104 protein-coding genes, 2 tRNA genes and 1 riboswitch (2 of these 107 cut by a window edge) are annotated in these 115,343 nt (G+C 67.7%); of the genes, 41 read left to right on the forward strand and 65 right to left on the reverse strand.

Annotation, left to right across the window (positions count from 1 at the left end; all coding sequences use genetic code 11):
• The 4 genes from EDL96_RS00255 to EDL96_RS00270 all read right to left on the reverse strand — a co-directional run.
• A protein-coding gene (locus tag EDL96_RS00255; protein WP_123823466.1) for a FadR/GntR family transcriptional regulator crosses the window boundary here: on the reverse strand, nt 1–30 show its 5' end (the start). It extends 930 nt beyond the left edge of the window; only the first 30 of its 960 coding nucleotides appear in the window; the start codon lies at nt 28–30; its stop codon lies beyond the left edge, outside the window.
• Between the two features lie 28 nt (nt 31–58).
• Nucleotides 59–1,405 carry an NADP-specific glutamate dehydrogenase gene (gene gdhA / locus EDL96_RS00260; protein WP_123823467.1) on the reverse strand — a complete coding sequence of 449 codons (1,347 nt, stop codon included), beginning with the start codon at nt 1,403–1,405 and terminating at the stop codon, nt 59–61.
• Nucleotides 1,406–1,523: 118 nt separating this feature from the next.
• Complete coding sequence (locus EDL96_RS00265) at nt 1,524–1,985, reverse strand: ArsR/SmtB family transcription factor (RefSeq protein ID WP_123823468.1); 462 nt, start codon at nt 1,983–1,985, stop codon at nt 1,524–1,526.
• A 49-nt stretch (nt 1,986–2,034) separates the two neighbouring features.
• Nucleotides 2,035–3,246: an acetoin utilization protein AcuC gene (locus EDL96_RS00270; RefSeq protein WP_233568594.1), complete on the reverse strand. Its 1,212-nt coding sequence runs from the start codon at nt 3,244–3,246 to the stop codon at nt 2,035–2,037.
• Nucleotides 3,247–3,497: 251 nt separating this feature from the next.
• On the opposite strand from EDL96_RS00270, the gene EDL96_RS00275 reads away from it, so the two are divergent.
• The 3 genes from EDL96_RS00275 to EDL96_RS00285 all read left to right on the forward strand — a co-directional run bounded on the left by EDL96_RS00275 (nt 3,498) and on the right by EDL96_RS00285 (nt 6,778).
• A complete protein-coding gene (locus EDL96_RS00275; protein ID WP_123823683.1) occupies nt 3,498–4,877 on the forward strand; it encodes a TrkH family potassium uptake protein in 1,380 nt (459 codons plus the stop codon).
• Nucleotides 4,870–5,544: a potassium channel family protein gene (locus EDL96_RS00280; protein ID WP_267900131.1), complete on the forward strand. Its 675-nt coding sequence runs from the start codon at nt 4,870–4,872 to the stop codon at nt 5,542–5,544. The genes EDL96_RS00275 and EDL96_RS00280 overlap by 8 nt, the downstream gene beginning before the upstream one ends.
• Nucleotides 5,545–5,803: 259 nt before the next feature.
• On the forward strand, nt 5,804–6,778 hold the full coding sequence (locus EDL96_RS00285; RefSeq protein WP_158609442.1) for an alpha/beta hydrolase: 975 nt from the start codon (nt 5,804–5,806) through the stop codon (nt 6,776–6,778).
• 90 nt (nt 6,779–6,868) lie between these two features.
• Here the strand turns inward: EDL96_RS00285 and proC are convergent, their stop codons facing one another.
• The 8 genes from proC to EDL96_RS00325 all read right to left on the reverse strand — a co-directional run bounded on the left by proC (nt 6,869) and on the right by EDL96_RS00325 (nt 16,219).
• Entirely contained in the window at nt 6,869–7,714 is an 846-nt protein-coding gene (gene proC, locus EDL96_RS00290) for a pyrroline-5-carboxylate reductase (protein ID WP_123823471.1), read from the reverse strand.
• Nucleotides 7,715–7,781: 67 nt separating this feature from the next.
• Nucleotides 7,782–8,597: a sugar phosphate isomerase/epimerase family protein gene (locus tag EDL96_RS00295; RefSeq protein WP_123823472.1), complete on the reverse strand. Its 816-nt coding sequence runs from the start codon at nt 8,595–8,597 to the stop codon at nt 7,782–7,784.
• A 1-nt stretch (nt 8,598) separates the two neighbouring features.
• On the reverse strand, nt 8,599–9,579 hold the full coding sequence (locus EDL96_RS00300; RefSeq protein WP_123823473.1) for a Ppx/GppA phosphatase family protein: 981 nt from the start codon (nt 9,577–9,579) through the stop codon (nt 8,599–8,601).
• A 10-nt stretch (nt 9,580–9,589) separates the two neighbouring features.
• Nucleotides 9,590–12,397 carry a type I DNA topoisomerase gene (gene topA, locus EDL96_RS00305; protein ID WP_123823474.1) on the reverse strand — a complete coding sequence of 936 codons (2,808 nt, stop codon included), beginning with the start codon at nt 12,395–12,397 and terminating at the stop codon, nt 9,590–9,592.
• 231 nt (nt 12,398–12,628) lie between these two features.
• Nucleotides 12,629–13,096 carry a pyridoxamine 5'-phosphate oxidase family protein gene (locus EDL96_RS00310; RefSeq protein ID WP_123823475.1) on the reverse strand — a complete coding sequence of 156 codons (468 nt, stop codon included), beginning with the start codon at nt 13,094–13,096 and terminating at the stop codon, nt 12,629–12,631.
• Nucleotides 13,097–13,127: 31 nt separating this feature from the next.
• Nucleotides 13,128–14,756: a DUF7059 domain-containing protein gene (locus EDL96_RS00315; protein ID WP_123823476.1), complete on the reverse strand. Its 1,629-nt coding sequence runs from the start codon at nt 14,754–14,756 to the stop codon at nt 13,128–13,130.
• Nucleotides 14,753–15,679 carry an oxygen-dependent tRNA uridine(34) hydroxylase TrhO gene (trhO, locus tag EDL96_RS00320; RefSeq protein ID WP_123823477.1) on the reverse strand — a complete coding sequence of 309 codons (927 nt, stop codon included), beginning with the start codon at nt 15,677–15,679 and terminating at the stop codon, nt 14,753–14,755. The genes EDL96_RS00315 and trhO overlap by 4 nt, the downstream gene beginning before the upstream one ends.
• 84 nt (nt 15,680–15,763) lie before the next feature.
• On the reverse strand, nt 15,764–16,219 hold the full coding sequence (locus EDL96_RS00325) for a pyridoxamine 5'-phosphate oxidase family protein (protein WP_233568570.1): 456 nt from the start codon (nt 16,217–16,219) through the stop codon (nt 15,764–15,766).
• A gap of 159 nt (nt 16,220–16,378) precedes the next feature.
• Between EDL96_RS00325 and EDL96_RS00330 the strand changes: the two genes are divergently transcribed.
• On the forward strand, nt 16,379–18,721 hold the full coding sequence (locus EDL96_RS00330; protein ID WP_123823478.1) for a DEAD/DEAH box helicase: 2,343 nt from the start codon (nt 16,379–16,381) through the stop codon (nt 18,719–18,721).
• On the opposite strand, the gene EDL96_RS00335 is transcribed toward EDL96_RS00330, so the two are convergent.
• The 7 genes from EDL96_RS00335 to ssd form a co-directional block, all read right to left on the reverse strand.
• Nucleotides 18,706–19,125 (reverse strand): Rv3654c family TadE-like protein, encoded by a 420-nt coding sequence (locus EDL96_RS00335; protein WP_123823479.1) that lies wholly within the window; start codon nt 19,123–19,125, stop codon nt 18,706–18,708. The genes EDL96_RS00330 and EDL96_RS00335 overlap by 16 nt on opposite strands.
• Nucleotides 19,115–19,582, reverse strand: a complete 468-nt coding sequence (locus EDL96_RS00340; RefSeq protein WP_233568571.1) for a TadE family type IV pilus minor pilin — start codon at nt 19,580–19,582, stop codon at nt 19,115–19,117. Before EDL96_RS00340 ends, EDL96_RS00335 begins: the two co-directional genes overlap by 11 nt.
• 198 nt (nt 19,583–19,780) lie before the next feature.
• Nucleotides 19,781–20,035: a DUF4244 domain-containing protein gene (locus tag EDL96_RS00345; protein ID WP_123823480.1), complete on the reverse strand. Its 255-nt coding sequence runs from the start codon at nt 20,033–20,035 to the stop codon at nt 19,781–19,783.
• A 118-nt stretch (nt 20,036–20,153) separates the two neighbouring features.
• The gene (locus tag EDL96_RS00350) at nt 20,154–20,774 is read right to left on the reverse strand and encodes a type II secretion system F family protein (RefSeq protein ID WP_123823481.1); all 621 of its coding nucleotides are present in this window, start codon (nt 20,772–20,774) and stop codon (nt 20,154–20,156) included.
• Nucleotides 20,771–21,685 (reverse strand): type II secretion system F family protein, encoded by a 915-nt coding sequence (locus EDL96_RS00355; protein ID WP_233568572.1) that lies wholly within the window; start codon nt 21,683–21,685, stop codon nt 20,771–20,773. The genes EDL96_RS00350 and EDL96_RS00355 overlap by 4 nt, the downstream gene beginning before the upstream one ends.
• A 5-nt stretch (nt 21,686–21,690) precedes the next feature.
• Nucleotides 21,691–22,884, reverse strand: coding sequence for a TadA family conjugal transfer-associated ATPase (locus EDL96_RS00360; protein WP_123823482.1), 1,194 nt, complete (start codon nt 22,882–22,884; stop codon nt 21,691–21,693).
• Nucleotides 22,884–24,182, reverse strand: a complete 1,299-nt coding sequence (gene ssd / locus EDL96_RS00365) for a septum site-determining protein Ssd (RefSeq protein WP_123823483.1) — start codon at nt 24,180–24,182, stop codon at nt 22,884–22,886. Before ssd ends, EDL96_RS00360 begins: the two co-directional genes overlap by 1 nt.
• A 143-nt stretch (nt 24,183–24,325) precedes the next feature.
• Here ssd and EDL96_RS00370 point away from each other — a divergent pair, with 143 nt between their 5' ends.
• Nucleotides 24,326–26,260: a bifunctional 3'-5' exonuclease/DNA polymerase gene (locus EDL96_RS00370; protein WP_233568573.1), complete on the forward strand. Its 1,935-nt coding sequence runs from the start codon at nt 24,326–24,328 to the stop codon at nt 26,258–26,260.
• Between the two features lie 40 nt (nt 26,261–26,300).
• On the opposite strand, the gene EDL96_RS00375 is transcribed toward EDL96_RS00370, so the two are convergent.
• Nucleotides 26,301–27,137 carry an NUDIX hydrolase gene (locus tag EDL96_RS00375; protein ID WP_123823484.1) on the reverse strand — a complete coding sequence of 279 codons (837 nt, stop codon included), beginning with the start codon at nt 27,135–27,137 and terminating at the stop codon, nt 26,301–26,303.
• A 5-nt stretch (nt 27,138–27,142) separates the two neighbouring features.
• A complete protein-coding gene (gene nth, locus EDL96_RS00380; RefSeq protein WP_123823485.1) occupies nt 27,143–28,069 on the reverse strand; it encodes an endonuclease III in 927 nt (308 codons plus the stop codon).
• A gap of 227 nt (nt 28,070–28,296) precedes the next feature.
• Here nth and acs point away from each other — a divergent pair, with 227 nt between their 5' ends.
• Complete coding sequence (gene acs / locus EDL96_RS00385) at nt 28,297–30,240, forward strand: acetate--CoA ligase (RefSeq protein ID WP_199732494.1); 1,944 nt, start codon at nt 28,297–28,299, stop codon at nt 30,238–30,240.
• 103 nt (nt 30,241–30,343) lie between these two features.
• Here the strand turns inward: acs and EDL96_RS00390 are convergent, their stop codons facing one another.
• A complete protein-coding gene (locus EDL96_RS00390) occupies nt 30,344–31,558 on the reverse strand; it encodes a MarP family serine protease (RefSeq protein WP_123823487.1) in 1,215 nt (404 codons plus the stop codon).
• A 277-nt stretch (nt 31,559–31,835) separates the two neighbouring features.
• On the opposite strand from EDL96_RS00390, the gene EDL96_RS00395 reads away from it, so the two are divergent.
• Nucleotides 31,836–32,513 carry a Crp/Fnr family transcriptional regulator gene (locus tag EDL96_RS00395; RefSeq protein ID WP_047689648.1) on the forward strand — a complete coding sequence of 226 codons (678 nt, stop codon included), beginning with the start codon at nt 31,836–31,838 and terminating at the stop codon, nt 32,511–32,513.
• Between the two features lie 51 nt (nt 32,514–32,564).
• Here EDL96_RS00395 and EDL96_RS00400 read toward each other — a convergent pair whose 3' ends face one another.
• The 3 genes from EDL96_RS00400 to EDL96_RS00410 are packed head-to-tail and all read right to left on the reverse strand — an operon-like array spanning nt 32,565 to nt 34,238.
• Nucleotides 32,565–33,581, reverse strand: a complete 1,017-nt coding sequence (locus EDL96_RS00400) for an NUDIX hydrolase (RefSeq protein ID WP_123823488.1) — start codon at nt 33,579–33,581, stop codon at nt 32,565–32,567.
• On the reverse strand, nt 33,565–34,038 hold the full coding sequence (locus EDL96_RS00405) for a RidA family protein (RefSeq protein ID WP_123823489.1): 474 nt from the start codon (nt 34,036–34,038) through the stop codon (nt 33,565–33,567). The genes EDL96_RS00400 and EDL96_RS00405 overlap by 17 nt, the downstream gene beginning before the upstream one ends.
• Nucleotides 34,039–34,040: 2 nt before the next feature.
• The gene (locus EDL96_RS00410) at nt 34,041–34,238 is read right to left on the reverse strand and encodes a hypothetical protein (protein WP_123823490.1); all 198 of its coding nucleotides are present in this window, start codon (nt 34,236–34,238) and stop codon (nt 34,041–34,043) included.
• A gap of 79 nt (nt 34,239–34,317) precedes the next feature.
• Here EDL96_RS00410 and EDL96_RS00415 point away from each other — a divergent pair, with 79 nt between their 5' ends.
• From EDL96_RS00415 to EDL96_RS00425, 3 genes are all read left to right on the forward strand, one after another.
• Nucleotides 34,318–36,549, forward strand: a complete 2,232-nt coding sequence (locus EDL96_RS00415; protein WP_123823491.1) for a transglycosylase domain-containing protein — start codon at nt 34,318–34,320, stop codon at nt 36,547–36,549.
• 20 nt (nt 36,550–36,569) lie between these two features.
• Nucleotides 36,570–37,529: a metallophosphoesterase gene (locus tag EDL96_RS00420; protein WP_123823492.1), complete on the forward strand. Its 960-nt coding sequence runs from the start codon at nt 36,570–36,572 to the stop codon at nt 37,527–37,529.
• Between the two features lie 87 nt (nt 37,530–37,616).
• A tRNA-Pro gene (locus tag EDL96_RS00425) sits at nt 37,617–37,690 on the forward strand.
• Between the two features lie 561 nt (nt 37,691–38,251).
• On the opposite strand, the gene EDL96_RS00430 is transcribed toward EDL96_RS00425, so the two are convergent.
• Complete coding sequence (locus EDL96_RS00430) at nt 38,252–39,274, reverse strand: phosphoribosylaminoimidazolesuccinocarboxamide synthase (RefSeq protein WP_123823493.1); 1,023 nt, start codon at nt 39,272–39,274, stop codon at nt 38,252–38,254.
• A gap of 69 nt (nt 39,275–39,343) precedes the next feature.
• Nucleotides 39,344–40,624 carry a phosphoribosylamine--glycine ligase gene (gene purD / locus EDL96_RS00435; RefSeq protein WP_123823494.1) on the reverse strand — a complete coding sequence of 427 codons (1,281 nt, stop codon included), beginning with the start codon at nt 40,622–40,624 and terminating at the stop codon, nt 39,344–39,346.
• A gap of 75 nt (nt 40,625–40,699) precedes the next feature.
• Here purD and EDL96_RS00440 point away from each other — a divergent pair, with 75 nt between their 5' ends.
• The 5 genes from EDL96_RS00440 (at nt 40,700) to purM (ending at nt 45,495) form a co-directional block, all read left to right on the forward strand.
• The gene (locus EDL96_RS00440) at nt 40,700–41,764 is read left to right on the forward strand and encodes an asparaginase (protein ID WP_123823495.1); all 1,065 of its coding nucleotides are present in this window, start codon (nt 40,700–40,702) and stop codon (nt 41,762–41,764) included.
• Nucleotides 41,764–42,132, forward strand: coding sequence for a sterol carrier family protein (locus tag EDL96_RS00445; RefSeq protein WP_123823496.1), 369 nt, complete (start codon nt 41,764–41,766; stop codon nt 42,130–42,132). The genes EDL96_RS00440 and EDL96_RS00445 overlap by 1 nt, the downstream gene beginning before the upstream one ends.
• A 73-nt stretch (nt 42,133–42,205) precedes the next feature.
• Entirely contained in the window at nt 42,206–42,655 is a 450-nt protein-coding gene (locus EDL96_RS00450) for a hypothetical protein (protein ID WP_123823497.1), read from the forward strand.
• A gap of 4 nt (nt 42,656–42,659) precedes the next feature.
• Complete coding sequence (gene purF / locus EDL96_RS00455) at nt 42,660–44,315, forward strand: amidophosphoribosyltransferase (RefSeq protein WP_123823498.1); 1,656 nt, start codon at nt 42,660–42,662, stop codon at nt 44,313–44,315.
• A gap of 10 nt (nt 44,316–44,325) precedes the next feature.
• Entirely contained in the window at nt 44,326–45,495 is a 1,170-nt protein-coding gene (gene purM / locus EDL96_RS00460) for a phosphoribosylformylglycinamidine cyclo-ligase (RefSeq protein ID WP_123823499.1), read from the forward strand.
• A 121-nt stretch (nt 45,496–45,616) separates the two neighbouring features.
• On the opposite strand, the gene EDL96_RS00465 is transcribed toward purM, so the two are convergent.
• The 4 genes from EDL96_RS00465 to EDL96_RS13320 form a co-directional block, all read right to left on the reverse strand.
• Nucleotides 45,617–45,826, reverse strand: coding sequence for a DUF3073 domain-containing protein (locus tag EDL96_RS00465; protein WP_123823500.1), 210 nt, complete (start codon nt 45,824–45,826; stop codon nt 45,617–45,619).
• 184 nt (nt 45,827–46,010) lie between these two features.
• Entirely contained in the window at nt 46,011–48,632 is a 2,622-nt protein-coding gene (gene clpB, locus EDL96_RS00470) for an ATP-dependent chaperone ClpB (RefSeq protein WP_123823501.1), read from the reverse strand.
• Between the two features lie 204 nt (nt 48,633–48,836).
• Nucleotides 48,837–49,469: a CDP-alcohol phosphatidyltransferase family protein gene (locus EDL96_RS13315; protein ID WP_158609444.1), complete on the reverse strand. Its 633-nt coding sequence runs from the start codon at nt 49,467–49,469 to the stop codon at nt 48,837–48,839.
• Complete coding sequence (locus tag EDL96_RS13320) at nt 49,466–50,119, reverse strand: hypothetical protein (protein ID WP_158609445.1); 654 nt, start codon at nt 50,117–50,119, stop codon at nt 49,466–49,468. Before EDL96_RS13320 ends, EDL96_RS13315 begins: the two co-directional genes overlap by 4 nt.
• 77 nt (nt 50,120–50,196) lie before the next feature.
• On the opposite strand from EDL96_RS13320, the gene EDL96_RS00480 reads away from it, so the two are divergent.
• Together EDL96_RS00480 and EDL96_RS13500 are read left to right on the forward strand one after the other, a co-directional pair.
• Nucleotides 50,197–51,273, forward strand: coding sequence for a cation diffusion facilitator family transporter (locus EDL96_RS00480; protein WP_123823503.1), 1,077 nt, complete (start codon nt 50,197–50,199; stop codon nt 51,271–51,273).
• Between the two features lie 76 nt (nt 51,274–51,349).
• A complete protein-coding gene (locus EDL96_RS13500; RefSeq protein WP_233568574.1) occupies nt 51,350–52,777 on the forward strand; it encodes an HAD family hydrolase in 1,428 nt (475 codons plus the stop codon).
• Here the strand turns inward: EDL96_RS13500 and EDL96_RS00490 are convergent.
• Nucleotides 52,762–53,334 carry a GNAT family N-acetyltransferase gene (locus tag EDL96_RS00490; protein WP_123823504.1) on the reverse strand — a complete coding sequence of 191 codons (573 nt, stop codon included), beginning with the start codon at nt 53,332–53,334 and terminating at the stop codon, nt 52,762–52,764. The genes EDL96_RS13500 and EDL96_RS00490 overlap by 16 nt on opposite strands.
• Before the next feature lie 155 nt (nt 53,335–53,489).
• Complete coding sequence (locus EDL96_RS00495) at nt 53,490–55,142, reverse strand: DEAD/DEAH box helicase (protein ID WP_123823505.1); 1,653 nt, start codon at nt 55,140–55,142, stop codon at nt 53,490–53,492.
• A 488-nt stretch (nt 55,143–55,630) separates the two neighbouring features.
• Here EDL96_RS00495 and EDL96_RS00500 point away from each other — a divergent pair, with 488 nt between their 5' ends.
• Entirely contained in the window at nt 55,631–56,032 is a 402-nt protein-coding gene (locus EDL96_RS00500) for a hypothetical protein (RefSeq protein ID WP_123823506.1), read from the forward strand.
• Nucleotides 56,033–56,129: 97 nt separating this feature from the next.
• Here EDL96_RS00500 and EDL96_RS00505 read toward each other — a convergent pair whose 3' ends face one another.
• The 3 genes from EDL96_RS00505 to EDL96_RS00515 all read right to left on the reverse strand — a co-directional run bounded on the left by EDL96_RS00505 (nt 56,130) and on the right by EDL96_RS00515 (nt 60,040).
• On the reverse strand, nt 56,130–56,963 hold the full coding sequence (locus EDL96_RS00505; RefSeq protein WP_123823507.1) for a D-hexose-6-phosphate mutarotase: 834 nt from the start codon (nt 56,961–56,963) through the stop codon (nt 56,130–56,132).
• Nucleotides 56,964–57,065: 102 nt separating this feature from the next.
• Nucleotides 57,066–58,499 (reverse strand): alanine/glycine:cation symporter family protein, encoded by a 1,434-nt coding sequence (locus EDL96_RS00510; RefSeq protein ID WP_123823689.1) that lies wholly within the window; start codon nt 58,497–58,499, stop codon nt 57,066–57,068.
• 320 nt (nt 58,500–58,819) lie between these two features.
• Nucleotides 58,820–60,040 (reverse strand): multidrug effflux MFS transporter, encoded by a 1,221-nt coding sequence (locus tag EDL96_RS00515; RefSeq protein ID WP_123823508.1) that lies wholly within the window; start codon nt 60,038–60,040, stop codon nt 58,820–58,822.
• Between the two features lie 113 nt (nt 60,041–60,153).
• Between EDL96_RS00515 and trmB the strand changes: the two genes are divergently transcribed.
• From trmB to EDL96_RS00525, 3 genes are all read left to right on the forward strand, one after another.
• The gene (gene trmB, locus EDL96_RS00520; protein ID WP_123823509.1) at nt 60,154–60,993 is read left to right on the forward strand and encodes a tRNA (guanosine(46)-N7)-methyltransferase TrmB; all 840 of its coding nucleotides are present in this window, start codon (nt 60,154–60,156) and stop codon (nt 60,991–60,993) included.
• An 87-nt stretch (nt 60,994–61,080) separates the two neighbouring features.
• Complete coding sequence (locus EDL96_RS13325) at nt 61,081–61,230, forward strand: hypothetical protein (protein ID WP_158609447.1); 150 nt, start codon at nt 61,081–61,083, stop codon at nt 61,228–61,230.
• Nucleotides 61,231–61,284: 54 nt separating this feature from the next.
• Nucleotides 61,285–62,877 (forward strand): BCCT family transporter, encoded by a 1,593-nt coding sequence (locus tag EDL96_RS00525; protein WP_123823510.1) that lies wholly within the window; start codon nt 61,285–61,287, stop codon nt 62,875–62,877.
• Nucleotides 62,878–62,898: 21 nt separating this feature from the next.
• Here EDL96_RS00525 and EDL96_RS00530 read toward each other — a convergent pair whose 3' ends face one another.
• From EDL96_RS00530 to dnaK, 4 genes are all read right to left on the reverse strand, one after another.
• Nucleotides 62,899–63,342 carry a heat shock protein transcriptional repressor HspR gene (locus EDL96_RS00530; RefSeq protein ID WP_123823511.1) on the reverse strand — a complete coding sequence of 148 codons (444 nt, stop codon included), beginning with the start codon at nt 63,340–63,342 and terminating at the stop codon, nt 62,899–62,901.
• 37 nt (nt 63,343–63,379) lie between these two features.
• Nucleotides 63,380–64,396, reverse strand: a complete 1,017-nt coding sequence (locus EDL96_RS00535; RefSeq protein ID WP_123823512.1) for a DnaJ C-terminal domain-containing protein — start codon at nt 64,394–64,396, stop codon at nt 63,380–63,382.
• A gap of 127 nt (nt 64,397–64,523) precedes the next feature.
• Nucleotides 64,524–65,108 (reverse strand): nucleotide exchange factor GrpE, encoded by a 585-nt coding sequence (locus EDL96_RS00540; RefSeq protein ID WP_123823513.1) that lies wholly within the window; start codon nt 65,106–65,108, stop codon nt 64,524–64,526.
• A 65-nt stretch (nt 65,109–65,173) separates the two neighbouring features.
• A complete protein-coding gene (dnaK, locus tag EDL96_RS00545) occupies nt 65,174–67,030 on the reverse strand; it encodes a molecular chaperone DnaK (RefSeq protein WP_123823514.1) in 1,857 nt (618 codons plus the stop codon).
• Between the two features lie 309 nt (nt 67,031–67,339).
• Between dnaK and EDL96_RS00550 the strand changes: the two genes are divergently transcribed.
• Nucleotides 67,340–67,903: a low molecular weight protein-tyrosine-phosphatase gene (locus tag EDL96_RS00550; protein WP_123823515.1), complete on the forward strand. Its 564-nt coding sequence runs from the start codon at nt 67,340–67,342 to the stop codon at nt 67,901–67,903.
• A 2-nt stretch (nt 67,904–67,905) separates the two neighbouring features.
• A complete protein-coding gene (locus EDL96_RS00555; RefSeq protein WP_123823691.1) occupies nt 67,906–68,499 on the forward strand; it encodes a nucleoside/nucleotide kinase family protein in 594 nt (197 codons plus the stop codon).
• Between the two features lie 90 nt (nt 68,500–68,589).
• On the opposite strand, the gene EDL96_RS13920 is transcribed toward EDL96_RS00555, so the two are convergent.
• The 9 genes from EDL96_RS13920 to EDL96_RS00600 form a co-directional block, all read right to left on the reverse strand.
• Complete coding sequence (locus EDL96_RS13920; protein ID WP_199732495.1) at nt 68,590–71,019, reverse strand: ATP-binding cassette domain-containing protein; 2,430 nt, start codon at nt 71,017–71,019, stop codon at nt 68,590–68,592.
• Between the two features lie 11 nt (nt 71,020–71,030).
• The gene (locus tag EDL96_RS00565) at nt 71,031–71,666 is read right to left on the reverse strand and encodes an ECF transporter S component (RefSeq protein ID WP_123823517.1); all 636 of its coding nucleotides are present in this window, start codon (nt 71,664–71,666) and stop codon (nt 71,031–71,033) included.
• An 81-nt stretch (nt 71,667–71,747) separates the two neighbouring features.
• A riboswitch (TPP riboswitch) is annotated at nt 71,748–71,850 on the reverse strand.
• A gap of 100 nt (nt 71,851–71,950) precedes the next feature.
• Entirely contained in the window at nt 71,951–72,202 is a 252-nt protein-coding gene (locus EDL96_RS00570; protein WP_123823518.1) for a DUF4235 domain-containing protein, read from the reverse strand.
• Nucleotides 72,203–72,297: 95 nt separating this feature from the next.
• Nucleotides 72,298–72,699, reverse strand: coding sequence for a monovalent cation/H(+) antiporter subunit G (gene mnhG, locus EDL96_RS00575; RefSeq protein WP_123823519.1), 402 nt, complete (start codon nt 72,697–72,699; stop codon nt 72,298–72,300).
• A complete protein-coding gene (locus EDL96_RS00580; RefSeq protein WP_123823520.1) occupies nt 72,696–73,052 on the reverse strand; it encodes a monovalent cation/H+ antiporter complex subunit F in 357 nt (118 codons plus the stop codon). Before EDL96_RS00580 ends, mnhG begins: the two co-directional genes overlap by 4 nt.
• On the reverse strand, nt 73,049–73,696 hold the full coding sequence (locus tag EDL96_RS00585) for a Na+/H+ antiporter subunit E (protein WP_123823521.1): 648 nt from the start codon (nt 73,694–73,696) through the stop codon (nt 73,049–73,051). Before EDL96_RS00585 ends, EDL96_RS00580 begins: the two co-directional genes overlap by 4 nt.
• A complete protein-coding gene (locus EDL96_RS00590) occupies nt 73,693–75,360 on the reverse strand; it encodes a Na+/H+ antiporter subunit D (protein WP_123823522.1) in 1,668 nt (555 codons plus the stop codon). Before EDL96_RS00590 ends, EDL96_RS00585 begins: the two co-directional genes overlap by 4 nt.
• On the reverse strand, nt 75,357–75,866 hold the full coding sequence (locus EDL96_RS00595) for a Na(+)/H(+) antiporter subunit C (RefSeq protein ID WP_123823523.1): 510 nt from the start codon (nt 75,864–75,866) through the stop codon (nt 75,357–75,359). The genes EDL96_RS00590 and EDL96_RS00595 overlap by 4 nt, the downstream gene beginning before the upstream one ends.
• Nucleotides 75,863–79,000 carry a Na+/H+ antiporter subunit A gene (locus EDL96_RS00600; protein WP_123823524.1) on the reverse strand — a complete coding sequence of 1,046 codons (3,138 nt, stop codon included), beginning with the start codon at nt 78,998–79,000 and terminating at the stop codon, nt 75,863–75,865. Before EDL96_RS00600 ends, EDL96_RS00595 begins: the two co-directional genes overlap by 4 nt.
• Nucleotides 79,001–79,210: 210 nt before the next feature.
• On the opposite strand from EDL96_RS00600, the gene EDL96_RS00605 reads away from it, so the two are divergent.
• Nucleotides 79,211–80,554: an MFS transporter gene (locus EDL96_RS00605; RefSeq protein ID WP_123823525.1), complete on the forward strand. Its 1,344-nt coding sequence runs from the start codon at nt 79,211–79,213 to the stop codon at nt 80,552–80,554.
• A gap of 31 nt (nt 80,555–80,585) precedes the next feature.
• Here EDL96_RS00605 and dcd read toward each other — a convergent pair whose 3' ends face one another.
• Entirely contained in the window at nt 80,586–81,161 is a 576-nt protein-coding gene (gene dcd / locus EDL96_RS00610) for a dCTP deaminase (protein WP_123823526.1), read from the reverse strand.
• Nucleotides 81,162–81,327: 166 nt separating this feature from the next.
• On the opposite strand from dcd, the gene EDL96_RS00615 reads away from it, so the two are divergent.
• The 8 genes from EDL96_RS00615 (at nt 81,328) to EDL96_RS00650 (ending at nt 88,453) form a co-directional block, all read left to right on the forward strand.
• Nucleotides 81,328–81,401, forward strand: a tRNA-Gly gene (locus EDL96_RS00615).
• A gap of 233 nt (nt 81,402–81,634) precedes the next feature.
• Nucleotides 81,635–82,249 carry a class I SAM-dependent methyltransferase gene (locus EDL96_RS00620; protein ID WP_233568596.1) on the forward strand — a complete coding sequence of 205 codons (615 nt, stop codon included), beginning with the start codon at nt 81,635–81,637 and terminating at the stop codon, nt 82,247–82,249.
• Between the two features lie 151 nt (nt 82,250–82,400).
• Entirely contained in the window at nt 82,401–82,820 is a 420-nt protein-coding gene (gene panD, locus EDL96_RS00625) for an aspartate 1-decarboxylase (RefSeq protein ID WP_123823527.1), read from the forward strand.
• A 3-nt stretch (nt 82,821–82,823) separates the two neighbouring features.
• Nucleotides 82,824–83,837: an AEC family transporter gene (locus tag EDL96_RS00630; protein ID WP_123823528.1), complete on the forward strand. Its 1,014-nt coding sequence runs from the start codon at nt 82,824–82,826 to the stop codon at nt 83,835–83,837.
• A 220-nt stretch (nt 83,838–84,057) separates the two neighbouring features.
• Nucleotides 84,058–85,356: an extracellular solute-binding protein gene (locus tag EDL96_RS00635; protein WP_407656881.1), complete on the forward strand. Its 1,299-nt coding sequence runs from the start codon at nt 84,058–84,060 to the stop codon at nt 85,354–85,356.
• Nucleotides 85,353–86,303, forward strand: coding sequence for a carbohydrate ABC transporter permease (locus tag EDL96_RS00640; RefSeq protein ID WP_123823529.1), 951 nt, complete (start codon nt 85,353–85,355; stop codon nt 86,301–86,303). The genes EDL96_RS00635 and EDL96_RS00640 overlap by 4 nt, the downstream gene beginning before the upstream one ends.
• A gap of 1 nt (nt 86,304) precedes the next feature.
• Nucleotides 86,305–87,141: a carbohydrate ABC transporter permease gene (locus EDL96_RS00645; RefSeq protein ID WP_123823530.1), complete on the forward strand. Its 837-nt coding sequence runs from the start codon at nt 86,305–86,307 to the stop codon at nt 87,139–87,141.
• A gap of 58 nt (nt 87,142–87,199) precedes the next feature.
• Nucleotides 87,200–88,453 (forward strand): ABC transporter ATP-binding protein, encoded by a 1,254-nt coding sequence (locus tag EDL96_RS00650; protein WP_123823531.1) that lies wholly within the window; start codon nt 87,200–87,202, stop codon nt 88,451–88,453.
• 113 nt (nt 88,454–88,566) lie between these two features.
• On the opposite strand, the gene EDL96_RS00655 is transcribed toward EDL96_RS00650, so the two are convergent.
• Nucleotides 88,567–89,232 carry a hypothetical protein gene (locus EDL96_RS00655; protein ID WP_123823532.1) on the reverse strand — a complete coding sequence of 222 codons (666 nt, stop codon included), beginning with the start codon at nt 89,230–89,232 and terminating at the stop codon, nt 88,567–88,569.
• A 156-nt stretch (nt 89,233–89,388) separates the two neighbouring features.
• Here EDL96_RS00655 and EDL96_RS00660 point away from each other — a divergent pair, with 156 nt between their 5' ends.
• Complete coding sequence (locus EDL96_RS00660) at nt 89,389–90,369, forward strand: hypothetical protein (protein WP_123823533.1); 981 nt, start codon at nt 89,389–89,391, stop codon at nt 90,367–90,369.
• Nucleotides 90,370–90,452: 83 nt separating this feature from the next.
• Here EDL96_RS00660 and EDL96_RS00665 read toward each other — a convergent pair whose 3' ends face one another.
• From EDL96_RS00665 to malQ, 11 genes are all read right to left on the reverse strand, one after another.
• The gene (locus EDL96_RS00665; RefSeq protein WP_123823534.1) at nt 90,453–92,360 is read right to left on the reverse strand and encodes an NHL domain-containing thioredoxin family protein; all 1,908 of its coding nucleotides are present in this window, start codon (nt 92,358–92,360) and stop codon (nt 90,453–90,455) included.
• Nucleotides 92,361–92,518: 158 nt separating this feature from the next.
• Nucleotides 92,519–94,723, reverse strand: a complete 2,205-nt coding sequence (locus EDL96_RS00670) for a cytochrome c oxidase assembly protein (RefSeq protein ID WP_123823535.1) — start codon at nt 94,721–94,723, stop codon at nt 92,519–92,521.
• Between the two features lie 48 nt (nt 94,724–94,771).
• Complete coding sequence (locus tag EDL96_RS00675; RefSeq protein WP_233568575.1) at nt 94,772–96,112, reverse strand: Dyp-type peroxidase; 1,341 nt, start codon at nt 96,110–96,112, stop codon at nt 94,772–94,774.
• Nucleotides 96,109–96,825: a copper chaperone PCu(A)C gene (locus tag EDL96_RS00680; RefSeq protein ID WP_158609450.1), complete on the reverse strand. Its 717-nt coding sequence runs from the start codon at nt 96,823–96,825 to the stop codon at nt 96,109–96,111. The genes EDL96_RS00675 and EDL96_RS00680 overlap by 4 nt, the downstream gene beginning before the upstream one ends.
• Before the next feature lie 42 nt (nt 96,826–96,867).
• On the reverse strand, nt 96,868–97,404 hold the full coding sequence (locus EDL96_RS00685; protein WP_158609452.1) for a copper resistance CopC family protein: 537 nt from the start codon (nt 97,402–97,404) through the stop codon (nt 96,868–96,870).
• Between the two features lie 331 nt (nt 97,405–97,735).
• Nucleotides 97,736–98,440, reverse strand: coding sequence for a hypothetical protein (locus tag EDL96_RS00690; protein WP_123823538.1), 705 nt, complete (start codon nt 98,438–98,440; stop codon nt 97,736–97,738).
• Between the two features lie 277 nt (nt 98,441–98,717).
• Nucleotides 98,718–99,002, reverse strand: coding sequence for an HU family DNA-binding protein (locus tag EDL96_RS00695; protein ID WP_123823539.1), 285 nt, complete (start codon nt 99,000–99,002; stop codon nt 98,718–98,720).
• Nucleotides 99,003–99,068: 66 nt separating this feature from the next.
• Nucleotides 99,069–99,374: a 30S ribosomal protein S14 gene (rpsN, locus tag EDL96_RS00700; RefSeq protein ID WP_123823540.1), complete on the reverse strand. Its 306-nt coding sequence runs from the start codon at nt 99,372–99,374 to the stop codon at nt 99,069–99,071.
• 3 nt (nt 99,375–99,377) lie between these two features.
• Complete coding sequence (gene rpmG / locus EDL96_RS00705; RefSeq protein WP_022872124.1) at nt 99,378–99,545, reverse strand: 50S ribosomal protein L33; 168 nt, start codon at nt 99,543–99,545, stop codon at nt 99,378–99,380.
• A 1-nt stretch (nt 99,546) separates the two neighbouring features.
• The gene (gene rpmB, locus EDL96_RS00710; RefSeq protein ID WP_123823541.1) at nt 99,547–99,783 is read right to left on the reverse strand and encodes a 50S ribosomal protein L28; all 237 of its coding nucleotides are present in this window, start codon (nt 99,781–99,783) and stop codon (nt 99,547–99,549) included.
• A gap of 378 nt (nt 99,784–100,161) precedes the next feature.
• The gene (gene malQ, locus EDL96_RS00715; RefSeq protein ID WP_123823542.1) at nt 100,162–102,456 is read right to left on the reverse strand and encodes a 4-alpha-glucanotransferase; all 2,295 of its coding nucleotides are present in this window, start codon (nt 102,454–102,456) and stop codon (nt 100,162–100,164) included.
• 82 nt (nt 102,457–102,538) lie between these two features.
• On the opposite strand from malQ, the gene EDL96_RS00720 reads away from it, so the two are divergent.
• Nucleotides 102,539–103,300 (forward strand): HAD family hydrolase, encoded by a 762-nt coding sequence (locus EDL96_RS00720; RefSeq protein ID WP_123823543.1) that lies wholly within the window; start codon nt 102,539–102,541, stop codon nt 103,298–103,300.
• Between the two features lie 24 nt (nt 103,301–103,324).
• On the opposite strand, the gene EDL96_RS00725 is transcribed toward EDL96_RS00720, so the two are convergent.
• Both EDL96_RS00725 and EDL96_RS00730 read right to left on the reverse strand, forming a co-directional pair.
• Entirely contained in the window at nt 103,325–104,173 is an 849-nt protein-coding gene (locus tag EDL96_RS00725) for an HpcH/HpaI aldolase/citrate lyase family protein (RefSeq protein ID WP_123823544.1), read from the reverse strand.
• Between the two features lie 74 nt (nt 104,174–104,247).
• A complete protein-coding gene (locus EDL96_RS00730; protein ID WP_199732496.1) occupies nt 104,248–105,336 on the reverse strand; it encodes a glutathione S-transferase family protein in 1,089 nt (362 codons plus the stop codon).
• A gap of 559 nt (nt 105,337–105,895) precedes the next feature.
• Here EDL96_RS00730 and EDL96_RS00735 point away from each other — a divergent pair.
• On the forward strand, nt 105,896–106,228 hold the full coding sequence (locus EDL96_RS00735; protein WP_123823545.1) for a hypothetical protein: 333 nt from the start codon (nt 105,896–105,898) through the stop codon (nt 106,226–106,228).
• Nucleotides 106,229–106,338: 110 nt separating this feature from the next.
• Entirely contained in the window at nt 106,339–106,845 is a 507-nt protein-coding gene (locus EDL96_RS00740; RefSeq protein WP_123823546.1) for a MarR family winged helix-turn-helix transcriptional regulator, read from the forward strand.
• A gap of 526 nt (nt 106,846–107,371) precedes the next feature.
• On the opposite strand, the gene catA is transcribed toward EDL96_RS00740, so the two are convergent.
• Entirely contained in the window at nt 107,372–108,256 is an 885-nt protein-coding gene (catA, locus tag EDL96_RS00745; RefSeq protein ID WP_123823547.1) for a catechol 1,2-dioxygenase, read from the reverse strand.
• Nucleotides 108,257–108,657: 401 nt separating this feature from the next.
• Here catA and benA point away from each other — a divergent pair, with 401 nt between their 5' ends.
• From benA to EDL96_RS00770, 5 genes are all read left to right on the forward strand, one after another.
• Complete coding sequence (benA, locus tag EDL96_RS00750; protein ID WP_123823548.1) at nt 108,658–110,043, forward strand: benzoate 1,2-dioxygenase large subunit; 1,386 nt, start codon at nt 108,658–108,660, stop codon at nt 110,041–110,043.
• 33 nt (nt 110,044–110,076) lie between these two features.
• The gene (gene benB / locus EDL96_RS00755; RefSeq protein ID WP_325049519.1) at nt 110,077–110,622 is read left to right on the forward strand and encodes a benzoate 1,2-dioxygenase small subunit; all 546 of its coding nucleotides are present in this window, start codon (nt 110,077–110,079) and stop codon (nt 110,620–110,622) included.
• Between the two features lie 79 nt (nt 110,623–110,701).
• Nucleotides 110,702–112,315, forward strand: a complete 1,614-nt coding sequence (gene benC, locus EDL96_RS00760) for a benzoate 1,2-dioxygenase electron transfer component BenC (protein ID WP_123823549.1) — start codon at nt 110,702–110,704, stop codon at nt 112,313–112,315.
• Entirely contained in the window at nt 112,312–113,259 is a 948-nt protein-coding gene (locus EDL96_RS00765; RefSeq protein ID WP_280720428.1) for a 1,6-dihydroxycyclohexa-2,4-diene-1-carboxylate dehydrogenase, read from the forward strand. The genes benC and EDL96_RS00765 overlap by 4 nt, the downstream gene beginning before the upstream one ends.
• Before the next feature lie 13 nt (nt 113,260–113,272).
• A protein-coding gene (locus tag EDL96_RS00770) for a helix-turn-helix transcriptional regulator (protein WP_233568576.1) crosses the window boundary here: on the forward strand, nt 113,273–115,343 show its 5' portion. The gene runs 785 nt beyond the window's last position; only the first 2,071 of its 2,856 coding nucleotides appear in the window; its start codon is at nt 113,273–113,275; the stop codon falls past the right edge of the window.

A 115,343-nucleotide genomic window follows, 5' to 3' on the forward strand; every position in this document is an offset into this window, starting at 1 on the left:
CCATTGGAGGACTCGTCTATGCGTGGCCATGCTCTTTACCCTACGTGTATCCGCGAACTCAGATGACGCCTTGAGCGAGCATCGCGTCCGCCACCTTGATGAATCCGGAAATATTCGCTCCCGCAACGTAGTTGCCCGGCAGTCCGTACTCCTCCGCGTTCTCCGCGCAGGTGTCGTGGATTCCACGCATGATCTCGCGCAGGCGGTCGTAGGTGTAGTCGAAGGACCACGAGTCACGCGAGGCGTTCTGCTGCATCTCGAGCGCCGAGGTGGCCACACCACCCGCGTTGGCGGCCTTGCCCGGGGCGAAGAGCACATCTGCACTCTGGAAGAGACGGGTGGCCTCCGCGGTGGTGGGCATGTTGGCGCCCTCGGCCACGGCCACCACGCCGTTGCTCAGCAACGCCTTGGCGTCCTTGCCGTGCAGTTCGTTCTGGGTGGCGCACGGGAGCGCGACGTCGGCCTTGATGTCCCACACGGAGCCCTTGCCGACGGGGATGAACTTGACGGAGTCCCCGCGACGCTGGGCGTATTCGCTGATGCGGGCGCGTTCGACGTCCTTGACCTGCTTGAGCAGATCCAAGTCGATGCCGTTGGGGTCGTGGATGTAGCCGCTGGAGTCGGAGGCCGTGACGACCTTCGCCCCGAACCGCTGGGCCAGTTCGGTGGCGTAGATCGCCACGTTGCCGGAACCGGAGACGGAGACGGTCTTGCCGTCCAGGTCGTCATTGCGCGAGGCGAGCATGTCCTGGACGAACATCACCGCGCCGTAGCCGGTGGCTTCCGTACGGACGAGCGACCCCCCCCAGGACAGGCCCTTGCCCGTGAGCACACCGGATTCGTAGCGGTTGGTGATGCGCTTGTACTGGCCGAACAAGAAGCCGATCTCCCGGCCACCCACGCCGATGTCACCCGCGGGAACGTCGGTGTACTCACCGATGTGTCGGTAGAGCTCGGTCATGAAGGACTGGCAGAAGCGCATGACCTCCTCGTCCGAACGCCCCGCCGGGTTGAAGTCCGAACCACCCTTGCCGCCGCCGATCGGCATGCCGGTCAAGGAGTTCTTGAAGATCTGTTCGAAGCCCAGGAACTTGATGATGCCCAGGTACACGGACGGGTGGAACCGCAAGCCGCCCTTGTACGGGCCCAAAGCGGAGTTGAACTCGACCCGGAAACCACGGTTGATCTGCACCTTCCCCTGGTCGTCGACCCACGGGACACGGAAGATGATCTGCCGTTCCGGCTCACAGATCCGCTCGATCACGGAGGCTTCCAGCAGCTCGGGGCGGCGGGCGATCACGGGACCGAGGGACTCCAGGACCTCGTCGACGGCCTGGATGAACTCCTTTTCACCGGGGTTGCGCATGACCACGGCATCGCGCACGGGCTGCAGTTTTTCGTCCACCTCAAGCACCTCTCATCGGGTTGTGTCCTGCACGGGGCGTCAAGCAGCCACCGCAGGTTCGGGTCCAACACACGAGTGTGTCAGACTCCGAGGCCTCACGGGCACCGTGAGCAGATGGTTACCGACGACGACGTCTGAAGACGTTCGACAGGAAACCCCCGCGGGAGGCCTCTGCTTTCGTCTGCACCGGTGCGCCGGCGGAGGCGAGTTCCACCTCGGCCGCGACCGGATCGACGACCTCTCCCGTTCGCACCCCGGCTTCGGACCCGACGACGACGCGCGGCGCGTCCGGCGTCGTCGTACCGGTCGTGGCCGTCGGAGCCTTGCCGCTCAGGGTCGAGAGCCACTGAAGGGCCGGTTCGAGGCCTTCAGGACACAGGGTGTAGAACCTCTTCTGCCCCTCGGCACGTTGTTCGACCACCGCGGCCTCCCGGAGGATGCGCAGGTGCTTGGACACCGTGGGTTGGGAGACGCCGACCTGGTCCACCAGATCACCGACCGGTCGCTCACCGTCCCGCAGGGCTTCCAGGATGGCGCGACGGGTGGGGTCGGCAAGAACCGAGAAGACGTCCTGAATCATTCGACCGACAATAGCCACTGGATCGACGCGGGACGCGTTACTCAGGGGCTCAGTCGTACCAGGGGTCCAGACCCCACTGGGGAAAGACCTCCCTGCGAGTGGCCATGATCACGCGGTCCGTGTCGTCGTCGGGGTCGAATCCGACCTCCCACGAGCGCCACCAGAGATCGACCTTGTCCCCCATGTACTCCCGCGGATTGCCCCCGTAGGTGTCCTTGACGTAGTCCCGCCAAGAGGCCGGGATCGGGGTGGTCACGGGCAGAGGCTTTCCGCTGGCGACGGCCACAAGGTGGGACCAGGACCGGGGAACGACGTCGTAGCAGTCGTAACCGCCCCCGCCCGTGGCGATCCAGCGTCCTTCACAGAACCGGTCGGCCATCTGCGCCACGTGCATCATGATTTCGCGCTGCCCGTCGATACTCACCCGAAGGTGGGTCAAGGGATCGGAGAGGTGGGAATCGCACCCGTGCTGGGACACGATCACCTCCGGGCGGAACTGCTCCACCAGGGACGGAACCACCGCGTGGTAGGCACGCAGCCACTGGGCGTCCTCGGCGGTGGGTGGCATGGCGATGTTCACGGCCGTTCCCATGGCTTCGCCGCTGCCGATCTCGTTGGCGAACCCGGTGCCGGGGAACAGGGTGATGCCCGATTCGTGGATCGAGATGGTCATGACGTCGGGGTTGTCGTAGAAGATCGACTGGGTGCCGTCCCCGTGGTGACCGTCGACGTCCAGGTACAACACCCTCTTGACCCCGTTGTCGAGCAGGTGCTGGATGGCCACCGCACAGTCGTTGTAGACGCAGAAGCCGCTGGCCTTGTCCGCGAACGCGTGGTGCATGCCCCCGCCGAAGTTCACGACACGGACAGCCGTACCGTCCAGGATCGCCTGGGCGGCTTGGAACGATCCCCCGGCCAACCTGGCGGAGGCCTCGTGAATTCCCGCATACCCCGGGGTGTCCTCCGTGCCCAGACCGCTCTCCGGATGCGAGACGGTGGGATCCGCGCTGATCGCACGCACGGCCTGGACGTAGTCATGGGTGTGAGCCAGTTCAAGGTGGGCGTCTGCGGCCACCTCCGGAACCTCGACGGTCACGGACTCCCGCTTGTCCAACCCGTACTCCTGCACCAACCGCCAGGTGGCATCCAGACGCGACGGATGCATGGGGTGGTAGGAGCCGAAGTCGTAGTTCAGCAGCTGTGGGCTCCAGAAGAGCCGGGTGGGGCGCGGGGCTACTGTTGGCTGGGTCACAGAACTTATTGAACCACCGACACCTGACAAACCGTGACGGGCCGCTGAATCGTGACGGACGCCTCGGCATCGAGAACTTTTGGTCCCGAAACGGGAAACGAATGGAGAGAATCGAGTAATGAGTTCGATGGCGTCATACTGACACCCGAACTCACACACCCATTCATGGGCGGCTGAGTACCGGCCACACATGTCACACTCCAGGAGATCACGTGCCGCAGACACTCGGGGCCCGCGTCCCAGCGGCCGAACGGACGCGAATGCGCGCCACCCTGGGTGGTACCCGTGACCTGATCGACCGCGTCGCCCAGACCTCACCCGCGCGGCTCGCGGTCCTGGTCTTCGCCGCCGTGGTCGTCGTCTTCACGCTCCTGTTGTGGTCCCCCATCTCCTCCCAGGACGGCAGGTCGACCACCCTGATCGACGCCCTGTTCACGGCAACCTCCGCCGTGACCGTCACGGGTCTCACCGTGGTGCCCACCGCCGACCACTGGTCGATGGCGGGCCAAGTGATCATTCTTTTCGCCATCCAGATCGGCGGCCTGGGCACTCTGACCATGACCTCCATCCTGGCCATGGCCATCGGCCGACAACGGGGCCTGCGGTCCAAGCTCATCACCCAGGAGGCCCTCAACGTCGGCCGCCTGGGTGAGGTCGGCTCGCTGCTGCGCACCGTGGCGATCACGTCAGTGGTCATCGAAGGCACCCTGGCCATCATCCTGACCGTGGGCTTCCTGCTGGCGGGCGAACCCCCGCACACCGCCTTGTGGCACGGGGTGTTCTACTCCATCTCCGCATTCAACAACGGCGGGTTCACACCGCACTCGGACGGGTTGGTCCCGTACTTCGACACCGCGGCCCACACCTGGTTGATCCTGTTCCCCATCACCCTGGGGGTGCTGCTGGGCTCCCTGGGCTTCCCCGTGATCCTGGTTCTGCGTCAGGTCGGATGGTTCAAGTTCTCCCGCTGGAACCTCAACACCAAGCTCACCGTGGTCACCACCTTCGCCCTCCTGCTGCTCGGATGGGTGCTGTGGTCCGCTTTCGAATGGAACAACGCGGCCTCAGTGGGTGCCGAGAACCCGCTGAGCAAGACGTTCCACGGGTTCTTCGCCTCGACCATGATGCGATCCGGCGGATTCAACCTGGTGGACATGAACGAACTCGAGCCGATCACACTGCTCATGACGGACGCGCTCATGTTCGCCGGCGGTGCCCCCGCCTCGACCGGCGGCGGCATCAAGGTGACCACACTCGCCGTCGTCGTCCTGGCCATCCTGGCCGAAGCGCGCGGCGACCGGCATGTCATTGCGTTCCACCGTTCCGTGCCGGAGGACGTGCTGCGGATCGCGATCTCCGTCATCGCCATGGGTGCGACGATCGTCCTGGTCGCCACCGGCGCCGTGGTCGCGATTTCCGGTGCTTCCCTGGACCGTGCGCTGTTCGAGGTGATCTCCGCTTACGCGACCTGCGGCCTGTCCGTGGGGCTGTCCGGGGAACTGAGCGAGGTCGGCAAGTCGGTCATCGTGGTCGTCATGCTGGTCGGACGTATCGGAACCACCACCGTGGCCACCGCCCTGGCACTAAGGTCCAGGCGGAGGCTGTATCAGTACCCGGAAGAGAGGCCCATCATTGGCTGAGCGTCACAACAAGTCCCACGACGTCCCCGTCCTGGTCATCGGGATGGGTCGCTTCGGGACGGCCACTGCCCTGCAGTTGGTCACGCAGGGGCGAGAGGTCATGGGCGTCGAACGCGATGCCACCCTGGTCCAACAACTCGCCGGGCACATGACGCACATCGTCCAGGCCGAGGCCACGGACATCGAGGCGCTGCGCCAACTCGGTGCCGCGGAGTTCCGCCACGCCGTGGTGGGCGTCGGCACCTCGGTGGAGTCCTCCGTGCTCATCACGGCCAATCTCGTGGACCTGGGGATCGAACGGATCTGGGCCAAGGCGATCAGCAAGTCCCACGGCAAGATCCTCTCGCGTATCGGCGCCCATCACGTGATCTTCCCGGAGGCCGACGCCGGCCGCCGCACCGCTCACCTGGTATCCGGGCGACTGTTGGACTACATGGAGTTCGACGACGATTTCGCCATCGTCAAGATGCACCCGCCGCGGGAGACCCAGGGCTTCACGCTCGCGGAATCGGACATCCGCGCCAAGTACGGCGTGACCGTCGTGGGTGTGAAAACCCCGGGTGAGGACTTCAGCTACGCCACACCAGAGACCACCGTGACCTCCAGGGACACGTTGATCGTGGCCGGGCACGTGCAACTCATCGAACGCTTCGCCGCCCGCCCGTAGCGTTCCGCCCTCCATCTCGCCCTCACCCTTGCGCCGAGTTCGGGGTTGTTCCGCCTATTTGAGCGAATAGGCGGAACAACCCCGAACTCGGCGCAGTAGATTGGGGGCAGGGGTTCTGGATCGGGGGGTGGTGAACATGGCGCGGAGATGGCGGCGGTGGGCGGTTGTCACGACGGCGGTGGTCGGGGTGCTTGCGGTGGTGGCTCTGAATTGGGGTCGGATTCGCGAGGCGGTGAACGACCGTGCCGCGAGCAGCGCGGTGAGCGAGGCCGCACGCAGCCCGGAAGCTGCGGAGAGCGCCATGGATCCGGCGCCGGTTCCTGAGATCGGCGAGCTCACCGTCACCGGGGAGCAATCCCTGGGCGAGCGCAGCACGCGCTATCGGGTGGAGACCGACCTGATCCCGGCAGAGGAAACCGACGGTGGACAACCTTCCGTGGTGGTGACCCTCCCCGAGGACTACGACGAATCCCGCGACTACCCCGTCTTGTACTTGCTGGCCGGCACCGCAGAAGGCGAGACCCCTGCAAAGTGGGTGGACAAGGCAGCCGTGGAGGACGCCACGGCCGACCTGGACGCCATCGTGGTGTCCGTGGACGACGGCTCGTACGGCTGGTACTCGGACTGGACCGTCCCGGGTGATTCCGCGCGCGCCTGGCGATCTTTCCACCTGGAGCAGGTGGTCCCCTGGGTCGATTCGACCTTCCCCACGATCGACGACCCGCAGTCCCGCGCGATCGCCGGGGCGTCGGCGGGCGGATTCGGCGCCATGACCTATGCCGAGCAACGTCCGGATCTCTTCGGATCTGCCGCCTCGTTCTCCGGCCTGCTGTCCTTCGACGCCCAAGCAGACCGGGAGTTGGTCATGGGTGAGGTCTACGGGTTGACCGGTTCGGCGCACGATCTTTTCGGCAACGGCGAGCGCACCACCCAGGCGGACTGGGCGGCCAACGACCCGTCCAAACACACGGAAGCCTTGAAAGGGACGCCGGTGCGGGTCTACACGGGATCGGCCGACGACTTCGAGTCCCGGTTGGCCAGCACCTCGGAGACCTTCGCCCGCGCGGCCGAGGACTCGGGGGCGGAGGTCACCGTGACGACCTACGGCGACCTCAACGACGCCGGGGCCGAGACTCCCGCGGGAACCTGCGGCGAGGGGCACGAGTGGACCTGCTGGTCCATGGCGCTCAAAGACTGGGCATCCGACCTGCAGGCGCAGTTCGACCCAGAATGAGCGTTCCGGGGCGCCGAGACCTCCGTCAAAGCCCTGAATCCTGGTGAAGATGGGCTCTCACGGAGGTCTCGGCGCGAAGACACAAGCGGGTCAGCCGCAGAACTCCTCTTCCATCTGGTCGCCGCGGTTTGCGGAGGCGGCCGCGGCGTCGGCCACCAGTTGCTCCACTCCCCCGTCCAGGAACGTGTTGATCGCCCGCTCCGTGGTTCCGTTGGGGCTGGTCACGGCCTTGCGCAAGGCCTCGGCGTCGGCGTCGTCCGGAGAGAGCAGCACACCGGCACCGCTCACGGTCTCCTTGGCCAGCACGCGCGCGACCTCCGGATCCAGTCCCAGCTTCTCCCCTGCCTTCTGCATCATTTCCGCAAGCAGGAAGACGTAGGCGGGTCCGGACCCGGAAACGCCCGTGACGGCGCGCACCTGGTTCTCCGGCACCTCGACCACCGTCCCCACCTGCGCGAGCACCTCCCGAACGATCGCCAGTTGCTCAGGGGTGGTGTGGTGACCACCGGTCACGGACACGACACCGCGCCCCACCGACGACGGCGTGTTCGGCATGCTGCGCACGGTCGGCTGCCCGTCCGCAAGGTGCTCGGCCATGGCGTCCAGGGTGATCCCCGCGGCCACGGAGACCACGACGGTCTGCGGATCCAGCGCTTCCCGGATCTCGTCGCACAGCTCGAGGATCGCGTACGGCTTGACTCCCAACAGGACCAGATCGGCACCGTCGACGGCCCGAGCGTTGGCGTCGGCGTCAGCTTCCGAGGACAGGACCTGAACGCCCGTTTCCTCGGCCAGGCAGCGGGCCGAGTCCGCCGACCGTGTGGTGGCCCGTACCCGGTCGGCAGGCACACCCGAGGCCAGGACTCCGCGCAGGATGGACCCGTTCATGGACCCGGTCCCCAGGAAGGCGATCACGGGGGCGGTGTTCTGGGGCATGGGGATTCCTCTCATGAACGACGTCGTACAGATCTCACGCTCGGTTCAGCGTGTGCCTTCCTTGGTATCAGGCACCGAGCCCGGGGCGGAAATGCCCGCGGGCGAACGCGAGAGACTCGGCAAGCATGGACGCGCGTTCATCCTCGTCCTTGGCCGAACGCGTGTTGACCTCCACCCCGATCACCCCGTCCCACCCGTGATCGGCCAGAAAGTTCAGGGACTCGGCCACGGGTTGCTGCCCGTGGCCGGGGAGCAAGTGTTCGTCGGAGGTTCCGCCGTCGTTGCCGTCGGTCAAGTGGATGTGGCCCAGCCGCGGTCGCAGTTCCCGGATGGCTTCCAAGGAGTTGACCTGGGCGATCGAGGCATGCGAGAAGTCCCACGTGACCCAGTCGTAGTCGAAGTTCCGGGGGTCCCAGTGCGGGCGGTACATCTGCAGTTCCTTGCCAGCCAGGCGCCACGGGTACATGTTCTCCACGGCGATCTTCACGCCGGTCATCTCGGAGAGCGCCCGAACCCCCTCCACGAAGGACTTCCCGTACTTGGGTTGCCAGGCAAAAGGCGGGTGCGCGACGACGACCTCGGCCCCGGTCTGCTCGACCATCTTGGCGGCCATCTGGATCTTGGTCCAGGGCCGACCCCACACCTGCTGCGTGAAGAACAACGTGGGGGCGTGGATCGCCGAGATCGGCACCTGGTACTGCTGGGAGGCGTCCAACAGTTCGTGGGTCAACTGGGTCATGCGCTGGTGGGTGACCAGCACCTCGACCGAGTCGTAGCCCAGCTCGGAGGCCACCCGGAAGGTTTCGGGTGGATCGGCCAGGAACAGGCAGCTGGTGGAGAGCGCCACGTGCTGACGTGGCGCGCCCCCGTCGGATTCGGGCATCTCAGGCATTCCTTCCCACGATGTCCGCCGGTCGGTTCCGGGCGGCTTCCGGGTCCACGTTGAGGCGGTCCAGACGGCGCAGGATCACACCTTCACGCAGGGCCCAGGGACAGATCTGCACGGTGTCCACGCCCAGCATGGTCATCGCGGTCTCGGCCACCACGCCCGCGGCCAGCATCTGTGCTGCCCGGCTCTCGGAGACGCCGGGCAATTCGGCGCGTTCGTCGGCCGTCATGGCCTCCATCCGCCGGGTCCACAGGCGCAGGTCCTCCAGGTGCATGGGGCGCGGAACGTACGGGCCCTGGTCCTTGGGCGCGGCCCCGCAGATCCGGGCCAGGGACCGGAAGGACTTGGAGGTGCCCACGGTCAGGTTGGGTTCGCCGACGGCCTTGACGGTCTCCACCGCGGGGGTGAGCAACCGGTTGACGTGCTGGCGCAGACGTTTGGTCTCGGAGGGCAGTGCGGCCTGACCGTGGATGAACCGACGGGTCAACCGGGCCGCCCCCAAGGGGACGGAGACCGCCGCGGTGGGCAGTCCGTTGTCGCCGATGGCCATTTCAAAGGAACCACCGCCGATGTCTAGGTCCAGGATCCGGCCGGCACTCCACCCGAACCAGCGGCGGACCGCCGAGAAGGTGACCGCGGCTTCCTGGTCGCCGGAGATCTCGATGAGGTTCACCCCGGAACGGGACTTGACGTGCTCGAGAACCGCATCCCCGTTGCCCGCCTCCCGGATGGCCGAGGTGGCAAAGGCAAGGAGGTCGTCGGCGTCGTTGTCCGCGGCGAAGTCGCGGGCCTCGGTCACGAAGTCCGTCAGGACGTCCCGGCCCCGTTCGCTGATGTTCCCGGCCGCGTCCACGTACTGGACCAGGCGCAGATCGGTCTTGTGCGAGGCGTAGGGCACGGGTTGGGCGCCCGGATACGCGTCGAGCAACAAGAGATGCACCGTGTTGGACCCGACGTCCAGGACTCCCAGCCGCATACCTGTGACCTTACGCCTTGGACCCGGCGGTGCTGCGCTTGCGCGCGCCCGTACCGGAGCGGGAGGAGGCCGTGGACCTCTTCCGCGTCGTGGACCGGGCCCCGCTCTTCTTGGGCGCCGGGCCCTTCGCCCGCTTCTCGGACAGGAGCTGGCTGGCCCGTTCCGGGGTCATCTGCTCCACGGTCTCCGAGCGCGGCACGGTCACGTTGGTCTCGCCGTCCGTGATGTACTCGCCGAACCGGCCTTCCTTGATGATCATGGGGCGCTCGGTGATCGGGTCCGTACCCAGGTCCTTGAGCGGAGGCTTGGTGGCGCCGCGACCACGTTGCTTGGGCAGGGCGTAGATCCGCTGAGCCTCTTCGAGCGTGATCCCGAAGATCTGGTCCTCGCTCTGCAGCGAGCGGGAGTCCGAGCCCTTCTTCAGGTAGGGGCCGTACCGCCCATTCTGGGCGGTGATGACCTCGCCGTCCTTGTCCGTGCCCACTTCGCGCGGCAAGGAGAGCAGCTTGAGCGCGTCCTGGAGCGTGAGTTCCTGCATGTCCATGGACTGGAACAACGACGCCGTACGCGGCTTGGGTTTCTCGATCTTCTTCGGCTTGGGATTGCCGTTCTTGTAGTACTCGGTGGGGATCGCGTCGAGCTCCTCCTGGGTGGGCTCCGGGATCACCTCCGAGACGTAGGGACCGTACCGGCCGTCCTTGACCACGATGCTCCGGCCGGTGTCCGGGTCGGTTCCGAGTTCACGGCCGTCGGCCCGGCCGATCTCCATGAGTTCGGTGACCTTCTCCGGCGTGAGTTCGTCCGGGGCCAGGAAATCCGGGACGTTGGCCCGCACGGGGTCCGTGACCTCGCCGGTGTCCGGGTCCACCGATCCACCGGTTTCCAGGTAGGGACCGTACTTGCCCACACGCAGCGTCACGTCCTCCGTGAGGCGGATGGAGTTCAGCGCCCGTGCGTCGATGTCGCCCAGGTCGTCCACGATGGGCTTGAGGCCGTTGTCCGCGCCGTCCTCACCGAAGTAGAACCGCTGCAACCATTCCTGCCGGTCCTCCTCGCCGCGGGCGATCCGGTCCAGGCCTTCCTCCATCTCCGCGGTGAAGTCGTAGTCGACGTAGTCGGAGAAGTGTTCTTCCAGCAGACGCACGACGGAGAACGCCGTCCAGGACGGGATCAACGCGGTGCCGCGCACCTTGACGTAACCGCGGTCCACGATCGTGGAGATCACGGCCGCGTAGGTCGAGGGACGGCCGATGCCCATTTCGTCCATGGCCGCCACCAGGGAGGCCTCCGTGTAGCGGGCGGGGGGACGCGTCGAGTGACCGTCGGCGGTGACCTCCGCGGCCTTCAGTGCGTCGCCCTCCTCCATCTGCGGGAGACGCTTGCCGCCGGACTTCGCGTCGTCCTTGTCCGTGCCGGTGTCCCGGGCAGAGTCCTTGGCCTCCTGGTAGGCGGAGAGGAAGCCGGGGAAGGTGATCACGGTTCCCGAGGCGCTGAACTCGGCGACCCGCCCGTCAGTGGCGGTGGCGCCCAGGCGCACGGTCGCGGTGAAGCCCTTGGCATCGGCCATCTGGGAGGCCACGGTGCGCTGCCAGATCAGTTCGTAGAGCTTGAACTCGTCCGCCGACAACTGCGAGCGCACCTGGTCGGGGGTCCGGAAGTGGTCCCCGGCGGGGCGGATGGCCTCGTGCGCCTCCTGGGCGTTCTTGGACTTGGAGGCGTACCGACGCGGGGAATCCGGAACGTAGTCCCCGCCCCACAGTTCCTGTGCCTGACGACGCGCGGCGTTGACGGCCTGCGTGGACAGGGCCACGGAGTCCGTACGCATGTAGGTGATGTAACCGTTCTCGTACAGGCGCTGGGCCACCTGCATGGTCGAACGGGAGCTGAAGTGCAGCTTCCGCGCGGCGTCCTGCTGCAGCGTGGAGGTCGTGAAGGGGGCCTTGGGCCGGGAGACGTACGGCTTGGTCTCCTGGGAGACCACGGTGAACTGGGCTTCGGCCAGTCCCTCGGCCAAGGAGGTGGCGTCGGCCTCGTCCAGGTGCACCACTGAGCCGGGCTTCTTCAGGGCGCCGTCGTCGTTGAAGTCCTTGCCGCCGGCCACCTTGCGGCCGTCCACGGAAACCAGGCGGGCCCCGAAGCTCGACCCGGCGTCCGGACCGGTGGTGCAGGTGAACTGGCCGTTGAGGTCCCAGTAGTCCGCGGCGACGAAGGCCATGCGTTCGCGTTCGCGCTGAACCACCATGCGGGTGGCCACGGACTGCACGCGACCGGCCGAGAGACCGGAGGAGACCTTGCGCCAGAGCACGGGTGAGATCTCGTAACCATAGAGCCGGTCCAGGACACGGCGGGTCTCCTGGGCGTCGACCAGGTCGATGTCCAGGTCACGGGCTTCCCCGAAGGAGCGCTCGATGGCTTCCCGGGTGATCTCGGGGAAGGTGATGCGGTAGACCGGCACCTTGGGCTTGAGCACCTCGTACAGGTGCCACGCGATCGCTTCGCCCTCACGGTCACCATCCGTGGCCAGGTAGAGGGCGTCGCATTCCTTGAGCTTGCGCTTGAGCTCCGTGACCTTCTTCTTCTTGTCCGTGTTGACCACGTAGTAGGGCTCGAAGCCGGAGTCCACGTCCACCGCGAACTTGCCGTACGGGCCCTTTTTCATCTCCGTGGGCAGCTCGGACGGCTGCGGAAGGTCGCGGATGTGCCCCATGGAGGAATCCACCTCGTAGGCATCACCCAGGTACCCGGCGATGGTCTTCACCTTCGACGGGGACTCCACGATGAGCAGGCTCTTGCCTGTTCCCGTGTTCTTGTTGGCCACAGTCTCTCCTCAGCGCAGCACCCCCGACGGCGGTCGTTCAGTTGCCGTCGGCGGGATCGGTCGCGGTAGCTGGACGGCAAAGTACCGCCCGGAAGCTCCGCTCCCCTACCCTAACGGCACGACTGGGGCGCAACGTCCGATCCTCCGCGCACTGTGACGGCGACGGCGCACACACTCGGGGCCCGCCGTCACGTTGACGGCGGGCCCCGAGTGAAGTGCGCGACGGGAGGGTCAGTCCTCGTCCTCGTCGTCGCCGGGCGTGACCTCACCGGTGGCTTCGTTCGCCGAGATCGGGAAGGCGCGGCCCGAGACCTGCTCGGGTTCGATGACCACGAAGTACGGCTTGAACGTCCGGATCCACGGGCGCAGATTGAGTTCCTCAGCCATCTCGAACTCCGGGCCGTCCTCGATCCGGCGGGCACGGCCGTGAACCACCACGGAGGAGACCTCCAGGTGCTCGGCATCCAGACGCACCTTGCGGTCGGCTTCGAAGGCCACGTTGTTGTTGACCACCAGGGAGGCCAGCTTGGAGCCCTGCGCGGTGCGGAACCACAGCTTGCGCTGGTGGACCACGAAGTTCACGGGGAAGATGTCGACCACCCCGGAGACCACGACGGCCAGCCGACCGAACGGCTCCGAATCCAGCAGTTCCCAAGCTTCGTCACGGGACAGTTCGCGGTATCGGTTCTCGGTGCTCATGCCCCTATTCTTCCACCCCGCGGCTCCGGGGTCAGCCCTGGAGGCCACCCGCGGAGGATGTTGCTTCGGGCACCAGGAATCCGTCGATCAGCAGGTGCCGCGTCTCCTCCAGAACGGCCTGCCCCTCCGGGGATTCCGGGGCCGGTTGTTCCCACTCCAGCAGGGCGCCCAGGGCGGTCACGATCTGGGCGACGGACAGCTCACCGTCGCAGGCACCGACCAGGCCGGCAGTGGCCGAGGTGAGAACGTCCGTTCGCTGAAGGCCCGCGCCCTGCCGCAACAGAATCACCGACGGGTCCTCGGCCCCCGGACGCAGGTGCCGTTCCTCCGTGACGTGCTCCGGTACCACCAGGTGCAGATCGGTCCACCGGTCGCCCAACCGGTCCAGGAGGTCCTGGCGCTGGTTCGTGGCGGCCAGGACTTCCGCCACGGGCTGCTGCACGGGGTGGGTCAGGCTCTCGAAGCGACGACGACGCTCCCGCTCGCCGTCCGGCCGCGCGTCGTCCGGCCGTTCCAGGCGCACGTAGCCGAAGCCGACACCTTGCACCGCACGGGAGTCGAAGTCCCGCAGGTAGTCGGAGTAGGAGGCTTCGTAGGCCTCCCTGTCCAGGTGTTCGGAGGCGTCCCGCAACCAGGTCTCGGCGTACTCCTGGGGAGATTGGATCTCCCGCTGGATCACCCAGGCGTCGAGGTCCTCGGGTACCCAGGACCGCACGTTCCGGTCCCAGTCCCGGGCGGGGTCCGACGCCGTGATTTCCCAGTTGGCCAGCAGGTGTACGGTCGCGCCCGGGGCCATGACGGTGTGCAGCGACCCGATCAGTTCCGCCACCAACCGGTCTCCCGGGCGGCCACCGTCGCGGTAGGTGTAGCGATCGGAGTCGGCCTCACCTGCCGTTCTGGGCGTGATGACGAACGGCGGGTTGGTGACCACCAGGTCGAACTGCTCCCCCTTGACCGGGTCCAGGAGGGACCCGTGACGCAGGTCCACCCTCTGCCCCAGGTCCTCGGGGTCCAGACCGAGGGTCGGTGCGTTGAGGACCAGGTTGAATCGGGTGAAGGCCAGGGCTCGTTCGGAGAGGTCCGTGGCCACCACGTGCTCGGCGTGGGACAGCAGGTGGAAGACCTGCACGCCGCACCCCGTTCCGATGTCCAGGGCGCGATCCACGGGGCGGCGCTCGGTGATCTGCGCCAGGGTGAGGGAGGCGCCCCCGATTCCCAGGACGTAGTCGTGCCGCAACGGACCCGGCCGTTGGAAGGAGGTCAGATCGGCGGTGACCCACAGTTCCAGCCCGTTGTCCGCCGAATGCAGGTCCAGGTCGACCAGGCTGCGAACCGTCCCGACCTGGTTCCGTTCGACGAGCCCGAGGTCCACCAGGTCCTGAACGGATGCACCCTCCAGCGCGGCTCCGAGGTCGGCCTCGACCACGGGACGGGCCAACACGAACAGGCTGATCAGGCGCCCCACGGGAGCTTCCGTGCCCGCCCGCCGGTGGGCCTCCAAGGCCAGCAGGGCGGGCGTGGCCTGATCGCGGCTCAACGCCTGGACGGCTGGCTCCCCCAGGTACTCCCGGAGCCCCGCCGCGGTGAAGGAGGCGGCCGTCAGCGCGGAACGCAGGCGGGCCACCGCCGCGAGGTCCTCGGAACGCGGGGCGTCGATCATCGGGCGGCCTCTCGGTCAGGGACGGGGGCGTGCTGCGCCGGGCCGCAGCCTTGCGGGCAGGTCAGGCCGTCGTCGTCGTGGACCTGAACGTGGTCCGCACAGGCCAGGAAGCGTCTGTGGCAGGTCACGTCCGAGCAGTTGACGAAGGTTCGGGCGGGGGAACCGCAGACGTCGCACGTGCCGATCACGGCGGCCTCGGGTGAGAAGTCGATGGCACCGCGGGCGTCGAACACGGCCAGTGACCCTTCCCAGAGCCCCGAGTCCTGCCTGGCCTCCCCGTAGCGAACGATGCCGCCGTCGAGTTGGTAGACCTCCTGGAAACCGCGGCTGAGCATGAGCGCGGACAGGAATTCGCACCGGATGCCGCCCGTGCAGTACGTGACCACGGGCTTGTCCTTGAGGTCGTCGTACCGGCCGGATTCGAGTTCGCGGACGAAGTCGTGGGTGGTTTCGACGTCGGGAACGACGGCGCCCTTGAACTTCCCGATGCGGGACTCCCAGGCGTTGCGCCCGTCGAAGAAGACCAGGTCCTCCCGTTCTGCGGCCAAGTGATCGAGTTCGTCCGGGCTGATGTGGACGCCACCGTCGATCACGCCGTCGGGCCCGACCTTGACCTCACCGGGGGCGCCGAAGGCCACCAACTCGTCCCGCACCTTGACGGACAGGCGCGGGAAATCGGCCGCGCTGCCGTCGGACCACTTGAGTTCCATGCCCTTGAACCCCGGGTAGGAGCGCGTGATCTTGGCGTACTGCTTGAGGGCGTTGACCTCCCCGCCCACGGTGCCGTTCAGTCCGTCGGGCGAGACCAGGATGCGGCCCCGCAGTTCAAGGCGTTCGCACAGTTCGCGCTGCCACAGTGCCACGGCCTGCGGATCGGGAAGCGGGGTCAAGCTGTAGTAGAGCAGAATGCGGTTCACTGACACGGGGTCAAGGGTATGCCTTGCGACCGCGCGCCTCGACGGCCCCGCGGCTGCTGACGTGGCCGCTCTCCGGGAGGTCTGAGGCTCTCAGCCGAGGCGGAAACTGCGGCCGGTCACGCGTGTGGGCACGATCTCGACGAACTCGATCTTCTCGGTGTCCAGCCAGGGCTTGAGGTCCAGGGAGCGGGCGTGCTCCAACTCCTCGTTGTCCGTCAGCTGTCGCGCGGAACCGCGGGCCAGGACCGACCAGGCGCTGTCACCGGCGACCCGGTCGATTTCGAGGGCCACCTTGCCCGTCAGTGTCAGGCGGAAGAGCTTGGCCCCGCGTGCCGTCCGGAAGTAGAGCTTGCGCCCGTCCGCCACGAAGTTGATGGGCGTGATCTCGATGTCCTCGTCGTCCATCGTGGCCAGCCGACCGAATCGCGCGGCTTCCAGGTACTCCCAGCACTGGTCCTCGGTCAGGGCTTCGCTGGCCCGCTCCTGCTGGTGTGCGTCCTGGTCCTCGGGTAGCGGCGCAGGGTTCATCATACTTCCGGTGCTCATGTCTTGATTCTTGCACTGCGTCCGACCGGTCTCACCAGAGTTGCCCGATTCTTTACACGCCTGCGTTTGCGTGGCTGTCTTTGCGTGCTCGCCCGGGTACCGGGACGGTGCAACGGGTCGGGCGGTCATGCGGTCGGAGCGGGATGGGAGAATACGGCGGTGCCCGTTCACGACTCCCTGCTCCCGCTGCTCGGACGAGGCGACGCCCCCGAAGAGGTCCGCCACGTGCGAGAGCTGCCGGCCAGCGACGCCGTGACGGCGCCGTGGCCCAGCAACGTGCACCCCGACGTCGTCGCCGCCTACGCAGGTCTGGGGATCCACGAACCGTACCGACATCAGGCGCAGGCCATGGGGGCCGCCGCCGAGGGGCACGTCGTGATCGCCACAGGGACCGCCTCCGGGAAGTCCATGGCGTACCAGGCACCGCTGCTCTCCGCGATTCATTCGGGTCGGCTGAAGGCGCAGGCCGCCCCCGGTGTACTCCAGCACGCGGAGGAAGCCACTGCGCTGTACCTGGCCCCCACCAAGGCCTTGGCCGCGGACCAGTTGGCCTCCGTGCGGGCGCTGTCCTCCGGGCTGATGGTCCGCGCGGATTCCTACGACGGCGACACCCCTCAGGAACAGCGACGTTGGATCCGGGACCACGCCGACCTGGTCCTGTGCAACCCGGACATGCTCCACGCAGGTGTGTTGCCGAACCATCCCCAGTGGAGCCGGTTCCTGCGGAGGCTGCGCTACGTCGTCGTGGACGAATCGCATGTGTACCGGGGCGTCTTCGGCTCCCACGTGGCCAATGTTCTGCGGCGGCTGCGGCGCGTGGCCGCACTGTACGGGGCCAATCCGGTGTTCATCGGCGCCTCGGCCACCTCTTCCGGACCCCGGCAGTCCTTTGCGCGGTTGATCGGTGTGGATGCAGGGGCGGTGGAAGAGGTGACCCGGGACGACTCCCCGCACGGCCCCGTGACGGTTGTGCTGTGGGAGCCGGAGCAGTCCGGGGCCGAGGGGGAACACGGTGCCCCGACCAGGCGCAGCGCCATGTCCGAAGCCGCCGACATGCTCACCGACCTGGTGCTCAAGCAGGTCCGGACCCTGGCGTTCGTCGGGTCCCGGCGTGGGGCGGAAACGGTCGCGCAGATGGCGCACCGTCAGCTGGACGAGGTGGAGCCGGGCCTGTCCCACCGGGTGGCCGCCTACCGCGCCGGTTACCTCCCGGAGGAACGCCGCGAGTTGGAGGCACAACTGGGCGATGGCCGGCTCCTGGGCCTGGCATCGACCTCCGCCCTGGAGCTGGGGATCGACGTCGCGGGGCTCGATGCGGTGCTGGTGGCCGGTTGGCCGGGAACTCGTGCGTCGTTCTTCCAACAGATCGGGCGTGCGGGCCGTGCCGGGCAGCAGGCGCTGGCGGCCTTCATCGCCCGGGAGGACCCGTTGGACACGTATCTGGTGAACCATCACGAGGCGATTTTCGACATCGACGTCGAAGCCACGGTGTTCGACCCCTCCAACCCCTACGTCCTGTCACCCCACCTGTGCGCGGCGGCGGCCGAGCAGCCGCTGTCTCCCGAGGACATGAAGGTCTTCGGCCCCACCGCTGCGGACATCGTGGAATCCCTGGTGCGGGCCGGTCAGCTACGACGGCGCCCGGCCGGGGTGTTCTGGACCCGCGCCGAGGACCCCGCGTCGATGATCTCGATCCGCGCCGAAGGTGGCGGACCGCTGCAGATCATCGAAACCGACACCGGCCAGGTCCTGGGTTCCATCGGTACGGGTCAGGCCCATCAGCAGACCCACCCGGGTGCGGTGTACGTGCACCAAGGCCGGTCCTACGTGGTGGACGAACTCGACCTGGAACACCACGTGGTGGAGGTGACCAGGGCGCACCCGGACTACTACACGACGGCGCGGGACGTCACCTCCGTGAAGGTCCTGGAAGAGCGGCGACGGGAGGTCTGGGGACCGGTGACCGTGCACACGGGCTCGACCCAGGTGACCTCGCAGGTGGTGTCCTACCAACGCAAGGCTGTTCCGGGCAACGAGATCATCGGCGAGGAGCCGTTGGACCTCCCGCCCACGGATCTGTTCACCACCTCCGTCTGGTTCACCGCCCCCGCACCGGTTCTGGCGGCCGCCGGGATCGAAGAACCCGACCTCCCCGGAGCTCTGCACGCCGCCGAACACGCCATGATCGGTTTGTTGCCGTTGCTGGCCACCTGCGACCGGTGGGACGTGGGGGGCCTGTCGACCGCACTGCACGCTGACACCGAGCTGCCCACGATCTTCGTGCACGACGGCCACCCGGGAGGCGCCGGATTCGCAGAGCGGGGGTACGAACTCGCCCGCACCTGGTTGAGCGCCACCAAGGACGCGATCGAGTCCTGCGAGTGCGAATCCGGATGCCCCTCCTGCGTGCAGTCACCCAAGTGCGGCAACCGGAACGACCCGTTGGACAAGGCCGGAGCCATCGCGTTGTTGAAGGCTTTTCTGGATCATGCACCCGCCTGAGCCGCGAAGGGGCTGTCCTCGGGTGGTCCGGCCCTGCTGACGTTCTTCGCCTGCCCGAGCGGGGACAGGACACCGGGCAGGTCGATGCCCACGGTCACGTCCACCGTCGTGAGGTCGGGCTCCACCAGGGAACACTCGAGCAGCTCTGCCCCGTTCTCCTCGGCCACCCGTCGAGCGGCGTCGCACGGGTCTCCGGGAACCAGCCCCCTGGCGGTGTCGGCCGCGGCCAGTGCCGCCAGGTCGGCGGCGTTACCCGCCCGGTGTTTGAGCACCCCGGCCTGACCGACCAGCAGGACGCCGCCCAACAGGAAAATGGCCACCAGAACGATGATGAGTCCGAAGACCGTTCCTGCACCATGGTCCTGGTGGTCCGGGGGCACAGGGTGGTCGACGTCATTGTTCATCGAGGACCACCCCCTCGGTGATGGTGGCCGCGGTGGCGGACAGTTCCAGACCGCCCCAGTCCGCGAGGATCCCGGGAGCGGGGACGATCACTTCGGCTTCCGCCCGGCCGTCCCGGATCTCGACCGAGACCTCGGCAGAGTCTCCCGCGATCGAGCGAGCCTCGTGGACGGCCGTGGCTTCACTTTCCCCGCGGGCGACGACGCGTGCCGCCGCGCCCGCTGCCTCCTCACACCGCACCTGGATGGTCGCCGCCGCGCCGCCTGCGAGGACGACCGCGAGCATGAGGACGATCGCCGGGAACACGATGGCCGTTTCCGCGGTCACCGCACCGCGGTCTTTCGAGTGGTCCTTCGGGTGGTCCTTCGGGTGGTCCTTCGAGTGGGAGGACTGGGATCGAGCGCGGTGGCGCGGATCACTCAGCGAGCCGCGCAGGCGATTGATGATGTGCGCGAACATGGTGGGCCTTTCTGGGTGGGTCCGCGGGTGACCGATCGGTTCCGCGAGAGTCGTGGGCGGGGTCGGCTCCGTGCTCGGTCCCGAGGGGCGTGGCCGGTCTTGATCCGCCGTCGCCGGGTTGAGAACAGAAGCGACCGTCCGGGAAGCGGGAAAGCAGGGAAGTCCTGGGGCCGCCGTCCACGACGGCGGCCCCAGGGTTCAGATGCCCAAGGCCTTGTTGATGATGGCCATGAGCAGCTCGCTGACGGTGTCCGAGGCGATCACGGCCGCCATGACCCCGCCGAACGCGGCCGCGGCGAGGAGCACGATGGCGTACTCCACGGTCGAGGCGCCGAGATCGGGGTCGGTTGCCAGCACCTCAGTGCCGCGGGTGACGATCTCGCCCTCCATGGGAGCGGTGGCTTCCAGGGCCTCGGCTGCGGACGGGGTGTCGGTGATGTGGTTGGGAGTCATCGGTCTTCCTCTTTCCTGTGATTTCCTGCGATTCCCCTCCCCGGTTGGGGCGGGGGTCCGCCGCAGCGGGTGCTGCAACGGGGTTGGGAGGGGTGGTGTGTCAGCACCACCGGACGGCCTATCCGAAGAAGTCCGGTACCAGGCCGATGAGGACGGGCACGATGCCCCAGGCGATGAAAGCCGGAAGGGAACAGAGCCCGAGGGGGACCACGAGTTGGACGGCCAGGCGTTCGGCCGCGGCCTCTGCGCGCCGGTGCTCTGCACGCCGCACCTGCGCCGAAGCTGCGCGGAGGGCGGAGGCGGACGGAGCACCTGAGACCGCCGAGAATGTGAGGGCGGATCGGAGGTCGTGGACCGGCAACGGAAGGGAGCCGGCTGCAGACCAAGCCTGCTTCCACGGCAACCCCAGGCTCAGGCCGTTGCCGACTGTCCGCAGCGCTGCCCCGGAAGGACCGTCCACGGTCTTGCCGAGGACCGTGAGACTGCGGTCCACGGGGACGCCGGCGTCGAGCATGGCGGCCACCAGCTCGACCAGCACACCTGCGGACACCGGGGTCTCGACGGTGGCCTCGTCCCCGGGCTCGGACACCTCGGACGGGTCCTCGGAACCGGAGCGCGGGGCCGTCGGCAACGCCTTGAACGATCTGGACTGCCCGTTCGGCATCCACCAGGTCAGCAGGGCAGCGGTCAGGAGGAACGCGAGCAGTGCCGTCACCAGGCCCGTGCCGATGGTGTTCATGCCGTCACCTCCCGGCGCCCGAGCCGTGGCTCGGCCGACGATCGGGGTGCCCGGCGGCGGGCGGGCTCCCCCGGGGAGGTGTGCGCGGCCCCTTCGGCCCGACGGACCATGCGGCCGGTCCACAGACGCCCGATCACGGTGAGGACCGCGCCCACGAGGCCGGCTCCGATTCCCCACGGGGTGGCCAGCAGAGTCCTGAGCGGGTCGGCCCCGATCAGGTAGCCCAGGCCCAGGGCCAACACCGGCAACCAGGTGAGAATGCGAACCGTTGCGCGGGAACCCGCGAGCGCGGTCTCTCGTGCTGCCGCTGCATCCAGATCGGCTTCCGTTGCTTCGGCCAGGCCCTCGAGCAAAGCGGCCAGGGGCGCACCGGTGCGCTCGGACACCTCCCAGCACCGTGCGAGATCTGCGAGCACCCCCCGCTCGACGCGGCGCAGGCGGCGGTTGTCCGAACTCGGATCAGCCGCAAGTTTCCGCATGGTCTGCGACGGGGCGCGGCCGACGGTCGATCCCCGGGCCACCGTTCGGCAGACGTCTTCCAGTCGCCGCCCGGTGGGAGTCGGATCAGGGGACTCGGCCAAGGACTCGGCGGCGACCTCGAAGGCCGAACTCGGTGTACGACCGACCTGCAGCAAGGCCGCCAGTTGACGCATCCAGACGACCCATTCAGCGGCTTCGGCGGCCACGTTGCGCCGATGACGGCGCACCTGGCGCAGCAACAGCCCGCCACGAGACCCGGCGACGTTCTCACCTGTGGCACTCACGTCACGGTTGCGACGGCCCGCCCCCTCCGCCCGAGTGGAAGGCTCGGCGGAGGGGTTGTGGAGGAACGAGTCCGCCAATCGCCCGCGCCGGCCCGTGGGCATGATCAGCAGGATCAGGGCCAGGAGCACAAGGACTGTGATGGTCACGGGGATCATCGCCGTTCTCCCCTTTCGGCCAGGTCCAGGAACCGCTGCCACGCAGGACCGTGCTCGTAGTCGGCCCCGGAACCCGAGGTGACGAGTCGGCAGGCGGAGCTCATGTGCAACACCCCGTCCTTCTCGTCGAGCAGCGCGACTGTTTGCAGGGCCCGCCGGCTCCCGCGGCGGTCGAGATGGATCACCAGGTCGAGGGCTGACCCCGCCTGCAGGGCCACGGCCTCACTGGTCATGCCGCCCAACGCGCCGAGTGCCGCCAGACGGGCGGGAACCGCCCGGGCGGAGTTGGCGTGAACGGTGCCCGCCCCCGTGTGCCCCGTGTTCAGCGCCGTGAGCAGCTCGCGGACCTCGGCACCGCGACATTCCCCAACGACGATGCGGTCCGGCCGCATCCGCAAGGACTGCCGCACGAGTTCGGCCAGCTCGATCGCGCCGCTGCCTTCGACGTTCGCGTGACGGGCCTGCATCCCGACGACGTGCGGGTGTTCGGGCCGCAGCTCGGCGGCATCCTCGATGAGCACGATCCGCTCATCCACCGGGCAAGCGCTCAGCAGGGCATTCAGGACCGTGGTCTTGCCCGCTCCCGTGGAGCCGGTGACCAGGAGGTTCGCTCCCCCGGCGGTGGCCGCCAGCAGCAAACCCAGGACCTCCGCGCTCACCGTGCCGCTGTTCACCAGGTCGTCCACGGTGATCACGTCGCGGTGCCGGAAGCGAACCGAAATCAGGGTTCCGCCGGTGGAGATCGGGGGCAGGACTGCGTGCACCCGCATGCCGTCCGGAGTCTGCACGTCCACGCACGGGTGGGCTTCGTCCAGTCTCCGGCCGGCCGAGGAGATCAGTCGTACGGCCAGGGCCCGGACTTCGTCGTCCCCGGCGAAGGGCGAGGGAACCCGCACGGGACCAGCGCCGGCCTCCCACCAGACGTCGTCGGCGCCGTTGATCCACACGTCCGTGAGTCCGTCCTGTGGCAGCATGTGCTCGAGCGGCCCCAGGCCGGTGAGTTCGGCGCGGATGCTGCGCACCGCGTGCAGGGTGCCCCCGGCCCCGAGGACGTGCCCGGAGGCCCGCACCGCCCGGGCGATGCGCGCGTCCGTGACCCGCCCACCGTCGGCCAGCAGGCTCTCGCGGACGATCTCGAGCAAGGCCGGGTCCACCCGGGAGGACTGCTGTGTCTGCACGTGCGTGCTCATCAGAAACCACCCCCTCGGGTGCCCCCGGAGACCGGGCTCAGCACGTTCGTCAGTTCGTCCCAGATCTGGGAGACGGACTGCGCGTGCGGCCGTTTGCCGCCACGGTCCAGGAGCCGCCCGGTTTCGGCCGCCTCGGGCACCCGTCCGTCGAACCTGATGTGTCCCACGGGTTCGCGGCCGAGGGCCTCCGTGACCAGGGCGTCGTCGACATCGGCCACGTCCACCCCGCACAGCACGCACTCCACCCGGGCCGGGGCCAGCAATTCGGTGGCCCGGTGGGCCGCCAGGACGCCCCGCACGGTACGCGGCAGGGTCAGGAGCACGACGTCGCAGTGTGTGGCCAGCGCTGTGTCCCCGGCCGCGACCCGTCCCAGATCCACGACGACGGCGTGGGCGGCCGTCCGCAATGCCGCCAGGACGGGAAGCCACGGAACCTGCACGGGTGGGTGCGGGGCGCGGTCCCAGGAGAGCCAGCGAAGGTCGTCATGGTCCACGTGGCCGGGCAACAGGGGCCACAGTTGCTCCGCCCGGAGGACGCCGTTGGACCGGCACAGATCCGGCCACCGCAAGGCATCGACCGCTTCCAGGCCCAGCAGGACGTCCAGGCCACAACCGTCGGGATCCGCGTCCACGAGCACGGTGCGGGCACCGTTGTCAGCGGCGTCCGCGGCCAGCCAACACGCCAGGGTCGAGGTCCCCACACCTCCGGCGGCACCGGCCACTCCGACGACGACGCCGGGCCCACCGGCGCTCTCCTGCGCCCGGGGAGACAGACGGTCCGCGAGCCAGGCTTCCGCCTCCGGCAGCACCGCCACCGGGCAGCCGCCGAGCAGTGCGGCGGCGTCCCACAGGCCGGAGTCCTCCGGCCGCCCCAGGAGCACGACTTCCCCACCGGCGTCGTCGCGGATGCCCGCCGTTGCCAACGAGCGCACGTCGTAGAGCTGAACGTCCACGGCTCCCACCGCCGCCCCCGCCACCGAGACCTTCAGGGTGGCGCCGGCAGACGCGCAGATCCCCGACACCAGGTGTCGCAGCGCCGAGTCCTCGGTCTGGAGTCCGACCCGCAGACCCTCGCCGTCGTTCGAGTCACCGTTCGAGTCACCGAACGACTCACCGGACGAGTCACCGGACGAGTCGTCGTACAACGTCCCCGGGTGGGTCTGCCCGCCCCGACCGGGGCGTTCCACCGTTGCCCCCGCGTGCTGTTGGGGGTGTTCGGCGGACCAGGGCACCTCCCCGGTCACCTCGTGGGGGAATTCGCCGGCTGAGCGGCGTCCCGAGGTGCGTGTTGTGTTCATGCCCACAACGGTGGACCCGCTGCACCGGGCGGCGCTGAGGCCCGGCGGTCAGATGTGTGTCCAGCCCGGTGGAACCTTCCGGCCACTCAGGTGTGGAGTCCGATGTTCGGGGGCACTGACCGGAGGACGGGCAGAATGGGCGCGTGTTCGTCGTCGTCACCCACGCAGCAGCTCAGGGCTCCGGCCCGTCACCGGGCACCGCCACGTCCGGTGACGCAACAGGTGACGCAGCGGGTGAGTTCACTGTGCAGGCTGTCTCCGCGCACGGGCGCCTCCTGGGCGAACCCCGCGTGGTGACCGCGGCCGATCTCGCCGCCCAGATCCGACGCCGTTCGGGCAGCCACGACGCCGACCTCGCAACCCCCGACCCCAGCGCAACAGACCCCACCACAACAGGTCCCTCCCTCCGAACCAGTACCGCCGACGCAGCGGGAACCGCAGCCCCTCGGTGGGTCTTCGAACGCAGCGTCACCGCCCTCCCGCCCGTGTTGGCGGCGGACCCGGACCTGCGGGCACCGCACCTGCACGACCTGCGGCTGGTGCAGTCGATCCTGCTCCGCGCACACACCGCACGCGGTTCCGGGGTCTCCTATCGCCCGGTCCTGGAGCCTCTGCCGGCATCCCAGCATCCCGGAATCGCCCCGGAACCGCCCGTGCGCTCCGTGTGGAACGGACCGGGCGAGGGACAGTTGGGGCTCTTCGACGCCGCACCCTCGTCCGGGTCCCCCGGGGACAGGTCGCAGCCGGCGGAGCGGATCGCCCCGGCCGTTGCAGAGCTCGGTGCCCAGATCCAGGCCATCGACAACTCGCGGGCCCCGGAAAAGCTCCGCCTGTTGGCTGCCCTGGAATCCACGGGAGCACTGCTGGCCGCGGATATGAACCGTGTGGGAATCCCGTGGGACTCGGCGGTCCACCGGAGACTCCTGGAGGAGGCTCTCGGCCCGGAGCCCGCGCCGAATGCGCGGCCGAGCCGGATGGGAGCGGCAGCCCGCCACCTGCGGGAGATCCTGGCGGCCCCGTCCCTGAACCCCGATTCCCCCCAGTCGCTGCTGCGCGGGCTGACGGACGCGGGCGTCCCCGTGGACTCCACCAACCAGTGGCTGCTCAAGGGCTGGGTCGAGGCTGCACCGGCCTCCACCCCGGGCGAACGTGCCCGCCGTGAGGCGCTGATCGAGCCCGTCCTCGAGTACAAGAAGATGTCGCGGTTGCTCACCGCCAACGGGTGGCACTGGCTGGAGAACTGGGTGCGCGAGGACCGGTTCCACGCCGAGTACGTGGTCGGCGGAGTGGTCACGGGCCGGTGGGCCGCGCGCGGCGGAGGGGCCCTGCAGATCCCCAAGGTGGTCCGGTCGGCCGTGCGACCCGGGCCCGGGCGGAAACTCGTGGTCGCGGACGCCGCGCAACTCGAACCGCGCGTCCTGGCCGTCCTGGCCCGCGACGACGCCCTGGCGGACGCCTCGCGCGGCCGGGACCTCTACCTGTCCGTTGCCGAACAGGGCCGTGCGCGTCATTCCGGGCTCACCGAGCGGTCGCACGCGAAGGTCGCGCTGCTGGGCGCGATGTACGGTGCCACGACGGGCGACAGCGGACGCTTGGTTCCCCAGCTGACCCGGCTGTTCCCCAAAGCCGTGGCGTACGTCGAGCACGCCGCCGCGGTGGGTGAACGCGGAGAGCAGGTGTGCACCTGGCTCGGCCGCTGGTCACCGGCCCCCGACGAACGATGGCTGACCACCGTTGCCGACACGGCCACCGCCGATGGCGAGCGCCGTGCCCGTTCGATGCGGCGCAGTCAGGGGCGGTTCACCCGCAATTTCGTGGTGCAGGGCTCGGCAGCGGAATGGGCGATGGCCTGGATGGAACGCATCCGTTCGGCGCTCAAGCGGGAGACACTGGACGCCGACCTGGTGTTCTTCCTCCACGACGAAATCATGGTCGACACCGACGCCACTCAGGCTCCGCGGGTCGAGGACATCGTCCGCGCTGCAGCCGCCGAGGCCACCCGCATGGTGTTCGGCGCCGTCCCGGTGGAATTCCCGGTCACCGTCGCCACGGTCGACAGTTACGACCAAGCCAAGTGAAGTCTTCGCACGGGTCTGGGGCACCCGCCCGGAGGCACGGTCACCGCGGGGCAGGTCGAACGTCGTCGGTGTCCCACGGGCACCCCCACCCCGTCGCGGTGAGCAGGTGGTCCAGAAGGATCCCCGTGAATCCCCAGACCACGACGTCGCCGTCTCCACCGGCCGGGTCCGTGATCTCCCGGGGGATGCGAAATGCCGGTGACCGGTGTCGCATCCGGGGAAAGTCCGGGCCGGAGATCTGGACCTCTGCGTTGTGACGCCGCTGCGGGTCCACCAGGTCCAGCAGCGGAGTGCGGAAGACCAGGGAGGATTCACGGTGGTCCACGACGTCCACCGGAACCGGGCGGCTCCACCAACCGACCACGGGCGTGACCTGGTGGGCGGAGACCGCCAGCGGAGTCCGGGGCAACACACCCAGGACCTCCACACCGTCCGGGTCCAGTCCGGTCTCCTCCTGAGCTTCACGCAGCGCCGCTCGGACGTGGGCCGCCTGAGCGGTGCCGGCGGGCAGTTGCACAAGGTCTGCGGGGTCGTTGGGGTCACCGTCCTCGGGGTCCAGACGCCCGCCGGGGAAGGCCACCTGCCCGGGGTGGGCGCGCAGAGTGGCCGCCCTCTGCACCAGCAGGAGGTCCAGGTCGGCGGTCACGTGATCCGTGGTCGAGTCCTGGGATCCGTCGGCTTTCCGGTCGGCGGACACCACCGGCAGCGCGGAGGTGACCGCGGGGACGTCGTCGAGCGCGCCGAGCAGGATCAGAACGGCCGATTCACGCATGGCGGACGGCGCGGGGAAGTCCTGGATCCGCAACGGGCCGCCGGTGTTGAGGTCCTGCACGGCGCGGATCAGGTCCGCACGGGCCTGGTGTTCGGTGGTGCCCATGGACCTCACAACTCCAGTCCGTGACCGGCCGAGCGCAGCTCCCGGCGCGTCATCCCGTCCAGGTATCCCGCCAGCAGGCCTTCGCGTCCCGCCGCGAATTCGTAGGTCAGCAGCTTGGCGGCGGCCTCCGGCTCCGTGGGGCCCGCACCGTAGGAGGGACAGAGATCTGCGACCGGGCACACCCCACAGGCGGGCTTCCGCGCGTGACAGATCCGGCGCCCGTGGTAGACCAACCGATGCGAGAGGTTCGTCCAGTCCTTGGGTTCGAACAGCGCCATGACGTCGGCCTCGACCTTGTTGGGGTCCTCCTCCACGGTCCATTCGAAGCGGCGGGCCAGCCGCCCGAAGTGGGTGTCCACGGTGATCCCCGGTTGGTCGAAAGCGTTTCCCAGGACGACGTTCGCGGTCTTCCGCCCCACGCCCGGCAACGTGACCAACTCGGTCAACGTCCCGGGAACCGCGCCGTCGAAGTCGTCCTCGATGCGCTGGGCGAGTCCTTGAACGGCCTTGGCTTTGGAGCGGTAGAAGCCCAACGGGCGCACCATCTCCTCCACGTCCGTGCGCTCGGCCTCCGCGAGCGCACGGGGTGTGGGCCAGCGTTCGAACAGCGCCGGTGTGGTGGCGTTGACCCGCACGTCCGTGGTCTGGGCCGAGAGCACGGTGGCCACCAGCAGCTCCCAGGCGGAACCGAAGTCCAGTTCGGCGACCGCGTACGGGTACGTCTCCCCCAGGACCACGTTGATCCGTCGGGCTCGCCGCTTACGTCCCAGGGCGGTTTCCTCGCGACCGGTGCGACGACGCCGGGACGCGCCCGCCCGGGCCTTGGCCGCGTCCACGATGCGCACGTGATCCGGCACCGGCCCACCTTCCGCGCGGTGCAGCGGGTGCGGCACGTCCTCCCGGCTGGGACCTTCGGCGGCGTTCGTCGTCATGACCCCGATGCTACGTTCCGCCGTCGCACCCGGATGACGGGCCGGACCTCCATGTCGTCACCCCGGAGTGACATCCCACGACGTACAACTTGGACACGTGTGGAATCGGAGGCCCACGGTGCTTTAAGGTCAGACCGAACATGTGACTCCCAGCACATATGCTGTGGCGTCCACGACGCCCGGGGCAACCTCCCGGGCCCGAGCCCCTTGGTGAGGAGCACACGCCGATGACCGAGCAGAACAACGACCTCCAGACCTACGCGCCCCCGCAGGTCTTCGTCGACCAGGCCAACGGAGGTCCCGAGCTCTACGAGCAGGCCGAGGCGGAGGGCACGGAGTTCTGGGCTCGCCAGGCCCGCGAACTGCTGACCTGGTCCAAGGACTTCACCACCACCCTCGACTGGTCCAACCCGCCGTTCGCCAAGTGGTTCGAGGACGGCACGCTCAACGCCGCCTACAACGCCGTGGACCGGCACGTCGAAGCGGGCAACGGGGACCGGGTGGCGCTGCTGTTCGAGGGTGAGCCGGGCGATTCTCGCTCCTACACCTACGCCCAGCTCAAGGACGAGGTCTCCAAGGCCGCCAACGGTTTTGCGTCCTTGGGAGTCGGCAAGGGCGACCGCGTGGCCGTCTACATGCCGATGATCGCCGAAGCCGTGATCACCATGCTCGCCTGCGCTCGCCTGGGGGCGATCCACTCCGTGGTCTTCGGCGGGTTCTCGGCCGAGGCCGTGCGTTCCCGCGTCGAGGACGGTGAGGCCAAGCTGGTGGTCACCGCAGACGGCTCCTACCGTCGCGGCAAGCCCACCACGCTCAAGCCCGCGGTCGACGCCGCCCTGGAGAAGGGCGGGGACTCCGTCCAGCACGTCCTGGTGGTCAAGCGCAACGGCGAGGACGTCGCCATGACCGAGGGTCGCGACGTGTGGTGGCACGACGTCGTGGACACCGCCTCCACCGAACACGCTCCGGTCGAGGTCGGGGCCGAGGACCCGCTGTTCATCCTCTACACCTCCGGGACCACCGGTAAGCCCAAGGGCGTTCTGCACACCACGGGCGGCTACCTGACCCAGGGTGCCTTCTCCATGAAGTACACCTTCGACCTCAAGTCGGAGACGGACGTCTACTGGTGCACCGCCGACGTCGGCTGGGTCACCGGGCACTCCTACGTCGCCTACGGCCCGCTGGTCATGGGTGCCACGCAGGTGATCTACGAAGGCACCCCGGATTCCCCGCACCGCGGCCGGTTCTGGGAGATCGTGCAGAAGTACGGCGTGACCATCATGTACACGTCCCCCACGGCGATCCGCACCATGATGAAGTGGGGCGAGGACATCCCGGCGGAGTACGACCTCACCTCCCTGCGTCTGCTCGGCACCGTGGGCGAGGCCATCAACCCGGAGGCCTGGGTCTGGTTCCACCGCGTGATCGGCGGGGGCAACTGCCCGATCGTGGACACCTGGTGGCAGACCGAGACGGGTGCGCACATGATCACCCAGCTGCCCGGCGTGACCGTGGCCAAGCCGGGGTCGGCCCAGCGTCCGCTGGCGGGCGTGAAGGTCGACGTCGTCGACGAGATGGGTGAGTCCCTGCAGAACGGCCAGTCGGGCTTCCTGGTGGTCCGCGAGCCCTGGCCGTCCATGATGCGCACCATCTGGGGTGACGACGAGCGATTCGTGCAGACCTACTGGTCACGCTTCGACGGCATGTACTTCGCCGGCGACGGCGCCCGTTTCGACGACGACGGCGACATCTGGATCCTGGGCCGCGTGGACGACGTCATGAACGTCTCCGGGCACCGCCTGTCCACCTCGGAGATCGAGTCGGCCCTGGTGTCCCACCCGACCGTGGCGGAGGCCGCCGTCGTGGGTGCCGAGGACGAGACCACCGGTCAGGCGGTCGTGGCCTTCGTGATCCTGACGGACGACGCCGCACAGGAGGGCCACGACAAGGCCGAACTCGGTGAGAAGCTGCGAGCCCACGTGGGCCAGGAGATCTCCCCGATTGCCAAGCCCAAGCGCGTGCTGATCGTCCCGGAGCTGCCCAAGACCCGTTCGGGCAAGATCATGCGCCGTCTGCTCAAGGACGTCGCGGAGGACCGTCCGGTCGGCGACGTCACGACTCTGGCCGATCAGACCGTCATGCAGCAGATCGTGGACTCGCTGCGGGACTGAGCGCCCCGTCCAACCGCGGCCCCGCCGCCCGGTCGTGAGTGGTCCCGCCCATCACCTTGGATGGGCGGGACCACTCGTCTCCGGATGTACGCGGGCGGACTACTCACCCTGCGGAACAGGTTCCCGTGTCCACGGGCTGGTTCGCGTCGGCGGCAGCGCTCAGGACCTCCTCGAGGGTCCCGGCGTCGACGGCGTACCCGGCCGGATCATCCACCGCCTTCCCGAACACCACACCGATCACGTGTCCGTCCATGTCCACGAGCGGGCCCCCGGAGTTGCCCTGCTGCACCTCACCGGCGAACTGCGTGACCCGCACGGGCTGAGAGCCGTCCACGGAACCCATCTCCGTGTACGCGCTCCCCTGAACGGTGGCCGGGCCGATGGACAGCGGTCCCGACTGCGGATAGCCGATGAAGGCCGCCTCCGTCCCGCTGCCCAGCTGTGCCAAGGCGTCGGCTCCGGCCAGGCTCAGCGGTTCCAACGCGAGATCCGGGACGGAGAGCACCGCCAGGTCGTGTTGGGGCTCAAACCGGACCACTTCGGCCGTCAGGCTCTGCCCCTCCGGCGTGAAAACCGTCACACCGTCGGTCCCCTGCACCACGTGGGCGTTGGTCACCACCTGACCGGGGGCCGTGACGAACCCCGAACCCGCCTGGTTGGTCCCACAGGCCGTCGCGGAGCCCAGGATGCGAACCGTGGAGGCCGAAGCCGCGGTCACCTCCGGATCGTCGACCTCGGTTCGGGGCGGTTCCACGGGCGGGTAGAGCAGTGCGTCGATCTCCCGAATGGCCGGGGCACCCGCGAGGTGTTCCTGGGCTGCCTGAATGCTGTCGAGCACCGGGGCGGGCATCAGGCGCTGCATGGTCTGGACGGTGCGCGAGCCCTCCAGCTGGGCCGCGAGCGCCGGGACGGGGACCTGTCGGAGGACTCCGGCAAGGGCGAGAACGACGACGACGCCGATCGCAAGCCCCAGTGCCCCACCCGCGGTGCGATCCAGGACCGTTGCCGTGGTGCTGCTCCTCGGGGGCGTCCCCAGCAGCCGCCCGAGAAGTGCCTCGCCCAAGGCCTGCCCTCCGAGCATGCAGACCACCAGGACCACGGCTAGCGTGACCACCTGCGCCCACCTGTCGGTTGAGATCACGTCCACGTGGGGAATGATCTGCAGCGCCAATACGAGGCCCAGCACCAGCCCCAAGGCACCCCCGGCGGTGCGCCCGATCCCTCTGAACACTCCGTGCAGCACGCTCACGCCGATCAGCAGGAGAACGACGAGGTCCACGACGTTGAACCCCTGGACCGCCCCGTCGCTGAAATCCATCAGCAGCTACCCTCTCCGGCCCGCACTCGACGACCTTCCCTGTGCTCTTCCCTGTGGTCTTCTCTGTGTTCTTCCCTGTGCTGTTCGTACACTCACCCCGAGCGCACCAGCAGGCCTTCACAGTAGTGAGCCACGCTGAGGAAGCCATGTGAGGTCCCCGGGGCAACGCCCGGGCGTCGTTACCGTTTGGAATCACGGCGGGTCGCACTAAAGTGATAATGATGATGTCTACTGCGTCACACCGATGACCAGGACTATGAACGACACGAGGAGCATCATGGATACAGACGTCCTACGACGGGCACCGCTGTTCGCGTCCCTCGACGACGAAGCCTTTGCGGCGCTGACGGACGAAATCACCGAGGTGGAGCTCCCGCGCGGTGCCACGCTCTTCCACGAGGGCGACCAGGGCGACCGCCTGTATTTCATCATTTCGGGAAAGATCAAGCTCGGCCGCACCGCGAGCGACGGCCGCGAGAACCTGGTGGCCGTGATGGGGCCGGGCGAATTGTTCGGGGAAATGGCTCTGTTCGACCCTTCGCCACGCTCGACCGCCGCCACCGCCGTCTCCGAGACGCACCTGGCGGGTTTGAACCACGACAACCTCAAGAAGGTCATCGAGCGCAACCCGGCGGTGTCACAGCAGTTGCTGCAGGCCCTCGCGCGTCGTCTGCGCCGCACCAACGAGAACCTGGCCGACCTGGTGTTCTCCGACGTCCCTGGCCGTGTGGCCAAGGCCCTGCTGGACCTGGCCGACCGTTTCGGACGTCAGACCCCCGACGGCGTCCTGGTGGCCCATGAGCTGACCCAGGAAGAACTGGCGCAGCTCGTCGGAGCGTCGCGGGAGACCGTGAACAAGGCGCTGGCCGAGTTCGTCCAGCGCGGTTGGATCCGCCTGGAGGCGCGCGCCGTGGTGATCCTGGACCTGCAACGGCTCAAGCAGCGCTCACGCTGACCCCGTGCGCTCGTCCGGCCCGTGGTGGCCGGACGAGCGCAGGGAAATCAGTCACCAACCGGGACGCTCACCGACCGCCATCCGGGAGGACCGCCCCCGGGAACGCGGCGGGACCACGAGCTCGTACCCGCCGTCGGCCCGAACCTCCAGCACGGGTTCCCTGGGCGAGAGGTCTCCGGGCCGGGCGATGACCTCCACGACCGAGCGCGACGGTGCCAGATCCTGGATCAGGCACGCGACACTTGCTGCCAGGAGTTCGCGCTGGGGTCTACCGACGGTCCCCGGGGTTCCCAGGGCGTCACCGAGCCAGCTGTCGCGGGACTCCCCTCCCGGGGACTCGGGCTGCGTCTCGTGGGTCCCGCTATTCCTGGGAACCTCCACACCGAGGTCGAGATGGCGGGCCAGTTGACTGAGGTTGACCCAGGCCCCGCCGCGCGAATGCCCGCTCAGTTCGGTCACGCTCTGCCGCTCCGGGAGAATCACTGCGAAGTAGCGGATGTCGAAGCGCCGGTGCAGGAACTCGGGAGTCACCCATCGGGAAACCGGCCACAACAGGTCGGTACGCAGACTGAGGTGACGCTGCACCAGCAGGTCTCGCAGGCTCAGTTCCAGGCGGTACAGCTCGTCGCGCACTGCGGACCAATCGCGTCCTCCCACGGTCTGCACGGTCGAGTACTTGTCGGCACCGGCCAACAGGATTCCGGTGATCTCGAACAGTTCCCGGGCCGCCGTCACCGTGACCCGCCGGGCTGCACCGACGTCGTCGTTCCACCGCCGACCCCATTCGATTGAGGTCGGGCCGATCCACGGCAGTGGGTCGTCGTCGCCGGCCTCCACCGGGCCGCCGGGAAAGTTCACGGGACCGAACGGTGAGCGTTTGGCGTGCGTCGTCAGGTAGGTCTCGACGCCGTCCGGGCTGTCGCGCAGAAGGATGACGGCGGCCGCGTCCACGGGCGAGACGGGTTGCAGGGAGCCGCCCGCGTCGAGCCAGACCCCGGCCGCCTGCCAGTACTCCGGCAGAAGCGGAAACCGACGCGGGCGGCGTGAGGGGTCAGGCGAATTCGGCAACCAGTTCCACCTCGACCGGCGAGTTGAGGGGAAGCACGGCGACCCCGACGGCGGACCGCGCGTGTACGCCCGCGTCGCCCAGGACGTCGCCCAGGAGGTGGGAGGCACCGTTGATCACGGTGGGCTGGGCGTGGAAATCGGGGTCAGAGGCCACGAAGCCCACCACCTTGACGACGCGCACGATGCGGTCGAGATCCCCGATGACTCCCTTGACGGCAGCCAACGCATTGAGCGCGGCAACAGCGGCCAGCTCGGCGGCCCGGTCAGCAGAAACCAGGCCTTCGCCTTCGCCGACTTTGCCGAGTTCGCGCAGGTTGCCGTCCACGAACGGAAGCTGGCCGGAGGTGTGGACGTAGTTCCCCGTGATCAGAGCAGGGACGTAGACACCAGCCGGCGCGGGAACCTCCGGGAGTGTGCGTCCGAGTTCGGCGATACGAGTCTCCACCCGGTTGGCCATGCTCAGCTCTCCTTGGGTCGCTTGAAGTAGGCGATCGGGTTGGTCTGCGCCGGGGCGTTGACGGCAGCGTCGGGTGTGGAGGCCTGCTGCGTGCCCGGGAGAACTGCCACCAGCTCCCACCCCTCGGAACCGAAGTTGTCCAGAATCTGCTTGGTCGCGTGGATCATGATGGGCGCGGTCATGTATTCCCATGTGGTCATGACCCCCACACTATCGGGTTGTGGAGGGGCCACGCCCCGGGTCCCCGGGGTTCCCAGGTACGGCTTGTAAACTGGCGGAATGGCATCCTCCAACTCTTCCGCGGACAGTAGCGGCAGCTCCACACTCGGGCGGGTCGTGGCGTTCATCGCCACCAGCCTCCTGGCAGGCCTGGTGGTCACCGGGCTCGTCTTTCCTCCTGCCGCGGCGATGGGGATGGCCGCCAACGGCTCAATCGGGTGGTTCAAGGACCTGCCGACGGACTTCGAGGACGGCCCACTCTCCGAGTCCTCCACGGTCTACGCCCGCGACGGGAAAACGGTGCTCACCAAGTTCTACTCGGAGAACCGCACCCCCGTGAGCTTGGACGAGATCTCGCCGAACATGAAGGACGCAATCCTCTCCATCGAGGACCGCGACTTCTACAACCACGGTGGCGTCTCGGTCGGCGGCATCGCCCGCGCGATCGGCAACAACCTGATCGGCGCCGGAGGTCGTCAGGGTGCCTCGACGATCACCCAGCAGTACGTCAACAACTTGATCATCGACCAGGACGTACGCGCCGGCCGCGACCCCTCAACCCTGGGTGCCAACAAGGGCTACGCGGACAAGCTGCGTGAGGTGAAGCTGTCGATGTCCATGGAGCAGGAGAAGTCCAAGGACGAGATCCTCGAGGGCTACCTCAACATCGCTTTGTTCGGCCCGCGTAACTACGGAGTGGAAGCCGCGTCCCAGTTCTACTGGGGCATCCCTGCCTCCGATCTGAGCGTGGCGCAGGCCGCGACCTTGGCCGGCCTGGTGCAGTCGCCCACCTATTACGATCCGGCGACCAACCCGGAGAAATCCGTTGAACGACGCAACGTGGTGCTCTACACCATGCTGGACGAAGGCAAGATCACCCAGAAGGAGTACGACGAGGCCAAGGCCGAACCGCTCGACCTGGACCTGCACCCCACCCAGGCCGGCTGTACCGCTGCCGAGGACGCGCCGTACTTCTGCGACTACGTCGAGAACCAGATCCTGGCCTCCGACGAATTCGGTGCCAACCCCGAAGAACGTCTGAACACGCTGGAGCGGGGTGGGCTGGACATCGTCACGACCTTGGACATGGACGCCCAGAAGGAGGCCAACAAGGCCGTCAACGAGACCCAGCCGCGCGACGACAACGAGGAGAACATCGGCAGCTCGATGGTCTCGGTGGAACCGGGGACCGGAAACATCGTGGCCATGGCGCAGAACACCTACTACACCGCCGAGCAAGGTGCCTCCAAGACCACGTACAACTTCAACACCGACACCTGGGACGGCGGGACCGGCGGCTACCAGGTGGGCTCGACCTTCAAACCCATGACCCTGCTGGGTTGGGTGGATGCCGGACACTCCGTCAAGGAGCAGGTGGACGCCGACAAGATGTCCTACCCGGCCGACTTCCCGTGGAAGGCCTCCTGTGTGGACGGCGGTGCGATTTTCGAACCGGGCAACGACGGCACCGGCTTCTCGTTCGAGAACGCCTCCCGTGGGTTCAACCGCAAGATGTCGGCGGACTACGGGATGTACAACTCCGTCAACTCGGCCACCTACGCCATGGCCTCCGAACTGGACCTGTGCCGCATCGGTGAATTGGCAGAGGACCTCGGCATCCACAACGGCCAGACCGGTGAACCGGTGAACACCGCTCAGCTGTCGGCCCTTCTGGGTGGCTCCGACGACAACATCTCGCCCATGACCATGGCCACCGCCTACGCGACCTTCGCCAACGACGGCGTGCGCTGTGACGCCCGCGCCTTCCTCTCCATCAAGGACTCCCGGGGCAAGGAGTACGACGTCCCCGAGCCCAACTGCGAGCGGGCGATCAGCGAGGACGATGCTCGAGCCGTGAACTACGTGCTCAAGGAGGTCCTGGTCAGAGGGTCGGGTTACAAGATCGGGATCGACCTGCCGAATGCCTCGGCGGGCAAGACCGGCACCACGGACAACTCGACCCAGACCTGGGTGGTCGGGTACACCAAGGGACTGTCAACCGCTTCCTGGGTGGGCAACTACCTTGAAGGCTCTCGGTCCCTGAACGACGTCTCCATCGGCGGCGACACCCCGGCGTCGCAGACCTCCGACCCGGACGACTGGGTGGACGGCTCGACCTACGCGGGTGGGCAGTGGCAGCGCTTCATGCAGGCCACGGCCCCTGACTACGACACGTCGACCTTCCCGGACCCGCCGTCGAACCTGACTGCTGGTAGCGGGTCGAGCCCGGCCCCCGCCGCCGGGGCCGGCGCCGCGGCGGACTCCGCCGTCGACCCGGACACGGACAACTGACCCGTGAGATCCACACAACGATGACGATTCAGACGAGCCGACTCGCGTCCGTGGCCGCCACTTCCTTGGCGGCCACGGCCGTATCCGGGGCTGCCGTGACCGGGTGGGCGGTGTTCGGCGAACGACGACGGTTCCGGGTCCGGCACGAACGACTCGCCGTCCTGGCTCCTGGCGCCACCGATCTGCGAATCCTGCAGATTTCCGACCTGCACACGGTGCCCGGCCAGGAGGCCAAGAAGCGCTTTGTCCACGGCCTGGCCGAACTCGAACCCGACCTCGTCCTGGACACGGGCGACAACCTTTCGCACCCCCAGGCCCTGCCCTACTTGCTGGAGATCCTGGAACCGCTGCTGAAGTTGCCCGGTCTTTACGTTCCCGGTTCCAACTGCTACTTCGCGCCCATGCTCAAGAACCCGGCCCGGTACCTGTGGAAGTCCTCGACCTCGGACGAGGACCGGACGCAGGCGCAGCTGCTCCCGTGGCGGCAGATGCACCGCGCCTTCGACGAGGCCGGCTGGGTGGGGGTGATCAACCGGGCCGACCGCGTGAAAGTGGGCGAGCACGTCATCGACGTGTCCGGCGTGGACGACCCACATCTGGGGTACGACCGTCACCCGGGCTTCCTTGCCCCCGACCAGCCCGGTTCGGGCCGTGGTCGATTCACCGACCCCGGCACGGCACCGTCGTCGTTGCGACTGGGCCTCACCCACGCGCCCTACCTGCGCGCAATCAACCGGTTTGCTGACGACGGCGCCGACCTGGTGGTGGCGGGTCACACGCACGGCGGTCAGGTGTGTCTGCCGGGTGGACGAGCTCTGGTCAGCAACTGCGACCTCGAACCCGAGCGCTGCAAGGGAGTCACGTCCCAGGGGGGTGTGCCGATCCAGATTTCCGCGGGCCTGGGCGAGTCCAGGTTCGCCCCCGTGCGGCTGTTCTGTCCCCCGGAAGCGGTCCTGATGACGCTCACCGCAAGGGCCTGAGGCCCCCGCCCGACGGATTTCACTTCCCGTGGCCCAGCCCGTATGATGATCGGGTTGCTCACAGGCTCACGGCCCGGTTGAGTGCATCGGGATGTGGCGCAGCTTGGTAGCGCGCCTCGTTCGGGACGAGGAGGTCGCAGGTTCAAATCCTGTCATCCCGACATCGTGAAACCCCCGAACCCTCATGGGTTCGGGGGTTTTGTCATGTCTGCGCGCGACCACACCGTTTTGTGTCGACCACACCGGTATACGCGGTGTGGTCGACACAAAACGGTGTGGTCGGCAGAGGGAGCACCCGGTTACCCGCAGCTGTGAACGGTGGAAACGACGGAGCGGCTCCTTCCTGGGCCGAAGGAGCCGCTCGGCGTTCCACCTCAGATGGTCTCGGTTCGTCGCCGGGCCACGAGGGGATCCAATCCTCGTGCGGCGATCTGAGAACCTGGTGCCGATGGGGAGAGCATCAGCAGTCCTTAGACCCTTCCGGAGCTTCCCGACCCGGACGCCGCCCCCACCTGTCGAACCGGGGGATGGAACGCCCCGGCAGTGAATCGCGATGTTCCTCACCGAATCGAGTCGCCCGCATCTGGTCGTTACGGGCGTCGCTCAAGTAGAAGTATCCGAGCGGGGAATGCGTTGCACTATGGACTTTGGTCCAGGTGTTGCGAATCGACGCAGAATTGGCCGCCAAGGGACGTCCGCGCACGAATCCACGACGGCGGCCGTCAGGCGCTCTGCCCGACCTCGGTGAACGGTCCCTCCGGGGCGAAGATGCTCCCGGTCAACCTCTGGTAGCACTCGATGTAGCGTTCACGGGTCTTCTGGACCACGTCTTCTGGCAACGCGGGGGTCGGGCCGTGACCGCTCCAGCCCGATTCGGGCGAATGCAACCAGTCCCGGACGAACTGCTTGTCGAAGGAGGGCTGGGACTTGCCCGGCTCCCAGGTTTCAACGGCCCAGAACCGGCTCGAATCCGGGGTGAGGACCTCGTCCCCCAACGTGATGGCGCCCCGGTAGGAGTCCAGGCCGTACTCCAACTTGGTGTCCGCCAGGATGATGCCGCGCTCCCGGGCGATCGCCTCGGCGCGGGAGTAGATCTCCAAGGACAGTTCTCGTAGCCGGTCGGACACGGCGCGGCCCATGCCCTCGACCATCTCCTCGAAGGTGATCGGTTCGTCGTGCTCACCGATCTCGGCCTTGCCCGTAGGCGTGAAAATCGGCGGTTCCAGACGCGAGCCGTCCACCAGTCCTTCGGGGAGCTCGACGCCGGACACGCTCCCCTGGTGCCGGTAGTCCTTCAGCCCCGACCCGGTCAGGTAGCCCCGCACAATGCCTTCGACCGGGAACATGGAGAGGTTCTTGCACACCATCGCCCGGCCACGGACCTCGTCCGGGACGTTCGTGGAGAGCACGTGATTGGGCACCTCGGCGAGCTGTTCGAACCACCACAAGGACAGTTGTGTGAGCACGGTGCCCTTGTCCGGGATCTCGGTGGGCAGGACCTGGTCGAAGGCGGAGATCCGGTCCGTCGCCAGTACGAGCACACAGCCGGCCCGGTACTCGGCGTTGTCATCGACGGAGGTTCCCGTGGCCACCATGCGGTCGTCCTCGGGGACGTAGAGTTCACGGACCTTGCCGGAATACACGTGCCGCCAGCCGTCCAGGTTCGGCGGGGCCGGATGACCGGGGAACTTGGGATGCTCGGGACGCCCGTCCGGCAGAACTGAGGAGGGTCGGGACTCGGACATGCTGTGCTCCTGGTGATTCATGAAGGGTCGTGAGTGGTCGATGACGCGCGTCGTCGGGCCGTGTCCGGGCTATTCCACGGTGATGAGGCCCTGCGCTGCCTTGGCGGCGATGTCCGTGCGGTGTTGGGAGCCGTCGAGGCTGATACGGGCAACCCCTTGGTAAGCGCGTTCACGGGCTTCGTCCAAGGTGGCCCCCAGCGCCACGACGGAGAGCACCCGGCCGCCGTCTGCCACGATGCGGCCGGCTTCGTCCAGGGCGGTCCCCGCGTGGAGCACCGAGACTCCGGGGACGGCAGCGGCGTCCGCGAGGCCCTCGATGACGTCTCCCTTGCGGGAGGACTCGGGATACCCCTCAGAGGCGACGACGACGTTGACGCTCACCTCCTGCTTCCAGGCCAGCGGGAGGTGGCGACTCTGCCCGAGCTCCCCGTTGGCGGCGTCCAGCAGGAGTTGGCCCAGCGGTGAGTCCAAGCGGGCGAGCACGGACTGGGTCTCCGGGTCGCCGAACCTGACATTGAACTCGATGACCTTGACGCCCCGGGAGGTGACGGCCAGACCGCAGTAGAGCACACCGTTGAACGGGGTGCCGCGGCGCGCCATTTCAGCTACCACGGGCCGGGCCACGGACTCCACGACCTGATCGACGAACCCCTCCGGCAGCCAGTCCAACGGGGTGTAGGCCCCCATCCCCCCGGTGTTGGGACCCAGGTCGCCGTCGAAGACCCGCTTGAAGTCCTGAGCCGGTGACAGCGGAACCACGTCCTGCCCGTCGCACAGGACGAACAGCGAGACCTCCGGACCGTCCAGGAACTCCTCGATGACCACCTGTCCGCCGGCTCGGAAACAGGCTCGGGCGTGATCCAGTGCGACCTCACGGTCCTCGGTGACGACTACGCCTTTGCCCGCGGCCAGCCCGTCGTCCTTGACCACGTGCGGCGCACCGAACTCGTCCAGGGCGGCTGCGGCCTCGTCCTCGTTCCGACAGGTCCGCGCCCGCGCGGTCGGCACACCGGCTGCGGCCATCACGTCCTTGGCGAAGGCCTTGGAGGCTTCCAGGGCGGCGGCCGCCGCCGAAGGCCCGAAAACGGGGAACCCCGCGGCGCGCAGGTCGTCGGCGACCCCGGCGACCAGCGGGACCTCGGGACCGACCACCACCAGGTCAGCGGCCACCTCACGGGCCAGTTCCACCACGGCTGCGCCGTCGGAGGTGTTCACGGGGTGCACCGGCACGTCCTGGGCGATCCCCACGTTGCCCGGGGCGGCGTGGACCTCCTCCGCGGCCGGGTCGCGCAGGAGCGCACGGACAATGGCGTGTTCACGACCGCCGGGACCGATCACCAGAGTTTTCACGCTCAACAGCCTAGCGGCCGGGCCTGTCGGTGCCGCCCCTTCGCGCGGGTCGTTTCAGTCCTGGATACTGGGGGCATGACTCCCACCACCGCCCTCCTGCAGACCTTCAGCTCGGCCGACGCCGTGGACCTCGCCCAGGTCGAACGCAGCGGGTTCGTGGAGTCGCGTCACGTCGGCTCCGCGGTGGTCATGGGGCCCGACGGAGAAGTTCTCCTCTCCCTGGGCGACGCCACGACGCCGATCTTTCCGCGGTCCACGCTGAAGCCCTTCCAGGCCGCCGCCTCCCTCAAGGCAGGCGCCCCCTTGCAGTGGGACCAGATCGCCGTTGCGGCAGGATCACACCTGGCCACGGACGAGCAGCTGGAGTCCGTGCGCAGCATCCTCACCAAGGTCGGGCTGGACGAGTCCGCCCTGCAGTGCCCCCGGGTGGACCGGCGTGGCCGTCCGGCTCCGGAGGGCGATTCCGGGTCACGGCTCCACTACAACTGCTCCGGCAAGCACGCCGCGTTCCTGGCGGCCTGCGTGGAGAGCGAATGGGACACCCAGAGCTATCTGGATCCCGATCACCCGCTGCAGCGCACCGTCCTGAACACCGTCGAGGAATTCGCCCGGGAGACACCGGCGCTCGTGGGCGTCGACGGATGCGGTGCCCCACTGGCCGCCCTCTCCCTCACGGCGTTGGCTCGCCTGTTCTCCACGTTGGGGGCCTCCGCCTATAACATCCAGGCTGACGCACGGCTGGCCACCGTGGCGACGGCGATGCTGGACTACCCGGAATACGTGCATGCCCAGGGCAAGGCCAACACTCTGGTCATGGAGGACCTCGGGGTGATCGCAAAGCTCGGCGCCGAAGGGGTCCTGGGCCTGGCCACCCAGGACGGGGTCTCGGTCGCGCTCAAGATGCTGGACGGCAGCGGCCGCGCCAACAACCTGGTCGGTCTGGAGCTGCTCGTGGCAGTCGGGGCCCTGGAACGCAGCCGGCTCGAGGGCGTCGTCGACCGCCTGACACCCACGATCACCGGTGGCGACGACGTCGTGGGGCGGCTCGCCGTGAGCCCGGTGGTCGAGGCGGCGGCCGCGCAGTTCGCAGCGTCAAAACCGACGACGGAAGACAACACCGAGTCGGAGGAACGGGGCTGATGGCGCGACGCCGGATCGACCCGGCCGACGGAACCCTAGCGCTGGCCGCCTGGCGGCGCGACCCCACCGGCGTGGGACGCAAGACCCTGGCCACCGCGGTGCGCTTCACTCTCGAGGAACTCGGAGAGAGGGCCCCGGGGAACTCCGTGGAGGTCCGGGTCCCACCGTTCGGAGTCACTCAGTGCATCCCTGGGCCGCGGCACACCCGAGGCACTCCCCCCAATGTCGTGGAAACCGACCCGGCCACCTGGTTGGCACTGGCCACGGCCGGAACGACGTGGGAACGCGCGATGGCCGACGGCGCGATTGACGCCTCCGGCACCCGGGCAGATCTCGGGGCGGTGCTCCCCCTGTTCTCCGGGGCATGAGCGGCGGCCGATCCGCACCGTGAAGCGCAGCATCCAGCGGAGGACTCCGGTGAATCGCGTTAGGCTGGAAACCATGGTTCACGCAGACCGATCGACCGATCCGCAGGCCCTCGAACACGACGGCGACGCTGCCCACGGCGCACCGGACCACGCCACGGACGCCTCCCGCGCTCCCTCGGATGCCTCTCCCGAGACGGCCACCGCAGCCGACTCGAATGCCGATGCCGACATCGTGACCACGATGTCCTACCGCCGCGCACCCAAACTGCCGGTGTTCCTGGTCCTGGGCGGAGCGCTCGGAGCGGTGGTCGGGATGTTCGTCGGGGTCCTGGGATCGGGCAACGCCATGTTCACCAGCGGACAGGTCGTCGGCTACATGATGGCGATCTTCGCGCTGCTGGGCTTCGCGGCCGGAGCCGTGGTCGCACTGCTCCTGGACCGCCGCTCCCTCAAGAAGGCCCACGACGTGGAGGTCGAGGTCGAAGACCGCCCCGCCGGTGGGCGTCCGGACGTGAGAGACTGACCCCGTGGCGCGCCCTGACGGAAAGCTCAGCTTCGAAACGTTCCCCGGTGAGAAGTCACCGCAAGACGAATGCGGCGTGTTCGGGGTGTGGGCCCCGGGCGAAGACGTCGCAAAACTCGCGTACTACGGGCTCTACGCCCTGCAGCACCGCGGGCAGGAATCGGCGGGCATCGCGACCTCGAGCGGGTCGCAGATCCGTGTCTACAAGGACATGGGACTGGTGTCCCAGGTCTTCGATGAGGCCACGCTGAACACCCTGACCGGTCACATTGCGGTGGGGCACTGCCGTTACTCGACCACGGGCGGCTCCACCTGGACCAATGCCCAACCCACGCTGGGTGGCACCCCGCACGGAACCGTGGCGTTGGCGCACAACGGCAACCTGACCAACTCCGCCGAGCTCTACGACGGCCTGATCGACAAGTCAGGGTTTCCGTCCCGGGGCGAGATGGCCATGGGCAACACGACGGATACCGCCCTGGTGACTTCTCTGCTCGCGGAGCACCCGCACGGGTCCCTCGAAGAGGCCGCCATGGCCCTGCTCCCCCAGTTGGTCGGCTCCTTCTGTCTGACCTTCATGGACGAGCACACCCTCTACGCGGCCCGCGACCCGCAGGGGATCCGGCCCCTGGTGCTGGGCCGGCTGGAACGGGGCTGGGTGGTGGCCTCGGAAACAGCCGCGCTGGACATCGTCGGTGCGTCCTTCGTCCGGGAAGTCGAGCCGGGCGAGTTCCTGGCCATCGACGAGGACGGGCTGCGCTCCCAGCGTTTCGCGGAGACCCGGCGAGCCGCGTGCGTGTTCGAGTACGTCTACCTTGCCCGCCCGGACACCTCGATCCACGGACGGTCGATCTACGAATCCCGCGTGGAGATGGGCCGACAGCTGGCCCGGGAACATGAGGTGGAAGCCGATCTGGTCATGCCGACCCCCGAATCCGGAACCCCCGCGGCGATCGGCTACGCCGAAGCCTCGGGGATCCCGTTCGGGAACGGTCTGGTCAAGAACGCCTACGTGGGTCGCACCTTCATCCAGCCCTCGGACACGATCCGACAGCTGGGCATCCGGCTCAAACTCAATCCGCTCAAGAGCGTGGTGGCGGGCAAACGCCTGGTGGTCGTGGACGACTCGATCGTTCGTGGCAACACCCAGCGTGCCCTGGTCCGCATGCTGCGTGAGGCCGGTGCCGCGGAGATCCACGTGCGCATCTCCTCCCCGCCTATCAAGTGGCCGTGCTTCTACGGGATCGACTTCGCCTCACGTGCCGAGTTGATAGCCAACGGTCTGACGATCAAGGACATCTGCGAGTCCCTGGGTGCGGACTCCCTCGGGTACATCTCCGAAGAGGGGATGGTCGCCGCCACCCAGCAGCAGCCGGACGAACTCTGCACGGCGTGCTTCTCCGGCCGGTACCCGACTGAGCTACCGGCCGCCGAAGATCTCGGGAAGTCCGTGGTCGAGTCCCGGCGTTCCGCTCCGTCCACCCCGAGCACCTCAGCCGTCCCGTCCGTTGCCTCCTCGGCCCCGCCCTCGGAGGTGTCCGTGGCCGAAGGCCTGGAGACTGCCGCCCCGGAGGCCTGCGAACCGGGGCCCGATTCGGATCTCGAAGAGCTGGTCCTGGACGAGGACAAGCGAAACACCCACCACGCACACAACCAGTGAGGACCCTCCGGTGACCCAATCCGCTCACCCGCCCCAGGCCATCACCTACGCCGAGTCCGGTGTGGACGTTGAGGCCGGTGATCGGGCCGTCGAACTCATGAAGGCGGCCGTCAAGGCCACGCACACACCCCAGGTCGTGGGCGGGGTGGGCGGCTTCGCGGGCCTGTTCGACGCCAAGGCGCTGACGAGATTCCGCGCCCCGTACATGGCCACGTCCACCGACGGCGTGGGGACGAAGGTCGCCATCGCCCAGGCCCTGGACGTCCACGACACCATCGGCTGGGACCTGGTGGGCATGGTGGTCGACGACATCGTGGTGGTCGGCGCCGAACCGCTGTTCATGACCGACTACATCGCCACCGGGCGGGTGGTTCCCGAACGCGTGGCGGACATCGTGCGCGGCATCGCGGCCGCCTGCGAATCGGCGGGGACGGCGCTGGTCGGCGGAGAAACGGCCGAGCACCCCGGGCTCCTGCGCCCGGACGAGTACGACGTCGCGGGTGCCGCGACCGGTGTGGTGGAGGCCGACGAACTGCTGGGCCCCGATCGCGTGCGCCCCGGTGACGTGCTGATCGGCATGGCCTCCTCCGGCCTCCACTCCAACGGGTATTCGCTGGTCCGGCGTGTGGTGAGCGTGGCCGGGTGGTCCCTGGACCGGGACGTCCCCGAGCTCGGTCGCACGCTGGGCGAGGAGCTGCTCGAACCCACCCGTGTCTACGCGGCCGACGTGCTGGACCTGGCCCGAACTTTCCCCGTCAACGGCGGCCGCGACGACGACGCCGGGGCAACCGGTCAGGGCGTACGCGCCTTCACCCACGTCACCGGAGGCGGGCTGGCTGCGAACCTGGCTCGGGTCCTGCCCTCGGGTCTCACCGCCACGGTCGAACGCTCCACGTGGTCGCTCCCCCCGGTCTTCCAGCTGGTCTCGACGTTGGGCAACGTGCCGCTGGCCGACCTGGAACGCACCCTCAACCTGGGCGTGGGGATGATCGCCGTCGTGGATCCTTCGATTGCCGACCGCGCCGTCGAGCACCTGGAGGCACGCGGTGTGCCCTCCTGGGTCCTCGGTTCCGTCCAGGCCACCGACCCCGCGACCGTGGGTTCCGGGCCCGACTGGGTCCAGGGCGCCAAGGGCGTGGACGGCGGGCTGGTGCACATGGCAGGCGACTACGCCTCCTGATCCCGGCACCGGTCGTCACGCCGAGAACATGACCTCACAACGGGAAGAGGGTCAGATCCAGGTGTGGATCTGACCCTCTTCCGCCATCCGCGTCACCGCGGAATGTCTGTGTCGAGTGACGTCAGCGGTAGTCGTCGTCGGTGTCGTACCCGGAATCCTCCGAGTAGTCGTCACCCTCCGTGAAGTCGTCCTCGTAGGGAGCGACGGCGGGCCGGGTAGAACCGGACTGTCGCAGTTCCCGCTGAAGGGCGGAGTAGTCGGTCTGCGGGCTGAAGTACTTCATCTCCCGCGCCTGTCGCGTTGCCTTCGCCTTTTGACGGCCGCGCCCCATGAGCGTGACCCCCTCTGTCTCTCGGTCCCGGTCGGCGGTACGTTTGGCACACAATACGGCCCCGGGTGTTTTCAGTCTGTGTCGTGGCCCCAGCGTACACGGTCGGACCGCGCGGCTCGACTCCCATGCACCCGCAATGTGCGGTGAACACGGGGCCGAACCGCGCGTCGGATCCGGCACCCGGTCAGGATTCCTGGGTGCCCTGATCCTCCCCGTCCGTGGTGACGATCAGGCCGTCTGCGGCAACATCGGGGTTGACGTCCACGTGCACCGTGTCACCGTCGGCGATGGTGCCAGCCAACAATCCCTTGGCGAGTTTGTCGCCGATCTCACGCTGCACCAGTCGACGCAACGGCCTGGCACCGTAGGCGGGGTCGTAGCCCGTGATCCCCAACCATTCCGTGGCCGCGGGGCTGACCTCCAGGGTCAACCTGCGCTGCGCCAGACGTTCGGCCAGCTTGGCCACCTGGATGTCCACGATCTTCGAGAGGTCCTCCGTGGACAGCGGATCGAACATGATGACTTCGTCCAACCGGTTCAGGAACTCGGGTTTGAACGAGGCGTTGACCACGTTCATGACCGCGTCCTTCTTGGCCGCCTCGTCCATGGTCGGGTCCACCAGGAACTGGCTGCCCATGTTGGAGGTCAGGATCAGGATGGTGTTCCGGAAGTCCACGGTGCGTCCCTGGCCGTCGGTCAGGCGACCGTCGTCCAGCACCTGCAGGAGGATGTCGAAGACCTCCGGGTGGGCCTTCTCGACCTCGTCCAACAGGACCACGGAGTAGGGGCGACGCCGGACCGCTTCGGTCAGCTGGCCGCCCTCCTCGTAGCCCACGTAGCCGGGAGGAGCCCCGACCAGACGGGCCACGGAGTGCTTCTCCGCGTACTCGGACATGTCGATGCGCACCAGAGCGCGTTCGTCGTCGAACTGGAACTCGGCCAGGGACTTGGCCAGCTCCGTCTTGCCGACGCCCGTGGGCCCCAGGAACAGGAACGAACCGATCGGCCGGTCCGGGTCCGAGATCCCCGCACGCGAGCGCCGTACAGCGTCGGCGACGGCCACGACGGCCTGGCTCTGGCCGATGAGCCGCTGTCCCAGGCGCTGCTCCATGTGGAGCAGCTTCTCCGACTCGCCCTGCAACATGCGTCCGGCGGGGATGCCGGTCCAGGCGGAGATGACCTCGGCGACGTCGTCGGCCGTGACCTCCTCCGAGACCATGGATTCCCGTTCGGGCTCCGCGGCCTCCTGAGCCTGGGCGACGTCCAGCTCCTTCTGCAGGGCAGGGATCTCGCCGTAGAGCAGCCGCGAGGCCTCCCCCAGGTCGCCGCCGCGCTGGGCTCGTTCGGCCTGCGAGCGCAGTTCGTCGATCTTGGCCTTGAGCTCGCCCACGCGGTTGAGGCCGGCCTTCTCCTGCTCCCAACGCGCGTTGAGGGCATCCAGCTCGGCCTGCTTGTCGGCCTTGTCCTGTCGCAGCGCGTCGAGGCGCTCGACGGAGGCGGGATCGGTTTCGTCCTTGAGTGCCAGCTCCTCCATGGTCAGTCGGTCCACCTGGCGGCGCAGCTGGTCGATCTCCTCCGGGGCGGAGTCGATCTCCATGCGCAACCGGGAGGCCGCCTCGTCCACCAGGTCGATGGCCTTGTCCGGAAGCTGGCGTCCCGGGATGAACCGGTTGGACAGTACGGCCGAGGCCACCAGCGCGGAGTCCGCGATCTGGACCTTGTGGTGGGCCTCGTACCGCTCCTTGAGGCCGCGGAGGATCGCAATCGTGTCCTCGACGGAGGGCTCACCGACGTAGACCTGCTGGAACCGACGTTCCAGTGCGGCGTCCTTCTCGATGTTCTCCCGGTACTCGTCCAGCGTGGTGGCACCGATCAGGCGCAGTTCACCGCGGGCCAGCATGGGCTTCAACATGTTGCCGGCGTCCATGGCGCCTTCGGATCCGCCACCGGCACCGACGACCGTGTGGAGTTCGTCGATGAAGGTGACCACCTGGCCCTCGGAGGTCTTGATCTCGTCCAGGACGGCCTTGAGTCGTTCCTCGAATTCGCCGCGGTACTTGGCACCGGCGACCATCGAGCCCAGGTCCAAGGAGATCAGGGTCTTGCCCCGCAGGGTTTCGGGAACGTCACCCTCCACCATGCGCTGCGCCAGACCTTCGACGACGGCGGTCTTGCCCACACCGGGCTCGCCGATCAGAACCGGGTTGTTCTTGGTCCGGCGCGACAGCACCTGAACCACCCGCCGGATCTCCGAGTCGCGGCCGATCACGGGATCCAACTTGCCCTCACGCGCGATGGCCGTCAGATCGGTGCCGTACTTCTCCAGGGCCTGGAAGGTACCTTCCGGGTCCGGACTGGTCACGCGACGGTCGCCGCGCACCGCGGGGACGGTCTCCCGGATCGTGGCCGCATCGGCTCCCGCCTCGGCCAGGATGCGCGCGGCGGGGCTGTCGACCTCAGCCAGGGCATACAGGAGATGCTCGGTCGAAACGTATTCGTCCCCGAGTCCCTGGGCGAACTTCTCCGCAGTTTGCACGACCTGCAGGGACGCACGGTTGAACTGCGCCTGAGCCGCGGTGGAGCCAGTCGCCGACGGCAACGCCGCCTCGGCGGCTGCAGCCTTGGCTACCACCGCGGCGACGTCGACCCCGGCCGCTTCCAGGACGGCGACGGCGACGCCGTCGCGCTGATCCAGGAGCGCCTTGAGCAGATGAACGGGTTCGATCTGGGGGTTGCCGGCCGTCGATGCCTGCGTGGCCGCAGCGCTGACGGCCTCCTGTGAACGAGTGGTGAGCTTGGTGTCCATGGCGATTCCTCTCTGTGCGCCGCGGAAGGTTCTTCCGGCACCGGGTGGCACCGTGGGGTCAATAACTTAAAGTTGAGTCTACTCGAATCAACTTTTCTTCGCCATACAAACTCATGTGATGTTGGCGATCACTCCTGGGATCCCGAAAGCAGGATGCCCCCGCTCGAGCGGTCTCGAGCGGGGGCATCCTCGGGGTGCAGGCGGTCATCGCCTGCCGACCCCCTGGAATCGAGTGCGCGTGCGCCAGGCGCGGTGCAGGTAGAAGAAGCCGGTCAACACGTGGAGCACGGCCCCGATCTCGACGGCGATCGCGCCCAGGAGCGTCATCAGCGGCAGGCCGAACGCAGGACCCGCAAGAACGGCCACGGCGCCGATCATCGTCAGCGCCGTCCGCACCTTGCCCAGCCAGGTCACCTGCACTTCGTAGGACCCCAACGCGAGCATGGCGACAGCCAGAACCAGGTCCACGGTGGCAATCATGATGATGGCCCACCACGGCAACAGCCCCACCCAGGCCAACGCGATGACCGCCAGGCCCAGCCCAAGGCGATCGGCCAGGGGATCCAGCCGGGCACCGAACCGGCTGTACTGGTTGAGCAGACGCGCCAGGAACCCGTCCACCCAGTCGGTCAGGGAGAAGACGGCCACCAGGATCAAGGGCAACGACGGCCGCTGGTCGATCCCGAAGATCGCGACGATGGCGGGAATGATCAACAGGAAGCGCAGGACCGTGAAGGCGTTGGGGATCGTCCAGACCCCGCTGTCCACGCGCTCGTCGTGGGATTCCTGCAGGGACGGGGGGACGACGCCGTCGCGCAGTGCCTGACCGAGCTTCACCGGTTCCCACCCCCGCGTGCGGAGGACTCGTGGCCGCGGGCACCGCCGAAGGACTCCACCCAGGCCTCGCGCATCCGATCCTCCTGCTCCGGATCGAGCTCGGGAGCCTGACCCCGAAGACGGGCTCGCGTGCCGCGCAGGTCGATCGCCGTCGAAATGACGGCAGCGACCGCGGCGACGAACGTCAACACGCCCACGGTGTTGGCGAACCCGGCGCTGAGCCCCACGTAGTCCTGGCCACCGACGGCCGCGGTGAACAGCGACTGCCCACGACCGTCGATCTTGTCCGGCAGGAAAGCACCCAGGACGAGCGCGCAGCCCCAGGCCGCGAGGACGCTCCAGGTGCTCGCAGCGCTGCTGACCCGCGGCCGGTGGCGGACGACGTCCATGCGCATGAGCGCCGCAGAGATCCACAACAGGACACCCAACGGCAGGGCCAGAGCGGTCAACCAGATCACGGCGCGCTCCCCGGGCCCGCCCAGGGGAACCGTGGCGAGAACGAACCAGGCGGCCACGAACAGCGGCATGACGGGAGCGATCACGGGCACGACGCGGCGCAAGGGGCCGATGGGCCGGTCCGTGAAGGGTGGTGTTTCCGCTGACACCCCGGGCCGCTCAGGATCGGGCGCTGCGTGGGGCTCTGCGGTCATGAGTTCAGTCTACGGAGCCCGTACGCGATCCCGAATCACCCCTGGGCCACACCCGAAATATATGCTATTTTTCTAATATGTCATCGAGCGAAGCCTCCTGTTCACCCCCCGCGGGGTCGGCATCGTGCGCCGGAGCCGGCGACGGACGGGCCGGATCAGCACCGCGTGGAGACGGACACGGGCACTCGCACGCACACTCACACGACGTCGCGAAGTCGTCCCGCACCCGCCTGGCCATCGCTTTCGGCATCACGGCCTCGGTGCTCCTGGCCCAGGTCATCGGCGCCGTGGTCACCGGCTCACTGGCACTGTTGGTGGACTCGGCACACATGGCCGTGGACGCGATCGGCCTGCTCCTGGCCCTCACCGCGTCCGTCCTGATGACCCGCCCGCAGTCGCCGCGCCGCAGCTGGGGTTGGTTGCGTGCGGAGACCATTGCCGCCGGCGTCCAGGCAACGGTCCTGCTCGCGGTGGGGATCTATGCGCTGGTCGAAGGAGTCCAGCGCCTGCTCGACCCTCCCCCGGCCGCGCAGTTCGACGTGCGTCTGCTGGCCGTGATCGGGGTGATCGGGCTGGTGGCCAACGCGTGCTCGCTGTGGGTGCTCACGAGCGCACGGAACAGTTCGCTCAATCTGCGCGCGGCATTCCTGGAGGTGCTCAACGACGCGCTCGGTTCGGTGGCCGTCATCATCGCCGCGATCGTCATTTCCACCACCGGTTGGACGGGCGCTGACGCAGTCGCCGGCATGGTGATCGCGTTGCTCATCATTCCGCGTTCGGCCCGCATACTCCGTGAATCCGGGTCCGTTCTCATGGAATCGGCCCCACGCGGGCTGGATCTCGAAGAGGTCGCCGCACATCTGGAGACCGTCCCCAACGTCTTGGCGGTACACGACCTGCACGCCTCCGTCGTGGCCACCGGGATTCCCGTGCTGACCGCGCACGTCGTGGTCGAGGACAGCAGTTTCCACGACGGTTCCGCACCGCGGATCCTGGACGATCTGCAGGCCTGCGCGGCAGAACACTTCCCCGTGTCCGTGGAGCACGCCACGTTCCAGCTGGAGCCCACGGGCCACACGGACCACGAGCGGTTGGGCCACGGGCCCCTCGACCCGGAATCCGCGCAGCAGCCGCACGGGCACACCCAGAGCTGAGCGCACACTCTTGTAATTACACGCGCACGGGGCGGCCCCGCATCGGGGCTGACCACGGGGCGGATAGGGTGAAGTCATGTCCCCGCGCACATTTCCCCAGGCAGTTCTGTTCGACCACGACGGCACCCTGGTGGACACCGAACCCGTGTGGGGGCGGGCCAAGGCACGGTTCGCCCGCGACCACGGGGGAACCTGGGTCGAGCGGGACACCCTGGAGACGATCGGCAGGCCCGCGTCGTTCACCGTCCAGCGGCTGCGTGACAACGGGGTCACCGAGATCGACGACGACACCTTGATGCGCAAGCTGTTCGAGTACTCGGAGCAGGAGCTCAAGGACCACGGGCTGAGCATCATGCCCGGCATGACCGAACTGCTCCAGGAGATCGCGGAGGCCGGACTGCCGACCGCGATCGTCACGAACGCCACAACCGAGGTCGCTCAGTACACGGCGAGCCTGGCCCCGGAGAACATGTTCGACGTCGTCATCGGCAACGAGGAGGCCGAGCACGGCATCGCGCCCAAGCCTTCGCCGGAGGGTTATTTGGAGGCGGCGCGGAGGCTGCGCGTGGACCCCGCGGACTGCGTGGTCATCGAGGACTCCCCGGCGGGTGTGGCGGCCGGAATGGCCGCGGGGATGACCGTCGTCGTCGTGCCCGGAGCCGTTCCGGTGCCGGCTGACCACGGTGCCGTGCACGTGAACGATCACCGGCAGGTGACCCTGGCTCTCCTGGAGTGGCTCGATCCGCACGGCACGTCCTGGCCCAAGGGCATCCTGCTGGACCACGACGGCACAACCGTCAACACGGAGCCGGAGTGGGCCTCGGCCAAGCGCGCGGTGGCCGCCCAGTTCGGCCAGGAATGGACCACCGAGGACGATCACGCCGGGCTGGGCCAGACCGTCCAGTTCTCCGCGCAGATGATGTTCGACCGTGGGGCCGATGCCGACGTGGAGGACATCACCCAGCGCATCGGGGCCAAGGTGGTGGAAGCCCTGGAGCGTGAAGTTCCGCTGATCGAGGGCATGCCCGAACTCTTGGCGCAGTTGCGTGCCGAACACATCCCGGCGGCGCTCGTGACCAACGCCTTGGCATCGGTGGTCTCGACGACGGCGTCCGCCCTGACGGAGAACATCAGGGCGGTCGTCTCCCGCGAGGACGTCGAGAACCCGAAACCGCATCCGGAGCCCTACCGCGTGGGAGCCGAACGGCTCATGACCGCCCCCGAGGACTGCGTGGCGGTCGAGGATTCGCTGGCCGGCGCGCAGTCCGCAGTTGCGGCGGGAATGCCCGCGATCCTGGTGCCGGGTGACAAGCCCGTGCCTCAGGAGCCCGGTTTCGTGCGGGTCGAGGTGCACACCGACGTGACGCTGGAACGACTCCGCGCGGTGGGACCGCTGATCCCGGACCTCCCCCGGGCCGACGGGCCGCCGACGGAGAAGCTGCCGTTCAACGCCACGCGCCGTCCGGCCAGTGAACTACTGACCCGCAACTACCCGTCCGCCTGAGCCTCGGCCCACTGGACCAAGTCCAGGGTGAACAACTCGGTCGTGTGACCGTAGTACTTCTCCGTGGTCCCTCGGTGCTCCATTCCCAAGCGGCGGCACACCGCCTGGGACGGGGTGTTGCCGACGTCCGTGACGGCGATGATCCGTTCCAGGCCGAGGCGCGCCGCATGGTTCAGCATCGCGACGGCGGCCTCCGTGGCGTAGCCGTGGCCCCACGCATCCGGGTGGAAGTGCCACCCGATCTCGATGTCCCCTGATCCCTCACCCGTGTCCGAGGCCGGGGTGTCCTTGAGCAGGACCACGCCCACCGGTCGCGGCGGTTCCTGCGCGAGCACGGCGAGGCGAATGCCCGTCAGCGGCCCTTCGCACGTGGCCCACCGTTCCAGGCGCGTGCGGACCGCATGGGGTGGCAGCGGCGCATCTTCACCGATCCACCGTGTGACGGCTTCCCGGGAGTAGAGGTCTTCCAGGAAACCGAGGTCCGCGACCTGTCCAGGTCGCAGGAGAAGTCGTTCGGTCGTGACGGTCCAGCGGCCGTCGTCGGTGTGGTCGGCCATCGTGCTCGGCACTCCCAGGGGTCGAGGCGGATCATCCGCGGTGCATCGGACAATTCGTCGGACAAAGGACGTTGACAACCCACGATAGACCGCGAGCGCCCACGGTTGACCGTGGGCGCTCGCCATGACTGGTTGCCGCACATGCGGCACGGGGGTCAGCCGCGGGGCGCACCCGCTGCGGAGCCCGCGCGCCGGTTCCGACGACGCGCGGCGGCCTGCGTCGCGCGGTCAGCGGTACCGTTTCCGGCTCCGTGGAGGTTCACCGCGGTCGCGGCCGAGTCCGAACGTGTCCGGCCGGAGCCCGCCTTGGGGCCACGGTTGGCGGACCCCGTCTTGCGGGCGTTCGACGCCGAGGCACCGCGGGATCCCCCACGAGCGCCACCACCGGCACGGGAGCCACGGGACGAATCCCCTGAACGACCGTTGGACGACCGGTTGGAACGATCGGTGCGATCGTCACGCGACGCGTTGCGCCCACCCGACTTGGCTTCACGGCGGGCCTCGGACCGGGGGCCGCCCGACTTCTTGGCCGCGTTTCGACCCGAGTTCTTGCCCGCGCCCTGGCGGGGCTTGCGGCCCGAACCCTGACCACCGGACGTGGACTGCTTGGTCGGCGGGACGTAGGCCACGCGCTCGGCACGCTCACCCACAAGTTCAGCCACCACGGGTGAACCGACCGTGACCTCGGAGAACTCCGCGGTCACACCCGCCTGCTTCATGAGCTTCTGGACGTCACGCCGTTCCTCAGTGGTGGCGATCGTGATGACCTGGCCCTCTGCGCCCGCGCGGGCGGTACGCCCGGAGCGGTGCAGGTAGGACTTGTGCTCGGCGGGCGGGTCGATGTGGACCACGAGTTCGACGTCGTCCACGTGCACACCGCGAGCGGCGACATCCGTGGCGACCAGGACGCGGACCTCCCCCGTGGAGAAAGCCTCCAGGTTGCGGTCGCGGGCGTTCTGGGACAGATTGCCGTGCAGGTCAACCGCCGGGATTCCGGCCTGGGACAGCTTCTTGGCCATCTTCTTGGCGCGGTACTTGGTGCGCGTGAACATCACGCGCCGCCCGGTGCCGGAGGCCAGGGTCTCAATGAGAGCCTGCTTCTCGTCGGCGTCCACCACCAGCACGTGGTGCTCCATGGTGGAGACCGTGGCCTTGGGCGCATCCACGGAGTGGGTCACCGGGTTGTCCAGGAACTTCTTGACCAGGACGTCCACTCCGCCGTCCAGGGTGGCGGAGAACAACAGACGCTGACCGTCACGCGGCGTGCGCTGCAGGATGCGGGTCACCACGGGCAGGAAGCCCATGTCGGCCATGTGATCGGCTTCGTCGATCACGGTCACGCGGATGTCGTCCAAGGTCAGGACGCCCTGCTTGAGCAGGTCCTCCAGTCGCCCCGGGCAGGCCACGACGATGTCCGCGCCGCGGGCCAGAGCCTTTTCCTGGTGTTTCTGGGAGACGCCGCCATAGATGACCGTGGTGTTCAGACCAACCGCTTCGGCCAGCGAGGCCACGGTGCGGTCGATCTGGGTGGCCAGCTCACGAGTGGGGGCCAGGACCAGACCGGTCGGCCGGTTGGGGCGTCGGGTCGTCTTGGCGACGCCGTCGGTCAGACCCGCAAGCCGGGCGACCAGGGGGAGGGCGAAGGCCACGGTCTTGCCGGAGCCCGTGCGGCCACGACCCAGGACGTCGCGTCCGGACAGCGAGTCCGGCAGGGTCTTGGCCTGGATGGGGAAGGCATCCGTGATCCCCTGGTCGGAGAGGACACGGGCAAGTGCCTCGGGCACGCCGAGGTCTACAAAATGAGTCACGAGGAAGTTCGCACTTTCGATCGGATGTCCCGGTCGGTGTGTTCACCCACCGGGTGCGCCGATCCCACTCCAGCCCGCTCTGCGAGTACGCGAGCGGGTTCGCTTTCCATTGCGTCAGCGGCTCGCTGGGAGCCTTCGGAGTGATCGACGCGCTGCCTGCCTCTTTGTGGATCCCTGCGGATTCACACCCCGGAATCAATCCTCGGGGCCGCAGGTCCGGGCAGTGCCATGTGCAACCCGTGAAGACTACACGAACCGTTCGGAGCCTGTCCGTGACCCTCCCCACCCCGTCACACCGCACCCGGGACTGATCTGCGACGACGACAGCGGGCGGCCCACCGTCGTCGTCCCGTGTTCGCTCACAGCCAGCCGGGCGGAATCCCTGCTGGTGGCAACGCTCAGGCTGCTACCGTGAAATCGATCGGTCCGTATCGGACCCCACGTGCTTCATACGTACTCGTCCACGTTCATTCGTGAAAGGACCCAGAATGCGACTTTCCAACGCTATCCTCCGCGGCGTCTCCGGCGCCTACATCCTGCAGTCCGGCCTGGGCAAGAAGGATCTGCCCCTGGAGGCCTACGAGGGCCTGCAGGGCATGGCCGCCACCGGCATTCCGCAGCTCAAGGAGTGGGACGCCAAGACCTTCGGCCAGGCGTTGTGGCTGGCCGAAGTGGGCGTCGGCGGGCTGCTGCTGACCCCGTTCGTCTCCAAGCGGCTGGCGGGTCTGGCCCTGACGGCGTTCTCCGCGGGCATGCTCACCATGTACTTCAACAACAACGAGATGACCCAGGACGACGGCATCCGCCCCACCCAGGAGGGCACCCCGCTGTCCAAGGACGTCTGGCTGGCCGCGATCGGCCTGGCCCTGGTGGTTCAGTCCAAGGGCTGACACCGCTCGGCGCCGCAGCGCCCTCCCACCGACTTCGGGGTTGTTCCGCCTATTCGATCGAATAGGCGGAACAACCCCGAAGTCGGTGGGAGAGGTGTCAGATGGATTCGACGGCGATGCGGTACGTGATCGCGTGGGTCTCCCCCGGAGCCACGGTCACGTAGTCGTCCAGGGCGTTGGCCCCCTCGACGCACAGCATCTGGGTCCACTCCTCGTCCGCGAAGTCACCCATCTCCTTGGCCTTCTCGGTCCAGGGGTTCCACACGACCGTGTTGGCCGCGCCCTCCATGGTGATGTGCAGCTTGCGTCCCAGGAGGGGATCTACGACGACCAACGGGTCACCCGAGCGGTAGACACGGTCCGTCTCGCCGGAGAAGCGCACGTCTCCCGCCTGCACGACGTCCTTGTTCCCCGTGACCTTGTCGACGTAGCTCACACCGTCCAGTCCCTCGATGCTCACGGAGCGGACGTCCCCGACCGCCAGGTAGGTGTGCAGGGCCTCGTCGATCTCGAAAGGCTCGTCCCCGGTGTTGGTGGTCGCCAGGGTCATCTCCAACGTGGTACCCACCGTGACGGTGAAGTCGGCGCTGAAGCTGTGGCGGAAGCTTGCGCGCTCCTGGTCTCCAAGGTCTGTGTCGGTCAACCGGAAGACCGCCGTGGTGCCGTCGGAGGACACCGGCGTCCAGGGCGTGGTCCGGGCAAACCCGTGGGCGGGGCTGCGCTGCCCGTCACGTCCGGGGCCGAACCACGGGAAGCAGATCGGCACTCCCCCGCGAATCGCCTTGCCCTCCAGGAATCGGGCCTGGCGGGAAACGAAGAGCACCGGATCCTGCCGGGCCGGGGCCCACGACGCGACGTGCGCGCCCTGGGTGTAGACGGTTGCGATCCCTTGGTCATTGGCCAACGCCAGTGGCTGTTGCAGAGCAGTCATGGTCACAGGCTATGTGCTGGTGCCCCCGGCGACCGCATTGGTTGCCGGGGGCACCGTTGGCCTGGTGACGAACGTGGCTTTACGAGCGTGGCTCAGCCCAACTCAGCGGCCGGTCACCTCGTAGGTGTCGATGCCACCGTCACGTCCGCGCATGAACAGATCCACCTCGGACTTGCCCGCCACCAGCTTGGGGTCGTTCTTGAGGTAGTGCTTGGTCTCCCGCGCGATCAACCCGGACATGATCAGCAGGCCGATCAAGTTGGGGATGGCCATGAGGCCGTTCATGACGTCCGCGAAGTTCCAGACGGCGGCCAACGGGATCGTGCATCCGATGAACACGACGATCGAGAAAATCACCCGGTAGGGCATGACACCCACGCGTCCGATCAGGGACTCCACACACCGTTCGCCGTAGTAGGCCCACCCCAGGATCGTGGAATAGGCGAACATGACCAGCCCGACCGTCACGATCAGGTGGCCCCAACCGCCGGGCAGACCGTGGGTGAAGGCTTCGCCGGTCATGGTGGCGGCGAACTCCTCGCCCTGCTCCCACACGCCCGTGGTCACGATGACCAGGCCGGTGCAGGTGACCACGATGATGGTGTCGATGAACGTCTGGGTCATGGACACCAGGCCCTGCCGCACGGGGTGCGTGGTCTGGGCCGAGGCCGCCGCGATGGCAGCCGAACCCATGCCGGATTCGTTGGAGAAGATGCCGCGGGCCACACCCATCTGGATCACCAGGATCAGGGCCGAACCGGCGAAACCGCCGACGGCTGCGGTACCGCTGAAGGCATCTGTGAAGATCAGGGCCAGGGCGGCGGGGATCTGCCCGACGTTGGCGATCAGGATCCACACCGCACCGAGCACGTAGAAGACGATCATGACCGGGACGAATCCGGCGGTGACCTTGCCGATGGACTTGATGCCGCCGACCAGCACGACCATGGTCATGACGGCCAGCACCAGCCCGGTGACCCAGGTGGGGATGTTGAAGGATTCGACCACGTTACCGGCGATCGAGTTGCCCTGGGTCATGTTGCCGATGCCGAAGGAGGCCAGTGCCGCCGCGATCGCGAAGAACAGGGCCAGGAACTTCCCGAACCCGTTGGGGATGCCGCGCTTGAGGTAGTACTGCGGCCCGCCCGAGATCTCGCCCTTGGCGTCCGTGGTGCGGTAGCGGACGCCCAAGAAGGCCTCCGAGTACTTGGACGCCATGCCCAGGATGCCGGTGACCCACATCCAGAAAAGGGCACCGGGCCCACCGATGGAGATCGCCGTGGCCACGCCAACGATGTTGCCGGTTCCCACGGTGGCGGCGAGGGCCGTGGTCAGTGCCTGGAACTGGGAGACGTCACCGCCCGGTGCGTCCTCGTCCTTGCGCTGGAACAGCGCGAGTCGCAGGGCGGGACCCAACTTGAACAGCTGCAGGAAGCCCAGGCGGAGCGACAGGTACAGGCCCGTGACCAGCAGCAAGGGGATGAGGACGAAGGGTCCCCAGATGATGCCACCCGCCGAGCCGAAGCACTCGGCCATGTCCGTCTGCCCCGGCGTGAAGCAGTACGTGCCGATACCGGCGAACTGGTCCAACAGGTTCGCAATGAGATCGTTCACCGTGCAGTTCCTCCCCGGAGTCGCACCCGCTCTGCCGATGGGAGGGGCACCGGATGAGCGAGCAAAGAAGTGTCATGTGATGGAGGGTGTTCGAGCGGCGACTCCGACCTATGGCGCCCGTCACAGGGAGCATCTAACCACACCGCGGATTGCCAGGAAGTTAACCGGCAGCGCACGACAACTCGAGTTGGACTCCCACCCCGCCAGGTGCGGCCATGACCGGCAACGAACTGCAGCCGACATCAGTCCTGGTGAGGAGCGGACCACCAGGCGGCCAGGAGCGCGGTGGCCAGGGCCGCCGTCGTGAACACGAACATCAGGACGCTCATGGGCAGGGCAGTGTGCTCACCACCCAGCCCGGCCAAGGGGCTGACCAGACCACCGACCATGAACTGCAGCAGTCCCTGGACGGCGGAACCGGCCCCGGCGCGGCCCGGCACCTGGGCCTGGGCCAGGGCGATGCCGTTGCCGATCAGGAATCCGACGCAGGTCTGGGCGCTGATGGTGTGGACCACGATGGTCCACGCCGGCGCGTCGATCAACACCCCCACCAGGCCCAAGGTGTTGATCACTCCCTGCGCCACCAAGGCGCCGATCATGATCTGCGTGGTGCTGAAGTGGTTGAGCAACCGCACGTTGATCAGCCCGGCGATCACGGAGCCGAAGGCTGCCGCCGCGAAGGTGATGCTGTAGCCAATCGAGCTGAGACCCACCACGTTCTGCATGACGAAGGACGAGGCGGAGACGTAGGAGAACAACGAACCGAAGGCCAGTGACATGGCCACCGCCCAGGCCATGAACGGACGGTTGGTCACGACGGCGCCGGCCAGTGCGACCGTTCCGAGGACCCCACCCTCCCGACGTTCTGCCGGGGGAAGGGTCTCCGGGATCACGAACACCACGCACGCGACCATGAGCGCACCGAAGCCGGTCAGCACCCAGAACACGACCTGCCACGGTGCCCACGTGGCGATGAGGCCACCCAGAACGGGGGCCACGATCGGGGCGACGGAGACGATGGTGCCCAGCAGCGAATAGAGCTTGGCCGCTTCCACGCCTTTGGCGATGTCGGAGACGATCGCGCGGGCAATGACGACTCCGGCGGCACCGGCGAATCCCTGGATGCAGCGCAGTGCCAGCATCAGGTGGACCTGGGTGGAGAAGACGATTCCCAGGCTGGAGAGCAGGAACACCGTGGTTCCGAGCACCAGCAGGCGATGGCGCCCCAGCACGTCGGAGATCGGCCCCAACAGGAACTGGCCCACGGCCATCCCGACCATGTAGGTGCTCAGCGACAGCTGGATGGTCGACGCGGGCGATGTGTAGAACTCGGCCATGGCAGGCATGGAGGCCAGATACATGTCCGTGGCCATGGGGCTGACCGCGCTGAGCACGCCGAGGGCCAGGACGAAGAACACCCGGTCCGGCCCGGGAGACAGTCCGAGGCGGGAGGAAACGCGCATGGTCGAAGACAGCCTTTGCTCTGGTCGAGAGGTCGAAGGGTTGTGAGGGTTCGGCCGGTGCGGGGCACTTCGGCAGCCCGTTCAGGGTACGCCCTGGCTAGACTCTGCTGTCGATGAGTGACACCAACACCCCAGAGCCCACCCCCGCTGCGACAACGCCGGAATCCGAACCGACACCCCTCGCGGAAGCGCAGCAGCCCGGCGAGGTTCCGCAGGAGTTCCGCCGTCGGCCGTTCTCGTTCGTCCGCCGCGGTGACCGATTGACGCCCCGCCGCCAGAAGGCCTGGGACCAGTGGGCGCCGTCGCGCATCCTGCACGTGCCCCGGGAGGTCACGGACACGTCCGTGGCCGCCCATGCGGAGTTCGACCAGGCCGCAGCCTACGGACGTACGGCTCCCCTGGTCGTGGAGATCGGGTCCGGTCTGGGGGAGGCCATGGCCCACCGGGCCGCGGAGGTCCCCGAGCACGACTTCCTGGCCGTTGAGGTCTACACGCCCGGGCTGGCCGATCTGCTCATCAAGACGGCTGCCAACGGCGCCCAGAACGTCCGCGCGGTCCAGGCCAACGCCCCGGAGGCCCTGGAGCACTTCCTCAAGCCGAATTCGGTGGACGAACTGTGGGTGTTCTTCCCGGACCCCTGGCACAAGAAGAAGCACCACAAGCGCCGGTTGGTGTCCCCGGCGTTCGTCGACCAGGTGGCCAACGTGCTCAAGACCGGTGCCACGTGGCGCCTGGCCACCGACTGGCAGGAGTACGCCGTTCAGATGCGTGAGGTCATCGAGGCCGACGGACGGTTCGAGAATCTCAACCCCGGCCCCTTGGCCACTCAGGACGCTCCGGACCAGGGCTGGGCACCCCGGTGGAAGGGCCGAACCCTGACCAGTTTCGAACGCAAGGCCCGCGAAGCCGGACGCGTCCCGCGTGACCTGACGTACCGCTACGTCGGGGGCTGAAGCACCCGGGCTCGCACCCGCCCTGAAAGACAGCACGCTTTGTTCTAGCCTGGGGTGACCCATATCCGATCCCCAGGCGGGTGCCCCTTGAGTTCTTCAGACCGCAACCCGTCCCCCGAGCACGACGCCACCGGATCCTCGGCGCGGCAGCACGGCGGCCAGGACGCCTCGGTACACATCAGACGCCATCCGTCGGGGACCGGGATCACCCGCACGTTCCTGCAGGAGATCACCTAACCGCACAACATCCACCCGGTGTTGGTTCCGGGCATCTCGGTCGAGGACCAGAGGATGCGCTACGGGATCGACAAACTGGTCACGGGCGTCAGCGCCGTCCTCATCGTGGGGTTCATCGTCTGGGGACTCGTGGACACGGCCTCCCTGACCACGGTGTCCACCGCGGCCCTGACATGGACCATGACCAACATGGGCTGGGCCTTCAACATGTTGGCCGTCGGGCTCCTGGTGTATCTGCTCTACCTCGCGATCTCCCGCTACGGCCGCATCCCGTTGGGTATGGACGACGACGAACCCGAGTACTCGACGGCCTCCTGGGCCGCCATGCTGTTCGCCGCCGCGATCGGCATCGGGATCATCTTCTTCGGGCCCTTCGAACCGATGACTTACTTCCTCTCCCCCAGGCCGGGGTCCGCGGATCCCGGGACGCACGAGGCCATGAAACTCGCCTCCGCCCAGGCGGCGCTGCACTGGGGCCTCAACGCGTGGGCCATCTACGCCCTGGTGGGACTGGGGGTCGCCTACACCTCCTACCGGCGCGGCCGGGTCCCCCTCATGAGTTCGGTGTTCGCCCCGTTCTTCCGCGACGGACGGACCGACACGATCGCGGGGCGCATCATCGACGCCCTGGCGATCCTGGCCACGCTGTTCGGCACCGCGGCCGCCCTGGGAATCGGAGCCCTGCAGATCGGCCGCGGGGTGGAAATCGTGGCCGGGCTCGGGGAAACCGGTAACCGGATGGCGTTGTTGATCATCGCCGTGCTGACCGCGGGCTTCATCGCCTCCGCGGTGTCCGGGGTGTCCCGCGGCATCCGCATCCTCTCGAACATCAACATGGTCCTGGCCATCGGGCTGGCGCTGTTCTTCTTCGTCCTGGGGCCCACGGCGTTCCTGCTGAACTTCATCCCGTCGGTGGCGGTCACCTACGTGATCCTGGCCTTCACCATCCTGGGCGGCACCGCCATCCGGGAACAGATGACCAACCACACGGTTGCGCCTGACGGCACCATCGCCAGCCTTCCCGCGCCGGAGGAGATCTTCTTCGTGGTGCTCGACACCCTGCCCGGGGCCGGCGTCATGGCGGCGGTGGTCGTGGTCATGTTGGCGATCTTCTTCATCACGACGGCGGATTCCGCCTCCGTCGTGACCTCGCAGATGTCCCAGCGGGGCAACCCCAGTCCCCGGTGGTACATCACGGTGTTCTGGGGCCTGTGCATGGCCGGAATCGCCGTCGTGATGCTGCTGATCGGCGGGCAGAGCGCCCTGACCGGGCTGCAGAACATGGTCACCGTGACCGCGCTGCCGTTCACGCTGATCATGTTCGCCATGGTGTTCGCCATCCACAAGGACCTGCGGCGCGATCCCATGATCCTGCGCCACCAGTACGCCCGCTGGGCCCTGGACAATTCGGTGCGGCACGGCGTGGACGAACACGGGGACGACTTCATGCTCTGCGTGGAACGGGCCTCCGGGGAGCACCGCAAGTGGGCCACCGCCGCTGACTTCGATTCGACGGCGCCGGAGTACACGGACTGGTACCAGCGCACGGACGAGGACGGGAACCCGTTGGAGTACGACTACGAGTCGCACACCTACACGGGTGAAATGACCCAGGTGGATCCGTTGCGGGAGCCCGACCGGGACTGAACGCCCGTCGGGTCGACCCCGTCAGTCCTCGCCGCCGCGCCGCGGCCGGTAGACGACGAGCGCACGGGAGCGTGGCCTGGCCGTGGGGCGGGAACCCCGCGGCAGCCGGACCACTTCCCCGGACGGCGAGGCCGCCCAGACACTTTGGTCCTGGTTGACACGGTCCAGCGCGGCATCTCGCTCGTCGGTGAGCTCCAGGACGCGTTGCTGCAGGGCAGCCACCTGGTTCTCCAACTGCATGATGCGCTTGATGCCCTCCAGCGTGATGCCCTCCTGGGAGAGTCGCTGGATCTCGCGCAGCTTGTCGACGTCGCGCTGGGAGTACCTGCGCGAGCGCCCCGGTGCCCGGGTGGGCTTGACCAGGCCCAGGCGGTCGTACTGTCGCAGGGTCTGCGGGTGCATCTCCGCGAGTTCGGCCGCCACGGAGATCACGAACAGAGCGCGTTCCTCACTGCGATCGGTCATCGCTGTGCCTCCTCAAACTCCCCGGTCGTTCGCCATGTCATTCACCCGCACGCTCGAGCAGGTGCGCCCGAGGGTCGTGGTCGGCGGTGGCGGCGGCGAAGGCCTCCACGGCCTGCCGGGCGTCGTCGTCGAGCTCCTTGGGGACCTCGATCTCGACGGTCACGATCAGGTTCCCGGTCCCCTTCTTGGTGGTCACACCCTTGCCCTGGATCCGGAACTTGCGTCCGGAGCTGGTGCCCGCAGGAACCTTCAGGGAAACCTGCTTGCCGTCCCACGTGGGCACCTTGACGGTGGCCCCCAGCGCGGCCTCGGGGAAGCTCACGGGCACGGTCACCGCGAGGTCGTCGGTGCCTTCGCGCCGCGAGAAGACGGGGTGCTCCCCCACCTTGACGGTCAGGATGAGGTCGCCGTGGCCACCCGGACCCGAATGGCCCTTGCCCTTGAGTTTGAGCTTCTGACCGTCTCGCACACCCTGCGGAATGCGGACGGTGGTCGACGAGCCGTTGCCGCGTTGCAGCTTGACCGTGGTGCCCTCCATCGCGGAACGGAAGGGGATCAGCGTGCTCGTGGTGATGTCCTCGCCCTTGGGCTGCGGCGCCTGGTAGCGGGGATCGTAGCCACCCGTGTAGCCACCGGCACCACCTCCACCGAACCCACCGAAGCCGCCACCGCCGAAGAGGTCCTCGAAGTTGATGTTCTGGGCTCCGCCGGTCGAATAGCCCGTGGAGTAGCGCGCACGCGTGCGGCCACCGCCGAAGACGTCGCCGAAGAGATCCTCGAACCCGGCACCGTCGCTGCCGCCCGCGAACCGCGCGCCGGAACCCATGGCACGGATCGCGTCGTACTCCTTGCGCTCCTCGGGGTCGGAGAGGACGTCGTGAGCCTCCGAGACCTCCTTGAACCGCTGTTCGGCCGCAGCGTCCCCCGCATTGCGGTCGGGGTGGTACTTCTTGGCGAGCGTGCGGTACGCCTTCTTGATCTCGGCGTCGGTCGCCTCCTTGGAGACGCCCAGCACGTCGTAAAAATCCTTGTCGATCCAGTCTTGACTGGCCATGACGCCTCCTTTCAGGGGCAGGTTGTCGACGTTCTACGACGACGGCCGGCGTGCGGGTCCTCCCGCCCGCCGGCCGTCGTCCTTACGATGCAGGCCGGTCCCGCCACGGGACCGGTCGGCGTTCTGATCAGGGCGCGACGGCGACCTGTGCGGCGCGAACCACGCGCGTGCCGACGCGGAAGCCCGATCGCAGCACCATGGAGATGTGGTCTGCTTCCACACCCTCGGCCGGCTGCTGGAGCACGGCTTCGTGCACGTTGGGGTCGAAGGCCTCACCGATCTCGCCGATGCGCTCCAGGCCCTGCTTGTCCAACAGGCTCTCGAGCTTGGTGGCGATCGCGGCGAACGGACCGTCGGCCAGGTCCCCGGCGGCGCGGGCCGCGTCGATGTCGTCGAAGACCGGGAGCAACGAACCCAGAACCTCGCCCACCACGTGGTCGCGCAACTGGGTGCGCTCACGGTCCGTGCGGTTCTTGTAGTTCAGGAACTCCGCCTGCAAGCGGCGAAGGTCATCGAGGCGGTCCTCGGCCAGCTGGGCCAGTTCCGAATCCCCGGTCGATTCCGGATCCGCAACCGCAGGGTCGTGGTCGGCCGCCCGGGCGTCCTCGGTCTGCTCGGCGTTCAGGATCTCCTCCGCCGTGAGCGGGGACTCCTGATCGGCAGCCTGGTCCTGGGGCTCACCGTTCTGGGGCTCTTCGGGTGAAGTGCTCATGTTCCTACCTTTCTTGGTCGGGGACGGTGGTGGCCGGTTGCCCGGCCACCACCGTCAGAGGTCGATCACTTCTTGTTCTCGTCCTCGTCCACGACCTCGGCGTCGACGATGTCCTCGTCGTCCTGTGCCGCACCCGCAGCGTCACCATCGGTGCCCTCGGCGCCGGCGTCCTGCTGGGCGTAGACGGCTTCGCCGATCTTGCCCATGGAGCCCTGCAGCTTCTCGACCGCCGACTTCACGGCGTCGTCGTCATCGCCTTCGAGAGCGGTCTTGACGGCGTCGACGTCGCCCTGGACCTCGGTCTTGACGTCCTCGGAGAGCTTCTCATCGTTGTCCTTGATGAGCTTCTCGGTCGAGTAGGCCAGCTGCTCGGCGTTGTTGCGCATGTCGGCAGCCTCACGGCGGGCCTTGTCGGCCTCGGCGTTGGCCTCGGCGTCCTTGACCATGCGGTCGATATCCTCCTGCGACAGCGAGGTGCCGCCGGTGATGGTCATCGACTGCTCGGTGCCGGTGCCCTTGTCCTTGGCGGACACGTGCACGATGCCGTTGGCGTCGATGTCGAAGGTGACCTCGATCTGCGGCACGCCGCGCGGGGCCGGAGCGATGCCGGTCAGCTCGAAGGTGCCCAGGTTCTTGTTGTCCCGGGTGAACTCGCGCTCGCCCTGGAAGACCTGGATCGACACGGACGGCTGGTTGTCCTCAGCCGTGGTGTAGACCTGCGAACGCTTGGTCGGAATCGCGGTGTTGCGCTCGATCAGCTTGTTCATCACGCCACCCTTGGTCTCGATGCCCAGGGACAGCGGGGTCACGTCGATCAGCAGGACGTCCTTGCGGTCGCCCTTGAGCACGCCGGCCTGGATGGCGGCGCCCACGGCCACGACCTCGTCCGGGTTCACACCCTTGTTGGGCTCCTTGCCACCGGAGAGCTTCTTGACCTCCTCGACGACGGCGGGCATACGGGTGGAGCCACCCACGAGCACGACGTGGTCGATGTCGGAGAGCTTGATGCCGGCTTCCTTGATGACGTCCTCGAACGGCTTCTTGGTCCGGGCCAGCAGGTCGCTGGTCAGGTCCTCGAACTTGGCGCGGGACAGGGTCTCGTCCAGGTGGACGGGGCCCTCGGGGGTCACTGAGAGGTACTGCAGGGAGATGTTGGTCGAGGAGGCCGAGGAGAGTTCCTTCTTGGCCTGCTCGGCGGTCTCCTTGAGTCGCTGCAGGGCGATCTTGTCCTTGGACAGGTCCGCACCGGTCTTGGACTTGACCTGCTCGAGCAGCCAGTCGACGATCCGCTGGTCCCAGTCGTCGCCTCCAAGCCGGTTGTCACCGGCCGTGGCGCGCACCTGGATGGTGGAGAAGTCGTCCTCGTCCTTGCCGACTTCCAGCAGGGAGACGTCGAACGTGCCACCACCGAGGTCGAAGACCAGGATGAGCTCGTCCTCCTTGCCCTTCTCCAGACCGTAGGCCAGGGCTGCCGCGGTGGGCTCGTTGACGATGCGCAGGACGTTGAGGCCCGCGATCTCACCGGCCTCCTTGGTGGCCTGGCGCTCGGCGTCGTTGAAGTACGCCGGGACGGTGATCACCGCGTCCGTGACCTTGTCACCCAGGTAGGACTCGGCGTCGGCCTTGAGCTTCATGAGTGTGCGGGCCGAGATCTCCTGCGCGGTGTACTTCTTGCCGTCGATCTCCTGGGTCCAGTCGGTGCCCATGTGGCGCTTGACGGACGAGATGGTGCGATCGACGTTGGTCACCGCCTGACGCTTGGCCGTGGCACCCACCAGCGTCTCGCCGTCCTTGGAAAAGGCGACGACGGACGGGGTGGTGCGGGCACCTTCGGCGTTGGCGATGACGACGGGGTCGCCACCTTCGAGGGTCGAAACGACCGAGTTGGTGGTTCCGAGGTCGATGCCTACTGCACGGGACATTCCCATTCCTCCTCTGCCCTCACGGGCTGTCTTGTCTGCAACCGGGCCGCACGGCGACCCGGAGGTCTCAAATCTTGAGTTGTCCTGACTCAAGGATAGAACTTCCTGTTCTGCTGTCAACAAAGTTGAGTGAGTTCATATCAACTTTGTACATGACGTACGTCACGGTGTCCTAGTCAAATATGGAGAGCCGCATTCGTCGTTGCCGTCAGGTTGACTCACGAGACCCGCGCTCGGGTTCCGCGCTCAAGATCCATGGCAAGACATGAAAGGAAGGTCGTGGCCACGGAAGCACCTAAACTGAGGCGCATGTACCGCATCGCCACCGTGTGCACCGGTAACATCTGCCGGTCTCCCATGGCAGAACTCGCCCTCCGTCAGGCCTTCGATCAAGCAGGTCTGGGCGAGCGCGTCGTCGTCGACTCCGCAGGCATCTCCGAGGAAGAACTGGGAAATGGCGTGGACCCACGCGCCGCTCGTCTCCTGGAGCGCCTGGGTCTTGACCCCAGCGGGCACCGAGCCCAGACAATCGATGACGACTGGCTGCAGGATCACGACTTGGTCCTGGCCATGGACACACCACATCTCCGCGCCTTGACCCGTTGGGTCGACCGCGCCGGGACGGGGCCAGAGGTCCACCTGTTCCGCTCCTTCGATGCCACCACGGCAGACCCGAAGGCTCCGACTCGCGACGACGCGGCGCTGGGCATCGCCGACCCCTGGTACGGAGACGAAGCGGGGTTCCAGGAAACCTGGGATCTCATCGCGGCGGCCGTGCCCGGGATCGTGGAACATGTGCGCGAACAGCTCGACCGTGTCCCGATCGAGGAACACGACCGGAACCTCTCCCGCACGACGACGGCCGGTGGTTGAGCGTGCAGGACGTCGAACTGCTCATGGACCCGGCGATCGCGGAACGCAATCCGTCGGGACTCGCGCTGATGCACCAGCTCGAGAACCCCACCCGTCGCCCGCATCTGATCGGCATCGACGGTCGGTCCGGCGCGGGAAAGACGAGCCTGGCCGAGCAGCTCTCCTCCGTCCTGTCCGTCACCCGCGACGTGGTGACCTTCCATCTCGAGGACATCTACCCCGGCTGGGACGGTCTGGCCCAAGGCATCGAGACGTACAACGAATCCATCATGGCCGCCCTGCGCGAGGAACAGGACGCGTACTGGGCGGCCTGGGACTGGCTGGCCAATTCCTCCGGCGGTCCGCGGCTAACCCGGTGCGCCGAGATCGTGATCCTGGAAGGCGTGGGGGCATGCAACGCCGTGGCGCGCGAAGTCCTGGACGTTTCCGTCTGGGTCGAACTTCCGGAGAGCCAACGCCGGGCACGGGCGCTGAGCCGCGACGGCGCGTCCTACGAGCAGTACTGGGATCGTTGGGCCGCGCAAGAGGCGCTGTACCTGGAATCCGATCCCGTGTGGGAAGGCGCTGACATCATTCAGCCCGGCCCCACCGCCTGAGTCCCCACCGCCTGAGTCCGGACTGCCTGACTCCGGCACCGTCGCTGCGCACTGTCCGCAAAGGTGCGGCGGCGTCCCGCCGCCGGCGCATCACTGCCAGATGAAGCGCTGCGCCCCTGCCACGTGGGAGGCGATCGGGGCACCCACGGCGAGCGCCAGGGTGATCACGAGCAGCAGGGCATCTGCGGCACCACGGCGAATGGGCCGGGCCCAGGTGCGGTCCCGTGCCTCCACCACGGAGCCGAAACCCCTGGCCTCCATGGTCACCGCCAGTCGCGTCGCGCGTCGCAGAGCCTGGACAAGGAGCCCAAAGGCGCGGCCACCCCATTCCGCGAGAACCGTCCCTGGGTTCCGTGACGCCCCCGCACCCCGCGCGCGACGTGCCGTCACCAGAACCTGCCATTGCTTGATCATCACCGACATGAGCCGCAGCCCCACCAGGGCGGCGATCACGAACCGCGCGGGCAGGCGCAGGGTGCGGGCGAGTCCGTCCGCCAGGTCGGTGGGATCCGTGGTGAGGAGCAGCATCAGCCCGGGCAGCGCCAGGGCGAGCCCGCGCAGTGAGATCGCGGCCCCGGCCGCGACCGACCCCTGAGTCAGCGTCAGAGGCCCTACGGACACCAGCGGCGGGCCCGAGTCCTCGGCTAGGAGCGCGGTTCCCCACCCGGACAGCAGCGCGGCCAGGACCAGCGGCCAGGCGGCGAGCAACAGCCGCAGGGGACGTTGACCCGCCAGCGACAGTGCCGCGAGTTCGCCCAGCAGGATCAGCCCCGAGGTGATGGGGTCCGCCGAAAGGATCAGCGGGACAGTCAGTGCGACGGCGCACGCGAGCTTGGTGAGTGCGTCACGGCGTTCGAGCCAGCTTCCACCACCCCTGGTGGTCAGCGGAGCGGGAGCGTCCGGCTGCTCGACGGACGGCGCGGCGTGCAGCTCGATTTCCCGGGCACCCAGGGCGCGGATCAGGTCCCGGTCGTGGGTGACGACGACGACGGCTCGCCCCGCTCGCACCTGATCGGCCAGCAGGTCGACCACCGACCACCACGTCCGTGAATCCTGCCCGAAGGTCGGTTCATCCAGAACCAGGATGTCGGGAGCAGCGGCCATGACGGTTCCCACCGACAACCGCCGCTTCTGCCCTCCGGAGAGGGTGAACGGATTGGCCTCGGCCAGGTCCGTGAGTTCCAGGCGTTGGAGCAGTTCCTCGACCGTGGAGTCGATCCGGTCCTGAGACCACCCGGCTCGGCGGGGCCCCTCGGCCAGCTCGGCCCGGACGGATTGGGTGAGGAACTGGTGCTCGGGTTCCTGGAACACAGTGCCCACGCGGGTGACCAGTTCGCGGCCGGTCCACGCCGATGGATCCGCCACGGTGTCACCGGCCAGTGCGGGTTGCGCCTCGACCGTTCCGCCTGCCGGGACCAGAAGCCCCGCGAGGGTCAGGGCCAGGGTCGATTTCCCCACCCCGTTGTTCCCGGTCACCGCAGTTGCGCTCCCCCGGCGGACCGTGAGGTCCACGGGCCGCGCCGCGGGCGTTCCCGCGTTCAGGTGCTCTGGAACGGGCCTGCCACGGCGGGCCAGCCGTCGTCGTCCGGCGAGCGCCCGTGAGCCGGGCTGGTCCCGGGACACCTCGAGACCGACGGCGCGCAGCAACGGTTCACCGTCCGTCGCCGGACTCACGACCGGTTCAGGTGCGGGCGCATCGGGAACCCACACGCCGCGCTCGAGCAGCACCCGGCGCCGCGCGGGGTCCCCGAAGACCTGCCCCGGGGTGCCGTCGTGCTCCACACCGCCCGCGCCGAGCACGACGACCCGCTCGACCAGGTCCGTCCAGACCTCGGTGCGGTGCTCGACCACGATCAACGTCGCACCGGTCTGCACCGCGACCGCTTCGACGGCGTCGCGCACCGTGCGAACACCTTCGGGGTCGAGGTTGGCGGTGGGCTCGTCCAACAGGAGCAGCCTCGGCCGCATGGCGGTGACACCCGCCAGGGCGAGTCGCTGCTGTTGTCCACCGGACAGCGCCTCGGTGTCCCGGTCGAGCTCAACGGCCAGGCCGACGGCGTCCAGGGTCTCGGTGACCCTCGGCCAGATCTGCTCGGACGGGACGGCCAGGTTCTCCGGACCGAAGGCGACGTCGTCGCCGACCCGCGCGAGCACGATCCCCGATTCGGGGTCCTGTTGGAGCAGCCCGGTCACGGTGGCCCGGTCGGCGGCCGGGGCGCCGTCGACGAGCAATTCTCCGAGCGGCCCCTCGGGGCCACCGGGCGCATCGCTTGCCCCTTGCTGAACCTCCAGCTCGTCGGTCTCGCGGCGTTCGAGGACACCGGCCAGGGCGTGGAGCAAGGTCGACTTGCCGACCCCGCTGGGGCCCACGAGCAGGACTTTCTCGCCCGGTCGGATCACCAGGTCCAGTCCACGGGGCGAGGGGAGAGCTCGCCCCGGATGCTGCCAGCCGAATCCCCGGGCTTCGACGAGTGCGCCCCGCGCCCCGTGAGCGGGTGTCTGTTCAGCGGAGCCCGACACCGCTGTTCCCGTCAACGCCCGGAAGCCAGGGCGGAAAGGACGCCGGTACCGCGCAGAGCCCGGACCAGCAGCCACATCGCCACACCCGCGATGACGGCACCCGAGAGGGTCGCCAGGGCCACGTACACCCCTTGGTGGGCAACAGGCCATTCGTAGTAGTAGAGCAGACACTCGGAGATGCTGCCGAACAGGCCGGACAAGGCACCCGCGGCCGCAGCCACGCCGAGGCCGGCCCGGCGGTACCGCACCGCGGCGAAGACCAGCTCGGCACCCAAACCTTGCACGATCCCGGAAATCACCACGGTCAGCCCGAAGTGAGTTCCCATGACACCTTCGAAGATCGCCGCGAGGAGTTCGCACAGCAGGGCGGCACCCGGTTTGCGGATGATGAGCCCGCCCAGGGTCCCGGCCACGAGCCATCCACCGAGCATCAGACCGGCGGCGGGCGGATACGCCACGGACGCACCGGTGATCACGGGGTAGATCAGATTGGACCAGGCCCAGAAGATCACGCCACCGGCTGCGGCCAGGACGGCCAGCACCACCAGGTCCACCACCCGCCAGCGCAACGCGGCACCGGTGCGGGTCGCCCCGCGTGGAGAACCGTTCGAACCGGTTCCCGGGCTGTGAGATGTTGTTGAGGTCATGGTTTCCTCCTGCGGGGACGGACCGTCAGTCCGTCCCGGTCTCAGGAGGGGGAGGTGGGAACCGGACGCAGCCGGTGCAACACCTCGAGATACTCGACTCCCTTCGCCGGTACTAACCGGATCAGGTTCGAGGGTCTGCGGTCTCCCGCACTCTCAGCGCTCGCGCGCTCCCCTGTCGTTCGTTTTCAGTGCTTGCCCACTCTACCAATGCGCGAGGGCCGGTTGCCGCCCGTTCTCACGGGTTGGCAACCGGCCCTCGACGACCGTCTGCAAGGGGCCGAGTGTCAGGACTCGCCCTGGTTGCTTTGCATCTTGGTGACCTGACGGGTCACTGCCACACGCACCACCGTGGTGACCACGCCGGTGATCACGGCCCACAGCAGGATGTCAGCCCACCGCTCCTCAGGATCCGGGTTCTTGGCGGGCGGCGGGTTACCGGTGAGCTTTGCCCACACGGCACCCAGTCCCTTGTTCGCCGCCGTGACGCCCGCGAGGGACGCCGCGGTTCCGGCCAGGCCCACAACCTTGTCGTTCATGTTCTCTCCTTACCCGGACGCGCAGGTCCGTGGTGGACGGGTGGCACGCCCAGTCCTTGCAGGACCGGGTGCACCAACGCGGTTCATGACAAACACTAGCGCGACTGGTCCTCCGAGCCATCAGCCCACTGCTCAAGTTGTGATTCGACCGGCGTGTTTTCGCGCAGAGCAATCGCCAGTTCGTCCTTGACCACGCCTTCCTCCTTGACGTGCTTGCTCCGGTAGCTGGCCCGTCCCACCATGTGAGCGCTGACGGGTGCCGTCAGGAGCATGAACACCCACCCCAGCAGGGCCAGCGGCAGCAGGGCCCACGCCCGGTTCATGACGATCACGGCCAGCAGGACGCACAACAACCCGAGCACCTGGGGCTTGGTGGCCGCGTGCATACGCGTGAGGACATCCGGCAGTCGGACCAACCCCACCCCGGCGGCGAACGCCATGAGGCACCCCACCAGCAGTAATACGGATCCGACGACGTCCAGAACGGTCTGCATCATCGGCCCTCCGTCGCGGACGTGTCCTGCGTGCTCTGCCGCGGCGCCTCCGCGTCCTCCCAGGCCGAACCGCCACGACCCGCGTCCGGGTGTCGAGAGGGACGGGACTGCACGAATCGTGCGAAGGTCACGGAGGCCAGGAAACCCACCAGGGAGATCATCACCGTGAGAATCATGTAGTCCGTGGTGCCCTTCCACACCATGTCCACGCACACGGCCGCGGCCACGATGGCCAGCAGCACGTCACTGGCCAAGACACGGTCCAGCAGGGACGGCCCCTTGACCAGCCGGTACAGGACACCGACGGCGCCGCCGGAGAGCAGGAGCACCGCGGTCACCAGAACATAGGGGTTCACGCTTCCACCTCCGAACGCCGGGGTGAGCTCAGGACGGCCAGGGGCCGACGTCGCCCCAGTCGTTGATCCTCCGCCTTGAGCAGGTCCAGCTCCTCCCGGGTGCCGATCACCCTGATCCACGCCGCCTCGGTCCGCAGCACACCGTTGCGGAAGGCTTCCACGTCGGCGTCGTCGTCGACGTCCAGGGCATGGAAGTAGAGCGTTGCCGTGGATCGGTCGACCTCGATCAACACGGAACCCGGGATCACCCCCGTGGTGTTGCCGACGGCAGCGATCATGAGGTCGTTGACCGTGCGGAGTTTGACCGCGACCAGTGCGCTCCGGACGTTGGGGCCCTTGCGGATCGCGACCCACAGAACCTGGAAGCTGGCCTTGACCACCTGGTACAGGAACGTGACAGCCATGACCACGGCCTGGAGAACGTTGAAGCGATGGGACAGGGCGACCGGAGGCAGTGCCAGGACGCGGGTGACCAGCAGGGCGAAGATCACACCGACCACCAGGTTCTTGACCGTCAGCTCCCCCCACAGAACGGCCCAGACCACCACGAGCCACAGGATCAGGGGGATCTCGACGACGAACCGGTGGGTGCGGCGCGGACCACCGCGGGACTCTGCTCCGGATTCGGCTCGGTTGCTGTTCACGGTGCCACCTCCCGGCCGTCTGAGTCCCCGTCACCGGCCGCTTGCTCCACCGGTCCCGACGGCGCCCCCTCCGGGCCCAGTACGGCTTCGACGTAGGCGCCCGGATTCACCAGGTTCTCGGCCGCGTTGTCCGCCACGGCGAACAACGGGCCGGCGAAGACGGTCAAGGCCACACCGATCACGACCAGCACGGCGGTCGGCCACACCATGAGGCGCGGGAGCAGGCTCACGGTCTGCCTGCCGCCCTCGTCCCGGGTGAGGGTCTGCACGGCCCCGGCACCCCAATGGCCTTCGCGGCTGGGGGCCAGGAGCACGGGGTCGGGGAAATCGGCGTCGTCCGTGGTGCGCAGGAACACGCGGTTCCACACGCGCATGAGTGCGATCAGCGTGAGCAGCGAGGTGAGCACCGCCCCGGAGATCACCACGTAGGTCTGCCACGTCGCGTTGTCCACACCGGCCTGGAACAACCCGATCTTGCCCAGGAACCCGGAGAACGGCGGGATGCCCCCCAGGTTGAGGGCTGGGATCATGTAGAGCACCGCCAGCACCGGGGCCAGCCGCGCCATGCCTCCCAGACGATCGGAGTTCGTGGACCCGCCCCGGCGTTCGATCAGCCCCGCGACCAGGAAGAGGCTGGTCTGGATGATGATGTGGTGGCCCACGTAGTAAACCACCGCGGCGAATCCCGCCGCCGTGCCCACCGCGATCCCGAAGACCATGTACCCGATGTGGCTCACCAGCGTGAACGACAACAGACGCTTGACGTCGATCTGGGCCAGCGCGCCCAGGATCCCCACGACCATGGTCAGCAGGGACACCCACATCAACAATCCGTTGATCTGCTCGCCGGGAAACAGCAGCGTCTCGGTCCGGATGATCGAGTACACGCCCACCTTGGTCAGCAGTCCGGCGAACACGGCCGTCACGGGCGCGGAGGCGGTCGGGTAGGAGTCGGGCAGCCAGAACGACAGCGGGAACACCGCGGCCTTGATCCCGAAGGCCACCAACAGCATCAGGTGCAGCTGCATCTGCGTCCCCACGGGCAGATCTGCGAGTTTCAGGCAGAGATCCGCCATGTTCACCGTTCCGGTGGCCGCGTAGACCATGGCGATTGCGATCAGGAACAGCACGGAGGAAATGATGGACACGACCACGTAGGTCACGCCCGCGCGGATGCGCTGGGTTGTGCCGCCCATGGTCATGAGCACGTAGGAGGCCACCAGGAAGATCTCGAACCCCACGTAGAGGTTGAACAGGTCCCCCGCCAGGAACGCGTTGGAGACACCGGCCACCAGGATCAGGTACGTGGGGTGGAAGATCGAAATGGGGCCCGCGGAATCGCCGTCAGCCACACCCTGTCCGGTGGCGTAGATCAGAACCGCCAGGGACACGATCGTGGAGACCACCAGCATCACGGCCGAGAGCTGGTCCACGATCAGCACGATCCCGAACGGCGCCTCCCAGCCACCGAGGTTCACCGACGTGGGGGGCGCGTCCCAGGAGGTCGCCAGCACGAGCATTTCGACGGCGAGCGAGACCACCAGTGACCCGATGGCGACGAGGCGCTGCAACCGGTTGCGGTGGAAGAGCACCAGGGACAGGGCCGCGCCCACGAAGGGCACGATGATCGCCAGGGGGGCGAGCTGAGCGACGTCGATGCTCATCGGCGGTCCTCCTGTTTCTGCTCCTGGTCGCGGTACTGCTGGTCACGCAGATGGCGTTGTTCGTTCTCGCGCTCGTGCGCCTCGAGTTGCTCGTCGTCGAATTCGGAGGTGTCCTGCGGCAGGTCCGCGTCCTCCTCGTCCACGAAGGCGGACTGCGTGGCCACGCGACGGTCCTCGGCGTCGTCGGTGATCACGTCACGGCGGGACAGGGCCCAGGACCGGTAGATCAGGCCCAGCATGAACGCGGTCACGGCAAGGCCTATCACGATGGCGGTCAACACGAGGGCCTGCGGAAGGGGATCCGTGTAGCTGCGGGGATCCGTGCCCTCGGTGTACAGCGGCGCCAGGCCGGGGATCCCGGCGGCGTGCAGGATCAGCAGATTCGTGGCGTTGGTGAGCAGCATGAGTCCCAAGACCACGCGGGTCAGGGAGCGTTCGAGCACCAGGTAGACGCCCACGGAGTAGAGGACGCCCATCACGATCAGGAGGGTCAGATTGACGCTCATCGGGGGTCTCCTCCTTCCAGTGGGTCGAGGATCAGGGCGCCGGTGGTGGGTTCTGCGATCTCTGCGGGGCCCTCTCCTGGTTCTTCCCTGGTCACGGTGACAGAGCCGGTGCTGCCGGAATCCGCCGTGGGGCCGCGGGTCACCTTGATCCGCGCCCCGCCGCGTCCCTGGTCCTGACGACGGCGCCGGGCGATCTCGTCCTCGTGCTGACGGTCAACGTGCCCGCCCAGTGCACGCAGGATGTCCAGAACCAGCCCGATGACCACCAGATAGACACCGACGTCGAAGATCACGGAGGTCACCAGGTAGGCGTCACCGATCAACGGCAGCGTCGTCTCGAGCTTGTAGCTCTGCATGACGGACCCGCCGAAGAACACGGGGACCACGGCGTAGAGGCCGCACACGGCCAGACCGAGCCCCAGCATGGTGCCGGCATTGAACGGGGTGGCCCGCTCCAGTTCGTAACGCCCGCCGGCCAGGTACCGGAGGGTCAGGGCGAGCCCCGCCGTGAGACCGGCCGCGAATCCACCGCCCGGGAGGTTGTGCCCCGCCACCAGCAGGTACAGGGAGACCACCATGATCGTGTGGAACAGGAGCCGGGTGATCACCTCCAGCACGATCGAGCGGGATTCCGGGGCCATGGTGCGTCCCGCGATGATGTAGGGACTGCTCGTCTCCGATCGGAACACCCTTGCCGTCCGCGAGCCTTCCGACTGGATCGCCTGGGAGGCACGCTGCTGGATCTGCTGCAGCTGGGCGGTGTCCGGCACCGCGGCCCTACGGACCATGCGGTCCCCGCGGCCTTGTACGAACAGCAGTGAGGCCACACCCGTGGCCGCCACGACCACCACGGTGAGTTCACCGAAGGTGTCCCAGGCGCGGATGTCCACCAGGGTCACGTTGACGACGTTCGCGCCGTGGCCGATCTCGTAGGCGAGTTCCGGCATGTCCAGGGAGACGGGCGCGGCCGTGCGGGAGGCCATGGACATCGCGGTCAGCACGGTGATGAACGCGCCGAAGGTCACCGCGACCACGGCCCGCGGGAAACGCGTCCGATCTGATTTGGTGTCCCACACCGGGGCTGGCAGGGACCTGAGGGCCAAGACGAAGGCCACCAGGGCGATGGTCTCGACCAGGACCTGTGTCAGGGCCAGGTCCGGTGCGCCGTGCAGGGCGAAGATCATGACCATGCCGTACCCGGTCACGGACACCAGCAGGACCGCGAGGAACCGCTTCTGGACCTTGATCACGGCGATCGCCGCAACCACCATGACGGCGCCGGCGATGACCTGTCCCCAGGAATCCGCGAGTCGCATGGCTCCCAACGGCGGGGTCTCCTCCACGAACAACGCGACCACGGGAACCACGATGGCCGTGACCAGGATGACCGAGAGGTAGAAGCTCAGCGATCCGCGCTGGGTGCTGCCGGTGACCTTGACCGCGAATCGGTCGAGCTGGTCGATGACGCCGCGGTACACGCGTTCCCCGGCGGGCAGTTGCGGAATGGCCTTCTGGATCCTGGACACCTGGATCCGCAGCACGAACATGAGCAGCCCGAGTCCCAGCACGGTCGCGGACAAACCGAGGGCCGGGGTCAGACCGTGCCACCAGGACAGATACGTGCTCGGTTCGCCGGCGAAGGTTTCGACCCATGGAGCGAGGACGGCCCCCACGGGTTTCGGGTACAGCCCGTAGGCCACCGTGACCAGCGTCAGCACCGCGGCGGGTGCCTGGAACGCCCAGGACAGTCCGTGCGACGGCGTGCGCACGGGTCGGCCGTCGGAGCCCACGGGCAGGTCGGCGAACTCGCTTCGCTTGGGGGCAAAAGCGCCCCACACGAAGCGTGCGCTGTAGGCCACTGTGAGCACGGAGCCCAGCAGCACGCCCACCAGTCGGATCCAGGCGACGGCGGCGCCGTCGTGTTCGACGGCGTGCAGCAGGCCTTCCAGCACCGCCTCCTTGGCCACAAACCCTCCGAGCAGGGGGAATCCGGCCATGGAGGCGGCGGCGATCAGCGCGATCACGAACAGTCCCCGCATGGGCTGATGGAGACCCGAGAGCTTGCGGATGTCACGGCTACCGGTCTGGTGGTCGATGACGCCCACCACCAGGAACAGCGTTGCCTTGAAGCAACCGTGGGCGAGCATGAGCGCCAGCCCGCCCAGGGCGGCGTCGGCCGTGCCCTGCCCCAGCACCAGGATCAGGAACCCGAGTTGGCTCACGGTGCCGTAGGCCAGGATGAGCTTGAGGTCGTACTGCCGTAGCGCCACCCACCCGCCGAACAGCATGGTCCCCAGGCCCATGACCAGCAGCATGGGCTGCCAGGCGGCGGTCTGCGAATAGGCGGGCGCGAACCGCGCCACGATGAAGACGCCGGCCTTGACCATGGCCGCGGCGTGCAGATACGCCGACACCGGGGTGGGGGCCGCCATGGCCGCGGGCAGCCAGAAGTGGAACGGAATGAGCGCGGACTTGGTCACCGCGCCGACCAGGAGCAGGGCCACCGCCGTGGAGACGAGTGACTCGTGGGCGGAGATGATCTGCGGGGCCTGCGCGATCAGTTCGGAGATCCGGTACGTGCCCCCGAGCTGGCCGAGCATCACCACACCCACGAGCATGGTCAACCCGCCGGCCGTGGTGATCACAAGTGCTTGCATGGCCGCGCGGCGCGCTGACATGCGCGTCCGGGCGTAGCCGATCAGCAGGAACGACAGGACGGAGGTGATCTCCCAGAAGATGAACATCAACATCAGGTCATCGGCGGTGACCAGGCCGAACATCACCCCGGCGAACACGACCAGCTGGGAGCCGAAGGATCCCTTGTCCGGTGAGTCCGCCGAGAAGTACCGCGCACAGTACGCCAGGACCAGCGACCCGACGCCCAGGACCAGCAGCGAGGTGGCCCAGGCCAGCGCATCCATTCGGAAGGCGAGTTCGAGGTCCAGGGCAGGCACCCAGTCCATGACATGAGTGGGGCCCTCACCCACGGACACGGACGGCCACCGGGTCAGCAACCAGACGAACGACGCCGCGGGAACGGCCGCCAAGACATAGAACGCGTTACGACCCAGGCGCCGGAAGATCACGGGCGCCAACAGTGCAGCCACGGCGTGGGCGACGAGCACTGTGAGCATGGCACCTCCGAGGCCTACGCTGGGGCGGTTACACCCGGCTCCGGGAGACGTGGAGCGTCCACTCCGCTCGGGAGCGACAGTCTCGTGGTCCGGACAGGGGTGTGGGGCCCGGACGCCGAGCGAGCCGACACCGATCCTATCAATCGGACACTTTCAGCTTTTCGCCGGGTTACGCGATCGCTGTGATCCCGCGCACCGTAGCCTTGGCCCATGAGCACCGCCCCAGTGCAGCCGACCCCCCTGGCCACATCGCCGTCGGCGCCCCGATCCACCGTGCTGTCCTGGTACCTCTACGACGTCGCGGTGTCCGTGATCGACGCTCTGATGATCACGTTCGTCTTCACGACCTATCTGACCAGTTCCGCTTTCGGCACAACCGAGCACAACTCGAAGGTGCTGTCCGTCGGGACGGCCACGGCAGCCGTCCTGGTGGCCCTGCTGGCACCTGCGATCGGCAGGCTCTCCGACCGCTCCGGCCGCAGGGCCCCCGGGATCGCCCTGTTCGGAGGCCTGTGTGTGCTGGCCACCGCGGCCTGCTTCGTGGTCGCACCCCACGAACGGTTCCTGCTGCTCGGTGTGGCCCTGCTCAGCGTGGCCACGGCGGCCAAGGAACTGGCCAACGTCGACTACTACGCGGTGCTCCCGACGCTGGCTCCGGCGGACAAGGTGGGCACGATCAGCGGCCGCGGCTGGGGTTTCGGGTACATCGGCTCGATCCTGGCGACGGCGTTCGTCCTGTTCGGCTTCATCAGCCCGGGCTTCCTGGGTCTCCCGACGCACGAAGCACTCAACGTTCGCGCGGTCGCACTGTTCTGTGCGCTCTGGTGCGCCGCACTTGCGGTACCACTGGTGGTGGCCCTCTGGCGCCGCGAGCGCGGCACGGCTCAGGGCCCGGGCGAAGGGCCCGCGAGGACTCGAGTCCCGCGGGCCGGGCTGGTCGAGGCCTACCGGGAGATCGCCGCCATGGTGGCCGACCTCTGGCGCAAGGACCGCACGGCCCTGTTCTTCCTGATGGCCTCGGCGGTCTTCCGCGACGGGCTCTCTGGCATCTTCACCTTCGGCGGTGTGATCGCCGCGGGGACGTTCGGATTCTCCCTGGCGCAGGTCATGACGTTCGCGATCGTGGCGAACCTCGCGGCCGGCCTGGGAGCCCTGCTCGGTGGTCAGCTGGATGACCGGTTCGGACCCAAGTCCGTGATCGTCACGGCACTGGTCTGGGTGATCGCCTTCGCCACCCCGTTGTTGTTTCTGACCTCGCACCTGTCGTTCTGGGTGTGTGCGATCGCTCTGAGTCTTGCCGTCGGTCCCGCCCAGGCTTCGGCTCGGGCGTATCTCTCGCGGCTGACCACCCCCGGCACCGAAGGCGCGCTCTACGGCCTGTACGCGACCACGGGCCGCGCGGCGAGTTTCCTGGCTCCCGCGTTGTTCGGGCTGGCCATCCATTTCACGGGGCAACAGCGGTGGGGCATCCTCGGCATCATGCTCGTTGTGGCCCTGGGGCTGGCGATGCTGCTGCCCCTACCGGACCCTCGCCGTCGTACCGTGATCGACTGAATGCCGTACCCACGGTGGTCGGCGGCGCCGGTCAGATCTTGGTGCGGTGGAAGTTGAGGTGAGAGCGCGAGGCCGTGGGGCCGCGCTGCCCCTGGTATCGGTTCTTGTGGTCTCCCGTCCCGTACGGGAAGTCGGCGGGTGAGGACAACCGGAAGAAGCACAGCTGCCCCACCTTGGACCCGGGCCACAGCTTGATGGGCAGGGTGGCCATGTTCGACAACTCCAGGGTCACGTGGCCGCTGAACCCCGGGTCGATGAATCCGGCGGTCGAATGGGTCAACAGACCGAGACGCCCCAGGGAGGACTTCCCTTCGAGGCGGGCGGCGACGTCGTCCGGCAGAGTCACCTTCTCGTAGGTGGCTCCCAGGACGAACTCCCCCGGATGCAGGACGAACGGCTCCTCGGGATCCACCTCGACCAGGCGGGTCAGATCGGGCTGGTCCTCCGCGGGGTCGATCACCGCGTACTTGTGGTTGTCGAACAGCCGGAACCAGCGGTCCAGGCGCACGTCGATGCTCGAAGGCTGGATCATCTCCGGAATGTAGGGGTCCAACTGGACCCGTCCGGCCTCGAGTTCCGCGCGAATGTCACGATCAGAGAGCAGCACGCGGCCCACGCTAGCGCACCGAGCGGCCGGGCGGTTGAGCCCTGGGCTGATCGAGTTGACGTGGTTGTCACGGGCTCACTAAAGTCGGGCAGTGCATTCAGGCACGTAAGAGGTTCTTCTCGTAAACCCGGTCCTCGGACCGTTGCGAACGCACCTCTGACACCTTGCGGCTGTAGCTCAATGGTAGAGCGCACGCTTCCCAAGCCTGATACGCGGGTTCGATTCCCGTCAGCCGCTCCACACCATGGAAAGCGCCCGTGGCCTCCCAGGTCGACGGGCGTTTTTCATGCGGAGTGACCGACATTTCGGCACGGCACCCGCGGTGATGCGCGGCGCAAGTGCTGTGGATCGAGTGCCTGTGTCAAGTGCCGATATCAGGTGAGGTGGATCGGAAGGAGACCCGCGTGAGCCCCGAACTCGGCCTGCCCGACGTACCGGGCAACCTGGCGCCCAGCGGTGCCCCGGCAGATCGGCTGACCACCCTGTGGGAGGCGGTCGTGGCCCGAGACCCGCGCCACTCCGACCGCTACATCCAGCGCTTCGAGACCATGCGCCAGGAAGGCGCTGACCTCAACGGTGAAGCACGGCTCGTCGACGCCATGCTCGAACGCGGCAGCCGCGTGCTCGACGCCGGCTGCGGTCCGGGCCGGATCGGTGGCGAACTCGCCCGCCGCGGTCACTCGGTGGTCGGCGTCGACGTCGATCCCGTGCTCGTGGACGCGGCCCGCCGCGACCACCCGGAGGTGACCTGGGCCCACGGCGACCTGGCGCACCTGGACCTGCTGGACTCCGTTCTGAAGCCCGCGGGCACGCACGGATTCGACGCGATCGTGTGCGCGGGCAACGTCATGACTTTCCTGGCACCCGGCACCTACGGCGCGGTCCTCGACGGGTTCCGCGACCACCTTGCCCCCGACGGGCGTGCGGTGATCGGGTTCGGGAGCGGCCGCGGCTACGATCCTGAACAGTTCTTCGACGACGCCGCGGAAGCCGGCTTCACCTCGATCCAACGGTTCTCCACGTGGGACCTTCGCCCCTACCGCAGGAACAGCGACTTCCTCGTCGCCGTCCTCGGCACCGGGGCCTGACCCGCCCCCTCTCGACCCGCTTCGGTCCAACCAGGTCCAAATCGGTCCAACCAGGTCCAGCCACCGTCCAGCACCCCGCTCGTCAGAGCACTCCACCAACCGGCCGCCGCGCGCCACCCGCGCACCGGCCCAGTCGTTCTCGGGAGGCGCCATGTTGCGCACCATGTTCACCGGCAAGATCCACCGCGCCACGGTCACCCACGCGGACCTCGACTACGTCGGCTCCGTGACCATCGACCTCGACCTGCTCGAGGCCGCCGACATCCTTCCCGGCCAGCAGGTCCAGATCGTGGACGTCACCAACGGCGCCCGACTGGAGACCTACACCATCCCGGGTGAACGCGGGTCCGGCGTCATCGGCATCAACGGCGCCGCAGCACACCTGGTCCACCCGGGGGACGTGGTCATCCTGATCGCCTACGCCCAGATGGAGGACGCAGAGGCCCGGGCTTTCGTGCCCCACGTCGTCCATGTCGACGCGAAGAACCGGATGGTGCACCTCGGGGAGGACCCCGCGGAAGCAGTCCTCGACGACGTCCGCACCCCCGCGGGCGCCATCGTCAATCACTGATCCGTGGCGGGGGTTCTGGCCGGTTTCGCGGTCATCTGGACGATCATCCTGGTCGGCGCCCTGGTCGGGCGCGCCGGGGTCCTCGGCGAGGGCGGCCAACGGACCATCAGCCAGTTCGCGTTCTGGGTCGCCTCCCCCTGCCTTCTGTTCCTGACCGTCTCCGAGGCGGACATCGCGGTCATCCTCTCGGCCCCACTGGCCGTGGCGATGCTTTCCGCATGGGGCACGGCCGCACTGTGGTGGGGTCTGTACGGCACCTACCGGCGCGTGCGTCGTCGCGCCAACCACCCGGACACCCCCGCGACTTCCCGGCCCACGGTGCGCGACGGCGTCCGGATCCGGGACGAGGAGCACCGCCCCGGACTCGGTCAGATCGTGATGTCCGGCCAGACGGCATCGCAGGTCAACTCGGCGAACCTGGGCATCCCGTTGACCACGTTCGTGCTGGGCGACCCGTCCTACGTCGTACCCGTCATCCTGTTCCAGCTGGCCATCAACACCCCGGTGTACCTGACGATCATGGACGTCGCCGTTCTGGGCCGACGCCCCAACATCGTCTCGATCCTGCGATCGGTGTTCACCAACCCCATGGTCATGGGTTCCCTCCTGGGAGTCCTGTTCGCGGCCATGGACTGGCACCTGCCCAGGATCGCGGAACAACCGGTCGAACTGATCGCCGGGGCGGCGATCCCGTGCATGCTCGCCGCCTTCGGCATGTCCCTGACGCAGCACCGTCCACTGGAGGGCTCACGGGCGCACAAGGTTCAGGTCGCGGTCCTCAGCGTCCTCAAACTCGTGGTGATGCCGGCACTGGCCTGGCTGATCGGGCTGGCCATGGGGCTGGAGGGCACCACGTTGTACGGGGTCGTACTCATGGCGGCCCTGCCCACGGCGCAGAACATCTACGTTGCTGCGATTCGTTACCGCACCGCGGAAGCGGTGTCCCGCGACGTGGTCCTGGTGACCTCCGTGGTGGCCATGGCGACGATGGCCCTGGTCGCGCTGGTCCTGGCCTGACCCCGACCCGCCCCACTCCTCCGAGGCCCGGAACGGCGCCGCGTTACTAGCAGGTAGCGCCCACCTGAAGCAAACCTTGAAGTGACCTGAACGCCACCTCGGAAACACGAAGTTCTCGATTGTGTTGAGATTCACAGTCCAGAGTAATCTGGCGTTTTGTCAGAGGGTGCGGCCGCCGTCGCGGCGAATTCCTCTGCGCTTGAAAACAACGGAGGAACTCGTGACAGCAAAACCCCACAGGCGTGCCCTGCGTGCGGTTGCGGTGGCCGCGGTCGGTGCATTCGTCATGGCAGGATGCGCATCCGACGACGGCGGACCGGTCCAACTGACCTGGTACATCAACCCGGACGCCGGCGGACAGGCAGAGCTTGCCAAGCAATGCTCTGACGCGTCGAACGGCGCCTACAACATCAGCACTTCACTTCTGCCGCGCGATGCCGCGAGCCAGCGTGAACAGCTTGCCCGCCGTCTGGCCGCCGGCGACACCACCATGGACATCATGAGCCTGGACCCGCCCTTCATTCCCGAACTGGCGGAGCCGGGATTCCTGGCCACGCCACCGTCGGATCTGATCGACCGGACCACGAGCGACACCCTTGAGGGCGCAGCAGCCGGTGCACAGTGGAACGGTGAGTACGTGACCGTTCCGTTCTGGGCCAACACGCAGCTGCTCTTCTACCGGAAGTCCGTGGCGGAAGCCGCCGGTCTGGACATGTCCAAGCCGGTGACGTGGGACGAGATCATGGACGCCGCCGAGTCCCAGGACAAGTACCTGGGCGTGCAGGGCATCCAGGGCGAGTCCATGACCGTGTGGGTCAACGGCCTGATCGAATCGGCCGGGGGCTCGATCGTCGAAGGCGACGCCGCCAGCGTCGACGGCCTGTCGATCAACCTCGACTCCGAGGAAGGCAAGAAGGCGGCCGAGATCGTCGGGGGCATCGGTGAGCGCGGGCTCGGTGGCCCGGGCATCTCCTCCCAGGACGAGAACGCGGCCATGGCCCAGTTCCAGGGCGACAAGGGTTCGTTCATGGTCAACTGGCCGTTCATCTACTCGGCCACCGCTGCAGCGGTGGAGGAGGGCTCCGTCGATCAGTCCGTCCTGGACGACATCGGGTGGACCACCTGGCCCGAGGTGGACAAGGGCACGGAGTCCGCACCGCCCCTGGGCGGCATCAACCTGGGTGTGGGCGCAGATTCCCAGCACCAGGAAGAGGCTTGGGACGCCATCGAGTGCATCACCACGCCCGAGAACCAGGCGCAGTACATGGTCTCCAACGGCAACCCCGCCGCGTCGTCGGCCGCCTATGACGATCCCGCCGTTCGGGAAGCGTTCCCCATGTACCAGACCATCAGGGATTCCCTGGACATGGCTGCCCCACGCCCCCAGACCCCGTACTACAACGAGGTCTCCTCGGGCATCCAGGAGACCTGGACGCCCATCAACGAGGTCAATGAGAACACCCCGGCCGAGTCCGAAGAGTTCATCATGTCCGTGCTGAACGGAGAGTCCCTGCTGTGAGCACCACAACTCAAAGCCCCTCCACGCGTCGTGACGCCCAGGGCAAGGCACCCCTCTCCGATCGCACCCGTGCCGAACGGCGCCTGGGATGGATGCTGGCCGGACCGGCCTTCCTGGTCATGCTGCTGGTGACCATGTACCCGATCGTCCAGGCGCTGTGGGATTCGCTGTTCTCCTACCGTCTGACCGCACCGGATGATCGCAGTTTCGTGTTCCTGCAGAACTACTGGACCGTACTGACAGACCCGGTGTTCCTGCGTGACCTGGGGGTGACGGTCCTGATCACCGTCGTCACCGTGGCCGTGGAGCTGGTCCTGGGCTTCGCCCTGGCGCTGGTCATGAACAACGTGATCAAGTCCTTCCGCGGCGTCGTCCGCACCGCGATCCTGGTGCCCTACGGCATCATCACCGTGGTCTCGGCCTTCGCGTGGTTCTACGCCTTCGACATCAACACGGGCTACGTGAACAACTGGTTCGGCTGGCTGCCGATCATCGGCCCCGACTTCAACTGGTTCGGCCAGGGATGGTCCTCGTTGATCGTCATCATGGCTTCCGAGATCTGGAAGACCACCCCGTTCATCTCCCTGCTGCTGCTGGCCGGTCTGGCCCAGGTCCCGGGTGAGTTGAACGAGGCCGCCAAGGTGGACGGTGCCGGTTGGTGGCAGCGCATGTACAAGGTCACGCTGCCCTCCATGAAGGCCGCCATCATGGTCGCGGTCGTCTTCCGCGCCTTGGACGCCTTCCGAATCTTCGACAACATCTTCATCATGACCAACGGTCAGTACGGCACCGAGACGCTCTCGCTGCTGGCCTACCGCACCTCCATCACGCGCCTGGAGATCGGCCTCGGTTCTGCCGTGTCCGTGATCCTGTTCATCTGCGTGCTGCTGATCGCCTTCGTGGCGATGAAGGTGTTCAAGGTCGACCTCGCGGGAGGAAAGGGCTGACATGTCTACCAAGCAGAAAATCGGTTGGGCGATCGCCCTTGTCGTCGTCCTGATCTGGAGCCTCTTCCCGGTTCTCTCGATCCTGATGAACTCGTTCAAGCCCGCGAGCGAGTTCGCCGGAGGCGGGACTCTGGTCCCCAAGACCTTCACCCTGGAGAACTACGAGATGATCTTCACGGGCGGTGCCCGTGACCTGTTCCTCCCGGCGTTGCGCAACTCGATCGGCATCACGTTGATCGCCACCGCGGTCGCCGTCGTCCTGGCCACCCTGTGTGCCTACGCGATTGCGCGCCTGGACTTCCCGGGCAAGCGGATCATCCTGATCACCGCCCTGGCGGTCTCGATGTTCCCCGTGGTCTCGATCGTGACCCCGCTGTTCAACGTGTGGCGTCAGATCGGCCTGTACGACACCTGGCTGGGCCTGATCCTGCCGTACCTGTCGTTGACCCTGCCGATCTCCATCTGGACCCTCGCGGCGTTCTTCCAGCAGATTCCGTGGGATCTGGAGCGCGCCGCCCAGGTGGACGGTGCAACCTCGTTCCAGGCCTTCCGGAAGGTCATCGTGCCGCTGGCGGCACCGGGCGTGTTCACCACCGCGATCATCGCGTTCTTCATCGCGTGGAACGACTTCGTGTTCGGCATCGGCCTGACCTCCACGGGTGCTGCGCGCCCGGTCCCGGCGGCCCTGGCCTTCTTCACCGGCGCCTCGCAGTTCGAGGACCCCGCCGGTGCCATCTCCGCCGCCGCGATCGTGGTGACCATCCCGGTGGTCATCCTGGTGCTGGCCTTCCAGCGTCAGATCGTCGCCGGCCTGACCCAGGGTGCGGTCAAGGGCTGAGGCCCCCCCGCTCACCCCTTCCGACACCTCACTTTGAGTCTTTGAGAGGCAACACAAAATGGCATCCATCACGATGAACAACATCGTCAAGAAGTACGACGACGGATTCCCCGCCGTCAACGACGTCTCGATCGACGTCGCCGACGGCGAGTTCCTGATCCTGGTCGGCCCCTCCGGCTGTGGCAAGTCCACCCTGCTGCGCATGGTCGTGGGCCTCGAGGACATCACCTCGGGTGACCTCCTGATCGACGGACAGCGCGTCAACGAGAAGGAACCGCGTCAGCGCAACCTGTCGATGGTGTTCCAGAACTACGCGCTCTACCCGTTCCTGACGGTGTACGAGAACATCGCGTTCCCGCTGCGCCTGGCCAAGGGCAAGTTCTCCGACCAGGAGATCGATCAGAAGGTCCGCGTGGCCTCCGACCTTCTGGACCTCAACGATCACCTGGAGCGCAAGCCGGGCAACCTCTCCGGTGGTCAGCGTCAGCGTGTGGCCATGGGCCGTGCGATCGTGCGTGACGCGGACGCGTTCCTGTTCGACGAGCCGCTGTCCAACCTGGACGCCAAGCTGCGTGGACAGATGCGTACCGAGATCGCGCAACTGCAGCGCCGCTTGGGCATCACCTCGATCTACGTGACCCACGACCAGACCGAGGCCATGACCCTGGGCGACCGCGTTGCGGTGCTCAAGAAGGGTCGCCTGCAGCAGATCGCCTCCCCGCGTGAGCTCTACGAGCAGCCGGCCAACCTGTTCGTGGCGGGCTTCATCGGAGCCCCGTCCATGAACTTCCTGCCGGCGCGCCGTGATGGCGACGTGTTCCACACGCCCATCGGTGACATCCCCGTCCCCGAGCACGCTCAGGGCAAGCTGGACAAGTCCGGTGACCTGCTGATCCTGGGTGTCCGTCCCGAGCACTTCGCGGACGCCAAGGATGTGCAGGACAGCCCGTGGGCCTCCCGCGGTGCCACCTTCGACGCCGAGCTGACCCACACCGAGTGGCTGGGCAACCAGCAGTACGGCTACGTCCGCTACGAGCAGGACCAGGACGTCAAGGCCAAGCTGGACGAGTTGGCCAAGGACCTGGACGCGGACGAGATGCCCGCCCAGGTGGTCGTGGAACTCGACGCGTCCTCCCGCATCCGCGGTGGCAGCCAGGCCACCCTGTGGGTCAACACCCGCAAGATGCATGTCTTCGATCCCGAGTCCGGCATCAACCTGACCCGTGACGAGGAGGCCGGTGCGGAACTGACCCGCGAGGCCAACGAAGAGCGGAAGGCAGAGATCGAGCGCCTGAAGACCCAGGACGTCTGAGTCGCCTGACCTGCCCGATACGACGGCGCCCCTTCCGGATCATCCGGGAGGGGCGCCGTCGTCGTTGGGTCACCTACGGCTGTGGGCCATCTGTGGGCTCGGGCGATCGCGGATCAGGGCTGCCAGGCCATCCAGTACACGGCGGCCACGGTGGCAATCAGCAGGGCGCCGGAGAGCACGGACTTGATCCACGGATGGCGCATGAACAGCCCGACCACCTTGGGCCAGGCGTGGGCCACTTCACCGGCCGTGGCCCGCGGGAACCTGTCGACCGGGACACCCGCGTACTCGACGATCGCGGTCAGCGACTTGAGGTCCCACACGGTGCCGTCCAGGCGGAAGAGGCGGCGTCCGGCGTCGTCGACCAGCCAGAGATAGGGACGGGTGAGGCCCCTCCTGCGGGACTTCCCGCCCGGATCGGTCGGGCCACGGGACCCCACTTCGAGCGCTTCGACCAGGACGGCGCGGGCAATTCGGTCCCGGCGCACCGTGTGGAAACCCACGGCACGGGACCCCAGCAGGTGGGAGGCCGTGGCGACCACGGTGTTGGGCCGCAGCCACACCCAGCACAGGGCCAGGCAGACCAGGATGACCACCACGATGATGATCGAGACCACCGGAGCCGGTCGCCGGAACCACAGGACGCCCAGGCAGATCAGCCCCAGGGCGGCCGCCGGAAGACAGGCGACCAAGCGCCTGCCCATGGACGTGATCCGCGGGTGCCACACCTGCTGAACCGGACCGAATCGTTCGGGGACGTGGCGGATGTTGTCGGCCACCTGCGGCTCCTCGGAGCTCATTCGAGGCGCAACGTGCACCATCGGTGAGCGTGGTCTGATCTCAAGTGCCCCGGGACGTTCCCGGGCAGGTCCGACCCTAGCAACAGCGGCGTCACCGAATCCTGGATGCCCGGTTCTTGGGTTAGCGTGGTGCGGATGAAGCGCAACGATCGTCTGGGCCCTGCGGTGGCCCTCTGGGTCTTTCTGGTGCTGCTTGCCGTCGCCGCCGCGTGGGTGACCATTGCCCTGGTCAACAAGTACATGTACGGCCCGGAAACCGACGTGCGCGCTTACTTCCACCACCTGGAGGAGGGTGACGGGGCTCGGGCGCTGGGTGCCCTGAACGCCCAGGTCCCCGAGGGCACGGACGCCACGCTGCTGGACGGCGACGCCCTGCGCACGGCCACCGAATCCCTGGAAGACGTGGAGGTCAGCACGGTCTCCCAGGACTCCGAGAGCGCCGTGGTCCGTGCCGACTACACACTCGAAGGCGAACGCCACTCGACCGAGTACCACTTGCACCCCGCCGAGACCCAGTGGGGGTTCTTCACCGTCTGGGACTTCGACGAGACACCGTTGCCCACCCTGGAAGTTTCCATGTCAGGGGTGAGTTCGGCCGACATCAACGGAACCTCCGCGGCCCTGCCGGATTCCAGGCAGTCCTTCGCCGCGCTGCCCCCGGGCAACTACACCGCGTCCTACGCGTCCAAGTACATCGACACGGAGCCGAAGTCCGTGGCCCTCACCGCCCCCGACCAGGACGAATCCGTGACCTTGACCGCCCGCCCGTCTCAAACTCTCGAGGACGAGGTCCAGTCCTCGATCGGCGAGGACCTCAAGGAGTGCACCGACCAGAAGACGCTCTACCCGACGGACTGCCCGTTCTCCTATGAGTTCTCCGGACGCGTGCAGGGCACACCGACGTGGAAGATCGTTGAGCAGCCGGAACCCGAGATCTCGGTGTCGACCAAGGTCAAGTCCGAATGGTCCCTGTCCTCGGCCGAGGGCGTCGCCCAGGTCAGCTTCACGTCCGTGAACCTCTTCGACGGCTCCACCAAGAAGGTCACGGAGAAGGTGCCGTTCACCTACGAGGCCGACGTCGAATTCACCGACGACCAGGTCACCGTCACCCGCTGATCCCTCTGCGACAGCTCACGCCCCCGCCCGCCTCCGCCCGCTTCCTCGTTGCGGCCGGGCGTGCCCGGTTGCGGAAGGGTGGCTCAGTTCAGGCCGCGCAACTCCAGGGTCAGGGAGTCCGCTGCGCCGTCGACGACGCTGAAAGGGATCCCCCAGTCCTGTTGGTAGAGGTGGCAGGCGGCGTGATCCGGAATCTCGCCCCCGGGTTTCCCGTCGCAGGCTGCGGCGCGGGCCGTGATGTGCAGGATGCCTTCCGTCACGCCATCGGCCAGGACCAGCTCCCGCTGAAGTCCTTGGGCCGTACCGGCCCCGGCGGTCAACGCGTCGGCCGGTGAGGTGGAAATCTTGAGCTGGGTGGGGTCGCCCCACCGGTCGTCGAGTTTCTGTCCGGCCGGGGCCGCGAACCGCACGTCCACCGTGACCCGTCCCCCTGCGATCGGGGTGCGCTGCCGTTGCGACACCGAGGCTCCCTCGTCCACGGCCTCGAGTGCCTGCGCCGGGACGGGAACGCGCACCAACCGGTGCTGGTTGGTCTCGACCACGATCAGGACGGGGGTCTCGGCGGTCTGGTCCAGCAGGAGGTCCGAAGGCTCGTCCAGCCCTCGGGTCAGCGTGGAGAGCTGTCCCGCCGCGTCCTCCGTGGCCGGCTGCCAGCGTCGAATCCCACCGTTGTAGGTGTCAGCCACGGCCACGGAACCGTCCGGCAGAGCCGCGACGCCCAGGGGGTGCTGCAACCGTGCGTGTTCGGGACTGCCGTCGCGGAACCCGAAGTCGTAGAGGCCGAGGCCCACGGCCGTCTCCGCTCGGAGCTCGCCATCGGTGTGCCGAAGGCAACGCAGCGCCGAGGACTCGGAGTCGGCCAACCACACGGTCCCGTCCGGGGCCTGGGAGAGCCCGGAGGTCTGGGCGAACCACGCTTCGCGCGCGGGTCCGTCCAGCAGACCCTCGTCCCCAGTGCCCGCCACCACGCGCAGGCGACCGCTCCTGGGGTCGAAGTCGAAGAGCTGGTGGGTTCCGGCCATGGCCACGACCAGCCGGTCCGCGGCCTCCGACCAGGCCACGTCCCACGGGGAGGACAGGGCGACGTCCAGGGGGTCGGCGTCGTCAGCGATGAAGTCCGGGTCGATGCCGCGGGCCCGCTCGGAGTCCAACAGGCGCTGCACGCCGTTGCCCGCCAGAGTGGTGACCTCCCCCGTGGACAGGGCCAGGCCGCGCAGGCGGTGGTTGACCGTGTCCGCGACCACCAGGTCGTAACCCACCTGCGTCGCCACGGCCTCGGGCAACAACGCAAGGCCACGGGGTTCGTTGAACTGGGCGGTCTCCACCGCGCCGTCGCGGTGACCCTTGACGCCCGTTCCGAAGACGGCCCGCACGGTGCTCAGGTCAGGTTCGAGCTGCACCAGCCGGTGGTGCCCGGTGTCGGCCACCAGAACGCTCCCGTCCAGGAGGATCACGGCCTTTTCCGGGAACCGCAGGTCCCCTTCGGGCTGCGGCCTCGGCACGTAGGGCCCGTCACCACGGTGCAGCGTCCCCTTGGCCTCATGCTCCGCCACAAGTTCCTCGACCAGCGACACCAGACCCTGGACGTGCCCCTCCCCCGAAAGGTGCGCCACGATGTAGCCCTCCGGGTCGACGACCACCAGCGTTGGCCAGGCCCGCGCGGTGAAAGCGTCCCAGGTGCCCAGTTCGGGGTCGTCGAGCACGGGGTGGTGGATCTCGTACCGGTCCACGGCCGCGGCCAGCGCCTGCGGGTCCGCTTCGTGCTCGAACTTGGGTGAATGGACGCCCACGGTGACCAGCACGTCGCCGTAGCGCTCCTCAAGGGGGCGCAGCTCGTCCAGCACGTGCAAGCAGTTGATGCAGCAGAAGGACCAGAAGTCCAGGATCACGATCTTGCCGCGCAGCTTCTGCCAGTCCAGTTCCTCCCCGCCGGTGTTCAGCCAGGCGCGGCCGGTCAGCTCGGAGGCTCGCACGCGCGAGATGGCGGTCATGGTGGTCCTTTCGGTACGGCGGGATCGGTCGGTGTGGGTGGGGTGCGTTGTGGTCCGTGGGGTTGTTCGGTCCAGCGATCGGGCCGACGACGGGTGCAACCACGCTCCCGGGGAGAACTATTCCACCACCCGGGACGGTGGATCAGACGCGCTGGTTCTCAGCGTCGCTGGGCGTCATCCTCGGCCAGGCGTTCCATCATCTCGTTGTAGGCCTTGAGCTCCGCGTCGTCGGTGCGGTCGGCCTCCCGGTCCACCCGCCGGTTCTCCCGGTTGCCCGCGATGGCCCACTGGATCCCGACGACGACGGCGAGCAGCGCCGTCGGCAATTCGCCGATGCCCCACATCAGGGCGCCACCGCGTTGCTGGTCCTCGATGGCGGAGAGGCCCCAGTCGCGGCCCATGTTGCCGAACCAGGAGGCCTCCAGCAGGACGTCCATGCCCATGATCGCCACGCCCACGAACGCGTGGTAGGCCATGGTCGCGATCAACATGACCAGTCGCATGAAGTGCGCGGGCCGGTGCGGGATCGGATCCTGACCGACCAGCACCAGGGCGAACATGTACCCGGTGAACAGGAAGTGCGCCATCATGAATTCGTGGCCCACGTGCGTGCGCAGGGTGAAGCCCAGCAGCGGCGTGAAGTAGAACAGCACGATGGACCCCGCAAAGTTCACGGCCGCGAAGATCGGGTTGGTCACGATCTTGCCCCAGGTCGAATGCACCAGGCGCAGGATCCATTCGCGGGGTCCGCGCGTGCCGTCCCGGCGCGGTTCCAGTGCCTTCAACAGGAGGGTCACGGGTGAGCCGAGCACCATGAACACGGGGATGACCATGGTCAGGGACATGTGCTCGACCATGTGCCAGCTGAACAGGACGCGCGCGTACACGGCCACGGGGCCGGAGGTCGCCAGGAAGAGCAGGGCCAGTCCCACGAACCAGGAGATCGCACGCAGCGGTGACCACGTGCCCCCGGTACGCCGGACTTTCCAGATCGCCCAGGCGTAGCTCACCGCGAAGACCACGATGATGGCCACCCACAACCAGTCGGGACGCCACTGCGCCACGGCATTGGCCAAGGTGGGCTCGGGTGGGAGTTCGTAGAAGGTCAGGATGCGGGCGGGGCTCGCGTCAGGTTCCAGGTCCTCGGGGACCGGCGGAGCCGAGTTGCCCAGCGCCACGGCCACCCCGATCAGCCCACCCATGATGGCCAGCTCTCCGATGATGATCTGCCACACCGCGCGTCGACCGCTGACCTTGTCGGCGACCAGCGCGGGAATCACGGCCCGGCGGTGGACGTACCCGGCCACGCCGAGCGCCAAGGTCAGCACCAGCTTGACGATCACCAGGGTTCCGTACGCGCTGGTCAGTTGCGCCACGGTGCCGATGCGCACCGCAGCGTTGATCACCCCGGAAGCCAGCACCAACACGAAGCACCACAGGGCCACGTTGGAGAACCGGCTCAGGACAACGGCCACCAGTGGTACCTCACGCCCCTGCGCGGCATGCTGGGCGTCGGATGCACGACGGGTGCGGGCGCCGATGGGCAGCCTCGCCCTGGACCGATCACCGGCCAGCAGGGGCGATAACCAGGCCAGCGCGATCAGGCCACCGGCCCAGGCACACACGCCCAGAAGGTGCAGGCCCAGGGAGTTGACCGCTCCCATGTGGTCGTCACCGCCCGCCGAGTGGCCGTTGAGCGCCATGGTCACCAAGGCGATGTCGGCCAACGCCATGGTCAACAGCAACCCGAGCAGGGAACGCAGCCCGAATACGAACGTGGTGACCACCGCTGCCACGATCACCCCGACGCCCAGGGCCTGGCCGGTCGGGATGTCCGTGACGAAGCTGATGAGCTGCTGGGTGTAGGCCGCGCTGGCACTCAGCCGGACGCCGGAGACCTCCGCGTACGTGAACACGACGACCACGGCGGCCGCCACGGTCCAGACCACGGAGGTGGCACCGGCCAGTTGCAGCAGCCGAGTGAACAGCGGATGCTCCTGGGGCGTCCCGGTGGACTCGCCATCCTGCTTGGCTTTGCGGACGCGGTCCTTGTGCCGGACCCGCGTCGACCGTTCCTGGATCTTGTTCGGGACCACCCCCACGGCCAGCAGCAGGGACCCGATCGTGGCGACCAGCGCAAGGTCACGGACGGCTTCGGAGATCGGCAGCCCCCACCGCACCAGGGCGCCGGGATCTGCAACCTCCTTCGCGGCCGCCGCCCCCGAGAAGCTCAGGGCCGCCACCAGTGCCAGCAGCATGACGACCACGGGCGCTGCCAACCACCATGGCGAGAGGCCCGAGGGCAGCACCTGCCGACCCGAACCGTCGGTTGCACTCCGGGTCTCAGCCGTCCGTGTACTCATACGTCGTCTTTTCCTCTCTTGAAGTCCTCAGGCCCCTGCCAGCGGGCCTCAGAACAGAACGTCGCCGATGAAGCCGCCTTCGGCGCATCCGGGTGGGATGGCGAAAACCGCGGAACCCACGGGCACGGTCCACACGTTGAGCATGTCCAGGTCGTCCAGCCGACGCTGGATCGGGACGAACTGCTCGTTCACATCGGCCTGGTAGGAGGCGAACAACAGCCCCGAATCACTCACGCCGCCCGAGCTGGATCCCGCCTTGGCCAGACCCGAGGCATCGGACACGGGAAGGTCGTAGTTGTACGGACGCCGGTGGATCCGCACCCGGTCGTCCGGGTGGCGTGCCCGACGCATGTGCGAGTACTCCGGAATCACCTTGAAACCTAGGGTGCCCACGGCCTCGAAGTCCGGTTCGTCGCGTTCCTTCGTACCGGTCAGGGGCGCGCCCGTGTCCAGTTTCCGGCCGACGGCGTCTTCCCGGGCCGGACGATCCGCTTCGTCCCACGTGTCCAGGTTCATGTGGATCCGCCGCAGCACCAGGGACGTCCCGTCCGTGATCCACGGTTCGAAGGCTCCATCCCCCCGGCCCCACACGATCCGTTCGTGCTCGTCCGTGCCGGGCTGGGTGTCGACCGTCCCGTCCACCTGCCCGAACAGGTTGCGCATGCTCGGCGGGTCGGCCGCCTCCGCCCCGGGGACGGAGCGGAATCCGTTCTGGACCCACCGCACGGACCCGAAGCCCCGCACGTCCTTGAGCAGCAACCGCTGCGCGTGGGCCAGGGTCACGGTGTCCTCGCAGGCCAGTTGGATCAGCAGGTCGCCGTCGTTCCAACGGTCCTCGAGCTGGTCGATGCCGAAAGCCGGCAGGGGACCTGCCCACGACGGCGCCCGGTCGGGTGCGACGATCTCGAAGACCCGCGCCCCGAACCCGAAGGTCACGCTCAACCGGGAGGGGTTGAGGGCAAGTTCAGGTTCCTGGTCGTGGACCGGAGCCTCCCCCACGGTGAGTTTCGCGGCGTCCGCCGTCAGGACACGCATCATGCGGCGTACCGTCTCGCGTTGCGTGTCCTCCGAGAGATCGATCGCGATGAACGTCGCGAAGGACTGCGGGAGGGTGTCGATGCCCGCTTGGCGCAGCCCGTAATAGGGTTCCGCGCGGGCACCCACGGGAGTCTCGGCTGTGTTTTCACCCGCGCTGCCGGCGTCCGCGGAACCGGTGTCCTGCCCCAAGAGCCCCGCGCGCTGGGCGGCCCCCAGCCCGATTCCGGCGGCGGCCCCGGCTCCCGCCGTACCACCGGCGATCAGAAAACCCCGGCGGCCGACACCTCGCCGACCGGCCGGGCCGGTGGCCACGGAGTCCTCCGTGGCCACCGGCTCAGGATCCTTGGTCACGCGGACTCCTCGCACATGGGCAGTTCCCCGTGGTCCATGCCTTCCATCCCCTCCATGCTGTCGTCAGCCGTGGGGCTCTGGGAGGCACCGGCGTGGCCACCTTCGTGGGAGTACTCCTCTTGTGCACCCTGGTAGTCCCGGACCTCCACGTCGACCTTCTGGGTCCGGCCGTCCTCGAACGTGAGCTCGAGGGGAAGGGTCTGTCCCGCCATGGGCGCGCATTCGAGGTCCATCAACATGATGTGATCCCCGCCGGGCTCCGGTGTCACGCTCTCACCGGGTTCGATGACCAACGGTTCGGCCATCTTCTGCATCACGGTCGAGCCCGAGGACTCGTCCATGACCGTTTCGTGCAGTTCTACCTCCCCGGCGATTCCTTCCGCGGTCGCACCGCTGAGGGTCACGGCCTCGTCACCGTCGTTGGTGAGGGTCCCGAAGACGCCGGTCATGCCGGAGTCCTTGGCCTTCATCCACTGCTGGTCGACGGTGAGCACCTGCTCCCCCGTGGACGCAGACCCGGAGGCCGCCCCGTCGGTGGACTCACCGGACTGGGCCGAGCCCGTGGAGGCCGCCGGCGACGGCACGTCGGGGCCGCCATTGCTCTGCCCGCTGCCGCAGCCGGTCAGCGCGAACGCTCCCACGGCCGCCAGGGCCAGCAGGGACCGCGTCGCCGGGCGGTCACCCGCGAGTTCGATGATTGTCTTGCGGTTCATGATGGTTCTCATTTCGTTCTGGTCCGAGCCCCGCCAGGGGGCTCAGTGATCTGATGGATGTCCCCCGATCCGACGAACGGCAACCACAGCCCCCAACACCACCAGGGCCAACACTGCCCCACCTCCGGCATAGAGCCACAGGGGTGCGCCACCCGATTCTTGGCCGGTCTCCTCCGCAGCCGCCGGTGCTCCCGCTGAGGAGGTCTCCGTGGCCTCGCCACCGGTCGTGGCCTGCGGAGAGCCGGAGCTGTCTGCGGCTGCGGCCGTATCGGTTGCGGAGGGCCCGCCCGAGGCGCTTCCCTCACCGAGGTCATAGGTGAAGGTGCCTTCGATGGGGTGCCCGTCGGAGGAGACCACGCGCCACACCACGGTGTAGGTCTCGTCCTGGGCGTCCGAGGCAGTGAGTTCTTGGGTGACGGTGGATCCCTCCACCGTCGGTTCGCCGTCGGTCACGTCGGCTCCCGAGGAATCTGTGACGCGCACTTGATGGCCGACGTCGAGCAGATCGGCCGAGAACGTCATCTCGACCTCATCGGGGGCCTCCGAGACCCGGGCGTCGTCGCCCGGGGTCGATGACAACAGTGAGTCGTGCGCCCAGACGGGTGACGGAAGAGCAACGAGCGCAGCAACGGCCACACCCGCACCCACTCGGCCCCCGCTCGATCTCAACGCGCGTCTCCCTCGGGAGTCGGGCCGCCGATCGGTCGCGGTTGTGGGCTGGGCGATGCTTGGGTTGGGCATGGTTCTGCTTTCCTCCCTGTCCGCGCCACCGGATTCGGGGCATGGCGCGGGCAAGTGTGTCTTCCGTGGGTCGTGGCGCCTCGTCCCTCGATCATGACGACGACGCGCCGCACCACCCGTTTCCCTCGACTACTGGGTACGGGTTCAACGGATGTGGCAGACGATGCCGTCAGGCGAGGGCAACGGTCATCGGCGGGCCGCGGTACCTGAGCCCGGAACGGACCAGGCTGAGGACCCTCGCGGGCACCGGTGCGATGAACCCTGGCTTCCAGGGGCGCGCCGTGGCCGGGGGTATGACAGCAGCCAGGACCAGCTGAGCCGCACGGACCAACAGGGCAGCGAGAACGGCAAGGACACCCTTCTCCCCGTGGCGCAGGACCAGCACCGTGAGCACGGCGGCGGCCAGGTGCATGGCCAGCATTCCGGTGCCACCCGCTGCAAGCCCGTGCAGACCGGAGGCGGAGGACAAGGCTGAGTCCGAAAGCGTTGCGCCCGTGTGCCCCGCATGGGACATCATCGGGGCGGCTCCGTCGGTCGCTGCCGGAACCAGGACCAGGTCGGGCCCGACCGAAGCATCAGAGTGGAGATGTCCCGCGTGACCGGTTCGGTCCACGGCGGTGACGTACCCGCCGGACAGCGCGAGCAGACCGTGGAACAACGCCTGCGAGACGCCCACGGCCAACGACAGTCCGATCAGCGGAATCCGAACCCCCGCCAGCAGCATGCACAGCGGGGCGGAGACGCAGATGCACAGGAGCATGAGCATGGCCGAGGGCCACTGTCCACCGGCCACGGTGTGCGCGAGGACCGCCGCCGTGGTTGCGGTGAACGCGGCGATCCACCCGCGGAGCAGGCGCAAAGCACGATCGGTCATGCTCACTCCTGTCCTTGGGGCTCGGTCCACGCGGACTCGCAACGGTGGTGCGCCCGGGTCGTCACCCGGGTACGTGTTTTGGGCACACTCCGTAAGTACCTCGTCCCATTATGCCGCCGTCGTCAAACCGCCCTGACAGCACGACCGGACGGGCGAACCGCTGGACCGGAGGACCGGACCGGGGTGGCGGGGAAAGTGTGGCAGACAAAAAGACGAGCGGTGGAACCCAGTGTGGATTCCACCGCTCGTCTCGGTGGCCGGGGAACCGGCCGGGACATCACTTGCCGGAAGCAGCAGCCTTCAGCTTGGAGCCTGCGGACAGCTTGACGCTGTGACCGGCGGGGATGTTGATGGTCTCGCCGGTCTGCGGGTTACGGCCGGTGCGGGCCTTGCGCTCCGTGCGCTCGACGGAGAGCCAGCCCGGGATGGTGACCTTCTCGCCGTTGGAGACGGAGGTCTCCAGGGTCTGGAACAGCGCATCCAACACGCCGTTGACCTGAGCCTGAGTGGTGCCTGCCTTCTCGGCAACCTCGGCCACGATCTCGCTGCGGTTCTTAGCCATCTTGATGTCCTCCTGGACGTCGGGTCTGTGTTGGAGCCCCTGGTGGGGACCCACTACAGGTGGAAATTACCAGCTGGACTTGGTGATTCCCGGCAATTCGCCCCGGTGTGCCATTTCACGGAAGCGCACGCGGGAGATGCCGAACTTCTGGAAGGTGCCACGCGGACGGCCGTCGATCTGGTCGCGGTTGCGAACGCGAGCCGGGGAAGCGTCACGGGGAAGCTTCTGCAGGCCCAGGCGTGCGGCCTCGCGGTCCTCGGGGCTGGCGTTCTCGTCGACCAGGGTCTTCTTGAGCTCCGCGCGCTTTGCGGCGTAGCGGGCCACGAGGACCTTGCGCTGCTCGTTCTTGGCGATCTTGGACTTCTTGGCCATTCCTCAGCGCTCCTCACGGAAATCGACGTGCTTGCGGACGACCGGGTCGTACTTCTTGAGCACGATGCGGTCGGGGTTGTTCCGGCGGTTCTTACGGGTCACGTAGGTGAAGCCGGTACCCGCGGTGGACTTCAGCTTGATGATGGGACGTACGTCCTTGTCCTTGGCCATGTCAGAACTTCTCCCCTCGGGCAGTCATTTCTGCGACCACGGCGTCGATGCCGCGGGCGTCGATGACCTTGATGCCCTTGGCGCTGACGTTCAGCGTGATGGTGCGGCGCAGGGACGGAACCCAGTAACGCTTCTTCTGGATGTTGGGGTCGAACCGACGCTTGGTGCGTCGGTGCGAGTGCGAAATGCTGTGCCCGAAGCCCGGCTTGGCCCCGGTCACCTGGCAGTGCGCTGCCATAGTGCTCTCCTCCAAATGTCGACGAATGACGGCACGCTAACGGTGCTTGCTGATGAATGAATCACCGGTGCAGCGGCCGAAGCGTCCCGTCACCCTTGGTTGCAACCACCGTTCATGAACCCGGGGTCTGTCCAACAGACCTCCGCACGGTGGCTACCGGTTCGGGTTCGCCACGACGACGGTGAAGATCTTGGTGTCGGGTGCGGACTCCACCACACGACAGCCCAAAATCATAGGCTTGTGCCGGTGTGTCCGCAACTTTTTGTGCCCTCGCAACAGCGGTCGCACCGGCAGATTCGCGGCGCAACCGACCATGGTGAGGGACAAGTGGCAAGTCTAGACGACGCGATCACCTCGGCCAACCAGCGGTGGCCGGAATCACCTCGCGGGGGGCGCTGCGGTGTCGGTGGTGCTCGGCTGCTCCGGAGCCGCGACCCCCCGGTGTCTGCGTTCCTCGGAGCCCAGCACCTCGTTCATCACCCGGGACAGTGAGCGCACGCGCTCGGACTGCTCGATGCCTTCCACGAGCACGACCTCGCCGTTCTCGTCGGCCAGCGGGATCTGCCAGTTGGGGTACTCGTCCGAGGTCCCGGGCTGGTTCTGGACCCGCTTCTCCCCCACCGCGTCCACGAGCTGGACGCAGTGCAGCAGTGAGGGAGCGCGTCCGAGATATCGGTACAACCCCTCGATCTGCTGCCTGACCGTGGCGTCCTGCGGAACCAATCCTTCGGCCCGGGCTGCGGCGAGCCAGCGGTCCACGCGTTGCTGGGCCTCTTCCCGTTCGACCCCGACCGGCCGCTCCAGCAGGCCCAGACCGTCCCGCAGATCCACCTGCACGCTTTCCAGGAAGCCCGCGGTGGGCGGCAGGTCATGCGTGCCCACGGAGGCGAACGCCTCCTGCCGGTAGTTCCGGGGATCCCTGGGCCCGTCGCCCTCCTGCTCGAACCACAGGACGGAGGTCCCCAGGACGCCCCGGGCCGCGAGGAATTCCCGCGCCGATGGTTCCACCGTCCCAAGGTCCTCGCCGACCACGACGACGCCCGCCCGTTGCGCCTCCAGAGCCAGGATCCCGACCATCGCCTCGTGGTCGTAGTACACGTAGGCACCGTCCGAGGCCTTGTTGCCGTCCGGAATCCACCAGAGCCGGAAGAGCCCGATCACGTGGTCGACGCGGATGCCGCCGGCGTGACGGAATATGGTGCGCAGCATTTCCCGCCAGGGCCGGTACCCGGCGTCTTCGAGTCGTTGCGGATGCCACGGGGGTTGGGACCAGTTCTGGCCCTGCTGGTTGTACATGTCTGCCGGGGCGCCCACGGAAACGCCGGGGGCCATAACCTCCTGCAGTGTCCAGGCGTCAGCACCGTCCTTCGTGACGCCGACGGCCAGATCGTGCATGACGCCGATCTGCATCCCCGCGGATTCGGCCGCGCGCTGGGCCGCCGCCAGCTGGTTGTCCAACAGCCACTGGATCCACACGTAGAAGTTGATGCGGTCCTTGAGGCGCTCCCTGGCCTCCGCGGCGTAGGGCGAGTCCGGGGTTGCGGCCTCCCCCGACCATAGTTCGTTGTCGACCCCGAGTTCCTCACGCAGCGCACACCAGAGCCCGAAGTCCTGGAGGTGCTGCCCACCTTCCCGGACGAACCGTTCGAGCTGCTGCTGACGTTGCGGAGAGCGCCGCACGGTGTAGAGCAGTTCCAGGCTCTTGAGCTTCGCGGCGAAAATGCCGTCACGGTCGATGCTCTCCGGATCCAGCACCTTGCGCCGTTGGATCGCCGCCAGGGTGGAGACCACTTCCAGGTCGCTGGGCCGCAGGTACGCGTACTCCCGGATGTCCGCGATCCGCAGGTAGAGCGGGTTGAAGAACCGTCGGGTGGTGGGCAGGTACGGCGAAGGCTCGATCGGCGGCACGGGTTCAGAGGCGTGCAGGGGGTTCACCAGGATGTAGTCGGCCCCTTGCTCGCCGCCGATCGCCGCCAATGCGGCCAGGTCGTTGATGTCGCCCACGCCCCACGACCTGTTGGAGGCCACCGAGTAGAGCTGGGCCGCCCATCCCCACCGCCTGGCCCCCTGGAGGCGGTCCGTCGTCGTCAGCCGAGCGGGAGTCACGGCGACCTCGATCGTCACGTCCTGCTCGGCACCCGGCGCCGCTGCGTCGCCTGCGGCCTCGGCTGGTGCCGTCGCGCGCAACCGGTACCACTCGGACGGAAGGTCCGTGGGAAGTTCGAAGAACAACCGTTCGACGTCGGCGCCGTCGATGGTTCGGGTCTCGACCTCACCCGGAGTCTGGGTGAGTTGGACCGGCGCACCGTCCACCATGATCTCGACGGTCACCTGTGTTCCCGGGGACACGTGGATCGGAATGCGGGTGGCAACGTTCTCGGTCGCGATCACCACAGGCGGTAGGAACCGGCGCCACGGCTGTTCCTCCCGGCGCTCAAGGCTTTCGCGCGCGGCGGCCTCACCGGAGACATCGGCGCCGAGTGCGGTGAGCACGGATCGCAGGGTCTCGTCCGGGACACCGACCTCTCCGCCGTCGAACCCGTTGTAGCGTGTGCGCACCCCGTGCGCTTCTGCCAGGGCCTGGAGAAGGTCTCGACCCACCGCGCCCTGTTCCGGGGTGGAGCCAGGCCCGGAGGCGGGCGGAACGGAGGATTCTGAGGCGGAGGACTGCATGGACACCATGCTATCGACGCTTGGCACCCGGCCGGACCGTTCTGCGCCACGAGCACCCGCTCGATTGCGGCATGCTGGAGGCATGTCAGAGCCCACCGCCGCAGACCCCGTGACCGCCGGCTCCCCCCGGCCCCGCCCCTTGACGGCAGAGTTCCGGCCCGTGGCGGTGATCTTCGACTGCGACGGCGTCCTGCTGGACACCGAGACCGCGTGGGGTGAAGTCCAGGCCGAGGTGTTCCGGCGCCACGACCTTGCCTACGGGCCGGCGGAGGAACGCGGCCTGAAGGGCTGGTCGGCACGCGCTGTCGCGGAGGAAGTGGTCCGCCGGTGCGGTGAAGCACACCCCGCAGCAGATACATCAGCCGCGAAGAGGGACGTGCAGCACGGCATCACCATCGAGGAAGCCCTTGCCGAGATCATCGACGTCGAGGCCCGCCTGTTGACGGGCAACATGCCCGTGATCGACGGCGCCTTGGAGCTGGTCCGACGCATTGCCGACCATGTTCCGGTTGCGGTGGCCTCGAACTCCACAGCGAGCATCCTGCAGACCAAGATGACCACCAGCGGCATCGCGGATCACGTGCAGACCTGGGTCTCCTCCGACGACGTGGCCGTCGGCAAGCCGGCTCCGGACATCTACCTGGAAGCAGCTGCGCGGCTCGGGGTCGATCCCACCGAGTGTCTGGCCGTCGAGGACTCCCCCGCGGGGGCGACAGCCGCCCTCGACGCGGGCATGATCACACTGGGCATCTCGTGGGACGGCGAGCCGGTGCCGTCGTCGTTGCTGCTCGACTCCGTGACCGACCCGCGCCTGGATGAGCTGCTCACCGCCTGGAGGTGGTGAGCCCGCGCTCACAGGCGTCAGCGATCAGCGGTTCCAGAGCCCGTAGGTCTTGGCCAGGTCGGAGACCTTGCGAGCGCGCGCCAGGCGGGGCAGGTAGCTGCCGTCCATGGTTCCGGTCGCCCCGGTCTCGAAATTATCGATCAGTTCACGGGCCCAGGCGATCTCCTGCTCGGAAGGTGCCAGCCCTGTGTTGATCCCGTCGGCCTGGTTCGGATCCAACGTGAGCTTTCCGGTCATGCCCATGGACTGGGTGACTCGGCAGGCCTCGGCGAGGTCCTCGCCGTGCGCTCCGACCGAAGGGCCGTCGATCGGCCCGGGCAAGAGCCCGACGCGAGAAGCGACCACCAGCACGGAGCGGGCGTGGGCCAGCGCCATGGGATCACCGGAGGCGCCCGTGTCACGGCGGAAGTCACCGACGCCGAAGGCCAGCCGGAAGACCCCGGGAGCCCGGGCGATGTCGTTGGCGTTCATGAGCCCCACCGCGGACTCGATCAGCGCGATCACGGGCGTACCGGCGGGCATCATCATGGCCGTCCGGGTGATGTGGTCCGGATGCTCGGTCTTGGCCAGCATCAGACCGCGCAGGTTCTTGGCCTCGGCCAGGGCTTCCAGGTCCTCGCGCCAGTGCTCGGAGGTGATGTCGTTGATCCGCACCCAGGCCCCCGCACCGCCGTTGAGGGCGTCCACGACAGCCGCTCGTCCTTGCGCCTTCTGCGCCTCCGGCAGCCCGTCTTCGATGTCGAAGATCACGGAGTCCGCTTCGGAAGCCAACGCCGCGGGGAAAACCGAAGGATCGGAGGCACCGACCAGCAGAACGGATCGGGACAGGCGGGCAGGCAGCGCAGCGGCGCGCTGGTTGCGGAAGGGGCTCACGTGGGTCCTTCGGGTTCGGTTCCGACAATCAGCCCTGACGGGCGCCTCCATGGTATGGGGTCAGCGGTACGAGTTCACTGCGGCAGCGGCGTGTGATCGGGCACCACGCGTTCGCTCTCCCGTACCGGCCCGGGAGCCGTTCCGCGACCGAACGGTGCGTCACCGAGCGCCTCACGGCCGTGCGGTTCGAGCCAGTTCTGCAGGTCCGGTCCCACCGGCACGATGCGGGTGGGATTGATGTCTCCATGAACCACGTAGTAGTGCTGCTTGATCTGTTCGAAATCCACGGTGTCGCCGAACCCCGGGGTGGTGAACAGGTCGCGCGCGTACGCCCAGAGGTTGGGCATCTCCGTGAGTTTGTTGCGTGAGCACTTGAAGTGGCCGTGGTAGACGGGGTCGAAGCGGACCAGGGTGGTGAACAGGCGGACATCGGCCTCCGTGATGTGCGGCCCCATGAGAAAGCGTCGGTCGGCCAGTCTCTCCTCCAGCCAGTCCATGGCCGTCCACAACCGGTCGTAAGCCGCCTCGTAGGCCTCCTGAGAGCCTGCGAACCCGCACCGGTACACGCCGTTGTTGACCTCGGTGTAGACGCGTCGCATGACCTCCCGCATCTCGTCCTCGAGCTCGGTCGGCCACAGATCGGGCGCGCCCTCCCGGTGGAAGTCCGTCCATTCCTTGGCGAAGTCCTCCGTGATCTGCGGGAAGTTGTTGGTGACCACCTGCCCGGAGGCGATGTCCACCACCGCCGGGACGGTGATCCCACGCGGGTAGTCCGGGAATCGCGCGAAGTAGGCCTCCTGCAGACGTTCGATGCCCAGAACGGGGTCCTTGCCCTCCGGGTCCAACTGGAAGTTCCACGACCGCACGTCATGGGTCGGTCCCGGCAGTCCCACCGAGATCACCCCCTCCAGCCCCAGGAGACGGCGGACGATCAGGGTTCGGTTCGCCCACGGGCAGGCACGCGCAGCAACCAACCGGTAGCGGTCCCGCTCGACCGGCCAGGCCTCGGCCCCCTCGGAGAGCTGGGCCGTGGCGGGGTCCCGGACAATCCGGTCCTCGATGTAGTTGGTGTCCCGATCGAAGGACTCTCCGGCGTGCACGTAGGCACCCTTGGTGCTGTGCTCGTCCTGGCCGACCGCCGCCTCTGTCACGCCCTCATTCATGGTGTCCTCCAAACCCGTCCTCCAAACCGTTCGACTAACCTCTCACCACTTTAGATGATACGTCACTAAACCGGTCGGGCCACCCCCTCCAGCGCCGCTCCGCAGTAAGCTGGGACCCTCAGGCACACGAAATGCCCGGTCTGGAGGCCACGACATGACTCCCCCCGAACAGAACGGACGACAGGCCGAAAACGGATCGGACGACGGCCACCTTCCGCAGTGGGGCCGGATGCGCTCGGAAGGCTCGACGCCGCCAGAATCACCCGGGCCACCGGCACCGGATGCTGAACCCCGGACGGACCCCCGGGATGTAGCCGCCAGACGCCGAGCTGTTCGGGGCCTGTCGTTCGCCCTGGTCTTGCTCGGAATCCTATTGGCGTCCGGCATGGCCGCCATGGGGCACCCATTCCTGGGTGCTGTCGGCGTTCTCCCGGCGCTGGTCGGCCTCTCAGGATTCGTGGCGGTGCACCTGGGCATCCCACGGCCTCTTCGCCCGACCCCAAACCCCCCGCCCCACCCCGGCCGCGCGTGGTGGTGGCTTCCCGTTACCCTGCTGGCCATGGGCCTCGCAGCCATCCTCGGCGCTTTCGTCGCCGACGCCTCGGCACCGGCAACCGGCAGCTCCTGGACAATGTTCTGGCTGGTCGCGGGGGCCACCCTGCTAACCGCGGCCGGCCTGGGGTTCGGCCTGGTTGCGGTCTCACGGCTTTCCGTCACGGACGACGACGACGCCCCACTTCGCCGAGTGGACTGGAGCCAGGAGTACCCCCGACGCTACGCAGATTCGCCGCGACACCCAGGTGGCTTCTACGACTCCTCCTGGATCACCCGGGACGCGAACGCGTCACACTCTCGCAAGAACAACCCGGACGGGGACCGAGACGACCCCTGATGTGCGATCCTTTTTTGACCACCGAACCACCGAGGAACTGCCACCTTCGCAGGTCACTGCGTGCTAGTTGACGAGCGGGGCGACCTGGCCGGGCACAGAAAGCGACACCCATGAGCACGACCGACCCGGAGCGAGATCAGACCCCACCCTCAGACGTTCCGCGCTGGCTCACGGAGCAGGAACAGCGGACCTGGCGCAATTTTCTGTTCGGCGCCCGCAGCCTGCTCCGAGGAATCGATCGACAGCTCTTGCGAGACAGCGACCTCTCGGGCGCGGAGTACGACGTGCTCGTACCGTTGTCCGAATCCCCGAGTGGCCGCATGCGGTCGCGGGACCTCTTGGAGTTCCTCGGCTGGGAACGCAGTCGTCTTTCTCATCTGCTGACGCGCATGAGTCGCCGCGGTCTGGTGGCACGACTCCCATGCCCCGACGACGCGCGCGGGCTCGACGTGCTCATCACCCCAAAGGGGACACAGGCGATCGAGTCCGCCGCACCAGCGCATCTGGCCATGGTCAGGGCAGTCCTCATGGACGAGCTCACGGATGAGGAAGCAGCCGCCATCAACAGCATCAACGCCAAGATGACGGCACGCCTCAAGGAGTTGGACCTGGACTGAGCGCCCGAAGGTCTTAGGCGGTGACGAAATCCACCGGAAAACAGGGACGGGCCCTGCCACTTGGGGAATGGCAGGGCCCGTCAAAACGTCCGTATCGGGGGAACAGGACGTCAGCCACGCGCGGGAATCATCCGGCGGCACATTGGGGGATCACCACCGGGCCAATACGCGCAACGCTTTCAATATAGGGGACACGATGTCCCCACACAAGTGGTCGATTTATCATTGGACTGATCTTTTGATGTGTCCGGCACATTGCCGCGACCAGGGGCGGCAGCGGATAGCCCCAGGCGACTGCACTTCAGGGACAGCTCGTAGGAGGACGGACCCCTGGCCCCCTTTCGGCCCACACTTGCATACAGGTTCATGTGGGACACGTTGAGGCCCGAAACGAGGCGCGCATGGAAGTGCCCGCCACCCGGGATGGGGTGGCGGGCACTTCCGCACCGGCCGTCAACGGCTCTTGGTCTTCCGTCGAATCTGCGCCTGAACCGCACCCGCGGTACGCGATTCGAGCAGTCCGACCTCAGGCGGTCTCTCCCTCACGGGCCAGCACGTAGTTGTAGACAGCCTCTTCACCCTCGCCGCCGTCGGTCCGCGGCTTGGGTTCGAGCATCAACTCGGGCTTCACGGCCGATGCGATGTCGTCCTCGTTGTGCGGATCGCCCGGGAAGTAGAGCTGCTGCGTGACCAACTGGAAGCCGGGGGCGTAGACCTTGATGTGGATGTGGGCCGGACGCCAGGCGTGCCATCCGGCCGCCGCGATCAACTGGCCGCAGGCGCCGTCGGTGGGAATCTGGTACGGAGCCGGCCGCATGGTGTTGATCTCGAAGTTGCCGTCCTCGTCGGCAAGGACCACACCTCGGAACAGCCACTTGGGCAGCTCAGGGGCGTACTGGGAGTAGAAGCCCATGGCGTCGGCGTGCCAGATCTCGACCACCGCGTCCTTGATGGGCTGGCCCGATGTGTCCTTGAACGAGCCGGTGAACTTCAGGGGCGTGCCCTCCTCGTCCTCACGCATCTCCAAGGTGGCGGGGGTTGCCATCTCAGGAGCGTTGGGCACGTAGTAGGGACCTTCGATGGTCCCGATCGCGCCGGGGCGCTCGACGGAGTTGATCTCCTCGATGGTGTGTTCGAGCCAGACGTCCAGGAACAGCGGCCATTCACCGTCGGTACCGACCTTGATCAGCCAGGCCTTCAGGGCGTTGTACTCGTCGTAGGTGACGCTGTGCTTGACGGCGACGTCGTTGATCGCCTGAATCGCTTCGCCGGCGATGGCCGACACGCGCTCCTGAGACACGTCCATGCCGTGCAGTTTGCCGGACTCGCTGAAGCGCTGAGTCGCGAGGGTGCCCGCCTCGACAGCGGTACCTTCGTCCTCCCTGCGGGCATCGGTGCTGGATTCGCTCATGTCATCCTCCACGTCTTCGTCATTGGATGGTTGGTCTTTGATGGGTTGGTCAACTTGGGCTGGTGACCGCGAACGGACCCGCCTCTTCACTTGGATCTTGGTGACCGGCACAACCGCCTCGGTGTCCGGGCACTCACGGCGCGGGCCGTTCTCCCACCCGGAGCATCGAATGTGACGTGCGCTACATCCCACTGTAGAACCCTCATTCCCAGGGTGACAAATATCAATCAAGTGTGATTTATGCCTAATCGAGAGGGTCGATACCCCCTGGGTTCCCACTAGGCATTCACCTGATGTGCCTGAGATCACAGGCTCGCAGACTGTCTTCTTAATAGCTGTCGGCCGGCCCGGGAATCCCCTGGGTCACCCACCGATCAAGAGCCGATCACGAGGGAGCAGTCATGACCGAGAACCTGAGCCACCTGCGAGATGTCCTGACCGACGCCGTCGTCGATGACCGCGACAAGGGCATCATCCGCGCCAAGCGCGAGATCTTCACCGACGAGGAGATCTTCGAACTCGAGATGAAGTACATCTTCGAGGGCAACTGGATCTACCTGGCCCACGAGTCCCAGATCCCGAACGTCGGCGACTACTTCACCAACTACATCGGCCGTACGCCCGTGGTCATCACCCGCGACAAGGACGAGAACCTCAACTGCCTGGTGAACGCCTGTGCGCACCGTGGAGCCATGCTGTGCCGCCGCAAGACTGACAACCGCACCACGTTCACCTGCCCGTTCCACGGTTGGACCTTCCGCAACTCGGGCGAGCTGCTCAAGGTCAAGGACGGCCGCAACGGTGCCTACCCCGAGTCCTTCAACAAGGAGGGCTCGCACGACCTCACCAAGGTCGCACGCTTCGAGTCCTACCGCGGGTTCCTGTTCGGTTCCCTCAACCCGGACGTCAAGCCGCTCGAGGAGCACCTGGGCGACGCCACCAAGGTGATCGACTCGATCGTCGACCAGTCCCCCGACGGCCTGGAGGTCCTGCGCGGTGCCTCGACCTACACCTACGACGGCAACTGGAAGGTCCAGGCCGAGAACGGCGCCGACGGCTACCACGTGACCTCGGTGCACTGGAACTACGCCGCGACCACGTCCCGCCGGTCCTCCGGGGATTCGACCAACACCACCAAGGCCATGGACGCCGGCAAGTGGGGCAAGCAGAAGGGCGGGTTCTACTCCTTCGAGCACGGTCACCTGCTGCTGTGGCAGGAGTGGGGCAACCCGCAGGACCGCCCGCTGTGGGACCGCCGTGAGGAGCTCGTGGAGAAGTACGGGGATGAGATGGCCAACTTCATGGTCAACATCTCGCGCAACCTGTGCCTCTACCCGAACGTCTACATCATGGATCAGTTCTCCTCGCAGATCCGCACGTTCCGTCCGATCTCCGCCGACAAGACCGAGGTCACCATCTACTGCATCGCCCCCGAGGGCGAGTCCCCGGCGAACCGGGCCAACCGCATCCGTCAGTACGAGGACTTCTTCAACGCCTCCGGCATGGCGACCCCGGACGACCTCGAAGAGTTCCGCTCCTGCAACAAGACCTACTGGGCCACCAGCGCACCGTGGAACGACATGACCCGCGGCATGGAGCACGAGATCCAGGGCCCCGACGAGCAGGCCACCGCCCTGGGCATGACCCGGGTGCTGGCCTCCGGTGTCAAGACCGAGGACGAAGGGCTCTACCCGATCCAGCACGGCTACTGGCACGAGGTCATGGAGGCGGGGCTGTCCACCGAGGAAGATGCCGAAGCCGCCGAACCGAGCACCGCCACGGCCTGAGGCCGCACGGCTTCCGTACCGAGGAGACATCACATGACTGACACCGCCGTTAAGGAGACCACCATGGCCGCGCTGATGAGCGTTGAGGACATCCAGGTGCTGGAGACCGTCCGGGCCTTCCTGCACCGCGAGGCACGACTGCTCGACGACCGCGACTTCGACGCGTGGATCGAGTGCTACCACCCGGACGCCGAGTACTGGATGCCGTCCTGGGACGTCGACGACACCCTGGTCACCGATCCGCAAACCGAGATCTCGCTGGTCTACTACCCCAACCGGGGTGGCCTCGAGGACCGCGTGTTCCGCATCAAGACCGACCGGTCATCGGCGACGTCGCTGCCCGAGCCCCGGCACAACCACAACCTCACGGACATCGAAGTCCTGGGTCGTGACGGGGACACCGTGCACGTCCGCTACAACTGGCTGACCGGCTACTTCCGTTACAACACGAACATGTACTACTGGGGCTACACCGAGGTCGACATCGACCTGGGCGGGGCACAGCCGCAGATCACCAAGAAGAAGGTCGTTCTGAAGAACGACTACATCCATCAGGTCATCGACATCTACATGACCTGATCCGCCGCCCGGCCGCGTACGCACCCACCGGGTGAGTAGCGGCCGTGTTGTTCGGCCCACGACTTTCCAGGAGATCCCCATGGCACATCAAGTAGCACTGAATTTCGAGGACGGCGTCACCAAGGTGATCCGCGTCGGCGATTTCGAGACCATCATGGACGCCGCGTACAAGGCGCGCATCAACATTCCCTCGGACTGCCGCGACGGCGCGTGTGGCACGTGCAAGTCCTTCTGCGATTCGGGCTCCTTCGATCCCGGCGACTTCGTGGACGACGCCATGACCGAGGAGGAGCTGGACAAGGGCTACCTCCTGACCTGCCAGGCCCTCCCGGAATCCGACATGTCCGTGAACATCGCGGGGACCTCCGAGGCCGCGAAGACCTCGGCCGCGTCCTTCGCCTCCACGGTCACGACCCTCGATCGTCACTCGGACTCCACGATCTCGTTCTCCCTGGACGTCGAGAACCGGGGCGACCTGGCCTTCCTGCCCGGTCAGTACGTTAACATCAAGGTCCCGGGCACCGACGAGGTCCGGTCCTATTCGATGTCCAGCGGCCCGGAGGTGGACGCGGCCTCCTTCATGGTCCGGATCTCCCCGCAGGGTGCGATGTCCGAGTACCTGCGGGACCGCGCCGAGGTCGGCGACGCCGTCGAATTCACCGGCCCGTTCGGCTCCTTCTTCCTGCGTGAGCCGAAGCGCCCCCTCCTGCTGCTGGCCGGCGGCACCGGCCTGGCACCGCTGCTGTCGATCCTCGAGAAGCTCACCCAGAATCCTCCCGGTCACCCCGTTCACCTGATCTACGGGGTCACGCGTGAGGCCGACATCGTGGGTCTGGACTGGTTGCGTGACTACGAGTCGCGGCTGCCGGACTTCACCTGGGATCTCATCGCCTCCGAGGAGGGCACGTCCGCACCCCACACGGGCTACGTCACTGCGCTCATCGGCCCCGAGCACCTGCACGACGGCGACGTCGACATCTATCTGTGCGGTCCCCCACCCATGGTCAACGCCGTGTCCTCGTGGATGGACGCCGAGGGTGTGAGCCCGGCCAACTTCTACTTCGAGCGCTTCGCTCCCAAGGAGAAGACCGGTGGCGACGCCGAGACGGGCGCCCCCGTGCCCTCGGAGACCGTTGCCCACCGGGGCGAAGAGATTTCCGGAGCCGAGGCCGTCTCCTCGATGGAGACCGGGCGCCTGCAGTTCGGTGCCGCGGACACCGCCGCCCATCTCGACGCGCGGGCGGGGCTGGAGTCGGCGATCGTTCAGTTGATGATCGGCAAGACCACCGACGAACAGTTCCACAACTGGGAGCGTCTGGCCTCCGCCGTGGATTCCACGGTGGAGGACGGCAAGGTCGTGGACGCGGAGCAGTTCGTCACCACGAACTTCGCGTTCCACGAATACCTGTTCACCGTCGCCGAGAACCCCGTGCTGCTCGAGGCCTACCGGGGACTGGACACGCAACAGCAGATGTCGGCCACCATCTGGGACGGTTCCCCCATCCTCGAATCCGTCGCCCGGGACCACCACGACCTGGTCGAGGCGTTCCGCCGCCAGGACCTGGCTGCCGCCCTGGAGATCGTCCAGCGACACACCAGTGCCGCCAAGGACACCATGGAGACCGCTGTCGAATCCGCGCAGTCCGGCGAGCAGCAGTCGGGCGGGCAGCAGGATGGTGAGCAGAGCTCATGACCCGGGACTCCGACGGGGCCGAGGCACCCGCACCCGAGGGCACCTCCGAGAACTCCTCGGGTGCACCCGCGGGCGGTACGGGGACAGATGTCTCCGGCATGCCGACGGTTGACGGGGCACCGGCAGCTCCCCGGGTCATCACGCCCGGTCGCTTCGCCGGGAAGGCCGTCGTCGTGACCGGTGCCGCTCAGGGCATCGGCCGTGCCGTGGCCGAACGGATCGCGGCCGAAGGCGGCGAGGTGTTACTGGTGGACCGCTCCCCGGTCGTCGAGGACGTCGCAGCGGAGATCAACGCGCGAGCCGAGTCGTCCTCCGGCGGTTACGGGTACGCCTTGGCCCTGGCCGGGGTGGATCTCGAGCAGGAAGCAGGTGCCCGGAAGTTCGTCGAGGTGGCGCTGAAGGACTACGGGCGCATCGACGTCCTGATCAACAACGTGGGCGGAACCATCTGGGCCCGGCCCTTCGAGGCCTACGACGCCGAGAAGATCCAGCGGGAGATCCAGAGGTCCCTGTTCCCCACGCTGTACTCCTGCCACGCGGTCCTGCCGACCATGCTGGAAGCAGGCAGCGGGACCATCGTGAACGTGTCCTCCATCGCCACGGGTGGCGTCAACCGCGTGCCCTACGCCGCGGCCAAGGGTGGGGTCAATGCTTTGACCAAGGCCCTGGCCCTCGAGGTCGGCCGGCGAGGAGTCCGCGTCGTCGCGACGGCCCCGGGTGGCACGCTGGCCCCGCCACGGACGGTTCAGCGGGGTCCCGGACCGGAGGGTGAGCGGGAAGAGGCCTGGTACCGGGAGATCGTGGATCAGACCGTCGATTCGTCGTACATGAAGCGCTACGGAACCTTGGAGGAGCAAGCCGCGCCCATCGTGTTCATGGCCTCCGACGAAGCCTCGTACATCACGGGTTCGGTGCTCCCCGTCGGCGGTGGCGATCAGGGGTAGGACCGTGAGCCCGGTGACCCTGGATACCATCTGGCTCATGGTCGACGACGCCGCTCCCTCCACGCTCAACCACCCCATGGTGGGGCGTGAGGGTGAGTTGGACGTGCTGCGGGAGCTCTACCGGGACGTCAAGAAGGGGATGAGCCGCGCCGTGGTCCTGCACGGGCCGTTGGGCAGCGGCAAGTCGCGGCTGGTCGCCGAGTTCCTGGCCGAGGTGCGCACACGCTCCACCACGGTGCTGTCCATGGTCGGTGACGAATGGGAATCCTCGCTTCCGCTGGCCGGGTACACCCAGTTGATGTCCACCGCCCCGCTGCGCAGCTCCAAGGGCTTCGACGGCGGCGCCCTCCCGCCGTCGACCGTGAGCGTGGACCTGAGCGCCGATCAGGCGGTCAATTACGCCCAGACGTTGCAGATCCACCTGGAGCAACTGCAGAAGCGCGGCCCCGTGATTGTGGTCGTGGACGACCTCCAGTGGGTGGACGAGGCGACATTGCGCATTCTGGTGTTCACGGCCCGACGGCTGCACGGCGCCAAGGTCATGTTCGTGTTCACCATGGACACGGAACAGACGGAAAAGATCCCCGTGGGGGTCCTCGACTACGTGGCCGGGCACCAGGTGCGCGCGATCGTCCTGCCACCGCTGACGGTCGAGGCCGTGGGACAGCTGGGCCGCAACCTGTTGGGAACGGACCTGGACGTGACCACGGTGCGTTCCTTGATCGAGCACACCGAGGGCAGGCCGCTGCGCCTGGTGGAGCTCATGCGAGAGATCCCCCATGACCACTGGCAGGGCCGGTTGCCCGATCTCCCGCCGAGCCGGCGGGTACGAGCACGGGTGAGAGCCCAACTCGCACGGGCCTCCGAAGACCTGGTCACCGTGGCCCGTGCGGTGTCGGTGCTCGGGCCGAGTGCCCAACTGCACGCCGTGGCCGAGATCGCCCAGGTTCCGGACGCCTTGGCCTGTCTGGACGAAGGCCACGAGCTGCACCTGCTGCGATTCACGGTGTCCCAGACGCACAGCGAGGTGACCTTCACGGAGCCCGGCGCTGCACAAGCCGTGTACGACTCCATCCCGCCAACCGTGCGCATCGAACTGCACCGCACGGCGGCCCGCGTGGTCACGGACCCGGGCGAGCAACTCAACCACCGGGTCTCGGCAACGCCCGGCCCTGACGCCGAGCTGGCCGACGCCCTGGAGTCCTACGCCACCGTTCAGGCGCGCGCGGGTGCGTGGGCCGACGTCGCCACCGCGATGCTGGCCGCCTCCCGCCTGTCCGGCGACCGACGTCAGAAGGACCTTCGCCTGCTGCAGGCCGTGGACGCCATGGTCGGTTCCGGGGACCTGACCCAGGCCGCCACCTACCTGGGCACGATCGAGTCCCTGCCCTCCTCGCCCCTCCGATCGACCGTTCTGGGCTACCTGGCCGTGGTGACGGGTCAGTTCGCCAGCGCCAAAGCACACCTGGACATGGCCTGGCGCACCGTCCGCCCCGAGCACGACCCCTCCACGGCAGCGCGCATCGCCCAGCGTCAGGTGCTGCACGGTCTGGCCAATTGGGACGGTCCGGCCATGGTCGACTGGGCGCACCAGACGTTGGCATTGGTCGATCGGGCCGAACCCGTGTGGGTCGAGGCCGAAGCGATCCACGGGCTCGGCCTGTTCGCGAACCACCAGGTGGCCGAGACGGACGCCCTCTACCGCAGGCACATGTCCGAAGTTGCCGAGACGGCCCAGAAGCAGCGGATCCAGATGGGCTACGCCTGGTTCGCGTTGCGCACCGACGACGTCGAAGCCGCTCACCTGCACTTCGAGGCCGCCGTCCCCACGGAGTACCGCGGCGGTTCGCTCAGGATCTCCCTGTGGGCCGAGGCCTGGCTGGCCCGGTGCCAGCTCGTGCTCGGCGACTGGGACGCCGCTGCTGCCACCATCGCCCGCGCGTCAGTGCGGTTGGAGGGCTCCGGCATGCGTCTGATCCGTCCCCTGCTGTACTGGACCGCGGCCGAACTGTACGCGATGCGCGGCGACTGGGCCCGGTCCCAGCACTACGTCCAGCTGACCACGGCTCCCTCCGACGGATACC

It is taken from the genome of Kocuria soli (assembly GCF_003797835.1).
GTDB classification, from domain to species: Bacteria; Actinomycetota; Actinomycetes; order Actinomycetales; family Micrococcaceae; genus Kocuria; species Kocuria soli.

Excerpts from the sequence above, each read along its gene's own strand:
- EDL96_RS00265 (WP_123823468.1), bottom strand. The coding sequence starts at position 1,985 with ATGATTCAGGACGTCTTCTCGGTTCTTGCCGACCCCACCCGTCGCGCC.
- EDL96_RS00275 (WP_123823683.1), top strand. The coding sequence starts at position 3,498 with ATGCGCGCCACCCTGGGTGGTACCCGTGACCTGATCGACCGCGTCGCC.
- proC (WP_123823471.1), bottom strand. The coding sequence starts at position 7,714 with ATGCCCCAGAACACCGCCCCCGTGATCGCCTTCCTGGGGACCGGGTCC.
- EDL96_RS00295 (WP_123823472.1), bottom strand. The coding sequence starts at position 8,597 with ATGCCCGAATCCGACGGGGGCGCGCCACGTCAGCACGTGGCGCTCTCC.
- EDL96_RS00300 (WP_123823473.1), bottom strand. The coding sequence starts at position 9,579 with ATGCGGCTGGGAGTCCTGGACGTCGGGTCCAACACGGTGCATCTCTTG.
- EDL96_RS00310 (WP_123823475.1), bottom strand. The coding sequence starts at position 13,096 with ATGAGCACCGAGAACCGATACCGCGAACTGTCCCGTGACGAAGCTTGG.
- EDL96_RS00315 (WP_123823476.1), bottom strand. The coding sequence starts at position 14,756 with ATGATCGACGCCCCGCGTTCCGAGGACCTCGCGGCGGTGGCCCGCCTG.
- EDL96_RS00325 (WP_233568570.1), bottom strand. The coding sequence starts at position 16,219 with ATGAGCACCGGAAGTATGATGAACCCTGCGCCGCTACCCGAGGACCAG.
- EDL96_RS00335 (WP_123823479.1), bottom strand. The coding sequence starts at position 19,125 with ATGAACAATGACGTCGACCACCCTGTGCCCCCGGACCACCAGGACCAT.
- EDL96_RS00340 (WP_233568571.1), bottom strand. The coding sequence starts at position 19,582 with ATGTTCGCGCACATCATCAATCGCCTGCGCGGCTCGCTGAGTGATCCG.
- EDL96_RS00345 (WP_123823480.1), bottom strand. The coding sequence starts at position 20,035 with ATGACTCCCAACCACATCACCGACACCCCGTCCGCAGCCGAGGCCCTG.
- EDL96_RS00350 (WP_123823481.1), bottom strand. The coding sequence starts at position 20,774 with ATGAACACCATCGGCACGGGCCTGGTGACGGCACTGCTCGCGTTCCTC.
- EDL96_RS00360 (WP_123823482.1), bottom strand. The coding sequence starts at position 22,884 with ATGAGCACGCACGTGCAGACACAGCAGTCCTCCCGGGTGGACCCGGCC.
- ssd (WP_123823483.1), bottom strand. The coding sequence starts at position 24,182 with ATGAACACAACACGCACCTCGGGACGCCGCTCAGCCGGCGAATTCCCC.
- EDL96_RS00375 (WP_123823484.1), bottom strand. The coding sequence starts at position 27,137 with ATGGGCACCACCGAACACCAGGCCCGTGCGGACCTGATCCGCGCCGTG.
- nth (WP_123823485.1), bottom strand. The coding sequence starts at position 28,069 with ATGACGACGAACGCCGCCGAAGGTCCCAGCCGGGAGGACGTGCCGCAC.
- acs (WP_199732494.1), top strand. The coding sequence starts at position 28,297 with ATGACCGAGCAGAACAACGACCTCCAGACCTACGCGCCCCCGCAGGTC.
- EDL96_RS00390 (WP_123823487.1), bottom strand. The coding sequence starts at position 31,558 with ATGGATTTCAGCGACGGGGCGGTCCAGGGGTTCAACGTCGTGGACCTC.
- EDL96_RS00395 (WP_047689648.1), top strand. The coding sequence starts at position 31,836 with ATGGATACAGACGTCCTACGACGGGCACCGCTGTTCGCGTCCCTCGAC.
- EDL96_RS00405 (WP_123823489.1), bottom strand. The coding sequence starts at position 34,038 with ATGGCCAACCGGGTGGAGACTCGTATCGCCGAACTCGGACGCACACTC.
- EDL96_RS00410 (WP_123823490.1), bottom strand. The coding sequence starts at position 34,238 with ATGACCACATGGGAATACATGACCGCGCCCATCATGATCCACGCGACC.
- EDL96_RS00415 (WP_123823491.1), top strand. The coding sequence starts at position 34,318 with ATGGCATCCTCCAACTCTTCCGCGGACAGTAGCGGCAGCTCCACACTC.
- EDL96_RS00420 (WP_123823492.1), top strand. The coding sequence starts at position 36,570 with ATGACGATTCAGACGAGCCGACTCGCGTCCGTGGCCGCCACTTCCTTG.
- EDL96_RS00430 (WP_123823493.1), bottom strand. The coding sequence starts at position 39,274 with ATGTCCGAGTCCCGACCCTCCTCAGTTCTGCCGGACGGGCGTCCCGAG.
- EDL96_RS00440 (WP_123823495.1), top strand. The coding sequence starts at position 40,700 with ATGACTCCCACCACCGCCCTCCTGCAGACCTTCAGCTCGGCCGACGCC.
- EDL96_RS00445 (WP_123823496.1), top strand. The coding sequence starts at position 41,764 with ATGGCGCGACGCCGGATCGACCCGGCCGACGGAACCCTAGCGCTGGCC.
- EDL96_RS00450 (WP_123823497.1), top strand. The coding sequence starts at position 42,206 with ATGGTTCACGCAGACCGATCGACCGATCCGCAGGCCCTCGAACACGAC.
- EDL96_RS00465 (WP_123823500.1), bottom strand. The coding sequence starts at position 45,826 with ATGGGGCGCGGCCGTCAAAAGGCGAAGGCAACGCGACAGGCGCGGGAG.
- clpB (WP_123823501.1), bottom strand. The coding sequence starts at position 48,632 with ATGGACACCAAGCTCACCACTCGTTCACAGGAGGCCGTCAGCGCTGCG.
- EDL96_RS13320 (WP_158609445.1), bottom strand. The coding sequence starts at position 50,119 with ATGACCGCAGAGCCCCACGCAGCGCCCGATCCTGAGCGGCCCGGGGTG.
- EDL96_RS00480 (WP_123823503.1), top strand. The coding sequence starts at position 50,197 with ATGTCATCGAGCGAAGCCTCCTGTTCACCCCCCGCGGGGTCGGCATCG.
- EDL96_RS13500 (WP_233568574.1), top strand. The coding sequence starts at position 51,350 with ATGTCCCCGCGCACATTTCCCCAGGCAGTTCTGTTCGACCACGACGGC.
- EDL96_RS00490 (WP_123823504.1), bottom strand. The coding sequence starts at position 53,334 with ATGGCCGACCACACCGACGACGGCCGCTGGACCGTCACGACCGAACGA.
- EDL96_RS00500 (WP_123823506.1), top strand. The coding sequence starts at position 55,631 with ATGCGACTTTCCAACGCTATCCTCCGCGGCGTCTCCGGCGCCTACATC.
- EDL96_RS00505 (WP_123823507.1), bottom strand. The coding sequence starts at position 56,963 with ATGACTGCTCTGCAACAGCCACTGGCGTTGGCCAATGACCAAGGGATC.
- EDL96_RS00510 (WP_123823689.1), bottom strand. The coding sequence starts at position 58,499 with ATGGCCGAGTGCTTCGGCTCGGCGGGTGGCATCATCTGGGGACCCTTC.
- EDL96_RS00515 (WP_123823508.1), bottom strand. The coding sequence starts at position 60,040 with ATGCGCGTTTCCTCCCGCCTCGGACTGTCTCCCGGGCCGGACCGGGTG.
- trmB (WP_123823509.1), top strand. The coding sequence starts at position 60,154 with ATGAGTGACACCAACACCCCAGAGCCCACCCCCGCTGCGACAACGCCG.
- EDL96_RS00525 (WP_123823510.1), top strand. The coding sequence starts at position 61,285 with ATGCGCTACGGGATCGACAAACTGGTCACGGGCGTCAGCGCCGTCCTC.
- EDL96_RS00530 (WP_123823511.1), bottom strand. The coding sequence starts at position 63,342 with ATGACCGATCGCAGTGAGGAACGCGCTCTGTTCGTGATCTCCGTGGCG.
- EDL96_RS00535 (WP_123823512.1), bottom strand. The coding sequence starts at position 64,396 with ATGGCCAGTCAAGACTGGATCGACAAGGATTTTTACGACGTGCTGGGC.
- EDL96_RS00540 (WP_123823513.1), bottom strand. The coding sequence starts at position 65,108 with ATGAGCACTTCACCCGAAGAGCCCCAGAACGGTGAGCCCCAGGACCAG.
- dnaK (WP_123823514.1), bottom strand. The coding sequence starts at position 67,030 with ATGTCCCGTGCAGTAGGCATCGACCTCGGAACCACCAACTCGGTCGTT.
- EDL96_RS00550 (WP_123823515.1), top strand. The coding sequence starts at position 67,340 with ATGTACCGCATCGCCACCGTGTGCACCGGTAACATCTGCCGGTCTCCC.
- EDL96_RS00565 (WP_123823517.1), bottom strand. The coding sequence starts at position 71,666 with ATGACCTCAACAACATCTCACAGCCCGGGAACCGGTTCGAACGGTTCT.
- EDL96_RS00570 (WP_123823518.1), bottom strand. The coding sequence starts at position 72,202 with ATGAACGACAAGGTTGTGGGCCTGGCCGGAACCGCGGCGTCCCTCGCG.
- mnhG (WP_123823519.1), bottom strand. The coding sequence starts at position 72,699 with ATGATGCAGACCGTTCTGGACGTCGTCGGATCCGTATTACTGCTGGTG.
- EDL96_RS00590 (WP_123823522.1), bottom strand. The coding sequence starts at position 75,360 with ATGAGCATCGACGTCGCTCAGCTCGCCCCCCTGGCGATCATCGTGCCC.
- EDL96_RS00595 (WP_123823523.1), bottom strand. The coding sequence starts at position 75,866 with ATGAGCGTCAATCTGACCCTCCTGATCGTGATGGGCGTCCTCTACTCC.
- EDL96_RS00600 (WP_123823524.1), bottom strand. The coding sequence starts at position 79,000 with ATGCTCACAGTGCTCGTCGCCCACGCCGTGGCTGCACTGTTGGCGCCC.
- EDL96_RS00605 (WP_123823525.1), top strand. The coding sequence starts at position 79,211 with ATGAGCACCGCCCCAGTGCAGCCGACCCCCCTGGCCACATCGCCGTCG.
- panD (WP_123823527.1), top strand. The coding sequence starts at position 82,401 with ATGTTGCGCACCATGTTCACCGGCAAGATCCACCGCGCCACGGTCACC.
- EDL96_RS00645 (WP_123823530.1), top strand. The coding sequence starts at position 86,305 with ATGTCTACCAAGCAGAAAATCGGTTGGGCGATCGCCCTTGTCGTCGTC.
- EDL96_RS00650 (WP_123823531.1), top strand. The coding sequence starts at position 87,200 with ATGGCATCCATCACGATGAACAACATCGTCAAGAAGTACGACGACGGA.
- EDL96_RS00660 (WP_123823533.1), top strand. The coding sequence starts at position 89,389 with ATGAAGCGCAACGATCGTCTGGGCCCTGCGGTGGCCCTCTGGGTCTTT.
- EDL96_RS00665 (WP_123823534.1), bottom strand. The coding sequence starts at position 92,360 with ATGACCGCCATCTCGCGCGTGCGAGCCTCCGAGCTGACCGGCCGCGCC.
- EDL96_RS00670 (WP_123823535.1), bottom strand. The coding sequence starts at position 94,723 with ATGAGTACACGGACGGCTGAGACCCGGAGTGCAACCGACGGTTCGGGT.
- EDL96_RS00680 (WP_158609450.1), bottom strand. The coding sequence starts at position 96,825 with ATGAACCGCAAGACAATCATCGAACTCGCGGGTGACCGCCCGGCGACG.
- EDL96_RS00690 (WP_123823538.1), bottom strand. The coding sequence starts at position 98,440 with ATGACCGATCGTGCTTTGCGCCTGCTCCGCGGGTGGATCGCCGCGTTC.
- EDL96_RS00695 (WP_123823539.1), bottom strand. The coding sequence starts at position 99,002 with ATGGCTAAGAACCGCAGCGAGATCGTGGCCGAGGTTGCCGAGAAGGCA.
- rpsN (WP_123823540.1), bottom strand. The coding sequence starts at position 99,374 with ATGGCCAAGAAGTCCAAGATCGCCAAGAACGAGCAGCGCAAGGTCCTC.
- rpmG (WP_022872124.1), bottom strand. The coding sequence starts at position 99,545 with ATGGCCAAGGACAAGGACGTACGTCCCATCATCAAGCTGAAGTCCACC.
- rpmB (WP_123823541.1), bottom strand. The coding sequence starts at position 99,783 with ATGGCAGCGCACTGCCAGGTGACCGGGGCCAAGCCGGGCTTCGGGCAC.
- malQ (WP_123823542.1), bottom strand. The coding sequence starts at position 102,456 with ATGCAGTCCTCCGCCTCAGAATCCTCCGTTCCGCCCGCCTCCGGGCCT.
- EDL96_RS00720 (WP_123823543.1), top strand. The coding sequence starts at position 102,539 with ATGTCAGAGCCCACCGCCGCAGACCCCGTGACCGCCGGCTCCCCCCGG.
- EDL96_RS00730 (WP_199732496.1), bottom strand. The coding sequence starts at position 105,336 with ATGAATGAGGGCGTGACAGAGGCGGCGGTCGGCCAGGACGAGCACAGC.
- EDL96_RS00735 (WP_123823545.1), top strand. The coding sequence starts at position 105,896 with ATGGGCCTCGCAGCCATCCTCGGCGCTTTCGTCGCCGACGCCTCGGCA.
- EDL96_RS00740 (WP_123823546.1), top strand. The coding sequence starts at position 106,339 with ATGAGCACGACCGACCCGGAGCGAGATCAGACCCCACCCTCAGACGTT.
- catA (WP_123823547.1), bottom strand. The coding sequence starts at position 108,256 with ATGAGCGAATCCAGCACCGATGCCCGCAGGGAGGACGAAGGTACCGCT.
- benA (WP_123823548.1), top strand. The coding sequence starts at position 108,658 with ATGACCGAGAACCTGAGCCACCTGCGAGATGTCCTGACCGACGCCGTC.
- benB (WP_325049519.1), top strand. The coding sequence starts at position 110,077 with ATGACTGACACCGCCGTTAAGGAGACCACCATGGCCGCGCTGATGAGC.
- benC (WP_123823549.1), top strand. The coding sequence starts at position 110,702 with ATGGCACATCAAGTAGCACTGAATTTCGAGGACGGCGTCACCAAGGTG.
- EDL96_RS00765 (WP_280720428.1), top strand. The coding sequence starts at position 112,312 with ATGACCCGGGACTCCGACGGGGCCGAGGCACCCGCACCCGAGGGCACC.